This window comes from Providencia sp. PROV210, from assembly GCF_028479445.1.
GTDB lineage: Bacteria > Pseudomonadota > Gammaproteobacteria > Enterobacterales > Enterobacteriaceae > Providencia > Providencia rustigianii.
This window is the reverse complement of the sequence record NZ_JAMPNQ010000019.1, coordinates 1-99,455: the sequence shown is the minus strand read 5'-3', so window position 1 is coordinate 99,455 and position 99,455 is coordinate 1. Positions and strand designations below refer to the sequence as shown.

General features: G+C 42.1%; 88 protein-coding genes and 8 tRNA genes. 39 read left to right on the top strand and 57 right to left on the bottom strand.

The window, feature by feature from the left end; genetic code table 11:
* Positions 1-94: 94 nt before the first annotated feature.
* From PR761_RS15405 to PR761_RS15390, 4 genes are all read right to left on the bottom strand, one after another.
* The gene (locus PR761_RS15405; protein ID WP_006812846.1) at positions 95-439 is read right to left on the bottom strand and encodes a YfiM family lipoprotein; all 345 of its coding nucleotides are present in this window, start codon (positions 437-439) and stop codon (positions 95-97) included.
* A gap of 90 nt (positions 440-529) precedes the next feature.
* Positions 530-1,885: a CDP-diacylglycerol--serine O-phosphatidyltransferase gene (gene pssA, locus PR761_RS15400; protein ID WP_112836339.1), complete on the bottom strand. Its 1,356-nt coding sequence runs from the start codon at positions 1,883-1,885 to the stop codon at positions 530-532.
* 174 nt (positions 1,886-2,059) lie between these two features.
* Positions 2,060-4,705: a bifunctional acetate--CoA ligase family protein/GNAT family N-acetyltransferase gene (locus PR761_RS15395; protein ID WP_006812844.1), complete on the bottom strand. Its 2,646-nt coding sequence runs from the start codon at positions 4,703-4,705 to the stop codon at positions 2,060-2,062.
* A gap of 217 nt (positions 4,706-4,922) precedes the next feature.
* Entirely contained in the window at positions 4,923-5,624 is a 702-nt protein-coding gene (locus PR761_RS15390) for a tRNA-uridine aminocarboxypropyltransferase (RefSeq protein ID WP_039854364.1), read from the bottom strand.
* Positions 5,625-5,797: 173 nt separating this feature from the next.
* Here PR761_RS15390 and PR761_RS15385 point away from each other — a divergent pair, with 173 nt between their 5' ends.
* Positions 5,798-6,904, top strand: coding sequence for a tRNA/rRNA methyltransferase (locus PR761_RS15385; protein ID WP_006812841.1), 1,107 nt, complete (start codon positions 5,798-5,800; stop codon positions 6,902-6,904).
* 76 nt (positions 6,905-6,980) lie between these two features.
* On the opposite strand, the gene emrB is transcribed toward PR761_RS15385, so the two are convergent.
* From emrB to nrdH, 8 genes are all read right to left on the bottom strand, one after another.
* Entirely contained in the window at positions 6,981-8,519 is a 1,539-nt protein-coding gene (gene emrB / locus PR761_RS15380; protein ID WP_112836343.1) for a multidrug efflux MFS transporter permease subunit EmrB, read from the bottom strand.
* Between the two features lie 14 nt (positions 8,520-8,533).
* Positions 8,534-9,715, bottom strand: a complete 1,182-nt coding sequence (gene emrA / locus PR761_RS15375) for a multidrug efflux MFS transporter periplasmic adaptor subunit EmrA (protein ID WP_006812839.1) — start codon at positions 9,713-9,715, stop codon at positions 8,534-8,536.
* Between the two features lie 221 nt (positions 9,716-9,936).
* Positions 9,937-10,455 carry a transcriptional repressor MprA gene (gene mprA, locus PR761_RS15370; RefSeq protein ID WP_112836345.1) on the bottom strand — a complete coding sequence of 173 codons (519 nt, stop codon included), beginning with the start codon at positions 10,453-10,455 and terminating at the stop codon, positions 9,937-9,939.
* A gap of 659 nt (positions 10,456-11,114) precedes the next feature.
* Positions 11,115-12,317, bottom strand: coding sequence for an MFS transporter (locus tag PR761_RS15365; RefSeq protein ID WP_006812837.1), 1,203 nt, complete (start codon positions 12,315-12,317; stop codon positions 11,115-11,117).
* Between the two features lie 135 nt (positions 12,318-12,452).
* On the bottom strand, positions 12,453-13,424 hold the full coding sequence (nrdF, locus tag PR761_RS15360) for a class 1b ribonucleoside-diphosphate reductase subunit beta (RefSeq protein WP_006812836.1): 972 nt from the start codon (positions 13,422-13,424) through the stop codon (positions 12,453-12,455).
* Between the two features lie 14 nt (positions 13,425-13,438).
* Complete coding sequence (gene nrdE, locus PR761_RS15355) at positions 13,439-15,571, bottom strand: class 1b ribonucleoside-diphosphate reductase subunit alpha (RefSeq protein WP_154611226.1); 2,133 nt, start codon at positions 15,569-15,571, stop codon at positions 13,439-13,441.
* Positions 15,564-15,998: a class Ib ribonucleoside-diphosphate reductase assembly flavoprotein NrdI gene (nrdI, locus tag PR761_RS15350; protein WP_039854017.1), complete on the bottom strand. Its 435-nt coding sequence runs from the start codon at positions 15,996-15,998 to the stop codon at positions 15,564-15,566. The genes nrdE and nrdI overlap by 8 nt, the downstream gene beginning before the upstream one ends.
* 9 nt (positions 15,999-16,007) lie before the next feature.
* Positions 16,008-16,235, bottom strand: coding sequence for a glutaredoxin-like protein NrdH (nrdH, locus tag PR761_RS15345; RefSeq protein WP_006812833.1), 228 nt, complete (start codon positions 16,233-16,235; stop codon positions 16,008-16,010).
* A 287-nt stretch (positions 16,236-16,522) separates the two neighbouring features.
* On the opposite strand from nrdH, the gene PR761_RS15340 reads away from it, so the two are divergent.
* Both PR761_RS15340 and cspE read left to right on the top strand, forming a co-directional pair.
* Positions 16,523-16,981, top strand: a complete 459-nt coding sequence (locus PR761_RS15340; RefSeq protein WP_006812832.1) for a methylated-DNA--[protein]-cysteine S-methyltransferase — start codon at positions 16,523-16,525, stop codon at positions 16,979-16,981.
* Positions 16,982-17,197: 216 nt separating this feature from the next.
* Positions 17,198-17,407 carry a transcription antiterminator/RNA stability regulator CspE gene (gene cspE, locus PR761_RS15335; protein ID WP_006812831.1) on the top strand — a complete coding sequence of 70 codons (210 nt, stop codon included), beginning with the start codon at positions 17,198-17,200 and terminating at the stop codon, positions 17,405-17,407.
* Between the two features lie 188 nt (positions 17,408-17,595).
* Here the strand turns inward: cspE and lipA are convergent, their stop codons facing one another.
* The 9 genes from lipA to rsfS all read right to left on the bottom strand — a co-directional run bounded on the left by lipA (position 17,596) and on the right by rsfS (position 26,052).
* A complete protein-coding gene (gene lipA / locus PR761_RS15330; RefSeq protein ID WP_006812830.1) occupies positions 17,596-18,561 on the bottom strand; it encodes a lipoyl synthase in 966 nt (321 codons plus the stop codon).
* Between the two features lie 70 nt (positions 18,562-18,631).
* Positions 18,632-19,276 (bottom strand): lipoyl(octanoyl) transferase LipB, encoded by a 645-nt coding sequence (lipB, locus tag PR761_RS15325; RefSeq protein WP_006812829.1) that lies wholly within the window; start codon positions 19,274-19,276, stop codon positions 18,632-18,634.
* Between the two features lie 124 nt (positions 19,277-19,400).
* On the bottom strand, positions 19,401-19,664 hold the full coding sequence (ybeD, locus tag PR761_RS15320) for a DUF493 family protein YbeD (protein WP_004257083.1): 264 nt from the start codon (positions 19,662-19,664) through the stop codon (positions 19,401-19,403).
* Between the two features lie 155 nt (positions 19,665-19,819).
* Positions 19,820-21,031, bottom strand: a complete 1,212-nt coding sequence (gene dacA / locus PR761_RS15315; RefSeq protein ID WP_006812828.1) for a D-alanyl-D-alanine carboxypeptidase DacA — start codon at positions 21,029-21,031, stop codon at positions 19,820-19,822.
* Between the two features lie 191 nt (positions 21,032-21,222).
* A complete protein-coding gene (gene rlpA, locus PR761_RS15310) occupies positions 21,223-22,200 on the bottom strand; it encodes an endolytic peptidoglycan transglycosylase RlpA (RefSeq protein WP_039854014.1) in 978 nt (325 codons plus the stop codon).
* A gap of 13 nt (positions 22,201-22,213) precedes the next feature.
* Complete coding sequence (mrdB, locus tag PR761_RS15305) at positions 22,214-23,326, bottom strand: peptidoglycan glycosyltransferase MrdB (RefSeq protein ID WP_006812826.1); 1,113 nt, start codon at positions 23,324-23,326, stop codon at positions 22,214-22,216.
* Positions 23,327-23,330: 4 nt separating this feature from the next.
* Positions 23,331-25,220, bottom strand: coding sequence for a peptidoglycan DD-transpeptidase MrdA (mrdA, locus tag PR761_RS15300; RefSeq protein WP_006812825.1), 1,890 nt, complete (start codon positions 25,218-25,220; stop codon positions 23,331-23,333).
* Between the two features lie 32 nt (positions 25,221-25,252).
* Complete coding sequence (gene rlmH / locus PR761_RS15295; RefSeq protein ID WP_039854013.1) at positions 25,253-25,723, bottom strand: 23S rRNA (pseudouridine(1915)-N(3))-methyltransferase RlmH; 471 nt, start codon at positions 25,721-25,723, stop codon at positions 25,253-25,255.
* A gap of 2 nt (positions 25,724-25,725) precedes the next feature.
* Entirely contained in the window at positions 25,726-26,052 is a 327-nt protein-coding gene (gene rsfS / locus PR761_RS15290; protein ID WP_112836351.1) for a ribosome silencing factor, read from the bottom strand.
* A 246-nt stretch (positions 26,053-26,298) separates the two neighbouring features.
* On the opposite strand from rsfS, the gene PR761_RS15285 reads away from it, so the two are divergent.
* Positions 26,299-27,021, top strand: coding sequence for a YbgA family protein (locus PR761_RS15285; protein WP_006812822.1), 723 nt, complete (start codon positions 26,299-26,301; stop codon positions 27,019-27,021).
* Here the strand turns inward: PR761_RS15285 and nadD are convergent.
* From nadD to PR761_RS15245, 8 genes are all read right to left on the bottom strand, one after another.
* A complete protein-coding gene (gene nadD / locus PR761_RS15280) occupies positions 27,012-27,668 on the bottom strand; it encodes a nicotinate-nucleotide adenylyltransferase (RefSeq protein ID WP_154611227.1) in 657 nt (218 codons plus the stop codon). The two genes, PR761_RS15285 and nadD, sit on opposite strands and share 10 nt — an antisense overlap.
* A 4-nt stretch (positions 27,669-27,672) precedes the next feature.
* Positions 27,673-28,707: a DNA polymerase III subunit delta gene (gene holA, locus PR761_RS15275; RefSeq protein ID WP_006812820.1), complete on the bottom strand. Its 1,035-nt coding sequence runs from the start codon at positions 28,705-28,707 to the stop codon at positions 27,673-27,675.
* Positions 28,704-29,246 (bottom strand): LPS assembly lipoprotein LptE, encoded by a 543-nt coding sequence (lptE, locus tag PR761_RS15270; RefSeq protein WP_039854010.1) that lies wholly within the window; start codon positions 29,244-29,246, stop codon positions 28,704-28,706. The genes holA and lptE overlap by 4 nt, the downstream gene beginning before the upstream one ends.
* Before the next feature lie 12 nt (positions 29,247-29,258).
* Entirely contained in the window at positions 29,259-31,841 is a 2,583-nt protein-coding gene (leuS, locus tag PR761_RS15265; protein WP_115164046.1) for a leucine--tRNA ligase, read from the bottom strand.
* A 488-nt stretch (positions 31,842-32,329) separates the two neighbouring features.
* Positions 32,330-33,055, bottom strand: coding sequence for an amino acid ABC transporter ATP-binding protein (locus tag PR761_RS15260; protein ID WP_006812817.1), 726 nt, complete (start codon positions 33,053-33,055; stop codon positions 32,330-32,332).
* A complete protein-coding gene (gene gltK, locus PR761_RS15255) occupies positions 33,052-33,732 on the bottom strand; it encodes a glutamate/aspartate ABC transporter permease GltK (protein WP_006812816.1) in 681 nt (226 codons plus the stop codon). Before gltK ends, PR761_RS15260 begins: the two co-directional genes overlap by 4 nt.
* Position 33,733: 1 nt before the next feature.
* Positions 33,734-34,474 (bottom strand): amino acid ABC transporter permease, encoded by a 741-nt coding sequence (locus tag PR761_RS15250; protein ID WP_006812815.1) that lies wholly within the window; start codon positions 34,472-34,474, stop codon positions 33,734-33,736.
* 115 nt (positions 34,475-34,589) lie between these two features.
* Entirely contained in the window at positions 34,590-35,483 is an 894-nt protein-coding gene (locus PR761_RS15245; protein WP_039854009.1) for a glutamate/aspartate ABC transporter substrate-binding protein, read from the bottom strand.
* Positions 35,484-36,017: 534 nt separating this feature from the next.
* On the opposite strand from PR761_RS15245, the gene PR761_RS17170 reads away from it, so the two are divergent.
* From PR761_RS17170 to PR761_RS15230, 4 genes are read left to right on the top strand one after another with little or no spacing between them, the layout of a single operon-like run.
* Positions 36,018-36,413, top strand: coding sequence for a metal resistance protein (locus tag PR761_RS17170; RefSeq protein WP_412033766.1), 396 nt, complete (start codon positions 36,018-36,020; stop codon positions 36,411-36,413).
* Positions 36,414-36,460: 47 nt separating this feature from the next.
* Complete coding sequence (locus tag PR761_RS15240) at positions 36,461-38,539, top strand: protein-disulfide reductase DsbD family protein (protein WP_154611228.1); 2,079 nt, start codon at positions 36,461-36,463, stop codon at positions 38,537-38,539.
* Positions 38,536-39,264: a DsbA family protein gene (locus PR761_RS15235; RefSeq protein ID WP_006812811.1), complete on the top strand. Its 729-nt coding sequence runs from the start codon at positions 38,536-38,538 to the stop codon at positions 39,262-39,264. Before PR761_RS15240 ends, PR761_RS15235 begins: the two co-directional genes overlap by 4 nt.
* 7 nt (positions 39,265-39,271) lie before the next feature.
* Positions 39,272-39,772 carry a protein disulfide oxidoreductase gene (locus PR761_RS15230; protein WP_006812810.1) on the top strand — a complete coding sequence of 167 codons (501 nt, stop codon included), beginning with the start codon at positions 39,272-39,274 and terminating at the stop codon, positions 39,770-39,772.
* 62 nt (positions 39,773-39,834) lie between these two features.
* Here PR761_RS15230 and PR761_RS15225 read toward each other — a convergent pair whose 3' ends face one another.
* On the bottom strand, positions 39,835-40,548 hold the full coding sequence (locus PR761_RS15225; protein WP_006812809.1) for an NUDIX hydrolase: 714 nt from the start codon (positions 40,546-40,548) through the stop codon (positions 39,835-39,837).
* 151 nt (positions 40,549-40,699) lie between these two features.
* On the opposite strand from PR761_RS15225, the gene PR761_RS15220 reads away from it, so the two are divergent.
* Both PR761_RS15220 and PR761_RS15215 read left to right on the top strand, forming a co-directional pair.
* Positions 40,700-41,722 carry an SPFH domain-containing protein gene (locus PR761_RS15220; protein ID WP_006812808.1) on the top strand — a complete coding sequence of 341 codons (1,023 nt, stop codon included), beginning with the start codon at positions 40,700-40,702 and terminating at the stop codon, positions 41,720-41,722.
* On the top strand, positions 41,719-42,642 hold the full coding sequence (locus PR761_RS15215; protein ID WP_154611229.1) for a sugar kinase: 924 nt from the start codon (positions 41,719-41,721) through the stop codon (positions 42,640-42,642). Before PR761_RS15220 ends, PR761_RS15215 begins: the two co-directional genes overlap by 4 nt.
* A 62-nt stretch (positions 42,643-42,704) precedes the next feature.
* Here PR761_RS15215 and lnt read toward each other — a convergent pair whose 3' ends face one another.
* From lnt to miaB, 5 genes are all read right to left on the bottom strand, one after another.
* Positions 42,705-44,243 carry an apolipoprotein N-acyltransferase gene (gene lnt, locus PR761_RS15210; protein ID WP_112836357.1) on the bottom strand — a complete coding sequence of 513 codons (1,539 nt, stop codon included), beginning with the start codon at positions 44,241-44,243 and terminating at the stop codon, positions 42,705-42,707.
* Positions 44,243-45,127 (bottom strand): CNNM family magnesium/cobalt transport protein CorC, encoded by an 885-nt coding sequence (corC, locus tag PR761_RS15205; RefSeq protein ID WP_006812805.1) that lies wholly within the window; start codon positions 45,125-45,127, stop codon positions 44,243-44,245. The genes lnt and corC overlap by 1 nt, the downstream gene beginning before the upstream one ends.
* Before the next feature lie 154 nt (positions 45,128-45,281).
* Entirely contained in the window at positions 45,282-45,749 is a 468-nt protein-coding gene (gene ybeY / locus PR761_RS15200) for an rRNA maturation RNase YbeY (protein WP_112836359.1), read from the bottom strand.
* Entirely contained in the window at positions 45,750-46,748 is a 999-nt protein-coding gene (locus PR761_RS15195; RefSeq protein ID WP_154600588.1) for a PhoH family protein, read from the bottom strand. It abuts the gene before it with no gap.
* A gap of 86 nt (positions 46,749-46,834) precedes the next feature.
* Positions 46,835-48,265 (bottom strand): tRNA (N6-isopentenyl adenosine(37)-C2)-methylthiotransferase MiaB, encoded by a 1,431-nt coding sequence (gene miaB, locus PR761_RS15190; RefSeq protein WP_006812802.1) that lies wholly within the window; start codon positions 48,263-48,265, stop codon positions 46,835-46,837.
* A gap of 337 nt (positions 48,266-48,602) precedes the next feature.
* On the opposite strand from miaB, the gene ubiF reads away from it, so the two are divergent.
* Complete coding sequence (gene ubiF, locus PR761_RS15185) at positions 48,603-49,790, top strand: 3-demethoxyubiquinol 3-hydroxylase (protein WP_112837533.1); 1,188 nt, start codon at positions 48,603-48,605, stop codon at positions 49,788-49,790.
* Positions 49,791-49,860: 70 nt separating this feature from the next.
* On the opposite strand, the gene PR761_RS15180 is transcribed toward ubiF, so the two are convergent.
* From PR761_RS15180 to nagB, 10 genes are all read right to left on the bottom strand, one after another.
* On the bottom strand, positions 49,861-51,207 hold the full coding sequence (locus tag PR761_RS15180) for a dicarboxylate/amino acid:cation symporter (RefSeq protein WP_006812800.1): 1,347 nt from the start codon (positions 51,205-51,207) through the stop codon (positions 49,861-49,863).
* Between the two features lie 355 nt (positions 51,208-51,562).
* Positions 51,563-51,637, bottom strand: a tRNA-Gln gene (locus tag PR761_RS15175).
* A gap of 13 nt (positions 51,638-51,650) precedes the next feature.
* Positions 51,651-51,727 (bottom strand) — tRNA-Met (locus tag PR761_RS15170).
* Positions 51,728-51,775: 48 nt separating this feature from the next.
* Positions 51,776-51,850, bottom strand: a tRNA-Gln gene (locus PR761_RS15165).
* A gap of 46 nt (positions 51,851-51,896) precedes the next feature.
* Positions 51,897-51,971: transfer RNA gene (locus tag PR761_RS15160), tRNA-Gln, on the bottom strand.
* A gap of 33 nt (positions 51,972-52,004) precedes the next feature.
* Positions 52,005-52,089, bottom strand: a tRNA-Leu gene (locus PR761_RS15155).
* 7 nt (positions 52,090-52,096) lie between these two features.
* Positions 52,097-52,173: transfer RNA gene (locus PR761_RS15150), tRNA-Met, on the bottom strand.
* Positions 52,174-52,427: 254 nt separating this feature from the next.
* Positions 52,428-53,651 carry a DNA-binding transcriptional regulator NagC gene (gene nagC / locus PR761_RS15145; RefSeq protein ID WP_006812799.1) on the bottom strand — a complete coding sequence of 408 codons (1,224 nt, stop codon included), beginning with the start codon at positions 53,649-53,651 and terminating at the stop codon, positions 52,428-52,430.
* Between the two features lie 7 nt (positions 53,652-53,658).
* Entirely contained in the window at positions 53,659-54,825 is a 1,167-nt protein-coding gene (nagA, locus tag PR761_RS15140) for an N-acetylglucosamine-6-phosphate deacetylase (protein WP_006812798.1), read from the bottom strand.
* 120 nt (positions 54,826-54,945) lie between these two features.
* Positions 54,946-55,749, bottom strand: coding sequence for a glucosamine-6-phosphate deaminase (gene nagB / locus PR761_RS15135; RefSeq protein ID WP_006812797.1), 804 nt, complete (start codon positions 55,747-55,749; stop codon positions 54,946-54,948).
* 357 nt (positions 55,750-56,106) lie between these two features.
* Between nagB and nagE the strand changes: the two genes are divergently transcribed.
* Complete coding sequence (nagE, locus tag PR761_RS15130; RefSeq protein ID WP_039854008.1) at positions 56,107-58,134, top strand: N-acetylglucosamine-specific PTS transporter subunit IIBC; 2,028 nt, start codon at positions 56,107-56,109, stop codon at positions 58,132-58,134.
* A 58-nt stretch (positions 58,135-58,192) separates the two neighbouring features.
* Here the strand turns inward: nagE and PR761_RS15125 are convergent, their stop codons facing one another.
* Positions 58,193-58,687, bottom strand: coding sequence for a DUF2569 domain-containing protein (locus tag PR761_RS15125; RefSeq protein ID WP_154611230.1), 495 nt, complete (start codon positions 58,685-58,687; stop codon positions 58,193-58,195).
* Between the two features lie 240 nt (positions 58,688-58,927).
* On the opposite strand from PR761_RS15125, the gene PR761_RS15120 reads away from it, so the two are divergent.
* Both PR761_RS15120 and glnS read left to right on the top strand, forming a co-directional pair.
* Entirely contained in the window at positions 58,928-59,743 is an 816-nt protein-coding gene (locus PR761_RS15120; RefSeq protein WP_006812794.1) for a sulfite exporter TauE/SafE family protein, read from the top strand.
* A gap of 147 nt (positions 59,744-59,890) precedes the next feature.
* Positions 59,891-61,558: a glutamine--tRNA ligase gene (gene glnS / locus PR761_RS15115; RefSeq protein WP_039854007.1), complete on the top strand. Its 1,668-nt coding sequence runs from the start codon at positions 59,891-59,893 to the stop codon at positions 61,556-61,558.
* A 258-nt stretch (positions 61,559-61,816) separates the two neighbouring features.
* Here the strand turns inward: glnS and PR761_RS15110 are convergent, their stop codons facing one another.
* The 9 genes from PR761_RS15110 to kdpF form a co-directional block, all read right to left on the bottom strand.
* A complete protein-coding gene (locus tag PR761_RS15110; RefSeq protein ID WP_126436475.1) occupies positions 61,817-62,707 on the bottom strand; it encodes a nucleotidyl transferase AbiEii/AbiGii toxin family protein in 891 nt (296 codons plus the stop codon).
* A gap of 15 nt (positions 62,708-62,722) precedes the next feature.
* A complete protein-coding gene (abiEi, locus tag PR761_RS15105) occupies positions 62,723-63,247 on the bottom strand; it encodes a type IV toxin-antitoxin system AbiEi family antitoxin (RefSeq protein WP_006812791.1) in 525 nt (174 codons plus the stop codon).
* Positions 63,248-63,421: 174 nt separating this feature from the next.
* On the bottom strand, positions 63,422-63,817 hold the full coding sequence (locus PR761_RS15100) for a DUF5329 family protein (protein WP_050767585.1): 396 nt from the start codon (positions 63,815-63,817) through the stop codon (positions 63,422-63,424).
* 110 nt (positions 63,818-63,927) lie between these two features.
* Positions 63,928-64,611, bottom strand: a complete 684-nt coding sequence (gene kdpE, locus PR761_RS15095) for a two-component system response regulator KdpE (protein WP_006812789.1) — start codon at positions 64,609-64,611, stop codon at positions 63,928-63,930.
* A gap of 16 nt (positions 64,612-64,627) precedes the next feature.
* Complete coding sequence (kdpD, locus tag PR761_RS15090) at positions 64,628-67,321, bottom strand: two-component system sensor histidine kinase KdpD (protein ID WP_112836366.1); 2,694 nt, start codon at positions 67,319-67,321, stop codon at positions 64,628-64,630.
* Positions 67,322-67,329: 8 nt separating this feature from the next.
* A complete protein-coding gene (kdpC, locus tag PR761_RS15085) occupies positions 67,330-67,923 on the bottom strand; it encodes a potassium-transporting ATPase subunit KdpC (protein ID WP_039854006.1) in 594 nt (197 codons plus the stop codon).
* 10 nt (positions 67,924-67,933) lie between these two features.
* Positions 67,934-69,997, bottom strand: a complete 2,064-nt coding sequence (gene kdpB, locus PR761_RS15080; protein WP_006812786.1) for a potassium-transporting ATPase subunit KdpB — start codon at positions 69,995-69,997, stop codon at positions 67,934-67,936.
* Positions 69,998-70,010: 13 nt separating this feature from the next.
* Complete coding sequence (gene kdpA, locus PR761_RS15075; RefSeq protein WP_115164057.1) at positions 70,011-71,714, bottom strand: potassium-transporting ATPase subunit KdpA; 1,704 nt, start codon at positions 71,712-71,714, stop codon at positions 70,011-70,013.
* Position 71,715: 1 nt separating this feature from the next.
* Entirely contained in the window at positions 71,716-71,805 is a 90-nt protein-coding gene (gene kdpF, locus PR761_RS15070; RefSeq protein ID WP_039854003.1) for a K(+)-transporting ATPase subunit F, read from the bottom strand.
* A gap of 423 nt (positions 71,806-72,228) precedes the next feature.
* Between kdpF and PR761_RS15065 the strand changes: the two genes are divergently transcribed.
* The 3 genes from PR761_RS15065 (at position 72,229) to PR761_RS15055 (ending at position 75,373) form a co-directional block, all read left to right on the top strand.
* Entirely contained in the window at positions 72,229-72,435 is a 207-nt protein-coding gene (locus PR761_RS15065) for a YbfA family protein (RefSeq protein WP_006812783.1), read from the top strand.
* A gap of 429 nt (positions 72,436-72,864) precedes the next feature.
* Positions 72,865-74,361 carry a C69 family dipeptidase gene (locus PR761_RS15060; RefSeq protein WP_039854002.1) on the top strand — a complete coding sequence of 499 codons (1,497 nt, stop codon included), beginning with the start codon at positions 72,865-72,867 and terminating at the stop codon, positions 74,359-74,361.
* A 268-nt stretch (positions 74,362-74,629) separates the two neighbouring features.
* A complete protein-coding gene (locus tag PR761_RS15055) occupies positions 74,630-75,373 on the top strand; it encodes a type 2 GTP cyclohydrolase I (RefSeq protein ID WP_115164060.1) in 744 nt (247 codons plus the stop codon).
* Between the two features lie 213 nt (positions 75,374-75,586).
* Here PR761_RS15055 and PR761_RS15050 read toward each other — a convergent pair whose 3' ends face one another.
* A complete protein-coding gene (locus PR761_RS15050) occupies positions 75,587-76,711 on the bottom strand; it encodes a multidrug effflux MFS transporter (RefSeq protein WP_154611231.1) in 1,125 nt (374 codons plus the stop codon).
* A 112-nt stretch (positions 76,712-76,823) separates the two neighbouring features.
* Here PR761_RS15050 and PR761_RS15045 point away from each other — a divergent pair, with 112 nt between their 5' ends.
* Positions 76,824-77,582 (top strand): AraC family transcriptional regulator, encoded by a 759-nt coding sequence (locus tag PR761_RS15045; protein WP_154611232.1) that lies wholly within the window; start codon positions 76,824-76,826, stop codon positions 77,580-77,582.
* A gap of 64 nt (positions 77,583-77,646) precedes the next feature.
* Here PR761_RS15045 and PR761_RS15040 read toward each other — a convergent pair whose 3' ends face one another.
* On the bottom strand, positions 77,647-78,933 hold the full coding sequence (locus tag PR761_RS15040) for a citrate synthase (protein WP_006812777.1): 1,287 nt from the start codon (positions 78,931-78,933) through the stop codon (positions 77,647-77,649).
* Positions 78,934-79,574: 641 nt separating this feature from the next.
* Between PR761_RS15040 and sdhC the strand changes: the two genes are divergently transcribed.
* From sdhC to PR761_RS14935, 21 genes are all read left to right on the top strand, one after another.
* Positions 79,575-79,964, top strand: a complete 390-nt coding sequence (gene sdhC / locus PR761_RS15035) for a succinate dehydrogenase cytochrome b556 subunit (protein ID WP_006812775.1) — start codon at positions 79,575-79,577, stop codon at positions 79,962-79,964.
* Positions 79,958-80,302 carry a succinate dehydrogenase membrane anchor subunit gene (gene sdhD / locus PR761_RS15030; RefSeq protein WP_006812774.1) on the top strand — a complete coding sequence of 115 codons (345 nt, stop codon included), beginning with the start codon at positions 79,958-79,960 and terminating at the stop codon, positions 80,300-80,302. Before sdhC ends, sdhD begins: the two co-directional genes overlap by 7 nt.
* A complete protein-coding gene (sdhA, locus tag PR761_RS15025) occupies positions 80,303-82,069 on the top strand; it encodes a succinate dehydrogenase flavoprotein subunit (protein ID WP_006812773.1) in 1,767 nt (588 codons plus the stop codon).
* Between the two features lie 35 nt (positions 82,070-82,104).
* Positions 82,105-82,821: a succinate dehydrogenase iron-sulfur subunit gene (locus tag PR761_RS15020; protein WP_006812772.1), complete on the top strand. Its 717-nt coding sequence runs from the start codon at positions 82,105-82,107 to the stop codon at positions 82,819-82,821.
* 358 nt (positions 82,822-83,179) lie between these two features.
* Positions 83,180-85,987 carry a 2-oxoglutarate dehydrogenase E1 component gene (gene sucA / locus PR761_RS15015; RefSeq protein ID WP_154611233.1) on the top strand — a complete coding sequence of 936 codons (2,808 nt, stop codon included), beginning with the start codon at positions 83,180-83,182 and terminating at the stop codon, positions 85,985-85,987.
* 14 nt (positions 85,988-86,001) lie between these two features.
* The gene (odhB, locus tag PR761_RS15010) at positions 86,002-87,207 is read left to right on the top strand and encodes a 2-oxoglutarate dehydrogenase complex dihydrolipoyllysine-residue succinyltransferase (RefSeq protein WP_006812769.1); all 1,206 of its coding nucleotides are present in this window, start codon (positions 86,002-86,004) and stop codon (positions 87,205-87,207) included.
* 131 nt (positions 87,208-87,338) lie between these two features.
* Entirely contained in the window at positions 87,339-88,505 is a 1,167-nt protein-coding gene (sucC, locus tag PR761_RS15005) for an ADP-forming succinate--CoA ligase subunit beta (protein ID WP_006812768.1), read from the top strand.
* The gene (gene sucD / locus PR761_RS15000; protein ID WP_006812767.1) at positions 88,505-89,377 is read left to right on the top strand and encodes a succinate--CoA ligase subunit alpha; all 873 of its coding nucleotides are present in this window, start codon (positions 88,505-88,507) and stop codon (positions 89,375-89,377) included. Before sucC ends, sucD begins: the two co-directional genes overlap by 1 nt.
* Before the next feature lie 813 nt (positions 89,378-90,190).
* A complete protein-coding gene (gene cydA / locus PR761_RS14995; protein ID WP_154611234.1) occupies positions 90,191-91,759 on the top strand; it encodes a cytochrome ubiquinol oxidase subunit I in 1,569 nt (522 codons plus the stop codon).
* A 14-nt stretch (positions 91,760-91,773) separates the two neighbouring features.
* Complete coding sequence (gene cydB, locus PR761_RS14990; protein WP_006812765.1) at positions 91,774-92,913, top strand: cytochrome d ubiquinol oxidase subunit II; 1,140 nt, start codon at positions 91,774-91,776, stop codon at positions 92,911-92,913.
* A gap of 12 nt (positions 92,914-92,925) precedes the next feature.
* Positions 92,926-93,048, top strand: coding sequence for a cytochrome bd-I oxidase subunit CydX (gene cydX / locus PR761_RS14985; RefSeq protein ID WP_006660445.1), 123 nt, complete (start codon positions 92,926-92,928; stop codon positions 93,046-93,048).
* A gap of 5 nt (positions 93,049-93,053) precedes the next feature.
* The gene (gene ybgE / locus PR761_RS14980) at positions 93,054-93,341 is read left to right on the top strand and encodes a cyd operon protein YbgE (RefSeq protein WP_006812764.1); all 288 of its coding nucleotides are present in this window, start codon (positions 93,054-93,056) and stop codon (positions 93,339-93,341) included.
* A gap of 133 nt (positions 93,342-93,474) precedes the next feature.
* Positions 93,475-93,870, top strand: coding sequence for a tol-pal system-associated acyl-CoA thioesterase (gene ybgC, locus PR761_RS14975; protein ID WP_006812763.1), 396 nt, complete (start codon positions 93,475-93,477; stop codon positions 93,868-93,870).
* Positions 93,867-94,550 (top strand): Tol-Pal system protein TolQ, encoded by a 684-nt coding sequence (gene tolQ / locus PR761_RS14970; protein ID WP_006812762.1) that lies wholly within the window; start codon positions 93,867-93,869, stop codon positions 94,548-94,550. Before ybgC ends, tolQ begins: the two co-directional genes overlap by 4 nt.
* Positions 94,551-94,567: 17 nt before the next feature.
* Positions 94,568-94,990, top strand: a complete 423-nt coding sequence (tolR, locus tag PR761_RS14965; RefSeq protein WP_006812761.1) for a colicin uptake protein TolR — start codon at positions 94,568-94,570, stop codon at positions 94,988-94,990.
* Between the two features lie 70 nt (positions 94,991-95,060).
* Entirely contained in the window at positions 95,061-96,194 is a 1,134-nt protein-coding gene (tolA, locus tag PR761_RS14960) for a cell envelope integrity protein TolA (protein ID WP_006812760.1), read from the top strand.
* Between the two features lie 144 nt (positions 96,195-96,338).
* On the top strand, positions 96,339-97,631 hold the full coding sequence (gene tolB / locus PR761_RS14955; protein ID WP_112836376.1) for a Tol-Pal system beta propeller repeat protein TolB: 1,293 nt from the start codon (positions 96,339-96,341) through the stop codon (positions 97,629-97,631).
* A 43-nt stretch (positions 97,632-97,674) separates the two neighbouring features.
* The gene (gene pal, locus PR761_RS14950) at positions 97,675-98,172 is read left to right on the top strand and encodes a peptidoglycan-associated lipoprotein Pal (RefSeq protein ID WP_006812758.1); all 498 of its coding nucleotides are present in this window, start codon (positions 97,675-97,677) and stop codon (positions 98,170-98,172) included.
* 22 nt (positions 98,173-98,194) lie between these two features.
* Complete coding sequence (cpoB, locus tag PR761_RS14945) at positions 98,195-98,983, top strand: cell division protein CpoB (protein WP_006812757.1); 789 nt, start codon at positions 98,195-98,197, stop codon at positions 98,981-98,983.
* A gap of 185 nt (positions 98,984-99,168) precedes the next feature.
* Positions 99,169-99,244, top strand: a tRNA-Lys gene (locus PR761_RS14940).
* Positions 99,245-99,278: 34 nt separating this feature from the next.
* Positions 99,279-99,354 (top strand) — tRNA-Lys (locus PR761_RS14935).
* Positions 99,355-99,455: the final 101 nt, after the last annotated feature.

Here is a 99,455-nt window from a genome sequence, read left to right as displayed (position 1 = left end):
TAGCAAGCCCCGTGATGAAAATCACGGGGTTTTTGTTTTTTATCTATTCTAAAAGTTATCTTTCATACTATTTTCTGTTTTTTCTTTTAAATCATTACTTTAAATTTTGATACAGAGTATAGCCAGCGACTGCACCTGCGACATCATAGGTAAAGTCATGCCAACTCCAACCTGTTCCAGCTGCTCGGCTATCATAAAGTTCTTTAACTGTACCAAGAGAGATAGAAAATAGTATTCCAAATTGAGCCGCTTGCTGATGAGACATATTTTGTCTATCCGCATAAGCATTTCCCGCCGCTGCCATTGCAGCTGAAAAAGCAAAATGCTGCCCTTTATCTTTGCCTTTCCAATTATCATTTGCCCAGTGAAAACCAGAACACCCCGTCACTACGCACAGAGATAAACTAAGCGTTAATGTTCTTAATTGAATAAATAACATGGAGGGTATACCTCTACAACAACCGATCAGGTTAGAGTACGTTAGATAATAAAAAGCGCCACATGAGCGGCGCTTTCTGATAGTCATTAATTATAATATTCGACTTATTAATCGGTCTACACGGATCCGTCTTAATCGCCGAATAAGTTTTTTTACTTTGACAGGGTAAGTCTGGATACTATCCAGTTCACTGTAGTGGTTAACGACTTTGGTATTTGTTCGAATACACTCTAACTCATGGCTACGCTGTTCTTGAAGCTCTTGTTTTGGATCGTGGATCAATACAGCATTTTCGAGATCTAATCCCCAAGCTCTAGGGTTTAAGTTATTACCTGTAATGAGCTGCCATTCATTATCCACCCACATCCCTTTTAGATGGTAAGTGTTATCTCCATCTTTCCATAGACGTATAGTTAGCTGCTTACTATCAATAAAGCGTTGTAAGCGGCTCACAAAACGGCGTAGATTAATTTCATAGAGATAAGGCAAGGCACCAATAATTTTGAATGGTTCTTCCGGGGGAATGTAAAAGTCATTAGCTGTTTTATCACCAATGATAATTTCCACTTGTTTTCCATCTCGCAATAATTTGGTGATGATCCTGACTAACACTGCGGGTAAATTAAAGTACGGTGTACAAATCGTTAATTTATTTGTTGTAGCCCCCATCAAGTGAGTGACCGTACGGTTTAATTCATTCTTTTTACCTAATCCAACAAATGGAGTAACCGCTAATTCATAGTTAGATGCATTACCTGTAAATTGGTAATTGATACCTCTTAAAGATAGGCGGAATTGTTTGATCAGGTTTTTAAATTCGGCTGTTTTCGGTCTACTTGCCGTATTTAGACGATGAATCGCGTCAGATGACAATAACGAGTCATCAATAAATTTTTTCATCGTTGTTGTTAATTGGCTATTTTTGATCAAATGATATCTATCATAGCGGTACTTATCGTGACGATGTAAATAAACATCGTTGATACTCGCACCGCTATATAGCAGGGTATCATCGAATAAGAAACCTTTTAGATGTAATACCCCTAATGCTTCACGCGTATTAACTGGAATTCCAAAAACAGGAATTTCAATATTAGGGTAACTCTGAGCAACTTCATAGTACCAGTCTGCATTGGTTAAATTGGCGGCTGCACCAATACGCCCACGCTGAGCACGGTGCCAATCAACTAGAATTTTAATATCTAGGTTAGGATTTGCTTGTTTAGCGGCATAGAGAGCATGAAGGATGTCTTTACCCGCATCATCTTTTTCTAAATACAGCGCTGTAATATAGACTGTATTTTTAGCTTGCGAGATTTGTTCAAGCAGAGCACCACGAAAATCTTCCGTCTTATAGAGCGTTTTTACATCAGCAACTGACTGAGACAATTTAGGCATATTTGCCAAGTGTTGTTGATGTTTTGCTTGTTTTAGTTTTGACAACATCACAGTGTGAATTTTCTCTTGTTAGTCCAATAGCAAATCGCTTTATACAAATATTTAAGCGAATGATCTGTCGATGATATCATATTTACCTCACTCATTAGGAATAAATTGAGTATCGGTTTAATCCATATACAGGTTATAAATTATTCCCTGCGCTGAGATTCTTGATGTTAATTATAGATGCAGGGTTAGGTTTACGACACCATCCTCAAATTGAACATCAATTTGGAACCCCAGTTTTTTGGCTAGACTGATCATATTACGATTTTCTGGCATGGTAATCGCTGTGAGCTTTTTAATTCCATGTGCTCGAGTATAATTTAAAAGTTTTTGCATCAACTTATAGCCTAGAGTCTGTCCTTTCATATCTGAGCGAACAAGTACCGCAAATTCAGCCTCTTGGTTATCTGGATCTGCCATCGCACGAGTTACACCAATAATTTCTGGATAAGAATCTGCATTTTTCACTGCGACGAATGCCATTTCTCGGTCGTAATCAATCTGTGTCATATTGGCTAGGTCGTCGTGGGTAAACTCACTAATTTCACTGAAATAGCGATAATAAAGATCCTCTTTAGTCACTTGTTCAATAAATGATTTTAAGAGCGGCTCATCTTCCGGGAGAATAGGTCTCAATAGGCACGTTAAATCATCTTTTAGATTAATAGTTTCTTCTAATTCATTTGGGTAGGGGCGGATCGCTAATCGGGTACTCGGATTATTATCGATAGGACTTAATGTCATCGAGACATCGAGCAGAGTAAATTCATCACCCGCTGCAAGTAGTGGGTGTATATCTAAACGTGTAATATTAGGGCAATCGATAATTAAGTTGGAAACCCTGACAAGTAAGCTAGCAAGCCCTGGAATATTTAGTGGCTCTAAGGAACTTCGAGCTTTAATTTTGGATCCTTTGATGGCATTGATAACTAAATAACGCGCTAATGCTAGGTTTAATGGTGGTAAAGCAACGGCAGCTTGACTCTCTTGTTGCCACTCAATACCTCCTTCTCCTAGCATGATTAACAAACCAAATACTGGATCGAGTTCGACTGCAATTCTTAGCTCTTGCGCTCCAGCTCGATTTGCCATGCTTTGAACCAATAACCCTTCAATACGAGCATGTGGAAAATTAGTAGATACCCTTTCTATTATGGCATTCGCTGCTTCAGCCACTTCATTGGCATTTCTTAAATACAGCATAACCCCTTGGACTTCAGACTTATGAACTATGTCTGGTGAACGCAATTTTAATGCAACTGGGTAACCGATTTTTTCTGCAATCTCAACAGCTTGTTCACTCGAGTGGGCAATCCAGGTTGGTAGACTATGTAACCCATATGCCTTTAGGATAGGTTGAACCTCATGGGTATCTAAGTTCAGATTATTGTTTTGAATAGCCTGCATAATGCATGCATGAGCTTGCTGAGTATTGGCGGTGATCCCAATAGGAAGTGCAGGCGTTTCTTTCAGTTGTTTTTGGTTACGGCGATATTCAACCATATGCATATAGGCAGTGATCGCCCCTTCAGGAGTTCGATAAGTTGGAATGCCTGCTTCACTAAATAGTTTTCGAGACTCTTGAGAGGAATACTCGCCACACCAGTTAGTTAATATAGTTAGCCATTTGCCTCTAGGGTGCTGTTTGATGGTTTTAATGATTTTAGCTGCCATGGATTTACTCTCAGTGATCGCACTTGGAGTATGGATTAGCAGTAAAGCATCATGGTCGTGGCTATCAAGCATCTTATTTAAGACATTGAGATAACGATCGACGGTAGAATCATCCCCTAAATCAATCGGGTTTTGAGTTGAAAGATCTAATGGTAGTAAGGCACTAAGTTCATTTTGTGTTTCAGTGCTAAGTTTTGCTAGCTTGCCACTGCGAAGTAGGAGTTCATCTAAAGCCATTGCAGCAGGTGCAGATCCATTACTTATGATCGATAACCGTTCCCCCCTAAGCGGGGTCATATAGCTTAATGTTTCTACAGCAGAAAACATCTCATGGGTATCTTGAACACGCAATAAACCAGCTCGTTGGATTGCGGCATCATAAGCTGCATCTAAACTTGGTTTTTCACCAAGGAGTTCTTGGGCTTTACGGGTTCGCCCACTTTTGATCACGAGAATGGGTTTATTGCGCGAAGCACTGCGAGACGAAGATAAAAAGCGCCTCGCATCACTAATATTTTCTAAATACAACAGGATGGCGCTGGTTTTACTATCCCGAGCAAGATAATCAAGTAAATCATCGATATCGATATCGATACTATCTCCGAGGGCGATGAAATAGGAAAAACCAATATCACGGTGCCTTGCCCAATCAAGAACGGTGTTAGACACGGCCGCTGATTGGGAAATAAATGCCAGTTTTCCTTTTAAAATAGGGATTGGAGAGAAGCTGGCATTCAAGCCTTGCCATGGAGCCAAAAAACCTAAACTGTTGGGACCCAGTAACCGAATTTGGTATTGCTGAGCCACTTTTTTAAGTTCATTAAATTGGATTGATGGTGATGACAGGATAATGACGACATTGCAGCCGGCCTCGCCGAGCTGACGCAAACACTCAACATTACGTGAGTAATGGGTACAGATCACCGCAAGATCAGGTTTTAATGGGAGCTTCTCTATTGATGGGTAAGCCAAAACACCAAGGATTGAGTTTCGATTGGGGTTAACCGGCAGGATAGGACCTTTGAAACCGCAGCTAAGTAGGTTTTTCATCATGACTGAACCGGCTCGGTTTGGGTCTTCTGATGCACCAATAACCACAATTGATTTTGGTCTAAATAATGACTCTAACTGACTCACTAACCCCATGATGTCAAACCCTTTGCTTAGATGAGCATTAATGCCGCTCAATTGATATTGAGAACTTATGCAATACTATGCCGCATCTTGAGAGAAGCGCCAGTTTATCAGTGGAATTTAATTGAATTATACAAGCACCTTCACGTTTTATTATGAAGGTGATTTTTGCACCACAATGGGTTGGAAACGGTTACGAATAAAAATGACTGATAATCCCTATAAAGGGTTATTGAGGATCTTGGGATAGGATTCTCTGAGCAGTTGGATGATGAGGTTTCCCTTCAAGATATTTATGTTTAAATAAATTGAAATGGGCAAATAATTGTTTTGAGGCCTCAATATCTCCAGCTTGTTCGAGCACAGTTGCTGCGACTTCTACAGTGCAATGTTGCTCTTCCCTTGAAGGAATTCGTAATAAATAGTCAGTTCTTGCCTTGTCATTAATGGATAACATGGGAATATTATCCAAATAAGGGCTTTTACGAAACATTTTACGGGCTTCAGGCCAAGTACCGTCTAATAGAATAAATAGGGCGGGTTTATCAGAAATAGAGGGCTGATTGACGACGATGCGGTCATTTTGTGCATAACTGTCAGGAAAAATAAGGTAAGGTTGCCTAGTTGTATCTTGCAGTACTGCAAGCAATTGGCTATCGGGTTCGGTTCGTGACCATTGATATGCTAACGTATCAGGCAGGATATCTGCGATTAATTTTCCTGTGTTGCTTGGTTTGAAAACTTCACCATCAAACATGATCAGGCAAAATTGGCTTTTCGCTTGCACCGATACTGTTTCATCACATAGACATTGTGGGATAGGTAATAAGCAATACTGGCAGCGCTTTACTCGACATCCTCTCGCTTTAAAAGGTTTTGTCGAAAGGGCTAAACGTTGTTGGCGAAGATGATAGACAGCATTCTGACTCATGGTTGATAAGATACTTTTCGTAGCAACAAAAATAAGGGACGTATTGTACGCAAAACGATTTGTATACGATAGAAGTATATTCAACAACTTTTCGGTGAGATAATAGCGCGAATCGGTAGCGTAGCTTTGCAACATCATGTAATCTTCGCGCCATAGCTTAGTAGGGGATAGCGATGAACGACACGAATGATTTTAGTGGTAAAAACGGCAAAGTAAAAGTGATGTATGTCCGTAGTGAAGGACAGGATAATAATAAAGGTAATGATAAACGCCGTGGCGGTCGCGATGGTGCCCGTGACGGACGAGATGATCGAAGAGGCGATAAGCGTAGTGGTGGTCGTAATGACCGCAATGACCGTTCTAGTCGCCCAGGTCGCCCTGAAGGTGGCCGCTCAGATAGACGTTCTGAAAATAGAGATGAAGCACCTCGTGATCGTTCTCCATGGCGTACTATTTCTAAACAAGATAGTGAAGAGTTAGAAAATGATCATGGTGGTATCTCTGGTAAAAGCCAAATCGACCCTGAACAACTGCGCAAGCAACGTCAGGAAGAGACACGTATTTACGGTGAAAATGCGTGCCAAGCAATGTTTAAAAATCGTCCAGATGGTATTGTCCGTGCGTGGTTCTTGCAATCAGTAACACCTCGTTTTCGTGATGCACTGAAATGGATGGCGGCAAACCGTAAAGCTTACCATGTAGTCGATGCCGAAGAGTTAGAAAAAGCATCAGGTACTGAACATCATGGTGGCGTCTGTTTTATCATTAAAAAACGCGGTGGTATGCAAGCTGAAGCTTATTTGCAAGAAGCAGCAGATACTGACTGTGTTTTAGCGTTAGAAGATGTGGGTAACCCACATAACCTTGGTGGGATCATGCGTAGCTGTGCCCATTTTGGTATTCAAGGCGTCATTTTACAAGATGCTGGCATGTTGGAATCAGGTGCTGCAATTCGTACCGCAGAAGGTGGTGCTGAACATGTCAAAGCCATTGATGCTGATGGTTTTACTCCGACATTAGAAAAATTCCGTCAAGCTGGTTACACCATCGTAACGACCTCTAGCCATAAAGGCAGCCAAGATATTGCGAAAGTCCAGTTGCCGAAGAAAATGGTATTAGTTCTTGGGCAAGAGAGTGATGGCTTAAGCGACAGTACATGGGATCAGGGAGATATGAGCCTATATATTGGCGGAACAGGTAAAGTGGAAAGCTTGAATGTTTCTGTTGCCACAGGGATTATGTTGTCCCAATGGTGGTCACAAAATAAAGTTAAGTCATAGTTTTCTATAATTAACTTAGCCATCGTAAAAACCATACACGAAAAGCCAATAAGCTGATAAGTGTATGGTTTTTTTATTAGTGAGCCCCGCCCCCATCTTTAGAGCCAGCCCCAAATGGTGGTTTAGCAAACCAGACGATCACCATCAATAAGATAAATACCCCCGCAGATATCCAAAAAATCTCATTGGCTGACAAAATTAAACCTTGTTCAGTAATTTCACGAGCAATATAAGCAGCACTTTGCTGCTCATTCATCCCGATCTTTGCCAATTCACTGTACATATGCTGAGCATTCGGATTGTATGGATTGACAAATTCCGCCAGATTTTCATGGTGCATGGATTCACGTTGGGTCCACATTGTTGTAGTAATCGACGTACCAATTGCACCAGCGAGTGTTCGAGTAAAGTTCGATAAACTTGAAGCTGATGCCATTTTTTCTGGGGGTAATCCCGATAATGTAATGGTTGTTAGTGGCATAAAGAAGCAGGCAATCGCCAATCCTTGAACAAATTGAGGCCATGCTGCGGCGGCAAAGCCCATTCCCGGTTCAAAGGTATAAGCTCGCCAATAGTAACAAACCGCATACATAATAAAGCTGAATGTCACCAAATAGCGCATATCAATGCGATTACCAAAACGACCAATAATTGGTGTGATTAACAATGGCAATAATCCAACTGGGGCGGAGGCTAAACCTGCCCAAGTTGCGGTGTAACCATAAACCTCTTGGAGTAACTGCGGTAGTAAGACGATCGTCCCGAAGTAGAGCATATAAGCCAAACTCAGTGATAAACAGCCGATAGTAAAGTTGCGTTCTTTGAATAAGGAAAGGTCAATGACGGGATGCTCATCAGTTAATTCCCAGACAATTAAAAAGGCGATTGCCACAACGGCTACGACTGTCAGTACGATAATCTCTGTCGAGTTAAACCAATCAAGTTCTTTTCCTTGGTCGAGCATAATTTGTAATGCACCAATACCGACGACTAAAAGAACTAATCCAATTGTATCAATTGGTTTAATGGATATTTTCGTTTCACGCCCTTTTAGTGTTTTCATTATGGCAAAGATAATTGCGACACTAAAAGGGACATTAATAAAGAATATCCAACCCCAATGGTAATTATCGCTAATATAGCCCCCAAGAATAGGACCACAGATAGGTGCTATAACGATGGTCATCGACCATAGCGCTAATGCCATATTTCGTTTAGCTGGCGGATAGTTATTAAGCAGCAAACTTTGTGATAATGGGATCAGGGGACCTGCAACTAAACCTTGTAGAACTCGAAATAAGATCAGCATTTCTAAGCTACCAGAAATGCCACATAGCCATGAGGTGAGGGCAAATAACCCTGTAGACCATAAGAATAGCCGGACTTCACCTATGCGCTTTGCTAGCCATCCTGTGATCGGAATAGAAATGGCATTAGCAACACCAAATGAGGTAATCACCCATGTGCCTTGTGAATTCGATGCACCAAGGTTTCCGGCTATTGTCGGAATTGCGACGTTAGCAATGGTTGAGTCCAAGACTTGCATAAAGGTTGCCAAAGATAGAGCAATGGTCATCCAAGCGAGTTTTGAACCTGTTAATGGGGCATTAATCACGCGGTGATCTCCGTTTATTTATTGCCAGAGTTATTATTAATAATCTCAGCAACAATTTTATCGGCAGGAGACATATCAACAGCTAAAGCTGACGTGTGATAAGCTGGTGTATCACGTAAGCCTTTAGATAACACTTTTCCATCTTTATTTTTGGTATCAACTTCAACTTCAGTGGATAATCCGATACGTAATGGATATTCATCCAGTTGAGCTGGGTCAAGGGCAATTCTTACTGGTAAGCGCTGAACAACTTTGATCCAGTTACCGCTGGCATTTTGTGCCGGTAATAAAGAGAATGCGCTACCAGTTCCCATATCAAGCCCAACAACGGTTCCTTTGAATACGATTTTTTTACCGTAAAAATCTGAGGTGACTTTGGCCGGTTGACCAATCCGCATATCAGCAAGTTGGGTTTCTTTAAAATTAGCATCAACCCACATACCGCTTGAAGGGACAATTGCCATCAATGGTGTTGAAGGTGTGATTTGTGAACCAATTTGCACACTTCGGCGAGAAACATAACCATCCACAGGACTGACAATTTTTGTTCGTTGCAAAGTGAGCCAAGCATTTCTCACTTGGGTCGCTGCTTGCTCAACCAGAGGTTGTTTTTCTAATGCCGTACCCAGGACGATGGCTTGGTTTGCGTTATACTGTTCAATTGCTACGTCTAAAGCCCCTTTGGCGGTGACAACGGCATCTCTGGCATGTTGAAGTTCTTCTTTGCCAATAAGGTTACTGCTACCAAGGACTTCACGGCGTTTTAAGTCATTTTGTAAACGTGCTAATTCCGAGCGTTTAACTTCAATATTGGCTTGATATTGGCGGCTATTAATAATGTGCTGACGAGATTGCCGAACGCTATTGGCTAATTCTGTTTTTGCTTTTTCTAAAGCGAGCTCTGCATCTCGAGGATCTAATTCGACAAGAACGCTACCGCTTTGAACAAAATCGGTGTTGTCGACATTAACCGTCATAACGCTACCTGAGATTTGAGCTTGGATTTGGACTTGATTCCCGGCTACATAAGCGTTGTCTGTTGACTCATAGTGACGTAAAACAAGATACCAGTAAGCCGCCCAGACTATCCCAATAGCAATAAAAATAAAGGTTAGGAACATCAGGGCATTTCTGCGTTGTCTTTTTTTATTCAACGGCGGTGTTTGCGTTTCAGGCAGATCCTCGCGGGCGTTCATACTGGTATTTCCCCATATAGGATAATAAAAACTACAATCGTTTCCAGTAGTTAGTATCAACTACTGGAAACCAAGATATAAAATGATGTTATTGCTGACGGGTTGTAGCAAAGTATAGTCGGAAAGGATAATGAAATATTAGTAACTGGAAAATCTTTTTTTCCTTTTTAAACCTTAGAATGCCTCAAATACATTAACCATTCAAAATATAAGGTTATTTGTCATTGATCCTTCATGTTATCCAGTTTAGATAGTAATTTACGCATTAGTTTATCAAGTTGTTGTTTTTCTTCGATATCTAAGCTTGACCAGATATCAATTAATGCTTTATGTTGTGGAGGTAATAACCCACTTAAAAACTCCGAGCCTTTCTCTGTTAGATGCAGGTGTAGGCAGCGTCTATCATTGTGACTCTCTTTACGTTCAATCCAACCATTTTTTTCTAGTTCATCAGCAATACGTGTAGCATTGGTTCGAGAAGAACCTAGGGCGGCACTTAATTCGGATGGCTGTATACTGTGAGATTCTTTGGTATCAAGGATCATTAAGGCCATAAATAGGGTTTCATTTACCCCTTGCGCTCTGAGCATATTATTGCGCGATTCCAATAATTTTCCATGAACATGCATACACAGGCGAGTTAATAAAATCTCTTGATAAGGAATTGGGTTTTCGAGTGAATCTTGTTGCGCGACGCGAGCGTTGAGTAATTCTTCTGTCGGTGTAAATGAACTTTCCATTATTTGGATACCTTATTCGTTTCAGTTGGTAAGATTTCAACTGTAATCAACCGTGTAAATGGTATATTAAAAGTTAGAATTAGCAATTATACTTAATTAATATCATCCAGTTTATTTTGATAATGATACATTAATCATAAATTTTATGAATGTATTTCACCAAAGTTAGTATAGTTCAATTAACAATGACTGCATTTTTACTATAAAATAGGCAAACTGACGATATAATAATTGCATTTTATACGACAAATAAAATCATATAAAACAATATATAATCACATTGTATTAACTCAATACCATTTTTTTTATTACTCAATAATTACAATATAGATGGTTATTTATCCGTTTGAGGAATAAATACAGATAAACCGCTTATAATTTATCATATAAAAACATATTTATTTCAGGCTGAACAATAATCATACCATTTTATCAAGATATACCTTTTGTTTAACTGTGTCACTTATTAACTTTTTCTATATAAACTATACCTTGGTTAAACTATTTATCATTGTTAGCTATTCGTAATAATAATTATTGTAATCTCTCAAAATAGAGATGAGGAATAACGATAAATTAACTGATTTAAATTTAACCAAGCCAGCCAATAACCATAATAATAAATGACTGTTATAGTTATTGGAATGATAAGTAGATGGCTATTCAGGGGAGGTAACCTGTGGGTCAAATCGAAAACCTATTAACCAGATAATTAAACTGATGCCTGTTAATGAGGCTCCTGAGATAACAATTCCAATCCAACCTGCTTGCTCATAAGCATATCCAGAGAGCAGAGAACCAAGCGCCCCACCAATAAAATAGCTAGTCATATAGCCCGCAGTTAACCTGTTTCGAGCTTCCGGCATAATACGGTATAACGTACTTTGATTTGTTACATGAACGGCTTGGATGGCAAGGTCGAGAATTAAAATTCCGACAATAAATGCAATCAATGAGTATTTTGCTAATCCAATTGGAAACCAAGAAAGTAGCAATAATACTAAACCAACGGTAGTGACTAATTTGCCTTTGCCTTTATCGACTAAACGACCTGCTTGCGAGGCCATCAAGGCCCCCGCAGCACCGACCAATCCAAACAATCCAATCGTCCCTTCTGAGTAGTTAAATGGTGGGCTGGCCAACAAAAATGCCATGGCGGTCCATAACAGTGCAAAATTGGCAAAAGTCAGGGCGCCCAGTAATGCGCGAGTCGCTAAAACTGGCGTGGTGAAAAATAGCCGTCCAATTGAACCAATCAGTTGAAAGTAATTAAGTGCCGATTTTTGATGGTATCGAGGAAGCTTAATGGCTAGCACGATAATAAGAATGAACATTAATCCAAAAGCAACCCAGTAAATTGCTCGCCAACCACCCACCATGGCGACAGCACCAGAAATTGTTCGAGCTAATAGAATACCGAGTAATAACCCACTCATAATGGTACCAACGGCTTTACCTCTTTGATGAGGTTTAGCAATAGATGCAGCCATTGGAACGAGTATTTGAGCGACGACGGAAAATAAACCAGTCAGGGCGGTACCGAGTAAGATTTGCCAAATACTATCGGAAACAGCGGTGATCAATAAGCCGCTAGCTGACAGTGATGTCATAATAATAATGAGTTTTTTACGCTCAAAAAGATCCCCTAAAGGGACTAAAAAGAGAAGCCCCGCCGCATACCCTAACTGAGCGGCAGTCACGATAAAACCTGCCATGTTAGTGGTTAAATCGAATTGTACAGCGATAGTTTCCAGTAGCGGTTGCGCATAGTAATTACTGGCAACAACTAAGCCAGTGGCAATCGCCATGAGTAAAGTGAGTCCAGTAGTGAGTTCCGTCGATGATGTTTTCATGCTCGCCATGCTTCAGAGGTCATTTTGTGATTCAGTGGGTTGGCCATAAGCCTAACCCACTGCGAAGGTTCATTGTATAAATGATTTCATTTATTTTATTATTTTTTTGAGGGATTTAATGCGGGATATTTTTGTTGGTGTTATTCAAAAAAGCCAATCATCATCTTCAGTACTCACGGCTTTGCCGATGACATAGGACGAACCTGAGCCAGAGAAAAAATCATGGTTTTCATTAGCATCAGGAGAAAGTGCCGATAAAATTTCAGGACTAACTTGGGTGATAGCTTCAGGAAACAATGCCTCATAGCCTAAATTCATTAATGCTTTATTGGCGTTGTAATGTAGGAAGCTTTTTACATCTTCACTCCACCCCACACTATCATAGAGCTCTTGAGTATATTTAATCTCATTTTCATATAAATCAAAAAGTAAGGAAAACGTGAACTCTTTAATTTCATTTTGCTGCTGTTCATTATAGGTGGCGAGAGACTTTTGAAATTTATAGCCAATATAATAACCGTGGATCGCTTCATCACGAATGATCAAACGAATTAAATCTGCTGTATTGGTGAGTTTTCCACGGCTAGACCAGTACATTGGTAAATAGAATCCAGAATAAAACAGGAAAGATTCTAAAAACACACTGGCAACTTTTTTCTTCAATGGATGGGAGTCACAATAGTAAGACAGAATGATTTTAGCTTTATTTTGTAGGGCACTATTTTCTTCGCTCCAACGATAGGCTTCATCAACATCAGGGGTAGAGCAAAGTGTTGAGAATATTGAGCTATAGGAGCGAGCATGCACTGCTTCCATAAAACTGATATTAGAGAGTACGGCTTCTTCATGAGGTGTTTGTGCGTCCGCCATTAAACAAGGCGCTCCCACCGTATTTTGGATGGTGTCTAATAGTGTGAGTCCCGTAAATACACGGATAGTCAGCTTTTTCTCTGTTGCTGTGAGAGTATTCCACGAATTTATATCATTAGACAATGGGACTTTTTCAGGTAACCAAAAGTTTGTGGTTAAGCGGTTCCACACTTCAAGATCTTTATCATCTTGAATACGATTCCAGTTAATTGCTTGAATAGGGCGATTTAATGCGCTGGTGGTCATAGCCTATTTTCCTTTTACAGTGAGCAAGAGACGCAACCTTCCACTTCGGTACCTTCAAGTGCAGTTTGGCGTAATCGAATGTAATACAGGGTTTTAATACCTTTTCGCCATGCGTAGATCTGGGCGCGGTTAATATCTCGCGTGGTGGCATCACCATCAAAAAACAGCGTCAAAGATAAGCCTTGGTCAACGTGTTGGGTGGCTTCTGCATAGGTATCAATAATTTTCTCCGGGCCGATTTGATAAGCATCCTGATAGAACTTGAGGTTCTCATTGGTCATGAACGGCGCTGGATAATAGACTCGACCAATTTTACCTTCTTTACGGATCTCAATCGGAGCAACTACTGGATGAATGCTGGATGTTGAATTGTTGATATAGGAAATTGATCCTGTCGGCGGGATTGCCTGTAAATTTTGGTTATAAATTCCATAGGTCATGACGGATTGTTTGAGTGCTAGCCAATCTGCTTGTGTCGGAATTTTGATACCCGAACGTCGGAATAATTCCTGAACGGTTTGTGTCTTTGGTGACCATATTTTGTTGATATATTTATCAAAGTACTCACCACTGGCATATTTTGATGCGGAAAAACCATCGAATGTTTGTTGGCGTTCAATCGCGAGTTGGTTCGATGTTTTTAATGCGTAGTAAGCGACGGTATAGAAATAAATATTGGTAAAGTCCAATCCCTGTTCTGAACCATAATAGATATGTTCCCTTGCAAGGTAACCATGTAAATTCATCTGCCCCAAACCAATGGCGTGAGATTGCTGATTACCTTGCGCAATAGAGGGAACTGAATTGATGTAACTCATATCCGATACAGCAGTTAATGCTCGTACAGCAGTTTCGATCGATAATGCAAAATCTGGGGAATCCATGGTACTGGCAATGTTCATCGAACCTAAATTACAGCTAATATCTTTACCGACTGTTTTATAATTGAGGTCCTCTTCATAAGTGCTAGGCTGATTAACTTGCAGAATTTCTGAGCATAAATTGCTCATGTTAATACGTCCTGCAATTGGGTTTTCTCGATTAGCAGTATCTTCAAATAAGATATAGGGATAACCAGACTCAAACTGTATCTCGGCAATTGTTTGGAAAAATTCTCGCGCATTGATTTTGAATTTTTTTATCGCCTTATTGTTTACCATTTCATGGTATTTTTCGGAGACACTAATTTCAGACATGGCGACACCATATTCCCGTTGAACGTCATAAGGGGAAAATAGGTACATATCTTCATTATTTTTAGCTAACTGAAAGGTGATATCAGGGATCACAACACCAAGAGAGAGTGTTTTGATACGAATCTTTTCATCAGCATTTTCGCGTTTGGTATCTAAAAAACGTAAAATATCGGGATGATGGGCATGTAAATAAACCGCCCCAGCGCCTTGTCTTGCTCCGAGTTGGTTTGCATAAGAGAAAGCATCTTCTAGCATTTTCATCACTGGAACCACACCAGAGGATTGGTTCTCAATATGTTTAATTGGTGCACCTTGCTCACGTAAGTTCGTCATTAAAAATGCGACACCGCCTCCACGTTTTGAAAGTTGGAGAGCTGAGTTTACTGAGCGACCAATGGATTCCATATTATCTTCAATGCGTAGTAAGAAGCAGGAAATTAATTCTCCCCGTTGTTTTTTTCCACAGTTGAGAAATGTCGGTGTAGCGGGTTGAAAGCGTCCACTAATAATCTCATCAACTAACAGTGAAGCTAATGATTTTGAGCCTTGTGCAAGGGTGAGGGCGACCATACAGACGCGATCTTCATAGCGTTCAAGATATCGCTGTCCATCAAAGGTTTTAAGGGTATAGCTGGTGTAATATTTAAAGGCGCCTAAAAAGGTTTTAAAACGGAATTTGTGAGCGTAGGCTTGCTTGAAAAGCTGCTTAATAAATTGAAATTCATATTGTTCTAAGACTTCAGATTCGTAGTAATTTTCATTAACTAAAAAATCGAGTTTTTCCTTTAGATCGTGGAAAAAAACGGTATTTTGATTAACGTGCTGGCGGAAATAAGCATGAGCTGCTTGTTTATCTTTGTCTAATTGCAGGCGGCCTTCACTGTCATACAGGTTGAGCATTGCATTGAGGGAATGGTAATCAACATTGTGTATATCTTGCATTTTATCCATGGGGATGATTTCCGTTATAAACGCGTTGCCAGAAAGATTTCAGCCCTTGTTTGACTGATTGAACATCTTGCTCAGTACCCAATAATTCGAAACGATAAAGAAAAGGCACATGGCACTTTTGGGCAATAATATTGCCAGCGATGGCATACGCTTTACCAAAATTGGTATTGCCCGCCGCAATGACGCCGCGAATGAATGATCGATTGGTTTCGATGTTCAAAAAATGGATCACTTCTTTGGGAACCGCACCTTTACTGGTTCCTCCACCATAGGTTGGTAAAAGTAAAACATAGGGTTGTGAGGCGATGATAGGGCTCTGTGCTGTGTGCTCTATGGGGATTCGAGTCGCGGGTAGTTCAAGTTTTTCCACAAAACGGTGGCAATTCTCCGAACGACTCGAAAAGTAAATGAGAGATTTCGTACCCATAATGGGAGCCTAATCCGCTAAAGTGTTAATCATATCGGGGCGAAAGCCTGACCAATGCTGTTCACCAACGATCACGACGGGTAGTTGTTGATAACCAAGTTCTTTAATAAATTCAATTGCTTGATTGTTATCGCTAAGATCAATGACTTGATAGGAAAGCTGTTTACGATCGAGTGCTTGATAAGTGGCATTACACTGAACGCAGTTAGGTTTACTATAAATGGTAATCTCAGTCATATTTTTCGCCTTTACATTTTCTATACGTGGTAGTTGTGGATTGAATAATGTTTAAATCCTATATATAGATCATTTTTATTTCAACCATACAATATATGGTGTTTTGCATTATTGAATGATAATCATTCGAATTATTTGCTATGCTGTTATTAACATTGAAAATAAAAAAATAGAGGGGCAGATGATTCCTTTTGCCACACTGAGAAAAAATATCATTGCAAAGTAGAAATAATTTACTTTATAACTGTATATACAATCAGGTAAGTGAATCCTTTTAAGGAGATGTTATGTATCATCAATATTTGGCAGCACCAGAAAACTTTCCTAAACCGTGGATCCATATTACGGCTGATGATAACGGGGTAACGAGTATCTATTTTGTGGATGAAAAAACAGAAAAAGAATCTAAGAGTGAGCATTCCAAACAGTGTGCAAAAGAATTAAAGGAATACTTTAATCATAAAAGGACGGTTTTTTCAGTTGCCTTGAATCCTAATGGAACGGAGTTCCAGAAAAAGGTGTGGAAGCATTTGTGTGATATTCCTTATGGTGAGCGCTGGAGTTATAAAGATCTCGCCTTAAAATTAGGCTCAGTCAATTATTGCCGCGCGGTAGGAATGGCGAATTCTCGTAACCCGATTTCATTGATTATTCCTTGTCATCGAGTACTTGGGCATGATGGAAAATTGGTGGGCTATACTGGAGGATTAGATATTAAAGATTGGTTATTAATTCACGAGGAGTAACCTCTGAAAAATTAACCATCAGTAATACTTACCTTTGCATTAATGGCTATTATTAAGAATAATCGCCGTCTTAAGAGACGAAAATACGGATAAATAATAATTTTTTATCATTTAAATCAATTTTCGTGATCTAGGTTGTAGACAAGTAACTTATAGATCTGATGTACTGAGCTTGATACAGATGGTGTGTCTATTTTATTTTAAAGGTAATATTTGATGTCTAAAGTTAAAGGTAACGTTAAGTGGTTCAACGAGTCTAAAGGTTTTGGTTTTATTACTCCAGAAGATGGTAGCAAAGATGTTTTTGTTCACTTTTCTGCTATCACAAGCGATGGTTTCAAAACCTTAGCTGAAGGCCAAAGAGTTGAATTTGAAATCACTGAAGGTCCAAAAGGTCCATCTGCTGCTAACGTTATCTCTCTGTAATTAAACACTTAGAAACGAACAGCCTAAACTCGCACTAGCTTTGCTAGCGCGAGTTTTTTTATATGTTTCAGTTAATAAATGCGGTAGATTGGCGGTTAAAACGCTATAGATAGATTAATAAAAAACCCCAATGGTTAAATGTAACTATTGGGGTCTATGCTGATAATATTTTATGAAAATCGTGAATATTATTTAACTTCTTCGCCTTTAGCTTGTAAGTCAGCGTGGTAGGAAGAGCGAACGAATGGACCGCATGCAGCATGGGTGAAGCCCATATCCATTGCAGCCTGTTTCATTTCATCAAACTCTTCAGGGCTAACATAGCGTTTTACTGGTAAGTGATGGCGGCTTGGTTGCAAATATTGGCCCAGAGTTAGCATTGTTACACCATGACGGCGTAAATCACGCATAACCTCAATGATTTCTGCGTTGGTTTCACCTAAACCAACCATCAAACCTGACTTTGTCGGGATTTCTGGATGCGCTTCTTTGAATTTTTCCAACAGCTTTAATGACCACTCGTAGTTTGCACCGGGGCGAACTTGACGGTAAACCCGTGGAACGTTTTCAAGGTTATGGTTAAAGACATCTGGTGGCGTTGCTGTCAGGATCTCTAATGCGCGATCCATTCGTCCTCTAAAGTCGGGCACCAGTGTTTCAATTTTAATTGTTGGATTTTTTTCTCTGATTGCACTGATGCAATCAGCAAAGTGTTGTGCACCTCCATCACGTAAATCATCACGATCCACGGACGTAATCACCACATAACGTAGCGCCATGTCTTTAATTGTTTGAGCTAGTTTAACGGGTTCATTGGCATCTGGTGCATTTGGACGACCATGAGCAACGTCACAAAACGGGCAGCGGCGTGTACAGATAGCCCCTAAAATCATAAAGGTGGCAGTACCATGGTTAAAACATTCAGAGAGGTTAGGGCAGGAAGCTTCTTCGCAGACCGAGTGCAAGCCATTTTTACGCATAGCAGCTTTGATGCCTTGGATACGCGTAGAGTCAGCAGGCAATCTGATTTTCATCCACTCAGGTTTACGTAGAATTTCTTCACGTTCCGTGACCACGTTTTTAACAGGGATCAGTGCCATTTTATCGGCGTCACGATATTTAATTCCACGCTCGATCTGAATTGGTTTACTCATAATGTGCCGGTTCCAGTTATCTTTTTGCCATTAAAATTTTTTTGAGAAATGTTAAAAAATTATAGCATTATTATTGAACAATATGAAATCCAAGTGTGTCACAGAACTGATTAATTAGCACTGGCTGAACATCGTTTAGTGTAACATTTGGAGACAGGGCTCTCATTTGGGTCATTTTTAATTCACTATAACCACAAGGATTTATACGGTTAAAAGGCTCAAGATCCATATCGATATTTAGTGCTAATCCATGAAATGAACAGCCTTTTCTGATGCGTAAGCCAAGAGAGCAAATTTTATCGCCATTAACATATACGCCAGGTGCATCAGGACGCGGGTAAGCCGAAATATTGAAATGTGCTAGCGTGTTGACCACGGTGGTTTCCAATGCACTGACAAGCTCACGTACACCAATGTGATTGCGTTTTAAATCGATGAGAACATACATAACCTGTTGACCGGGTCCATGATATGTTACCTGACCACCACGATCGCTTTGGATCACGGGAATATCACCGGGAGCTAAAACGTGTTCTGCTTTACCCGCTTGACCTTGTGTAAACACGCGGGGATGTTGCACTAGCCAAATTTCATCACACGTCTCTGGTGTACGAGATTCAGTAAATTGGTGCATTGCATCTGAAACGGTTTGATAGGGAGCAAGCCCTAGCTGGCGCAGTATTATGCTTTTATCTGACAAAATTTCGATATCCACACGCTATAAAGATGAGTCGGCAGTATAACGCCACAGAAATGAGATCACCAGTTTGTCGTATTATTGGCAGGTGTTTTTTGTAGGTACAAAAAACCGAGCGTTATGCTCGGTTTTTCGGGATTAATTAAAGGACAACTTTAACTAATTCTAATGCGCCTAACTCAGTGTAGAGCGTTTCAACTTGCTCAATATGAGTAGCATTAATGGTGATGGAGACGGAGTGATAATTGCCTTTACTGCTCGGTTTCACATCTGGAGAGTAATCACCCGGAGCATGGCGCTGAACCACTTCAATCACTTGATCAACCAATTCTGGTTGTGCTAAGCCCATCACTTTGTAGGTCAATGGACATGGGAACTCAAGCAGTTCACCTAATTTTGTTTTCATGGGCACTCCTAAAATAATGAATTAGCGCCTGCATAAAAATTGGCTGGGAGAAATAGAGATTTCACCAGCCAATTTATGATTCCATAATAGTTTATATTTCATCACAGGCTTTCTGATACAAACTATATGGGGATAACTAATTTCAATTTCAAGTATTAGCTAAACCAGCGATGGAATAACAATTTGATGTAATCAATTAAACGACTGAAAAATCCACCTTCTTCAACATCTTTGAGTACTGTTAATGGGCGCTGTTCAATAGTTTTGCCATCTAATTGGAAGCTAATTACACCGACTTGCTGGCCTTTTTTCAATGGGGCTTCAATTTCAGTACTTGTTAGTTCATAGCTTGCTTTTAAGTCTTTTAAGCGACCGCGAGGAATAGTCAAATACAGGTCATCTACTACACCTAATTTTACTTCGCTATCATCCCCAAACCAGACGGGGGTTGTCGCAAACTCAACTCCAGCTTGCAGTGGTTTTACTGTCTCATAAAAACGGAAACCGTAAGTCAGCAATTTTTTACTTTCGGCATCGCGCCCTTTGCTGCTTTTACCACCCATAACGACAGAAATTAAGCGCATATCGCCATCTTTAGCCGATGCGACTAAGTTATAACCCGCTGCATCAGTATGACCTGTTTTGATACCATCAACAGCGAGGCTTTTATCCCATAATAAACCGTTGCGGTTTGTTTGACGGATATTATTAAAGGTAAATTCTTTTTCTTTATAAATTTCGTACTCTTCCGGAACATCACGGATAAGCGCTTGACCAATCAATGCCATATCACGAGCTGAGCTATACTGACCTTCGGCATCTAAGCCATGTACAGTTTGAAAGTGCGTATTTTGTAAGCCTAATTTAGAGACATAGTTGTTCATCAAGTTAACAAAGCTAGATTGATCGCCTGCAACATGGTCTGCCATTGCAACACAGGCATCGTTACCTGATTGTAGGTTAATCCCACGGGTTAACTGAGAAACACTGACTCTATCGCCCGGTTTTAAAAACATTAATGACGAGCCTTTGAAAATCGGGTTACCGGTTGCCCATGCATCTTCACCCACGGTGACCATGTCATTTGCCCCAATTTTCCCTGATTTTATTGCTTGACCGATAACGTAGCTGGTCATCATTTTGGTCAAACTTGCTGGGTCTCGGCGTTGGTCGGCATTGCTTTCGGCGAGAACTTTACCTGAATTATAATCAATTAAGATATAGGCTTCGGCGTCGATGGTTGGCGCTGCGGGTATGGATGTATTTGGAAATGCTTCATCAGCATTTGCAAAGTTAACAGTAGAAATAAGCAGTGCTGAAGCCAAGGCTGTCTGACGCACAATGCGTGATGGGAAGACATTTTTCATGGTTGTATCATTACATCCGATGTTCGGTTACTCAAAAAGCGCAGTGTAACAAAAGTTCAAAAGCAGAGAGAAGAGCTCTTGTACTGTGCCAACAAATTTACGTTATTTTATACCTGATAGATATTAAGTTGCAGAGGGAAAGTGAATTTAATTTTCCCTCACAACATAAGTTCTTAAGTGTAGACAACCCGTTACGGTGCAACCACCATGGATTGTTGATTTTTTTCTGACTGTAGACGACTTTGGATATCAACCGCTTGCTGTCTTGTCGAGAATGGACCTAACTGAACACGGTAAATGCCATTATAAGGCTGTAGGCGCCCCGGAACATTGAACTGAGTTTTCAGACCGTCAAGCATGCTTTGGGCATTCGCTTTACTACTGATAGCGCCAGCTTGGACTAAAAAACCACGTTCGGGAACGGGTTGTTCAGCCGCGGCTTGTGGTGCCACTTCGGGTTCTGGGGTATTGACTTTCATTTCTGGCATGGTTGGTTGCATAGGCTCTACAGGCTGTTTCACCGGTAATGTATTTGCCGGAGCCGGAGATTCCTGCATTACAGGAGTCCCAAGAGGACTAGAACCTAATTGTGGTCGATCCGGTAGGGCATAGCTTTGTTTAACAAAGTTAGAACCGACACTGCCGGGACCAGATAAACTACCATCTGGCGCCACTTGAATAGCATCAATTTTAATTTTTGTTGTTTGCATTAAATTTAAACGATCCGCAGCTGCCCGGGATAGTGCAATACTTTTCCCTGGTATATAAGGACCGCGGTCATTAACACGCACAACCATCATACGCCCGTTCATCATGTTAGTGACTCGGACGTAGCTTGGAATTGGTAGGGTTGGATGAGATGCCGTCAATTCTACAGGATTGACGCGCTCACCAATCGCCGTTAGGTGCCCTGATGCTTCTTGACCATAAATAGCAGCATAACCGACTTGAGAGAACTGAGCTGGATCACGGACAATTTGATAGGTTTGGCCGTTGCGCTGGTAATCGTTATTGGCTGTTGGGTGGTAAGGCTCATAGTGTGGCTCAGCCCCTAACACGTCTTGTGTTGGAACATTGCTTGGCACAGTGGCAGGTTGTTTAACGTCTTCGTTAACACAACCACTGAGCAATGTGGCGGTCATGGCAAGCATAATCCATTGTAAACGCATACTAAGCCTCATTTTATAAACTCTTAGAAAGAAATTTTCTGTGGGTATGGATGGACATGATAATACCGAATCCCGCCATTAAAACAATCAAGGCGGAACCTCCATAACTGACCAATGGGAGTGGCACACCTACAACCGGTAAGATCCCACTCACCATACCGATATTCACAAATACATACACGAACAGGATGAGGATCAATCCTCCCACCATAACACGGCCAAACGTATTTTGGGCGCTAGCAGCGATATACAACCCTCGAACAATCAATAGGATATATAGACCTAGCAAAATGAGAACCCCGATAAGTCCGAGTTCTTCAGCCAATACCGCAAAGATAAAGTCTGTATGGCGTTCTGGTAAGAATTCTAGCTGAGATTGAGTACCTTGCAGCCAGCCTTTCCCCATTAACCCACCGGAACCAATGGCTATCTTAGATTGAATAATATGATAACCCGCCCCTAGAGGATCTGTTTCTGGGTCGAGTAGCATCATCACACGTGAACGTTGGTAATCGTGCATTAAAAAGAACCAAAGTAACGGGATGAAGGCCGCGAGTGCTACCGCAGCAATTGCAATCAATCGCCAGCTCATTCCGGCAAGAAATAGGACAAATAGCCCAGAGCAGGCAACGAGAATGGACGTTCCAAGGTCAGGTTGGGCTGCGACTAATAAAGTGGGTAAGAAAATAATAATTAGAGCAATAAAGGTATTCTTAAGTGTAGGTGGGCATTGGTCTCGATTCATAAATCGAGCCACCATTAATGGTACAGCAATTTTGGCTATTTCAGAGGGCTGAAAACGGACAAAGCCAAGATCAAGCCAACGTTGGGCGCCTTTACTAATTTGCCCAAATACATCGACAAAAATCAATAAAATAACGCAAAAAATAAACAGGTGGGGTGCCAAGCTTTCATACAGGCGAGGGGGAATTTGCGCCATTACTATCATGACAACGAAACCGGAGGCGATTTGCCCCAATTTTCGTTCCATCATTTCAGGATCTTGACCGCTAGCACTCCACATAATAAACGCGCTATAGGCTAATAGAGCAATAATGATCAATAACATCGGCACATCGATATGCAGACGTGTGGATAGCGGTAATTTTTTCTTATCGTCAGTCATGGGATTAACGGTCTTCCTCTGCACTTACGCCTGCGCTTTCGACTTGGGTATTGTTATCACCTAATAGCACATGGTCAAAGATTTGACGCACAATATCACCAACAGCAGGACCTGCGCCGCCATTCTCAAGAATGATTGCAACGGCAATAGTTGGTTTGTCATATGGTGCGTAGGCAATCATCAGTTTATGGTCGCGTAGATGTTCTGCCAATTTACTTGCGTTATAGGTTTCATAACTAAATACTTGGGCAGTACCTGATTTGGCTGCGACCTTATAAGGTGTACCAACAAAGCTGCGTTTACCTGTTCCGTTTGGTGCATTCGCAACTCCATACATACCCGTTTTAGCCAGCTCCCAGTACCCGGAATGGATATCGCCAATCTGTTTGGTTTCTTTCTCTTCATAAGGCACCATCGCATTGCCTAATTTCGTCCCATAGAGCAAGTGTGGCGTTTTAATTTGCCCATCATTAATCAAGGTCATTAACGCTTTAGACATCTGAATCGGTGTTGCTGTCCAGTAGCCTTGTCCTATACCTACAGGAATGGTGTCACCTTGATACCAAGGCTTTTTATAACGTTTTTGTTTCCACTCACGGGTTGGCATGATCCCTTGGCGCTCTTCGGAGAGGTCAATTCCCGTGTATTCACCAAAACCAAATTTTGTCATCCACGCCGATAAACGATCAATTCCCATGTCATAGGCTACTTGATAAAAGAAGGTATCCGCAGATTCAATAATTGATTTCACCACATTTAATTTACCATGACCCCAACGCTTCCAGTCACGATAACGTTTTTCAGAACCGGGCAGCTGCCACCAACCTGGGTCAAAGATAGTCGTGTTTGGCGTGATGACTTTTTCACTTAATGCAGCGACAGAAATAAAGGGTTTAACCGTTGATGCAGGTGGATATAGCCCTTGAGTTGCACGGTTGATTAACGGCCTATTCGGGTTATTTAATAGTGCTTGGTAATCTTTATTGGATATCCCGTTAACGAATAAGTTTGAATCGTAACTCGGCGTAGATACCAGTGCGAGAATCTCTCCATTACGAGGGTCAGTGACCACAACAGCCGCTCGGCTAGTGGTGAGGATTTTCTCGATATAAGATTGTAATTCAAGGTCGATAGTTAAATAGATATCACGACCTGCTTGAGGTGGTTGCTCATGTAGCTGGCGGATCACGCGCCCACGGCTGTTAACCTCAACCTCTTCGTATCCTGTTTTTCCATGTAGAACGTCTTCATAATAGCGTTCAATACCTAATTTCCCGATATCATGGCTGGCAGCATAATTGGGTAGTAAACCTTCTTTATCGAGGCGTTCTACGTCTTTATCGTTGATTTTTGCCACATAGCCGATGACGTGAGTTAATGCTGAACCATAAGGATATGAACGGCGTTGATAACTTTTAACTTCTAAGCCAGGGAACCGGTATTGATTTACAGCAAAACGTGCAACTTGAACTTCATTAAGCTGTGTTTTTAACGCAATCGACGTAAAACGGCGAGAACGTTTACGTTCTTTTTCGAAATTGACAATATCTTCATCGCTAAGATCGACAATATTGCGCAGTTTATCTAGGGTATCCTGTAAGTTTTCAACTTTTTCAGGGACAATCTCAAGCTGATAAAATGCACTGTTTAAGGCTAATGGCGTCCCTTTGCGGTCATAAATGATGCCGCGGCTTGGCGCGATAGGGACTAATTTTATGCGGTTGTCATTGGAGCGTGTTTGATAATCGTCATGACGTACAATTTGTAGATGATACAAATTGGTAATGAGGATTGAAGTAAGTATGACAATGACGCCGAAAGCAATTAATGCTCGGCGAATAAACAAAACTGATTCAGCGGTATGGTCGCGAAAAGGGGTGCGTTGTTGTTTCATCCCATTGCCATTATGTACAAATTAATACCTGACTATTCCCGATGATATGGGTGGTTAGTCGTAATGCTCCATGCTCGATAAAGACTTTCCGCGACAAGGACGCGAACGAGCGGATGGGGCAGTGTTAATGCCGATAATGACCAGCTTTGTTCCGCAGCCTCTTTGCAAGCAGGTGCTAGGCCTTCAGGACCACCAATCAATAAACTGACATTGCGACCATCTTGTTTCCATTTATCTAACTGAATGGCAAGTTGTGGGGTATCCCAACGATCACCTGGAATATCTAAGGTGACGATGCGATTTCCTTTACCTACAGCCGCGAGCATTAATTCGCCTTCTTTTTCAAGAATGCGTTTAATATCCGCATTTTTCCCGCGTTTTCCAGCTGGAATCTCGGTTAATTCAAACGGCATATCTTTTGGAAAACGATGGAGATAATCCATAAAGCCGGTCTGGACCCAGTCCGGCATTTTTGTACCTACAGCGATGAGTTGTAATTTCAAACTCAGCTCCAAAGCTTTTCAAGTTCATACATGCGACGGCTTTCGTCTTGCATGATGTGAACAATGGCATCGCCAAGATCGACAACAATCCAGTCAGAAATACCTTGTCCTTCAACACCTAGCGGCATTAAGCCTTGTTTACGGCAAGCATCGATCAAGCGATCAGCAACAGACATCAGATGACGGCTTGATGTTCCTGTGCAGATAATCATTTGGTCGGTAACACTCGATTTCCCATTAACGTCGATCGAAATGATGTCTTCAGCTTTAGCATCTTCAAGTTGATCGATAATAAATTTTTGGAGTTCAGTTCCTTGCAAAAGGTTCACCTTTTATTCAAATTGATAGAATATCTTGTTAAACACTATTTGTAGTTTTTCTTTCCTCGGGATTGCCCCCAGCAAAGCGATGCCATTTTACCCTAGATTTTCGGAAAAATCGGCTAAATTATTTTTTATTGGCGTAGGAGGGCAATTTATAGGGATATATCGCCCATTGAGCAACAAATTTGTATTAACTTTACAAAGTTACTCATCTTCACTACTCCAGAAGTATTTTAGGATAAGAGAGATAATGTGCAATTAATTAAACCAAAAGTTTTAATACTAGATGGAATCACTTATCCATCTAGTGAAATACAGCAATTAACCCATTCCATTGTGACGTGTTTTTCACCAGAAGAATTTAATCAAACCAGCGATGAAATTGTAGGAATTATTTTTCCGCACCACCATGCTCAAAAAATACTGGCATTTTTTCCTGCAAGTTTACCGGTTATAACTGACACTCAATGGCAAAATGTGCAGCAACTTGACCATTTTTTTACACAATTGTATCTTTTACAACGGCTTGAAATATTGGCCCAGCAGTTAACGCACCATGGAATTATTCTATTTCATAGTCAGCATAAGTATCTCATCATGGCGTATTCACCGACTGGCTATCAATTGACCGGTAAGCTAGTTGCAGGGATTAAAAAAGGCGATGATTTGAAATTGTTTTTTGCACAATATAAAGCGAGCTTAATGGAGACCTTTGCATTAATGCCACCTAAAAATATTCAAGTTAATGCGCTTAGCCACATGCAAGGATATTTTAAACGTAGGGCTACAAAAGATGAGAAAAAGCATTTATTGGCGTTAATTAATGATTATCGTGACGGGAAAATACCGATAAACCAGCCATTATTGATGATGCGGCAGTTACTTATTCAATATCCTGATAGCTATTTAAGTGAACAATATTATTTTGAGCCATATCCTCATTGTGAGCAGGTCAGGGTATTACCTTATTCTTGATAAAGATGATGAGCCTGAATATATTCTAAAACGGCATGAGGAATTAAATCATTACATGAATCCCCTGAGCTTAATTTTTGACGAATTTCAGTGGCTGAAATATTAACTAGAGGGGTGTCAGCAATAAAGATAAGCCCCTTTGCTTGCAGACTTAACTGGCGAGGATTATCCGTTTGATGTTGATTGAGCCACTGTTGCATTTGCGGATCAGCAAAGTGAGTAGAATATCCTGGTCTAGCACAAACCAATAAATGACATTTGTCTAAAAGTTGCTCCCATCCATACCATGTATTGATGGATAGCAGTGAATCCTGCCCAATAATAAAGGCCAGTGGTTGAGTACTTCCCAACTCTTCACGTAATTCACTTAAAGTTTCAAGAGTATATGAGGGGGTGCTCTTTTGCAGTTCTCGAGTATCAATGGTAAATAAAGGGTTATTTTGAACCGCGAGTTGTACCATCTCCAAACGCTGCATTGGTGAGGCTTGAGGTTGTGGGCGATGGGGCGGAACATGATTAGGTAATAGAATGACTCTTTGTAAGCCGACTTGTTTGGCAAGGGCTTCGACTGGGCGCAAGTGCCCGTAATGAATCGGGTCGAAAGTACCGCCAAATAATGCCTGAGGGCCTTGAGGTTTACAGGTCATACACTTACCTATGTTGAATAAAATGTTCTGCGTCTGTTTTACCGCATAATAGCATGGACAAAGATTGTAGGTCTGACCAAGAGGAATTGGCAAAATCTTGTTTGGTATGAATTTCGGCTTGGGTCAGTAGCATCAATGCTGATTGTAATTGATATAGACTTAAGCGCTGTATTGCCTCCCCTAATAGACCGCGACGGTTTTGCCATACTTTATGTTGGTCAAATAAGGTTTTCAGTGGTGTCGTTGATGATTGACGTTTTAATGTAATCATCAGCATTAACTCGCGCTGAATAGCCCGCAGTAAAATAACAGGTTCGATATCTTCTCGTTCTAGTTGCTCTAAAATGTGCCATGAACGACGTGATTTGCCGGCTAAAACAGCATCTACCCAGTGATATGGTGTGAAGTGTGCAGAATCATTCACGGCACTTTCTACACGCGGATAGGTGAGCTTTCCATCAGGATACAGTAGTGAAAGCCGCTCAAGAGCTTGCGCTAAACCTAATAAATTCCCTTCATAGCAGTAGCACAGTAATTGGTTAGCTTCGGTTTCCAACGTTAAGCGCATTTGGCTTGCACGTTTTGACACCCACTGAGGAAGCCGCTGATATTCAGGGGTTAAACAACTAATATAAACACCATCTTGGCTGATAGCTTTAAACCAAGCGCTGTTCTCTTGAGCTTTAGTTAGTTTATGTCCACGTAAGACTAAAAGTAGGTCTGGATGAAGTAACCCTGCGAGTTGCAGAAGTTTTTCTGCCATCGCAGCATTAGGGCCATTTTCAGGTAAAAATAGAGTAAGCATCTGGCGACTGGCAAATAAACTTAATGCCTGACAAAGGCTAAAAATTTCATCCCAATCGGTATTTTGCTCTAATGAAAACGTAAAATGCTCTTCAAAACCTTGCTGGAGTGCAGCTTGGCGAATAGCATCTTGGCTTTCCTGAATAAGGAGGGGCTCGGAGCCCCAAATGAGATAGCGGCCTCTTAGAGACTCTTGTAACGAAGAGGCCAGCTGTTCAGGATAAATGCGTATCATTGCTGCGCTACAGGCTTCTCAGCAGCTTGCGCTTTAGCTTTTTCAAGCTCAGCACTGTGTACTAGCAGTAACTTGCGCACAATACTGCGTGCCGCTTGTTCTTGCATTTCTTGTTTTACGATTTCGTTTTCCGCATCTTTTGCCAATGCTTCTAACGGGTTATCGAAGAAAGTACGAACAACTTTGGTTTCCAGCGGATAAATTGTGCCATCAGGCATTAAGACTTGCGCCTTCATGACCAACGTCAATTGTTTCTCTGCAGCTTTACCATCTTGATAAATAGAAACGGTGTCAGTACTTTCAGATGAACCGACTATTTTTAAGATAGGCACATCTGCGCGACCAGAATCTAAGATGGTCACGTTATTTAGTCTGAGTTGTTCCCTGACCGCTCGTGTTTGGTAGCTATAAGGTGAACCAGAACTGAGTTGCAGTGTTTTCAATTCTTCCGGAAGCTGGGTTGTTCCTTGAAGACGAAAACCGCAACCTGCGGTGACAAGCACCGACAGGCTGAGGAATAAAGTTATCAGATAGCGCACTTGGGCTCCTTATCAGCCAACAACTAAGTTCAGTAATTTACCTGGAACGTAAATAACCTTGCGGATACTCACGTCTTCAAGGTATTTGGAGACACTAGGTTCTTGAGATGCCATTTCCAATACGAATTCTTGGTTAGCATCAGCAGGAACGGTAATACGTCCACGAACTTTACCGTTAACTTGAACAACGACCAGCTTGGTATCGTCGATCATAGCTTGCTCATCAGCAACTGGCCAGTCAGCAAAATCGATATCGTCTTTATGGCCTAGTGCTTGCCACATTTCGAAACATGCATGCGGAATAATTGGCGATAACATACGCACAATCGCATCCAATGACTCTTGAACTAAAGCACGATCCTGCTCTGTTTCTTGTGGGGCGCGAACTAATTTGTTCATGAACTCCATGATTGCCGCAATTGCAGTATTAAATGCGTAGCGGCGACCAATATCGTCAGTCACTTTAGCGATAGTTTTATGCAGGTCACGACGTAAATCTTTTTGTTCAGTAGTTAATGCGCTGATGTCTAATGGTTGAGTTGCACCTTTTTGTGAATGCTCGTGAACTAAACGCCATACACGACGTACGAAACGGTTAGCACCTTCAACACTAGATTCTTGCCATTCCAGAGTTAATTCTGGTGGCGCAGCGAACATCATAAACAGACGGACGGTATCGGCACCGTATTTTTCCACCATCAACTGAGGATCAATTCCGTTGTTCTTAGATTTAGACATCTTGCTCATACCAGTATAAACCAGTTCATGACCTTCGCTGTCTACGGCTTTAATAATACGATTCTTATCATCACGTTCAACAATCGCATCTGCTGGAGATACCCACACACGATGACCATCACTACCGGTATAATAGAATGCATCCGCTAGCACCATACCTTGGCACAATAAACGTTTAGCTGGCTCATCTGAGGTAACTAACCCAGCATCACGCATTAATTTGTGGAAGAAACGGAAGTACATTAAGTGCATGATGGCATGTTCAATACCACCAATGTATTGATCAACTGGCAGCCAGTAATTTGCGGCTTCCGGATCTAACATGCCATCATCATATTGCGGGCAAGTATAGCGCGCGTAGTACCATGATGATTCCATGAAAGTATCGAAAGTGTCAGTTTCACGCAGCGCTGGCTGACCATTGATAGTGGTTTTTGCCCACTCTGGATCTGCTTTTATTGGGCTGGTGATGCCGTTCATGGTGACATCTTCCGGTAAAATAACCGGTAATTGGTCTTCTGGAATTGGAACTACAGTACCGTCTTCTAAGGTCGCCATTGGAATTGGTGCACCCCAGTAACGTTGACGGGAAACACCCCAGTCACGTAAACGATAGTTGACTTTACGTTGACCTGCGCCGATAGAAACCAGCTTGTCAGCGATCGCATTGAAACCTTCATCATTGCTTAAGCCTGTGAATTCGCCCGAATTGATCAGCGCGTTTTTCTCAGTCATTGCTTCTTGCGATAAATCTGGAGTATTGCCTTCAGCATCGCCAATAACAGCTTTAATTGGCAGGTTATATTTATGTGCAAATTCCCAGTCACGTTGGTCATGAGCCGGAACTGCCATAACAGCACCTGTACCGTATTCCATCAAGACAAAGTTAGCGACCCAAATTGGCAGCTTCTCTTGTGTCAATGGATGGATAACATACAGACCTGTTGCAACGCCTTTTTTCTCCATGGTTGCCATATCAGCTTCCGCTGTTTTGGTATTACGGCACTCATCGATAAAATCGGCTAATTCAGGATTATTTTTTGCTGCTTGTTGCGCTAAAGGATGACCCGCAGCAACTGCAACGTAAGTTGCGCCCATAAAGGTGTCAGGACGGGTAGTGTAGACGGTTAATTTATCGTCACGCTCAGCAACATCAAATGTAATTTCCACACCCTCTGAGCGCCCAATCCAGTTACGTTGCATGGTTTTAACTTGCTCTGGCCAATCTTCCAGTTTATCCAAGTCATTCAGCAGCTCTTCTGCATAATCAGTGATTTTAATAAACCATTGAGGGATTTCTTTGCGTTCTACTGGGGTATCACAGCGCCAGCAGCAGCCATCAATGACTTGTTCGTTCGCGAGAACCGTTAAGTCATGTGGGCACCAGTTAACCGCTGAGGTTTTTTTATAAACTAAACCTTTTTCATACAATTTAGTGAAGAACCACTGCTCCCAACGGTAATATTCAGGGGTACAGGTAGTGACTTCACGGTTCCAGTCGTAACCAAAGCCCAGCATTTTCAGCTGACCTTTCATGTAATCAATATTGGCATACGTCCAAGGTGCAGGTGCAGTATTGTTTTTTACCGCAGCGCCTTCAGCAGGCAGACCAAATGCATCCCAACCAATTGGTTGAAGAACGTTTTTACCCAACATACGTTGATAACGGGAGATTACGTCACCAATGGTGTAGTTACGTACGTGGCCCATGTGTAGTCGTCCAGAAGGGTAAGGTAGCATGGACAGGCAGTAGTATTTCTCTTTGCTGTTGTCTTCAGTCACTTTGAAAGTTTGTTTTTCATCCCAGTGACGCTGTACTTTAGATTCTATATCTTCTGGACGATATTGTTCTTGCATGGCACCGATAATCCTATGGTGAATAGTGGCTACATTCAATGAGTAGCAGGTTAATGTCTTTTTCTATAAAGCGGAACCGCATAGCATAGCGGATCACACCCAGTAACAACAATGCTCAAAGCCGTTGTGTCTGTAAAAAACGATGAATCGTTGATTAGATGAATTTACAGGGACTTGGTCTTGCTGTTCGTCTTGTTTGTCATATTTTGTGCTACAAAATTGATGGCATTATAAATATATCGCCAAGGAGCCGCACAAAATAGTTAGCGTTCGCCTATCATAATTCAATTTACTACCTAAAACTTGAACTATTTAAGAGGGAAATTGCATTATTCAATATTTTATTTGAACTTAGAACACGTTAGAGAATTTTTTGAGAGATTTCAAGTGCAGATAAGGTTATCCATCATGAAAAAGGAGCGGGGATGAGTATCAATAAGAAAATGTTGCAAAAAGCCCAATTGGGCTTTCTGCAACATAGTTGATAATTAATGCAGGATTTTTGCTAAGAAATCTTTAGCGCGATCAGATTTAGGATTGGCAAAGAAGTCTTCTTTCTTAGTGTCTTCAATAATTTTTCCTTCATCCATAAAAATAACGCGGTTGGCTACTTTTTTAGCAAATCCCATTTCATGGGTCACTACCATCATAGTCATTCCTTCGTTTGCCAGTTCGACCATGACATCCAGAACTTCGTTGATCATTTCTGGGTCAAGGGCTGAAGTGGGTTCATCGAATAACATCGCGATGGGATCCATACACAGTGCGCGAGCAATCGCCACACGCTGTTGCTGCCCACCCGATAATTGCGCTGGGAACTTATTTGCATGATTAGATAACCCGACACGTTCCAGTAATTTTACGGCTTTTTCCTCGGCAGCTTTTTTGCCACGGTTTAAGACTTTAACTTGGGCTAACGTTAAATTTTCTAGAATCGAAAGATGAGGAAAGAGTTCAAAATGCTGGAATACCATGCCGACTTTTGAGCGCAGTTTGGCAAGGTCAGTTTTTTTATTATTGACTTGGATATCGTTAACAAAAATTTCACCCTGTTGAATCGGCTCCAACCCATTGACTGTTTTTATTAACGTGGATTTACCAGAACCAGAAGGCCCGCACACAACCACAACTTCGCCTTTTTTGACTTCAGTTGTGCAATCGGTGAGCACCTGAAATTGGCCATACCATTTAGAGACATTTTTCAGGGTAATCATGAGACAGTCCTTTTCTTAAGATAATTCACTAACATTGAAGCGCCGAAACTGAAAATAAAGTAGATGAGTCCGGCAAAGAGTATCATTTCAACTTGTGTACCGTCACGTTCACCAATGTTGGTGGCTGTTCTGAAGAAGTCAGTTAACCCCAGAACATACACTAAAGAGGTATCTTGGAATAGCACAATACCTTGGGTGAGTAATAACGGAACCATGGCTTTAAAGGCTTGCGGTAAGACAATCAGGCGCATGGTTTGCATCTGTGTCATCCCTAATGCAAGAGAGGCATTTGCCTGACCTCTAGAGATACTTTGGATCCCTGCACGGATTATTTCCGAATAGTAAGCCGCTTCAAAAAGGCAAAAGGCTACCACTGCGGATATCAAACGAATATCATTTTTGGGTGATAAACCTAGAATATTTTGTAATAAGTTAGGCACAACTAAGTAGAACCAAAATAACACCATCACCAGCGGAACGGAGCGAAACATATTTACATAGAATGCAGCAAACCAACGCAGCAGTTTAATATTCGACAAACGCATCATTGCGAGAGCCGTTCCCCAGACAATTCCCACAACAATTGCTGCCGCAGTAATTTTGGCGGTGATAATAAATCCGTCTACCAAGAATGGGATACTTGGTGCGATAGAACTCCAATCAAATTGATAAGCCATCTTATCGCCCTCCTAATGTGCCAGGTAAGCGAACTTTACGTTCAAGCAAGCTCATCAGTAACATGATGATTAAGTTAATACCGACATAAGCTAAAGTAATCGCCGTGAATGATTCCCATGCATGAGCAGAATAATCCAACAACTTGCCAGCTTGTGCCGCCATGTCGACGAGCCCAATGGTGGATGCAATGGCAGAGTTTTTGACTAAATTCAGCATTTCCGATGTCATTGGCGGTAGGATCACGCGGTAAGCATTCGGTAGCAGAACGTAGCGATACGTTTGCGGTAGCGTTAGTCCCATAGCTAATGCGGCACTTTTCTGGCCTCTAGGTAAGGATTGAATAGCTGCACGAACCTGTTCGGTCATCCGCGCGGCAGTAAACAAACCAAGGCATAACATAGAAGAGATAAAAAACTGGTAGTTAGGATCTAGTTCCATCTTGAACCAGTCACCAATTGATTGAGGAAGTAGTTCAGGGATCACTAAGTACCACGTGAAGAACTGCACAATCAGTGGAACATTACGAAATAGTTCAACGTAAGCCGTACCTATAAACGCTAAAAAGCGATTAGGAACGGTGCGTAAAATACCGAAAAATGAGCCAACGAGAAAAGCGATGATCCATGCGCAGATAGAAAGCGTGACGGTAACTTCTAAGCCAGATATTAACCAACCTAAATAGGTGGTATTCCCAAATGGGGCATTCTCAAGGAATATCCCCCAATTCCAATTAATCGACATAATATGACTTCCTGTGGGCAATTTGATTGTCCCGAATACTGAGGATCAGAGAAAGCAAGGCGGGAACGACCGCCTTGCGATTCTGACTTCAGTAATACCCTGTTTGTCTTTTTTATTAGTTTAATGCTTTATCATTTGGTGATTTGTATAGCGCTTTCATTTCATCAGATAACGTAAAGTTCAAGTTTAGGTTCTTTGGTGGGATAGGTTGGTTGAACCAACGATTGAAGGATTTCTCTGCTGTACCCGATTTTTGTGCCGTAGAGATAGTTTCATCAATCAATGCTTTGAACTGAGGGTCATCTTTACGCAACATGCAGCCATATGCTTCTTGGGTTTGTGGTTTACCCACGATTTCCCAGATAGCTGGTTGTTTAGCTTTAGCGCGCTCACCTGCGAGTAATGCGTCATCCATCATAAAGGCAACTGCACGACCGGATTCCAGAGTACGGAAAGAATCACCGTGGTCTTTTGCACTGATAATGCGCATTTTCATATTTTTCTGATCATTTAACTGATTCAGGATAATTTCAGAGGTAGTCCCCGAAGTCACCACAACATTTTTCCCAGCTAAATCAGCAAAGTCTTTAATGCCAGCATCTTTCTTAGCCAGTAAGCGAGTCCCTACAACGAAAATAGTATTAGAGAAAGCCGCTTGTTTTTGTCTTTCTAAATTATTAGTTGTAGAGCCACATTCAAAATCGAATGTTCCGTTTTGCAGTAGTGGAATACGGTTTTGTGATGTAATAGGAATTAATTTTACCTGTAGGTCAGGCATATTGAGTTTCTTTTTCACTGCATCAACGATTTGGTTGGAATAATCCTGCGAGTAACCGACAACTTTCTGACTATTATCATAATAAGAAAAAGGCACAGAGGATTCACGATGACCAACAACGATCACGCCATTATCTTTGATTTTTTTCAGAGTACCGTTTAATTCTTCTGCTTGAACTGCACAGGTCGCACCCAAAAGCATCATTGTTAAAACAAGCTTGCTCATACGCATAATTACAGCTCCTTTAGAACATCGGTGTAAATCCGCCATATTTCGGGTGATTGCGCATGCCTTTCACGTGACACATTACTCGAATTATTTTGGTTTTGTGGTGTTGTGTTTGCAGATGTATCGTGAGGTTTGGATAAACACCAGATCATCAGCTGTATGTTTTATTATTGTTAAAAAGTAATTAAAAATTATGAGTTTTGAAAACGAAATGTTTTAAATTCGGGAGCTATCTCGCATATTATTTAGGCAGTTGTGAGCCGTAGCACTAATATGGTGAAAAATTGCCTAAATTTGATAATCGCGCACTGAAAGAGTGCAAAACAGTTCCGTATTTCATTCTTCAAAAATAGAGTTGCAAGTTTTATGCCGCTTTTTATAGATAAAGGGAAAATTGCAGTGATTTTTCCGAATTTACGTATTTGTAAAGTTAAATGTAGCCTCTTGAATAGAATATTTTGCTGTGTAGTATGTAACCTCTATTTAACTTATTATTAGCTAATTATTGCGATTTCAGGACGATAAGCAGATACGCACATGAGCAGACCTTTAAAATTGGGTAATGGATTAGTGCTACTCGCCTGTCTGATGGTTTTACTTTGTATGAATCAAAGAGCCGTCGGAGAGCGTCTGTTCGCAACATTTTTAGTGCCTCACTCACTGAACACAGCTAGCTTCAATGCACCGGATGTCCTGATTGATTCAAATCAGATGGACTCTAAAGAAGTGAAACTTTCAACGTGTGAGTTAAGTTCAAAATCGTTGATCACCATAGTTCCCTCAGTGATTGAACCTTTCTTTTTTGTATTTCTTTCTTTAGCTGCATTCGCTATCTTTTGCACTAGACTATTTATATATAGAGCAAACAGTGAAGAGATACATGCCCCACCAAGTGTTAGGCGTCACCTACAATTCTGCAATCTTCGGGATTAGAAAGCCGCGGCGTATTGTTCGTTGCTGTCATTTATTCTGGAGGATTCATGCGTTTCTTTATTAACTGGTTATTTGTTCTATTCGCTCTATTTTCAAGCAGCTTACAGGCTGCGGATACTGGCTGGCTGCAACCCGCAAACACGGGATGGATGCCAAACAATACCCCTAATCATGTTCAAGTTCGTTTGCTCAGTTCTGCACAAGAAGAGGGCAAAATCGATATTTTACTCGACGTAAAACTCGAGGAAGGATGGAAGACTTACTGGCGTTCACCAGGGGAAGGGGGCGTTGCGCCTGAAATTACTTGGACCTCTCCGGTAAAAACTACGGATTGGTTGTGGCCTACTCCGGGGCGTTTTGATGTCGCAGGGGTATCAACTCAAGGCTATATGGGGGATGTTATTTTCCCTATTACGGTAACCAGCAGTGAAAAACTGGATAAGTTATCGGGAACCTTGACCTTATCGACGTGCAGTAATATCTGCATTTTAACGGATTATCCTTTTGAACTGGATTTAACTGAGCCTGCACCTGCTGATTTTAATTGGGCATTTAACCAAGCAAAAGGTAGTGTGCCAGCAACCAATGGCTTGATTGAGCAATCGAAAACCAGCTTCTCTGGAAAACAGTTGATTGTTGAGCTGCAAAAAGTTGCGGGTAATGAGTGGATAGCGCCCAATATTTTCACCGATATTGTCGATGGGGCCACATTAGGTGTACCCACCATTAAATCGTCGGGTGATAAGTTAACTGCAACTATTGATGTTAGCGATGATTGGGGAGGGGAGTCTCCTAATTTAGTTGGGAAAACCGTCTCCTTTGTGGTCACTGATGGAGAGTTATCTCAACAAGTTAGTGCAGATGTAGTGCCATTTACAGGGTCACAGTTTATTAGTGAATCTAATCAACCTATTGATTTATGGCAAATTCTACTCTTTGCTCTCCTTGGTGGATTGATTCTCAATTTGATGCCGTGCGTCTTGCCGGTTCTGGCGATGAAATTAGGCTCTGTCCTATTGGTTCCTCAAGGGGAACAAAATACCATTCGCCGTCAGTTCCTACTTTCGTCATCCGGTATTTTGGTCTCTTTTTGGTTGCTCGCATTGTTAATTACATTATTGCGAGTTGGTCAACAAGCGGTAGGCTGGGGTATTCAGTTCCAAAGTCCTTGGTTTATTGGATTTATGGTTATTGTCACCGCCTTATTTACTGCCAATTTATTCGGTTTGTTCGAAATTAGTTTAGGAAGTAAAACCAATACCCGTCTAGCAACCGCTGGTGGGCATGGGAACAGTGGTCATTTTTGGCAAGGGGTTTTTGCAACATTGTTAGCAACTCCATGCTCCGCACCATTTTTGGGAACAGCGGTCGCCTTTGCATTGGCGGCACCGATGGAACAACTCTGGCTCATTTTCACCGCGTTAGGTATTGGAATGAGTTTGCCATGGCTACTCATAGCCGCTTTCCCTGTGATTGCTAAATTACTTCCGAAACCGGGAACATGGATGCTGAAACTGAGAGCCATTCTTGGGCTGATGATGTTGGTATCCTGTTTATGGTTGATTAGTCTATTAATTCCCTACTTTGGTGCAACTTACACCATCATTATTGCTGGGGTATTTTTATTATTGCTGGTGCTGTTTATCCTGAAAAATAAAGGAATTCGCGCAGCGATTTTCCCTTTTATCTTATTTTCATTGCTGGGGGCTGCTTTTACTTGGGTAGCGATAGACCAGCAACAGGGAAATCAGACATTAGCTCGTGATCGTGTTCAATGGCAGCCACTCTCTGAAGAGGGGATCGCTCAGGCGTTAGCTGAAAATAAACGCGTATTTATTGATGTGACCGCCGACTGGTGTGTAACGTGTAAAGCTAACAAATATAATGTACTGCTCAGAGATGATGTCCAGCAATTACTTAGCGAACCGGATGTGGTTGCGTTTAGAGGAGATTGGACTAAACCGTCTCCTGAAATATCAGCTTTTTTACAAAAGCGTGGGCAAGTCGCAGTGCCGTTTAACCAAATTTATGGCCCTAATCTGACAGAGGGGAAAATACTGTCAACAATACTTGATCGTGAAGTTTTAATATCAATTATGAATGAGGCCAAAGGAGCCAAAAAATGAAAAAGACCATTCTAGCTGTTTTATTCTCTTCGCTAATGCTTGGAGCAACTGCGAACGCGGCTCCATTAACTGCAGACCAAGAAGCGCAAGTGCGTAAGTTAGTTCGCGATACATTGGTTGAAAACCCTGAAATTCTCGAAGAAGCGATTGTTGCTCTACAAGCCAAGCAAGGTGAGAAGCAGCAAGCTCAGATGAAACAGGTATTAAAAGATCAGCATAATGCTTTATTTAATGATCCAACAAGTCCACGTATTGGCTCGAAAGATGCCAAGCTTGTTTTAGTTAACTTTACTGATTTTAACTGTCCGTACTGCAAACGTTTCGACCCACTGTTAGAAGATATTGTGAAGAAAAATCCAGATGTTGCGGTTGTTATCAAATATCTTCCTTTTAAAGGAGAAACGTCCATGGAGTCATCTCAATTAGCGATGACTTTATGGAAGGAAAATCCAAAAGCGTTCCTTGCGTTGCACCAAAAATTAATGGCAAAACAAGGCATGCTGTCTGATTCAAATATCAAAGAAGCCTTGCAAGCAACGGGAAATGGCAAATTAAAAGCGAGTGATGAGAGCCGTGCGGCTATCCGCAAAAACTTAGAGCTGGCGAATATGCTACAAGTGAACGGAACGCCTGCAACATTGGTGGGCGATGAGATGATCCCTGGGGCTGTTGATGCACAGGAATTTGAGCGGATCGTTAAAGAACAACTCAGTAAGGTAAAATAATCATTCGATGGGGAGACTAAAAAAGTGGACCAAAGAACTTATTGTTTTAGCACTAATTTTATTGGTTGCTTTTACAATAATGGATTTTTGGCGTAAACCACAAAGCTTAGCTCCTGTATTATTGGAGCCACAGACTCTGGCAACAGGAGAAGTGGTTTCTATTGCCGAGCTGAGTGAAAAACAGCCAGTATTAATCTATTTTTGGGCGACATGGTGTGGTGTATGCAATACCACATCCCCCAATGTTTCAGATTTAGCTAAATCTGGTGTTCCTGTCGTGACAGTGGCAATTCGTTCAGGAGATCCTCAGCGATTGCTTACTGGCATGGCAAATAAAGATCTAACCTTTCCTGTTATCAACGATATCAATGGCCAGTTAGCGGGGCTTGTTGGCGTCAGTGCAACTCCCACCTTTATGATAATAGATAAAGGTGAAATGGTGAGTTTTACCGCCGGTTGGACAAGTTATCTCGGGCTGAAAAGCCGTCTATGGCTAGCATCATTTTAGAAATAAAAAATGCCCTTTATCCTTTATATTGAAAAGTTATGAGGGCATTTTTCTTCCACATATTAATTTTCCAAATTACGAACAAATCGATAATCTGCTGACTGGGATTTTAGTCGGTATAAATTAGCTGGGCGACCTCGTTCTTGGCGTTTTTCACCTGTATCAATCAATAAATCCGCTTGCTCTAAACGACGGCGAAATGATTTATTTTGTATTGGTTTACCAATCAAAACTTCGTGAACATGCTGGAGCTCTGCTAAGGTAAAAACTTCAGGTAGGGCAAATCCAGGGACAATCGAATACAATGATTTTTGTTGTAGACGTTCACGGGCTTGTAAATAAAGCTGATAGTGATCAAATGCTAATGGGATACTATCGATTTCATCGATGGTGACCCACTTGACCGAGCTAACGCTTTCGATATGTGCTGCACATGCCTGATGAGCGATAAGTGCGGTATAACAAACAGTGACTGACCATCCTCGTGGATCTCGTTGAGCATTACCTACTGTGCAAAGTTGCTCAATATAAGGCGGGATCACCCCTGTTTTTTCTTTTAATTTTCTATACACCGTTTCTTCAAGCGTTTTATCACTCACTTCATTTATAAACCCACCGGGTAACCCCCATTTTCCTTTTTCTGGATGATTTGCTCGCTCAACGAGCAATACTTTTAGCGTATTTTCATGATAAGTGAATAACACCGTATCAATGCTAAACAGTGGCGATAAAAAATCATGGCGATTATAAGTAGATAAAAATTCTTTTTCAGTCATGGGGTTATTGACCTATTTTCTTTCATTCTCAATGAACAAACTATACGCGAAAAGATCATTATTGTCATTATGACATTTAAGTGTTGACTTGTTTGTGTCATTAAGACAATAATTGCTTAAGGTCATAAGGACAATAACAAGAGAGGTCACTATGTTTAATTTTAAATATTTCAAATCAGATTCATCAACGTTTGTTATTCAGTCTGTAAATGGTGCTGTTCGTAAGCAGGGAAAAGGAATTAGTTTTTGGTATAACGCGGATAAGACATCAATTTCGGCGCTGCCATTAAATGCTCAAGAAGCGCCATTTATTTTTAATTTGCAAACAGCAGATTTTCAAAGTTTACGTATTCAAGGGCAAATTTCTTTTCAGGTGAAGTTTCCTGAAAAGACGGCAAATGTATTGAATTTCAACTTAGCTCATGATGGTAAAAGTTACTTATCTGAGGATCCGTTAAAGCTTACTGATAGGGTCGTCCGTACCGCTCAAACGTTGATTCAGGCTAAAGTACAAACAACGCCACTAAAAGAATCGCTGCTAATGGGGCAAACATTGGTGATGTTAGTGACTCAACAATTGGCAATGCAGTCGTCGATTGAGTCGTTGGGAATTGAAATTTTAGAGGTTTCTATTTCTGGGATTATGCCGTCACCAGAAACTCAAAAAGCCTTAGAAGCGCAGGCCAGAGAGGCTATTTTAAAAGAAGCCGATGATGCGATTTATGCACGGCGAAAATTCTCTGTAGAGCAAGAGAGAACAATAAAAGAGGCAGAATTAGAAACTGATTTATCCGTGCAAGCGAAAGAACAACAAATTGAAGAGGCTCGTCTTGATAATGAGCGAACCCTACTGCGTGAACGTGCTGAAATTGAGCAAGAGGAGCTGGTTTCACAAGTGAGTTTAGAAGCCAAGCGTAATGAATTAGTCGCTCTTAGTGCAGAAAATCAACGAACTCAATCAGATGCCGATGCTTATGCGATTGAATCTAAAATGAAAGCTTATAGCCAATTGCCGGTAGAAAATTTAAAAGCGATGGCGCTTGCGAAGATGAATCCCGAGCAATTGATGGCAATGGCCTTTGAATCCTTGGCTCAAAATGCAGGAAAAATTGGCGAAATTAACTTCTCACCAGATCTTTTTGGTCAACTGATGAAAAAGGGGGCTAAATCATGAGTCAATTCGACGATGCACGATTTGTATTAGTAACACGAAAAACACGGATGCAGGCGTTAATTGAGCGATTTAATACTTGGCCGCAAGCGAAGTTTTATCTTGAACACAATCATGTTGAAGTGAGCGATTACTTACTTGAGCATGATCTTTACCAGAAGCAATTAATTCAGGCTGAAGGGATATTAAAGAAAATGGGGCGCTTCCAATTACTCGAAAGACAATTATTGCCCAGTTATCAATTTTCATCGCGGGATATTATTGTGGTGATTGGGCAGGATGGCTTAGTAGCTAACACACTGAAATATTTAAATGGTCAGCCAGTCATTGCTATTAATCCAGATCCCTCTCGATGGGATGGCAAATTACTGCCGTTTGAAATCGGGCAATTATCGGAAGTAGTGACGAGAACATTAAATGGCAAGATAGTCTCTAAATCGGTGATTTTTGCTGAAGCGAAAACCAATGATGGGCAGACAATATTAGCTGTAAATGATTTATTTATCGGTCCCAAAAGTCATACTTCTGCCCGTTATTTGGTGAAATGGCAAGGACAGCAAGAATACCAATCTTCATCTGGGATTATTGTTTCTACAGGGTTGGGATCAACGGGGTGGTTCCAGTCTATTTTGGCGGGAGCTCAAGCAATAGCAGGCACTCACTCCCATCCACTGTCTCAAGGATTTGGTTGGGGAGAAAAGCGCCTACAGTTCAGTGTTCGAGAACCTTTTTTGAGTAAAACTACGGGAACTGAATTGGTGTTTGGCTCCATTGATTTGAGTCATCCATTACTACTTGAATCATTGATGCCTGAAAATGGGATTATTTTTTCAGATGGTATAGAGGATGACTATTTAGACTTTAATGCAGGATGCATCGTTTCTATTGGGATTGCGAATGTACAGGGGCAACTAGTTGGTTAATATAAAAAATCCCCAATAGAATATTGAATCTATTGGGGATTACTAATTCGCATTATACGATATTACTGATGCTTTTGACGTCGACTGAAGATAAAGCCCATCACACCGAATACCACAACAGTTCCCCACATTGGCCAATTACTCCAGCGAGCATAAGGTGTTAAGCCCGTAGTTGGAGTGACTTGTGTTGCAAGAACCGCAGTTTGAAACTGAGGAAGCATATCTTGGATTGTGCCATCTGCATTAATTACCGCAGTGACGCCGTTATTGGTTGAACGCAATAATGGACGACCTAATTCAAGAGAACGCATTCTTGCCATTTGGAAATGCTGCCAAGGACCAATAGACTCTCCAAACCATGCATCATTGGAGATTGTCAGCAAGTAGTCACTATCTGGCTTGAAGTTATCTCGAACTTGCGTGCCCAAAATAATTTCATAGCAAATTGTTGCTGTCAGATGGATATTACCTAAAGCGAGTTGGGCTTGTTGGTAATCACCACGACTAAAACCAGACATTGGCAGATTAAAGAATGGCGCCAGTGGTCTGAGTAAGTCTTCTAGAGGCACAAATTCACCAAATGGAACTAAATGATGTTTGTTATAACGATTCTTGGATGGGTATAAATACGGTTTTTTCTCATCACCCAGCACAATAATCGAGTTATAAAACTCAAGGTGACCATCTCCTGGTTTTGCATCAACAATCCCGGTGATTAACCGTGTCTTGGTCTCAGCAAGTAATGTATCCAGCGCTTTTAACCATGCTTGGTTTTCTAATTCCACCGACGGGACGGCAGACTCTGGCCAGATAATCATATCGGCTTTGCCAATATAGGGGCTGGACAGTTTTACATACAAGTCTTTGGTGTGCTGTAAGAATCCGGCTTCCCACTTCATTGCTTGGGGAATATTGCCCTGTACTAAAGCCACCTCCATTTTTTTATCATCTAATGGGGTAAACCATTGGAGATTTTTTGCCAGCAGTGGGGCAAATAATAAAATGGCGGCGCAGGCGACAGCCATTAAGCTGCGACGGACTAAGGCGAAAACAAGTAAGCCGCTAATACAAAATAGCAGCAAAGTGATCATTTCCACACCGAATATAGGGGCTAATGACTTCATCGGGCCATCAATTTGGCTATAGCCGAATTGTAGCCATGGGAAGCCAGTGAGTACCCATCCACGTAGAAATTCAGTGAATTGCCATAATGCTGGTGCAACAAAGGCTAAGCGCCAGAGTGTCGCATTGGGTGTGAGCTTAGCGAGTAATGCGCCAAATAATCCCGGATATAGCGAGAGATAGGCAGCGAGCAGGATAACGATAAAGACGTTAACCGCATCTGGCATTCCACCGAAATCAGCAATACTCACATAGACCCAATTAACCCCACTACCAAATAAACCGAACCCCCAAGCAAAGGCGATGGCAAAAGATTGCTTAGCTGTACGATTAAGGGTGAGTAGTTGAAGAAATAAGATTGAGAGTAATGCGGCAGGCCAAAGATCAAAAGGCGAAAAAGCCAGCGTACCACTGGCTCCGAATAGTAAAGCCAGCAGTAATCGAGACCACTGGCTTTGAGTCATTGATGTTAAGTTCATTAACTCTGTTCTTTATCCAAAGTAGGAACCGGTGCATCGTCTGGAATTTTAACTTGTAGCAGTATAATTCGACGGCTATCGGCCATTGAAACTTTAAATTGGTAATTATCGATAGTGATGGTTTCGCCTCGAGAAGGCAAGTGCCCAAAAGCTTGCATCACTAAACCACCCACAGTATCCACTTCTTCATCACTAAAATGGGTACCAAATGCGTCATTGAAGTCTTCAATTTGGGTTAATGCGCGGACGGAATAAGAGTGAAGACTCAATTGACGAATATCAACATCATCTTGGTCATCATACTCATCTTCAATCTCACCCACAATCAACTCTAAGATATCTTCAATGGTCACAAGACCAGACACTCCACCAAACTCATCAATGACGATGGCCATGTGGTAGCGCTGGGAACGGAATTCTTTGAGTAAGCGGTCTACTCGTTTACTTTCAGGAACAACAACGGCTTGGCGTAACACTTTATCAATACTAAACGGTTCTGCGTCAGTACGCATAAATGGCAGCAAGTCTTTTGCCATTAATAACCCTTCAATATGGTCTTTATCTTCGCTGATAACAGGGAAGCGAGAGTGGGCTGAGTCGATAATGACATCAAGGCACTCATCAAGAGTTTGGTTACGTTTTAAGGTAACAATTTGAGAGCGAGGGATCATGATGTCGCGCACCCGCTGATCTGCGATATCCATAACGCCTTCCAGCATTTCACGGGTATCGGGGTCAATCAAATCGTTCTGTTCAGAGTCACGAATTAATTCGACCAAATCATCACGGTTTTTTGGCTCACCATGGAAAAGTTGATTTAAGAGGGAAAAAAAACCTTTCTTAGGTCCAGGGTTATCACTACTCGAAGAGTTATCGTCGCTCATGGCGTTTAATTTATTATTCCTCAGTTAATTAAAAAATATCGCTAACCCATATTACTAGGGTAGTTAATTGTTAGCTTAAAACATTTTATTTAGCTATACAATTTATGAGTTAGCGTTGGAAAACTACACTTTCTGTCAAAAAATTATAGAGATCTCACTCTTTTTCCGCAAGATAGGGATCCGCATAGCCCATCTCAGCGAGGATCTCGGTTTCTAACCCTTCCATTTCTTCGGCTTCATCATCTTCAATATGATCATAACCCAGTAAATGTAGGCAACCATGTACCACCATATGCGCCCAATGTTCTTCTTCACTTTTTTGCTGTTCAGTAGCTTCTTTTTCAACCACTTGGCGGCAAATAATCAGGTCACCTAAGAGTGGTAATTCAATCTCTGGTGGCGCTTCAAAAGGGAAAGAGAGCACATTTGTTGGCTTGTCTTTACCGCGGTAAGTCAAATTTAAATCATGGCTTTCGGCTTCGTCAACAATACGAATAGTGACTTCACTTTCAGCTTGAAATTTAGGTAATACGGCATTGACCCAGCGCTGGAACATTGCTTCAGAAGGTAAACCTTCGATATTTTCACTAGCAATCTGTAAATCGAGAATGACGTCACTCATTTAGTGGTTTTCCTGCTTTTCAAGCTCGCGTTGTTGCTCTTTTTCTTCTTTTAACTGTTGGCGACGTTTGCTGTCTTGCTCTTCCCATGCTTCATAAGCCATGACGACTTTTGCAACGACAGGATGGCGAACCACGTCTTCACTGTGAAAGAAATTAAAGCTTAAATCATCCACATTGGAAAGCACTTCAATGGCATGTCTTAAGCCTGATTTACTGCCTCTTGGTAAATCCACTTGGGTAATATCCCCAGTGACAACCGCTTTTGAATTAAAGCCGATGCGCGTCAAAAACATTTTCATCTGTTCGATGGTGGTGTTTTGGCTCTCATCCAAAATAATAAAAGCATCATTAAGCGTACGACCACGCATATAAGCCAGTGGCGCCACTTCAATGACGTTACGTTCGATCAGTTTTTCGACTTTTTCGAAACCTAACATTTCAAATAGAGCGTCATACAACGGGCGTAAATAGGGGTCGACTTTTTGGCTTAAATCACCCGGTAAGAATCCCAATTTTTCGCCCGCCTCAACCGCAGGGCGGGTAAGGAGAATTCGTCGCACTTCTTGACGTTCTAAAGCATCTACCGCCGCAGCAACCGCTAAGTACGTTTTCCCTGTACCCGCAGGCCCAATCCCAAATGTAATATCATGATCTAAGATATTGGCGATATATTGCGCCTGATTTGGGGTACGAGGCTTGATCACGCCACGCTTGGTTTTGATATTCACTGCTTTACCATAATCAGGTACGCTTTCTGCGGATTGTTCAAGCACTCGGCTATCGACAATGGCAAGGTGAATATTTTCTGGGTCAATATCAGGGATTACGCCACGAATTGGTGCGGTATCCACATACAACTGACGCAAAATTTTACTGGCAGCTTGGATATTAAGCGCTTTACCCGAGAGTTTAAAACGGTTATCACGGCGATTAATTTCAACGCCGAGACGACGCTCTAACTGCTTAATATTGTCGTCAAATGGCCCGCAAAGGCTCATCAAACGTTGATTATCTGCGGGCTCTAAAAAAATTTCTTGTGTGGCAATTTGCACAGGTTTGTTATCGGTCACTGAGTATCCTATCTTTAGGGTTGGAAATTACCAACACCAAGTTCATCTTCTTTACGAGTACGGGCAATTACAGATTCTGGGGATTCGTGAACACGCAGATCCATTTGATCTTCCGTACGAATCACTTTGCCGCGTAAAGAGTTAGTATAAACATCGACGATTTCGACATCGACAAACTTACCGATCATATCTGGGGTGCCTTCAAAGTTCACCACTCGGTTATTTTCGGTTCGGCCTGAAAGCTCCATCACATTTTTACGTGAAGTACCTTCCACTAAAATACGTTGCACTGTACCCAGCATGGCACGGCTGAAGCTCATTGCTTGCTGATTAATGCGTTGTTGCAGCAGATACAGGCGCTGTTTTTTCTCATCTTCAGTCACGTCATCCGGTAAATCTGCCGCTGGCGTACCAGGGCGTGCTGAATAGACAAAGCTGTAGCTCATATCAAAATTCACGTCGGCAATGAGCTTCATGGTTTTTTCGAAGTCTTCTGTTGTTTCCCCCGGGAAACCGACAATAAAGTCAGAGCTAATTAAGATCCCCGGACGTGCTTCACGTAATTTACGGATAATGGCTTTGTACTCTAATGCCGTATGAGCACGTTTCATCATGGTCAGAATACGGTCTGAACCACTTTGAACCGGTAGGTGTAAGAAGCTCACTAATTCCGGAGTGTCGCGATAGACCTCGATAATGTCATCAGTAAATTCAATCGGGTGGCTGGTGGTGAAGCGTACGCGATCGATACCATCGATAGAGGCGACTAAGCGCAACAATTCTGCAAATGAACAGATTTCACCATCAAAGGTTGCACCACGATAGGCGTTAACATTTTGGCCAAGTAAGTTCACTTCACGCACACCTTGGGCAGCCAGTTGGGCGATTTCAAATAAAATATCGTCACAAGGGCGGCTAACTTCTTCTCCTCGGGTATAAGGAACGACACAGAATGTGCAATATTTATTGCAGCCTTCCATAATAGAAACGAATGCCGTTGGGCCTTCTGCACGAGGTTCAGGAAGATTGTCAAATTTCTCAATTTCAGGGAAGCTGATATCAATAATTGGGCTACGATTACCTTGAATTTGGTTAATCATTTCAGGTAAGCGATGCAATGTTTGTGGTCCAAAAACAATATCCACACAAGGAGCACGCTGGCGAATAAAATCACCTTCCTGAGATGCGACGCAACCGCCAACACCAATGATGATGTCAGGTTTTTTATCTTTGAAAAATTTCCAACGACCCAGCTGATGGAATACCTTCTCTTGGGCTTTTTCGCGGATAGAACACGTGTTTAATAACAACAGATCTGCTTCTTCAGCAATGTCAGTCAGTTGATAGCCGTGGGTGCTTTCTAATAAAGAGACCATTTTAGATGAATCGTATTCGTTCATCTGGCAGCCCCAAGTTTTCATATATAACTTTTTATTTGTCGACATGTCGTATATCCGGTGTTTTCGAAGAGCTTAATTATGGACTTCGAAACGCGTTGTAAATCCAAAGTCCTACCCTATATTGTTGGTGATTTAACCACATTTTGATTAAGAACAGCGTTCTCTGATGGATTAAATGCAAAAATCACTCAGTAATAACATGCTAAAATAATATCATCACCAAATGCTTAAGGGCAGGCTATTTGCCTATTGTTTTAAAGATTGATGAGTATTGTATTCATTTGAGGCATCAGTGACCAGAGCTCAAGCGCAGATATTGCCTGCGGGGGTGAGAAAATTTCGGTATACTAAACAAATCAAATAGTTAATAGCAGCCACTATGATGAATAAACTAACAGAATTTTATGATGTTGTCGTTGTCGGCGCAGGTATGACAGGTGCAGCTGCGGCATTAGGATTCGCCCAAGAAGGGATGAAAGTGGCTTTGCTCGAAAAAGCCCAGCCTGTAGAGTTTGACTCCAAAACAGCTCCCGATGTGCGAATTTCTGCAATCAGTAGTGCTTCAGTTGAATTACTGAAGCAATTAGGTGCATGGAAACATGTGGAAGCCATGCGCAGTGCACCTTATCGCGAATTAGAAACGTGGGAAGATCCGGGTAGCAATGTCATCTTTGATGCCAAAAGTTTAGGCTTGCCTGAGTTGGGTTTTATGGTAGAAAACCGTGTTTTGCAACTTGCATTATGGCGAGAGTGTGAACAATACAGCAATCTCGACTTAGTTTGCCCAGCCTCGTTAATTAATTTATCTCAGCCACAAGGCCAAAAATTGTGGATGGTTGAGCTGGATGATGGGCGCATTCTTAACACGAAATTAGTGGTTGGCGCTGATGGCGCAAATTCCCAAGTGCGTAAAATGGCGGGTATTGGTAGTCGTGGTTGGCAGTATCGCCAGTCGTGCATGCTGATTACCATCCAAACAAATGAGCCGCAACAAGATCGTACATGGCAAAAATTTTACCCCTCTGGACCTCGGGCATTTTTACCGCTGTATGATAATTGGGCTTCGTTAGTATGGTATGACAGCCCTGCCAAAATTCGTCGTCTTCAAAGTATGTCGATGGAGCAGCTCACGGGGGCAATTACTGAAGCATTTCCAGAGCGTCTCGGCGAGGTAAATGCCGTTGCCTCTGGGGCATTTCCATTAACGCGTCACCATGCTAGCCGTTATGTGATGGACGGGTTGGTACTGATTGGTGACGCTGCGCATACGATCAACCCATTAGCGGGGCAGGGTGTTAACCTTGGCTATCGCGATGTGGATGTTTTACTGAACGTGATCTACCAAGCTCGAGAGTGCATTGAAGCTTGGGAATCTCTGGATGTACTCAAGCGTTATCAATGCCGTCGCTTACCTGATAACCTTGCAATGCAAGCTGGTATGGATGTGTTTTATATGGCATTCAGTGAAAATTTACCGGGTTTGAAAATGCTGCGAAACTTGGGCTTGATGACAGCCCAACGCGCCGGAGAAGCAAAAAAATTGGCACTGAAATATGCGCTGGGGCTGTAGAGTAAAGTATTAATTCGATTTAAATAAAACAAGCCGCAATAGCGGCTTGTTTTATTAGATGGTAGGCAAATTATTGTTTGTTCGCGACATCTATAGAAGCTGTTGGTTGAACAGCAACATCTTCTTCAGTGATGATTGAATCTAATGACTCACTTTTAGTTGAGAATGCGTGAGCCAGCTTTTCTGTATCTAACTCTTTTTCCCAGCGAGCGACAACGATACAGGCACAAGCGTTACCGACTAAGTTAGTCAGAGCACGGCACTCAGACATAAAGCGGTCGATACCCAGAATTAGAGCCATACCTGCAACAGGCACACTTGGAACAACCATTAACGTTGCGGCTAAGGTAATGAAACCTGCACCAGTTACACCCGCGGCACCTTTAGAACTGATCATTGCGACTAACAGAAGAGAAACTTGCTCCCAAATAGTCAGGTCAATATTGGTCGCTTGAGCAATAAACAGTGCTGCCATGGTCATATAGATGTTAGTACCATCGAGGTTAAATGAATAACCCGTTGGAATAACTAAACCTACCACCGATTTTTCACAGCCGGCGTGTTCCATTTTTCTCATTAAGCTGGGTAGTGCCGCTTCAGAAGAAGAGGTTCCTAAAACCAACCATAATTCATCTTTGATATATTTGATTAAAGCAATGATGGAGAAGCCGTTGTATTTAGCTACGGCACCTAGAACAACCAGTACAAATAATAATGATGTGATGTAGAACGTCATAATCAGCATCATTAAGTTACCAATCGACGAAATACCATATTTACCAATGGTAAATGCCATTGCACCGAATGCGCCGATAGGTGCCAGTTTCATCAACATAGCAACCATTTTGAAGACTGGCTCAGAGAAGTTTTGCAGCAGTCTAACAATCGGTTCACCGTGCTTACCAGTTGATGCCAATGCCAAACCAAAAATAATAGAGATAAATAATACTTGCAGAATGTTTCCGTTTACCAGAGGGCTAATCACGGTATCTGGAATGATATTCATAAAGAAGCCAACGATGGACGACTCGTGAGCTTTCTCTACGTAGCCAGCAACTTTTGAATTATCTAAAGTTGCAGGGTCAATATTTAATCCAGCGCCTGGCTGAATGACGTTACCGACGATTAAGCCAATAATAAGCGCAACGGTTGAGAAGGTAATAAAGTACAGCATGGCTTTACCCGCCACGCTTCCTACCGTTCTCATGTTTGTCATTCCCGCAATTCCCGTAACAACAGTCAGGAAAATGACAGGTGCAATAATCATTTTAACGATTTTGATAAATGCATCACCCAGCGGTTTTAACGACTCTCCGATATCTGGGAAAAAATGTCCAAGGGCGATACCTAAAGTGATGGCGACGATAACCTGCACATATAAAATTTTATATAGTGGTTCTTTTATTATGTTTCGCATAAATTTTCTCTGTAAAAATGTTGTGTTAGAGCAATTATAATTATTGGTTTTTACAACTGAGTTTGGTTGTTGATTGGAAAGTCGGACTGATAATTTAAGACGGGATGGGGGCTCACGTATTACTAATCTAATCTAACTACAATTCGTCGCAAGGTTATCACTTTCTCAGGTTACAAGAAAATGATGAGTATCACAGATCCGATATAAAAGTTACACAAAAGTAAATGATGTGTATTAAATATTTCAGCAAGAGTTAAATTAAAATTTAAAGATGGGTTAAATCAAAAAACTAGGATTTAATAAATAATCGTAATCTGAGAATTTACTTAGGTAGGGATAAATATTGAAGAAGAGATGGCTGGGGTACCAGGATTCGAACCTGGGGATGCCAGGATCAAAACCTGGTGCCTTACCGCTTGGCGATACCCCAACAAAAAAAGAAATGGTGGCTATGACGGGATTCGAACCTGTGACCCCAACATTATGAGTGTTGTGCTCTAACCAGCTGAGCTACATAGCCGTTTTAATTTCTTTACTGTGTGATTTTACTGCTTGGAAGGATAATAGATGGCTGGGGTACCAGGATTCGAACCTGGGGATGCCAGGATCAAAACCTGGTGCCTTACCGCTTGGCGATACCCCATCCGAGAATATCTATTATTAATTCTGAGTAACTATTGTCTTTAAGATGGCTGGGGTACCAGGATTCGAACCTGGGGATGCCAGGATCAAAACCTGGTGCCTTACCGCTTGGCGATACCCCAATATCTTAAATTCAATTTTAACCGAGAAGGAAATGGTGCGGGAGACAAGACTTGAACTTGCACACCTTGCGGCGCCAGAACCTAAATCTGGTGCGTCTACCAATTTCGCCACTCCCGCAAAAATATGGTGGCTATGACGGGATTCGAACCTGTGACCCCAACATTATGAGTGTTGTGCTCTAACCAGCTGAGCTACATAGCCATCTTTTTTTGCATTACCTTCATCGGCGTTGCGGGGCGCATTATGCTAATTACAGGCAGTACAGTCAACAGCTTTTTGCACTATTTTTTAGAAAATGCGTTCGTTTGTTTGATGAATAATCATTTTGTCGATAAAGTCAGCAAAAAACAACCCTGAATTTAGAAAAATGACATTTACTTTGATTAGATGACGATAAAACAGTCACGTATCAATAACAAAAAAACGAAAGAAACCATTTCAAGAAAGCCAATAAATTAGTTTTCTAATAACTTCTGTAGTAACTCACCGTTTAACATGGCGCGTTTAGTCAGTGCAAAAGCACCAATTGCTGAATTATGCACCAATTGCGAGGTAACAACGGGTAAGTTTTCACGAAAACCTTTGAGTGCTTGCGAGTCAATACAGCTTTGAATCGCGGGTAACAGAATATTTTCCGCCTCGATGATGTCCCCCGCGATAACCACTTTTTCTGGATTGAATAGGTTTATCGTGATCGCAATCGCTTTTCCTATCTGCCTCCCTACATGCTGAATCACTTCTGTTGCCAGAGCATCGCCTTTATTGGCGGCTTGGCAAATTTGAGTAATAGAGCAGGCATCAAGGGTGAGTTGGCTGGAGTAACCTTGCTCAAGACGTTGTTTGACTCGAGTTTCAATAGCTTGATTGGATGCAATAGTTTCTAAGCAACCGAAGTTTCCACAGTGGCAGAGCTCCCCGAGAGGGTCGACTTGAATATGCCCAATCTCTCCAAGATTACCTCGATGGTTAAGCAGTATCTCTTTATTGAGCACTAATCCTGCTCCAGCGCCTCTGTGAATGCGTACAAGGAGAGAGTCTTCACAATCTCGGGTTGCTCCAAAATAACTCTCAGCGAGCGCTAGGCTGCGAATATCATGCCCAACATAGCAGGTGAGGTTGAAATGTTGCTGTAGATTATCAATTAAATGCCAGTTATCCACTTTGATGTGAGGCATATAATGGACAACACCGGAATGAGGATTCACTAAACCCGGCAAAATAACGGAAATCGCAATCAGTTCTTTAATACGCCGTTGGTGTAACCCAATAAAATCTTCTAAGGCAGCAATTAATTTTTGCTCAACAATTTGTTGTGAGGGTTCGGTAATCGGGTAGTGCCCATCAGCTAACATTTTTCCGCTGAGGTCGTATAAAGCGATGGTCGCATCGTAGCGACCAAGGCGCACACCGATGGTATGGAAATATTTATATTCGGAAACGATGGAAATAGCACGACGGCCTCCAGTAGAGGCCTGTTGGTCAACTTCTTTAATTAAACCACGTTCGAGTAGCTGGCGGGTGATCTTAGTGACACTCGCTGGGGCAAGCTGGCTCTGTTCCGCTATCTGAATTCTCGATATCGGACCTTGTTGATCAATCAGGCTGTAGACGACAGCGCTATTTAGTTGTTTTACGAGATCAATATTACCAATTTGCTTTAGCGAGTGGCTTTGATTCATTAGCTATTTACTCATGCTTGTAGACTTCCTCTCCGTTAACGTAAGTTGCAAGGACTTGGAAGTCTTGGTTAAACGCTGTTAAGTTAGCGATTTTTCCTGTTTCAATAGAACCTAAGCTGGCATCAACCCCAATGGCTTTGGCGGGGTAAAGTGTTGCCATTCTTAAGGTTTCATCAAGTGGAATACCAACCTGTTCAACACTATTTTTCACGGCATTAATCATGGTGAGTGATGAACCGCTAAGGGTGCCATTTTCATCGACACATAGCCCATTACGGTAGTATATGGTTTTACCTGCGAAGATAAAATGATCCATTTCATCAGTTTCAGGATCTATTCCTGCTGGTGCAGTTGCATCAGTGACTAAAACCAGCTTATCGCCTTTCAGTTTTTTACTGTTGCGGATATTTGCCCATTGGACATGTAAACCATCAGCAATAATGCCAGCATACACTTCTGGAGTATCATAAATAGCGCCAACTAAACCTGGACCACGGCCGGAAATATACGGCATCGCATTGAATAGGTGAGTCGATGCGCGAATACCGGCTCTGAAACCTTGTCGAGCTTCATCATAGGTCGCGTTAGAATGACCCGCAGAAACCACAATGCCAGCATCGGTGAGTTGGTGAATAAAATGTTCTTCAACCATTTCAGGGGCGAGGGTAATCATGGTGATGGCATCGGCATGATCAGATAAATAATCGATCATTTCTACGGATGGCTTACGAATAAATTCTGGATTATGGGTCCCTTTTTTAATTAGATTAATATATGGACCTTCAATATGTAAACCAAGCGCTTGGTTTTTATTGCTTTTTAGGAATTCAGTCATGACATCAACGCCATGCTTCATCAGCTCATCGGAACAGGTAATCAAGGTTGGTAAGAAGCTGGTGCAGCCTGAACGCTCATTGGCTTTTTGCATTATTTCTAGGTTTTTCAATGTCACATTTTCTTTATTGTCATTGAATTGCACACCACCACAGCCATTAACTTGTAAGTCGATAAAGCCCGCAGAAAGGATTGCGCCTTGTAAATTTTTGCGTTCAATCGTGTTGGATAGCTCGGATTCTGGACAGACTGCCTTGATGATTTCACCTTCAATAATGACAGCGTGGTTTTCCAGTCTTTCGTGACCTGTATAAATAATGCAATTAGTTAGTGCATACATAGCTTAAAACTCCTGACCGCGAGTAAATGGGTCACCGATCAGCAGGATATTGCTGATCGGGTGTTCGATACTCAGTCTATTTTTGATAATAAATTTGACTAAAATAACGTTGAGTATAAATCAATTAAATTTCTCAATGTTTTCACATTCTAATTGTTTGAAATATTTGAGAGTTTTAACTTTCAATTCTAATGTTGCGGGTTCATCACACACAATGATGGCTTTTGGATGAAGCTGCACACAGCTGATAGTCCATAAGTGATTGACGGAACCTTCAACAGCGGCATAAACGGCATTGGCTTTATTGGCACCAGTGGCGAGAACCATCAGTTCTTTAGAATCCAGCAGCGTTGCAACACCCACTGTTAATGCAAACTTGGGAACTTGGTTGATGTCATTGTCAAAAAAGCGAGAGTTAGCTTGGCGAGTCTCAGGGGTCAGCGTTTTAATTCTGGTTCTGGAACTCAGAGAAGAGCCTGGTTCATTAAAGGCAATATGACCATCATTACCTACGCCGCCCATAAATAAATCAATCTGACCGTAGGATTTGATTTTATCTTCATAACGTTGACATTCTGCATCAACATCCGGTGCGTTACCGTTCAATAAATTGATGTTTTCAGCTTGGATATCAATGTGATTAAAGAAATTCTGATGCATAAATGTATGGTAGCTTTGTGGGTGCTCTTTTGGAATACCGATGTATTCATCCATATTAAACGTAACCACATGCTTAAAGCTCACTTTCCCCGCTTTATATAAAGCGATTAATTCTTTATATGTGGCAAGTGGGGTACCGCCAGTGGGTAAGCCTAGAACGAAAGGGCGCTCAGCTGTCGGATTAAATGCATTGATTTTATCGGCGATGTACTGCGCTGACCATACGCCAACATCATGAGCATTATTTAATGGGATAAGCCTCATGTACTTTTACCTCTAGTGTCTCTTTAAATTTATACTGGTTAGTCCCCAAGCCCCAATAAGCTGAACATCATTAACTCTTTTCTTATGACTTGAGGTACTTGGAGTATATACAGCAAATAAAATAAAAAACTTATTTTTAATCATAAAATAAGTTTTAAATAATAGCTACTAATTTAGTCAATAACAGGATCCTTTCATTGATATTTATCACAGATTTTAGCTAATTATTTTGTATCGCGAAAAAATTCATCTAGACTATCGACTGCTATAATCTAACACTGTCAGTTATGATTCTGATGCGTGAAAATAAGATCCTGTAAATGGGACAAAAAATAAAGCGATACAAAGGGGGAGTTTGTGAATATTCTTAGCTACTTACAGCGGATCGGTAGGGCTCTGATGGTGCCTGTTGCTGTCTTACCAGCCGCCGCAATCCTGATGGGGATTGGTTATTGGATAGACCCAGATGGTTGGGGGGCCAATAGCGCAATCGCCGCGTTACTGATCAAATCCGGTGCAGCGATTATCGACAACATGTCAGTGTTGTTTGCAATTGGTGTTGCGTACGGAATGTCCAAAGATAAAGATGGCGCAGCCGCGTTAACCGGGTTTGTCGGATTCTTAGTGGTGACAACGCTATGTTCTCCTGCATCTTACTCTATGATTATGAATGTTCCTCTGGAATCCGTTCCTGCGGCATTCAATAAAATTAACAACCAATTTGTCGGTATCTTAGTCGGGGTTCTCTCTGCTGAGTTATATAACCGCTACAGTGGTGTTGAATTACCTAAAGCGCTGTCATTCTTCAGCGGTCGCCGTTTAGTCCCGATTTTAACCTCATTCCTGATGATCATCTTGGCTTTCATTCTGATGTATGTTTGGCCTGTGGTGTACAACGGATTAGTTTCTTTCGGTGAAAGCATTAAAGATATGGGATCAGTGGGTGCGGGTATCTACGCATTCTTTAACCGTCTATTAATTCCAGTTGGCTTACACCATGCCTTGAACTCGGTATTCTGGTTTGATGTGGCAGGAATTAATGATATTCCTAACTTCCTTGGTGGTGCTAAGTCAATTGATGCAGGCCTTGCAACTGTGGGTATCACAGGGCGCTATCAGGCTGGTTTCTTCCCAATTATGATGTTTGGTCTGCCGGGCGCTGCATTAGCGATTTACCACTGCGCACGTCCAGAAAATAAAGCGAAAGTTGCAGGTATCATGATTGCAGGTGCGTTTGCTGCATTCTTTACCGGTATCACTGAGCCACTTGAATTCTCCTTTATGTTCGTTGCGCCTGTACTGTATGTAATCCATGCAATATTAACCGGTATTTCGGTGTATATCGCAGCAACCATGGAGTGGATTTCTGGCTTTGGCTTTAGTGCTGGTTTGGTGGATATGTTCCTACAAACCCGTAACCCACTTGCCGTAAACTGGTACATGCTGATTGTTCAAGGTTTAGTCTTCTTTGGCATTTACTATGTCATCTTTAGTTTCATGATCCGTAAATTCAACCTGTTAACTCCGGGCCGTGAAGTCAGTGCTGGAGATGAAACCGCTGACGGTTATAACGAAAATATCAGCGATGCACATAGCGATGATAGCGAGATTCAAAAAGAAGCGCGTCAATACATTGCTGCGGTCGGTGGTAGCGATAACCTCGTCAATATCGATGCTTGTATTACACGTTTACGTTTGGGTGTTAAAGATTCATCCGTTGTGAATGAATCTCTAGCCAAACGTCTTGGCGCATCGGGTGTTATCCGTCTGAACAAACAAAACGTGCAGGTGATTGTCGGTACGCGTGCTGAGTTGGTGGCTAAGGCAATGACGGAAGTCTTGGCTAAAGGCCCTGTCGCTGCATCTGTCTCTGCGCCTGTTCCAACCGAGAGTAAACAAGCTGCACCAGAAAAAGCGAAAGGTAATGTTATATTATCTTTGGTGGCACCGGTCAGTGGTCAAGTTTACTCATTGGATAATGTGCCTGATGAAGCTTTTTCTAGCCGCATTGTTGGCGATGGTATTGCCATCAAACCAACCAGCAGCGAAGTATTAGCACCAGCGGCAGGTACGATTGTTAAAATCTTCCCAACCAATCATGCATTCTGTCTTGAAACGACCAATGGTATCGAACTGATTGTTCACATGGGTATCGATACAGTGGCTTTAAATGGTGAAGGTTGTGCGCGTTTAATTGAAGAAGGCGCTGAAGTTGAAGCGGGTACGCCGATTCTAAAACTCGACTTGCCATTCCTTGAAGCCAATGCAAAATCAATGATTAGCCCAGTCATTATTAGCAATATTGATGATTTTGCTGGTGTTGAGATTTTAGCCCAAGGTCAAGTGACTGCCGGTGAGACAGTGATTTATAACGTATTGAAATAATCGCGTTATAGCTAACTGAAATAGTTAAATGCCAGCTACTGAAATAGCTGGCATTTTTTTATCTTGAAAAGATGATAGATATGCGTTTTGAAAAAATAAAGTAGGGGATCCAAATCACGGCACTGATGATGCTGGAGATCATTTGTTGGTAATCTGCATCAGTGAGTCTCACATGATAAGCTTGGGCAAATATGACGGTAGAATCTAAACTGATAATAATGCCAAACAGATAGTAAGGAATGACAAATTTACGAACGCCTTTTCTGTGGCTGAAGAAAAAATAGCACGTAATCAAAATTAGCAGTAAATAAGTCGAATTTAAAATAATGGTTCCAATGTAAAAGCGCGGAATGAATCCATTATTTTGATAGTAGTTGAACAAAACCTTGGCGAGCTCGTAACCCCCCATGACAGATAATACCAATGTAATAACTAGCCCTAAGGCGGGTAAATATAAAAATCCATTGATTTTATTTGCCTGTAAACTCTCGCACTGGCTACACCATCCTGATTCTTGATTCGCTTCATTTTCATGACAGTTGATGCATTTCATCTCTTACCTTCACTATTTTTTTGTGGTGATTAAGCTTCCGTGTCACTACTGCTAAAGTGAATAATTACAGTGTAGAGCAAATATGAAATTTGCGCCTAATTTGAGATTTTTTGTTTTTTTATACTGCAAATATCGAGCAATCAATTTGGCAAAATCTCAAAGTTACTTGGCAAATCTGCATAAGCCAAAGCGTACTCTGATGGATATGATAAATATTCAATTCATAATGGGGGTACAGCGGTGGAGCTTCTTCTGTGTTTATTTGGTTTTATTTCAGGCATCACTACGGCACTGTTTGGGTTTGGTGGTGGTTTTATCACTGTACCGCTTTTATATGCACTTATTACGTTGGTTTGGGGATCTCAGCTTGATGTCCGTGATATTGCAATGCAAATTGCGGTTGCCACATCGACCTGCGTGATGATTTTTTCATCCAGTGTTTCAAGCCGAGCCCACTATTTAAAAGGCAATTTGGATTGGAAAATGATTAAACCTTTCATTTTGCCTATTTCAATTGGGGGAGTTTTGGGTGCGATGATTGCCTTATCAGTTGATAGCGAATGGATCCGTTGGATTTTTATCGGTTATTTAGTGGTCACTATTTTAGATTGCTTTATTCGTCCCGGTTTTATGAAAACTCAGCCAAAGGGAATAAATCTAAACCAAGGAAGTTATTTGGCAGAGGGCACCATTGGAATGCTAATTGGCACAGTGGCGGCGTTTCTTGGGGTAGGTGGCAGTGTGATGACGGTGCCATTAATGCGTCGTCGAGGCGCAAGTATGTTACAAGCTGCTGCATTTGCGAACCCGCTGACATTGCCCATGGCAATCACGGGGTCGGTGATGTATTTCTACTTTGCGGTGGAAAAACACATTGAATTAGGCTCGGGATTTTGGGGCATGATTTATATTAAGGGAGCATTGATTTTGATCGCCACTTCATGGCTCGGGATCCGTTTTGCTTCTTTTTTAATGCCGTATCTCAGTGATAAACGCCATGCACAAAGTTATCCAATCTTGCTAATGGTCGTTCTCGGGGTCATGTTATGGGTCTAAATAGACGTTTTTTTGTTAAAAAAATCCCTTTGCCATACCTTTTGTTGACTAACCTTAATCAAACGGTTGTTTCCTGACGTATTATAGTAGAATATATTTGGTTACTACGCGATTTTAGCGCGCTTTTGGCACTGAGGAATGATGACAATGAATGAGGCAGATGCTCGCCCAACAAACTTTATCCGTCAGATCATCGATGAAGATCTGGCGACGGGAAAACATACGTCAGTACACACACGTTTTCCACCTGAACCGAATGGCTATTTACATATTGGCCATGCGAAATCCATTTGCTTAAACTTTGGTATCGCAAAGGATTATCAAGGACAGTGTAACTTACGCTTTGATGATACTAACCCGGTCAAAGAAGATGTTGAGTATGTGAACTCTATTCAGAACGACGTCCAATGGTTAGGTTTCCAGTGGAGCGGCGATATTCGTTATTCATCGGATTATTTCGATATTCTTTATCAATATGCGGTTGAGCTGATCAAAAAAGGTCTGGCTTACGTTGATGAATTAAGCCCAGATGAAATTCGTGAATATCGTGGGACATTGAAAGAGCCAGGTAAAAATAGCCCTTACCGCGAGCGCTTAATCGAAGATAACTTAGCGCTATTTGAAAAAATGCGTGATGGTGGCTTTGATGAAGGTAAAGCGTGTCTGCGTGCAAAAATTGATATGGCATCACCATTTATGGTTATGCGTGATCCAGTGTTGTATCGCATTAAATTTGCAGAGCATCACCAGTCTGGTAACAAATGGTGCATCTACCCGATGTATGACTTCACTCATTGCATTTCTGATGCATTAGAGGGGATCACCCATTCTCTGTGTACTTTAGAGTTCCAAGACAACCGTCGCTTGTATGATTGGGTATTGGACAATATCACCATTGATTGTCACCCACGTCAGTACGAATTTTCGCGTCTGAATCTTGAATATACGGTGATGTCGAAGCGTAAGCTGAACCAATTAGTCATGGAAAAACATGTTGCTGGTTGGGATGATCCACGTATGTTAACCATTTCTGGTTTACGTCGTCGTGGTTATACTGCTGCGTCAATTCGTGAATTTTGTCGCCGTATTGGTGTGACCAAGCAAGACAATAACGTTGAAATGGCGGCATTGGAATCATGCATCCGTGATGATCTGAATGAATCAGCACCACGCGCGATGGCGGTTATCGACCCTGTCCGTTTAGTGATTGAAAACATGCCTGCTGGTGAGCAAATCTTAACGGCACCAAACCATCCTAATAAACCTGAGATGGGTACCCGTGAAGTGCCGTTCAGCAATGAGCTGTACATTGATCGTGCTGACTTCCGTGAAGAAGCTAACCGCCAATATAAGCGCTTGGTTTTAGGTAAAGAAGTTCGCCTGCGTAATGCTTACATTATTAAAGCTGAACGCGTAGAAAAAGATGCAGAAGGCAATATCACGACAATTTTCTGTACTTATGATGCGGATACGTTGAATAAAGATCCTGCGGATGGTCGCAAAGTGAGAGGCGTTATTCACTGGGTGAGTGTAGCACATGCTCTGCCAGCAGAAATTCGCCTATATGACCGCCTATTTACGGTTCCAAACCCAGCGGCAGAAGATGATTTCTTATCAACGTTGAACCCAGAATCCTTAGTGATCCGCCAAGGTTTCGTTGAGCCAAGTCTGCGTGATGCGCCGGCTGAAAAAGCCTATCAGTTTGAGCGTGAAGGGTATTTCTGCGCAGATAACAAACTGAGCAGCGCGGATAAACTGGTGTTTAACCGTACTGTAGGGTTGCGTGATACGTGGGCTAAGATTGAGTCTAACTAAGTTCTCGTCTCCTCGTCATACTTCGCGCTGTAGCTGCGTTAGCTGCACTCGCTAACCCTAGTCACATACTTATGTATGCTCCTAGGGATTAGCTCACTTGCCGCCTTGCTACAACACGAAGTATGACGAGGACTAATCTTCGTTATGCTTCGCGCTGTAGCTATGCTGACTGCAATGCGAATTATTTAGAAGATTGGTTTAGAACGTTGTTTTAATTGTAAAAATTGGGTTGTGAAATGTCTTATAAAGTTGGATGTTTCACAACCCCATATCGAATGGATTCTTTGGCTTAATATTATTTAGTAATTCAGTGACAATATCGTTTACTTCAGTCTGAACATAAGCCCAATATTCAGGGTTATCAACTGTTCTCTCTTTAATTTGTTTAGGAATAAAACGACTCATTTCAGCATTAAAATCATTGCGTAGGTCATCTTCTTGCATCAATTTATTAAGCTGTATCGCAATGGCGTGATGAAAATCGTCTATTTCCTTATTTCTCGCAATCAATTTCTTTTCGACGAGCGTTTTTGATAGGCTAATACCACGTTGTTTTATCCAAACAATATCCCATATATCACGAGGTTTTATTCGTCTTGCTCGATAGGCTAAAGCAATCAGCTTATCTGCAAGCGTTTCTTGCAGTGATTGAACTGGAACTAAGATCCCCTCTGTCGGTACAACAATATCGTAGTGATTCAGTAAAGGGCGTTTTTCAATATCAAATGAAGGGATAGCACATACATCAATATGCATTTTTTGCCTTGGTAAATCAGGGCGATTAGCCTCTTTCACAATGCTGATTTTCCATGACACTGTATCCCCCTGTTTTTCCTCTGATGGCTTATTTACCCAAACGTCGGTTTCATATTTATTCTGAATATACTTTTGTATCTCAAATTCTAAACCGTCAAATTCAGTGGGTTTGAAATCATGTCCACCATTAAAGTCCAAGTCTTCTGATAAACGTGAACTGTTGTAGCACATCCGAAGAGATGTTCCGCCAATAAAGGTGAGCCGTTGCATAGCACCTTGTCTGATTAATACATCCATAATGTCATGATGTAAAATTTCTTTTTCTATTACTGGCGTGATCGCTGCATAGTCTGGATTTACTTGGATTATTTGTCTAATCTGTTGTTTTAACATATCGCTCTCCTCGTATTACAAATCCAGCATATGTATATTTCGCTGACAGTGTTTAAGGTCAATAATGGCTTGTGCTGTATTTGCTCGATACATTTTTATGTCAGAGTCATAGTACAAATTTGGAGCAATCTGCTCAATTGGCTTTTTTGTATGGATAAATTCAATCACGCCATAGGGTGTATCAAAGCGACCACTGCGGCCTTTAGTAATAACGGTGACTCGACCCATAATCACTTGTGAAATGTTTCCCGTATAACTTAGCTGACTTTCTAGGCTAATATAATTTAATACATTGCTACGTAGTTTTTTAATAATTTTATAAATCGCAGTTTCAGGTTCTGGTGGTGTAAGTACACTTTCATATAACCCTTTTACGACTCTTCTAAGTTGACCTTTTTTCACACTATCTGTCAGAAATTTTCTAAACGTTGGATTGCAAGGTTCACCTAACATAAATGCAAGCTCTGCCGCACTATGAATGCCACCACCAGCTTTTACCGCGCTAGCCAAGGCGCTTAATAATTTATCTATTTTTGCCATAGGTATACACTAAGTTAAGCAATAGGTAACTTAGTGTATACCTATGGAGTAAATTCCACAACCATAAGGTCTACAAAAAGTTACCATTAAAGTAATGTTTTGTAGACCTATTGGTTAAATAGATTCTGAAATGGTTCCATAAAATTGCAGTTTTTTATGGAATAAAGATGTAAGCTACTTGGCTTGTTTATCAACGTTATTTTTCAGTAAATCATGTAGATACTGATTGGCGGTAGCCACTTTCCCCTGAGCATCGGTCACTTGATACTCTTCCCCAGTAATGGACGATTTTGATGCCACGTTATCAATGAACTGTTCAGTGGTTTTTAAGCGTTTTTCGGTTTTACCTAATTTTAAGCGTAAATGTGATTCTGCATCAGCGGCGCTATGGCCGGAGCCATTACGGGTAAAGGTTAAATTCTGCTGTTTACCTAATTCGGCTAATAAAGCTTCAGTACGGGTTTTTTCTTCAGGGCTTAACGCCAATGCGTTAGTTGTGACAAATACAGTGAGAAAAATCACTAACAGAGAAGCAAAACGGCGAGGTAGCAGGGAATATAGTGAAGACACAGGGGATTCTCCGATAAATTAAGATGGAGAAATTATAGGTAGCCGAGCCCAATAAACTATCAGTAAAAGTCCGAGAATGTAACTTTAAGAATAATCACAATGCGGAAAACTTAAGGCATAAACCGGTAACCAACGCCTGTTTCAGTAAGCAAATGCACCGGACGGGCGGGATCTGTTTCTAATTTCTGACGTAAATGCCCCATATAAATACGCAGATAATGGTTATGCTCTACATAACTTGGCCCCCACACTTGCAGTAACAAATGGCGCTGAGTGAGAACCTTACCACTGTTTGCCACCATTTCGCTTAACAGGCGAAACTCAATTGGCGTGAGATGGAGCTCTTCTTCTCCTTTGGTCACGACGCGATTAATAAAATCTACAGTGACATCACCAAATTGAAAGGTAGGGTTTTCTTGTCCTGCTTTACCGAAACGACGCAAAGCCACACGCACACGAGCTAGTAATTCACTAATACCAAATGGTTTAGTCAGGTAATCATCGGCACCAGCATCGAGAGCGGCTACTTTTTGCGACTCTTCCTCGCGAGCGGATAACACAATCAGCGGAATACTGCTCCACTTACGTAAATCGCGGATTAAATCGAGCCCATCACCGTCAGGTAACCCGAGATCTAAAATCACTAAATCAGGTTGGCGAGTGCCCGCTTCAATCAGCCCGCGTTGGCAATTTTCGGCTTCAAAGACTTTCCAGCCTTCGCCCTCCAGCGCAAGTCGAACAAAGCGGCGGATCTCTTTTTCATCTTCAATGATCAGGATTTGATGGGGAGTCACAGTAAGCTAGATGCTCCTAAATATCGGTTTCAGTTTCAATTTCGGGTAATGGCTTTAAAGGTAAAACAAAGTGGAAGCTAGCTCCACCTTTATCATTGTTTTGTGCCCAAATTTCCCCTTCATGGATTTGAATAATCGCGCGACAAATGGCTAAGCCTAATCCAACACCGGGAATGGCGGACTCTTTCTGAGCACGAGAAAATTTATCAAAAATGGTTTTCTCTTGTCCATCAGGAATACCGTTGCTGGCATCCCAAATTTCGATATGCACTTTTTGTGACTCGGTGGTGGCTCGAATTCCCATTGGGGTATCCGAATCACTATATTTTACGGCATTTTCTAATAAATTAATCAGGACGCGTTCAATTAAGTTTGCATCGCAATACAGGAGCAAATCCGCGGGAATATCAATCTCAAGAGGGTGACTATGTAACGTGTAATCCAGCGTTCTTACCGCGCTACTGGTGATTTCTTGTAGAGATTGCCACTCTAAGTTGGGACGAATTCCCCCTGATTGCAAGCGTGCCATATCCAGCAAATTATTCACTAAACGCGAAGTACTGAGAACTTGTTGGCGCATTTGACTGACTTGATCCGTTAGCGGTGAATTTTGGGCTGACAACTCCAACATCAAAATTTCACTTTGACCAAATAACACTGTTAGCGGTGTTTTTAAGTCATGGGAAAGGGCGGCAAGCAACGAATTTCTGAGCTGCTCCCGCTCGATATCTAATTTGGCGCTTTCTGCTTGCTTAGTGAGTTGCAAACGAGACAGGCTGCTAGCAATTAGCCCAGTGAAAGTTTGCAGCATGCGCTGTTGTTCTGGCACCAGCAGTTGGCGAATATTGCGAGGCTCAATGGCAAGCACTGCAAGGGTTTCATCGGCAGTAGTAATGGGTTGTAATTGATACGGCACACTGGGTAGAGTATCGGTACCTGCTCCAGCAGGTTGGCGCTTGTCAAAACTCCACTTGGCGATGGCTTTATCGATCTGTAATTGGCTACAGCCTTCACTTAGTAACGGTATCAGCTGATTATTTTCATCTGGCAGTAATAAGCACGTTTTGGCTTGAAAGGCATTATTCAGAAAATGGTAGCCCGTTTTTCCAATATCTTCCGTCGTCATCGCTTGCCCTAACTCTTTGGTCATTTCATATAAATGACGGGTACGTTGCTCTCGATAGCGAGCGACTCGGGCTTGATAGCGCATTCCGGCTGTCAAATTTCCCACAACAACCCCAACAATCAGCATCACGGTGAACGTGACTAAATACTGCATATCCATGATAGCCAAAGAAAAATGAGGCTGTACAAAGAATAAATCGAAACTGAGGACGTTGATTAACGCAGCAAAAATAGAGGGGCGACGACCGTAAAATAGGGCGACGAGTACCACCCCCAATAAATAGAGTGTGACTAAGTTAGCTTTATCGAGCGCTAATAAAAAGGCGCGGGAGAATAGGGTAATGGCGGCACACATAACAATGGCCATCAAAAAACCATTCATATCAGAACGCCATTTTTCGGTGAATGGTTTTCTTTCAGGTTCTTTTTCCCAATCACTTTTTTCTTCAAGTGCCACAATAATTAAGTCCAGATCGGGACCTAACTTGCCTAAACGGTCTGCGAAACCTGAGCGCAAATTGAATTTATACCATTTGCGGTGTTTATCCCTTCGCCCGATTAAAATCTTACCGAGGTTATGCTCTCGGGCGTAACGTAAAATGGCTTTTTCTTCACAGGGGTCGGAAAGTGTGGCTGTCTCGGCACCTAAATCTTGAGCCAGACGCAGTGCTTTTAAAATGGCTCGCCGTTGGTTTTCTGGAAGCTGGTGTAAGGTTGGCGTTTCCACATACACGGCATGCCAAACACTGCCAAATTTAGCGGCAAGTCGCGCCGCAGCGCGAACTAATTTTTCATTCCCCGTGTTGTGACCGATACATAGCAACAAACCATCACGAGTATGCCAAACGGGGGCTTCACCTTTTCCATCACGAAACTCGCGCATTTGGTCATCGACGCGATCTGCGGTACGCCGTAAGGCTAATTCTCGTAAGGCAATCAAATTCCCTTTACGGAAAAAGTGTTCGATAGCACGTTCAGCTTGCCCTGGAATATAGACTTTGCCTTCTTTTAATCGCTGGCGGAGATCATCTGGCGGTAAATCGACTAAAACAACTTCATTCGCCGCATCGAATATATGGTCGGGCACGGTTTCTCTAACTCGAATTCCTGTAATACTTCCGACTACATCGTTCAAACTTTCAATATGTTGAACGTTGATGGTGGTTAGTACATCAATTCCAGCATCAAGGAGTTCTTCAACATCTTGCCAACGTTTAGGATGACGACTGCCACTGGGATTACTAAAAGCCAGTTCATCCATTAAAATGATGGCTGGGTGCCTAGCGAGAGCCGCATCAATATCGAAGGCGTGCAATCGACGCCCTCGATGATGGAGTTTCATAGACGGTAACTGAGGGAGCCCATCGATCAGCGCAGCGGTTTCCTCGCGTTCATGGGTTTCGACAACCCCAATCAGCACATCGAGACCTTGAGCACGCAAGCGCTGAGCTTCTTGTAACATGGCGTAGGTTTTTCCGACGCCTGCACAGGCGCCGAAGAAAATCTTAAGTTTGCCGCGTCCATCTTCATTCGCCTTAACCAATAGTTCATCGGGATTCGGGCGGATAGGCTCCTGATTATTCATAACTAACCTCAGTGACTTTGGCTATTGGCTTCCCATGGATACTGGTCAAGGGCAATATTAAGTTCTAACACATTTACTACTGGTTCCCCTAAGAATCGAAACAGCGGCGTTTGGGTATGTTCAGCAATAAGCGATTTTACCTTGTCTAGCGGTAACTGTCTGTTTTTCGCTATCCGAGGGGCTTGATACAGTGCTCCAGCTACCGAAATATGAGGGTCTAATCCACTGGATGACGCCGTCAGCAAATCCTCTGGAATGGTTGAACCTCCGTTCGGATTATGCTGTTTTAGTTCAGTGCTACGTTGAGTCAGTTGCTGCTCCAGTAACGGATTACTGATAGCCAAGTTGCTAGCGCCAGAGGCCAATGAATTATACGGTGTTTCTGCCGTTACCGATGGGCGACCGAAAAAGTAATTTTCATTTTTATAGTTCTGTCCGATTAATGATGAGCCGATAACGCGGCTATCTTGCAGGATCAGTGAACCCATGGATTGGGCTGGGAAAAGCACATTGGCAATCCCAGTCACGAAAAGTGGGTAAGCAATTCCCGTCATTAAGGTCAGTAAAAAGAGAATCATCAATGATGAGCGAAACATGTTCATAATGGGCTCCTTAAATACCAAATAAGCTGATGAACATATCAATAAGTTTGATCCCGACGAACGGTACGATCAATCCACCTAAACCATATAAACTCAGGTTGCGTTGCAATAATGCTTGTGAACTCATTGGGCGGTAATTTACCCCTTTTAGCGCCAATGGAATCAAGAAGATGATAATCAAGGCGTTAAAAATGACAGCGGACAGTAATGCCGATGCTGGTGAGTGTAGGTGCATAATATTCAGCGCATTTAACTGAGGCCACGTTACCGCAAATGCGGCAGGAATAATGGCAAAGTATTTGGCGATATCATTGGCGATACTGAATGTGGTCAGAGAACCACGGGTCATCAGCATTTGCTTACCAATGTGAACCACTTCAATCAACTTAGTTGGGTTAGAGTCTAAATCCACCATGTTACCGGCTTCTTTAGCCGCTTGAGTTCCCGAGTTCATCGCGACGGCAACATCAGCCTGAGCCAGTGCCGGTGCATCGTTAGTCCCATCACCGGTCATGGCGACCAGTCGACCTTCAGATTGATATTGGCGGATCAGCGCCAGTTTAGCTTCCGGTGTCGCTTCCGCTAAAAAGTCATCCACACCTGCTTCTGCGGCAATGGCAGCGGCGGTGAGGTGATTATCCCCCGTGATCATCACGGTTTTGATCCCCATAGCACGCATTTGGGCAAAGCGCTCTTTCATGCCCCCTTTGACGATATCTTTCAGGGCAACAATGCCAAGTACCGTTTGGTTATCGACAACCACTAACGGCGTTCCTCCCAAGTGTGCAACTTTTTCGACTAACTTGTCGGCTTCTACAGGGAACTTACCGTGGTTGGCTTCCACATAACGGCGAATAGCATCTGCTGAACCTTTGCGGATCATTCTTTCACCGACGTTAACACCGCTCATGCGTGTCATCGCAGAGAAAGGAACGAAGGTGGCGTTCATGGCGTGAATATCGCGTTCGCGCAAATTAAATTTTTGCTTAGCCAGAATGACAATACTGCGACCTTCTGGGGTTTCATCCGCGAGTGAGGATAATTGTGCTGCATCAGCCAATTGCTGCTCAGTGACACCGGTGAGCGGGAGAAACTCAGACGCTTGGCGGTTACCTAATGTGATGGTACCTGTTTTATCCAGTAATAAGACATCCACATCTCCCGCTGCTTCAACTGCTCGTCCGCTGGTGGCAATGACATTCGCACCGAGCATTCGGCTCATTCCCGCTACACCAATCGACGATAGCAAGCCGCCAATGGTGGTGGGGATCAAGCAGATAAGCAGGGCTATCAGGACAATAATGGAAACCGCGCTACCTGCTCCGGCGTATTCCGCGGCAAATAGTGTAAAGGGATACAATGTTGCACACACGAGAACAAAGATGATCGTGAGGGCGGTCAGTAAAATGGTTAGGGCGATTTCGTTAGGGGTTTTGCGGCGCTGAGCGCCTTCAACCATCGAGATCATCCGGTCGAGGAATGTTTCACCGGGGTTAACCGTACATTCAACAATCAGCCAGTCAGAAAGAACACGAGTTCCCCCTGTGACCGATGAGAAGTCCCCGCCAGATTCACGGATCACCGGAGCTGATTCCCCGGTGATCGCACTTTCATCCACGGAAGCGCCACCTTCGAGAACTTCACCATCACAGGGGATCGTTTCCCCTGCACGGATTAACACGATATCCCCTTTGCGCAGTTGATCTGAACTGACGGCCTCTTGCGGGGCATCAAGGGAGGCTGCGGCGAGTTTTGTGGCGCGGCTTTGTTGTTTAACCCCTTTTAAACTTTGGGCTTGCGCTTTACTACGGCCTTCAGCTAAGGCTTCGGCAAAGTTAGCAAACAGTACAGTAAACCATAGCCATAGTGCGATCATTCCGCTGAACCACGCGCTACCTTCTGCGTAGCCGAGTGCCATACCCAGCCATAAAAGGGTGGTGATGGTACTGCCGATGTACACCACAAACATGACGGGATTACGCCATTGAGCTTGTGGGGTACATTTTTTTATTGAGTCAATAATCGATTGACGAACCAGTTTGCTATCAAATAATTGTGTTTTTTGATTTTTCATTTTTTCACCCTCATTATGCCGCTAACCAAATTTGCAAATGTTCTGCAATTGGACCGAGTGCAAGTGCTGGAACAAAGGTCAACGCACCAATGAGAAGAACCGTCATGATTAATAAACCGATAAACAGCGGACCGTGGGTTGGTAATGTGGCAAGGCTTGCCGCTTGAGGTTTTTTGATTGCCATAGAACCTGCGATAGCAAGAACCGGGAAGATAACCCCAAAGCGACCCAAGAACATCGCCAGCGCCAACATAACGTTGTAGTACGGTGTATTGGCACTTAAACCGGCAAAGGCGCTACCGTTGTTATTGGCCGCGGAAGAAAATGCGTACAGCACTTCACTAAAGCCATGAGCACCCGGATTTAAAATGCCTGCTCGACCTGCTTCAGTCATCAATGAAATTGTCGTCCCAACGAGAACTAAGGTGGGGGTGACTAAAATGGCAAGTGCGACCATTTTCATTTCACGGACTTCAATTTTTTTACCTAGGTATTCAGGTGTACGACCAATCATTAATCCGGCTAAGAATACGGCGAGTAAAACAAACAGCAACATGCCATATAGACCTGAGCCCACCCCCCCGAATACCACTTCACCAATTTGCATTAACCACATTGGCACCATGCCACCAAGAGCCGTGTAGGAATCATGCATTGAGTTGACCGCACCACAAGATGCAGCGGTAGTAACGACGGCATATAACGCCGAGCCTAAAATACCAAAGCGACTCTCTTTTCCTTCCATATTGGCGCTACTGTTAGCCTGAAGGTCGGATAAGAATGGGTTTCCTACATATTCTTCGTGGATCACCACTGCCGCAGCAATCACGAAAATAATGCTCATCGCCCAAAGTAGTGCATGCCCCTGTTTGCTATCACTAACATGGCGACCAAAAGCAAAACACAGTGCTGCAGGGATCAGGAAAATAGCCAACATTTGTACAAAGTTACTCAGCGCAGTTGGGTTTTCAAAAGGATGAGATGAGTTAGCGCCAAAAAATCCACCTCCGTTAGTTCCCAATAATTTAATGGCTTCTTGAGAGGCGACCGGGCCCATCGGTAGCAGTTGAGCTCCGCTATCAAGGTTATTGCTCAGTACATAAGGGGAAAAGTTTTGAATGACCCCTTGGCTGACAAAAAATAACGCAAAAATAATAGCGAGTGGCAGCAGTAAATATAAGGTAATGCGAGCGATATCGACCCATGCGTTACCGATGGTTTTACTGCCATGACGGGAAAATGCTCTGATCAGTGCAAATACCACGGCGATCCCCGTTGCTGCGGAAAGAAAATTTTGTACAGTCAGCCCAACCATTTGGCTCAAATAACTCAGCGTATTTTCACCGCTGTAAGCTTGCCAATTGGTATTTGCAACAAAACTGATGGCGGTATTGAAGGCTAAATCCCAGCTCATTCCAGGAAAGTGCTGTGGGTTTAATGGTAATGAACCTTGGCACATTAAGATCGTAAACAGTAATCCAAAGCCAAGAAGATTGAAGACCAAAATGGCGATGGCATATTGCCAGTAGTTCATTTCAGGGACTTCACGCCCCGGTTTTTTTATTCCGCTCAAACGCCAAAATAGCGATTCACTTTTGGTTATAGCGCGTGGCATATCGCCATCGATAAGATAAGCAATAAAGTTGCCTAACGGTTTTGCTAATAACAAAAGTACCAGTAAAAAACTTGCGATGAGTAAAAGCGCATTGATGGCCATATCAGAAATTCTCCGCATTGAGCAGGGCATAAATCAGATAAACCAGCAGTACAACAACGAGGACTGCACCAGTAATGGAAAGTAGTGACATTGTTATCTCCTTATTATTTCCATTGCGCTAGGTTAGGCATTTGCTTGTAAAGAAGCTGATAAAAAGAGCCGGAGGGATGTAAAAAAAGTATAAAAATGATCGACTAAGGTTGAGCCAGATGGGAACGAAGATAATCAAAGTATAGATTGTTAATGATATGTAGCAATTTAGTGTATTAATTACATGTAAAGGTTAATAAATGTAATAAAGCAACGAAAATGGCACGATAAATCAATTTATTTTATGTTTAAGTGGTCAGATGAGTAGTTAAATTACACAAATTGCGGTATTATGTGTTCAGTTAATGAAATAATTAATAGGTTGTTCGATTTTAGCGCCTCTTTTTGTAACGAAGTGAAGTTCAAAGATAAAGAGCAAGACTGGAATCGGCAAAAAATTCGTGGCTACTGAAGGAGGATATCGATGTCCACATATCAAAAATACTCCCGTAATCAGGTCATTTTGCGCCGCACTGCTGCTGTGACAGCTGGCGTTATTGCGTTTCCGGTTATGGTGTTTTATCCAAAGAGAGCAAGATTTTATAGCTACTTGCATAAAGTCTGGGCAAAAACCAGCGATAAACCAGTATGGTTAGCAAGCTCTGAAGTTGCGATGGAAAGCCATCGTTAGTCAGTGATTGAGTTCACTAGAAAGATATCCCTGCAATTGTTTAATTGTGGGGATTTTTTATTTATAAAGACGTATTAATATAATTAAAACTTAGATATCAATGTTATTAAAAATAAAGATATGTTATTCAATAAAAAATTAATTAAATAATAATTATATTTAATTAAATCACACTGAGAAGTGAATCACGGTAATTGTATTAACCCCATTGCTAATATCTAGCCCCAGTAATATTTAAATTAATACTATAAATATCCACTAAAACTGTATTCGTTAATTTAATCATTAATATACTCTAAATAATTCGAGGTGCAGCTAGGCTTCAAACTAGCGAATCGCTGGGAGTCTTCATGAATGGCTGACTCCCGTGAATTAGCGACGTCAACAACACTGTATCTTGAAGTTTGATGAGTATAAATGGGGAATATCATGTTTTCATTTAAGAAATGTGTTATAGCATTGTCAATTAATGTCGCATTAATATCGTCTGGTTTTGCCTGTACAACACTTCTAGCGGGTTCTGATGCCACGACAGATGGCTCTTTAATTATTGCTCGGAGTGCGGATAGTAATGCACTAAAAGCACAACATTTTGTTATTCATCCAGCAAAAAAAAATCAATCAGGAATATATAGCACTAAAGAACATAATGGTGCTAATAATTTTACTTATCCATTACCGAAACAATCATTACGATATACAACCGTACCAAATTGGAAAACTCAATTACATGGTGCAACGGGATTTAATGAATTAGGTGTCGGTGTCAGTGGTACTGAATCTATATTTGCTTCACCTAAAGCATTGGCATTTGATCCGTATGTTGAAGAAACGGGAATTACGGAAGATGATATTCCGGACGTTCTACTTTCACGTGCAAAAACAGCACGAGAAGCAGTGGAGTTATTAGGGAATATTATTGAGACTCAAGGTGCGGGTGAAGGTTTTGGTGTGGCGGTCGTTGATAAAGATGAATTGTGGTATTTAGAAACGGGTACCGGTCATCAATGGATGGCACAAAAAATAGCTAAAGATAAATATTTTGCGACAGGAAATCAGGGGCGCTTACAAGCTTTTGATGTGAAAAATCCTGATGTTTTAGGATCTAAAAACCTGATTGAATTTGCGGTAGAAAAAGGGCTTTATAACCCAGCCACAGACGGTGAGTTTAATTTTTCTAAAGCCTATACCCGAGATGATGAGCGTGATCGCACATACAATGACCCGCGTGTTTGGGTTATTCAGCAGCAATTTAATCCTTCGTTAAAACAAGATGTGGCTGATGGCAGAAATTTTGCGCCTTTCTTAACGCCAGAGAAAAAAGTGTCGGTCGAAGAAGCCAAATCGATGCTACGTAACCACTTTGAAGGCACTGAACATGACCCATATACCAATGGATTAAATGGAAAAGAACCATGGAGACCGATTAGTGTATTTAGAACCTATGAAGCTCATGTGATGCAAGTGCGCCCTGAGTTACCTCAAGAAATCGGCGAAGTAACCTATGTGGGGTTGGGAATGGCTGATTTGACCGCTTTTGTGCCTTATTACAGCGGGTTAGAAGCTTATCCAAAACATTATAGTGTCGGTTCAGATAAAGCAGATAGTGACTCTATTTATTGGAAATACCGTAAACTTCAAACTTTGGTGATGACGGACTACCCTAAACTGGCTCCGATCGTCAAAAAAGCGTATCAAGAGTGGGAAGCTAAAACGGCGTTAGAACAGAAAGACATGGAAGCTAAATATTTGAAAATGGCGAAAACGGATAAAGCGGCTGCCAATAAAATGCTCAATGAGTTCAATTTAAACGTGATGGCAAGTGCTGAGAAGCTGACTGAAGATTTGACGAATGAGCTGTTCACTATTCGGACTGAAGATATTCAATCTGATATTTTCTTTGCCAATAAGTCGAAGAAAGACTGAGTCGCGTGAATAACGTTTCTTAACGATAAATAGTCGAAAGGTTCTCAGGTTGAGAACCTTTTTTTCACTATGTTAGCTGACTTTTTGTGTCAAAATCTGGATGAAATTTTAAAATAAATTAATAACATAGGTTTCTTATTATGATGAAACTATATAAATTATTCGTCATTTGTGGGCTGGTGGATAAATACCACAGAAAAAAATAATCTTTCCGTTTATGCTAGTGGTAGACAAGTTAATGAGAAATGAAGGCGTTAAGGACACAATTATGCATAATTTTAAGTTAGAAGAATTGATTAACGACGAATTGAACGTCAGTGAATTCCAAGACTTCGCGCCTAATGGGTTGCAAGTGGAAGGTCGTCCCCATGTCAAAAAAATTGTTACTGGCGTGACGGCTTGCCAAGCATTATTGGATGAAGCGGTAAGATTAAATGCGGATGCAGTGATTGTACATCATGGCTATTTCTGGAAAAACGAACCCGCTCTTATCAAAGGCATGAAGAGAAACCGCCTGAAAACGCTACTAGCGAACGATATCAACCTTTATGGTTATCACCTTCCTTTAGATGCTCATCCAGAATTAGGTAATAATGCGCAGCTTGCTCACATTATGGGAGTACAAGTGAACGGCAATATTGAGCCGTTAATGCCATTTGGCTTCTTTGATCAGCCAATATCACCCACAGAATTAACCGAGCGTTTAGAAACTCGCTTAGGGCGAAAAGTACTGCATTGTGGCGATAATGCCAAAGATGAAATCCGCCAGATTGCGTGGTGTACTGGTGGTGGCCAAGGATTCATCATGCAAGCCGCAGAATTTGGTGTCGATGCGTTTGTCACAGGGGAAGTTTCAGAACAAACTATCCATATAGCGAGAGAAATGGGGATCCACTTCTACAGTGCAGGGCACCATGCGACAGAGCGTTATGGGATTAAGGCGTTGACGAAGTGGTTGAATGATAGTCATGATGTGGAGGCTATCTTTATAGATATAGACAACCCGGCCTAAATTTTCGTCATATTTCGCGCTGTGGCTGTGTTGGTTTCACGCAGCCACTTGGGTCACATACTTGTGTATGCTCCCCAAGCTGTCTTTGTTCACCGCCTTGCCACAGCATGAACTATTTAGAAAATTATCGTGAAATTTTTAGAAAATAGCGGCGCAATAGAAAATAATTTCATAATAGAAAGAATTCCCGTTGCGCTTAATGATAGAAATAGGTCAAGTTCGATATTTTAGTGCGGTAAGAAGCAGTATTAGACTTGAAGTGATGAGCACTAGCCCTAGGTTTTGAATCTCACCTGCGACCATTAATCCTAGCCCTAATCCCATATAGTAAAACAGCCCTAAAATTGCGCCTGCGGTGCCTTTTCTATCCTGATAAGCATTAAGTGCATGGGCGAGAATATTGGGGATTGCAATTCCATATCCCACCACCACACCAATAACGGGAACAACAAACCAAACACTATCGATTAGCAAGTAAACCAAACAACCGCAGACGAAAGAGATCAAACTTGAAAGCCTAATAATTCGTTGGGCAGGTTGTTTTTTAGCCAATAAATAATGGTTAATGATGGACCCAAGCCCAACGCCAAATGCTAATAAAAGACCAGTCAAACCAAATTGTTGTTGATTGAGCATTAATTGTTCAAAAATAAAGGGGCCAAGTTGGTAATAACTGAATAAATTAATGTTGAAAAATGCAATCAAGATCACATTCCTAAGAATTAGTTTATCCCCCAACATACGTAAAAAAGTGTTAAAAAATGGAGCGTTGATCACATTATCGTGTTTGGTCTCAGGGAGCTTGTAACAAGACCATAACAAAAGCACTATGGCCAGTAGGGCTAATCCGACAAATACGGCGCGATAATGACCAATCCAAACTAGTATCGCCCCTAAAGTCATTCCAAGAGCTGGGCTGATAGCGAGAGCAACCCCCATAATTGAGAAAACTTTGGCTAATTCATGACCTTGATAACAGTCGCGCATGGCCGTTTGAGTACCGATAGATCCTACAGCAGCACCAAATGCAGATAGCATGCGTAGAATAAGTAACCAATAAAATTGGGAGATAAAAAGAGCGCTAATTGAAGCAACGCCATATAGCAGTAATCCCGCTAAAATAGTCGGTCTACGGCCAATAATGTCACACATTCTTCCCCAAAAAATGACACCCAAAGCGAAGGCGAAGAAGTAGAGTGATAATGTTTGTGAGGCTTGTTGGGCATTGACGTGGAATGCAGCGGCAATATCGGTCAACGCGGGGCTATAAATGGTTTCGACAATTTGTGGAAACATCATTAAAGCCACAGCAAGCCATAAGGAAAGTGAGCGGTTCATTTGATTTACCTATATTCTTCTCTTTAATCTGTGGGAATGCGGAGAAGTTTATTGGCTTTTTGCTTGTCTTATTACAATAATAAAGACAATAAATATCAAGAATGAGACATTTATGGCGTGGTTATTACAGACGGATGAATTCCAAACAGATTGGTATGATGCTCCAATTTTGGGGATTGCGGCGCAAATGGGGCTACATGATTCAGGAGAGCATACCCATGAAATGGGGCAGCTTTTATTTACCCAACAGGGCTGTATTCGCATTAGCTTGGAAAATAAAATCTCTTTATTGCCTCCGGGACGAGTGGCTTGGATCCCGCCATTTATCCAGCATAGAGCGCAAATGCGCGCATCTGTCGGTTATCGTTCGGTGTATCTCAATCAAGATTACTCGGCACAAATATCAAGTAACGTGAGTATTTTGAAGGTTTCGCCGTTATTAAGGGAATTACTAGAGATAATTGCACTAACATCATTTGATAGCGACTGGAAAGAAGGGCGTTTAGCGAATTTAATCCCTGTGTTTATTGATGAATTACAGAGTGCAACAACCGAGCCTACCTTACTGTCATTTCCTCAGGATCGACGTTTTAACTGTTTAGACATGGAATTATTACCACCGCCGTTAAATGTATTAGCTCAGACGATAGGGGCAAGTGAAAAAACAATTTCAAGGATTTTTCTGCGAGAAACGGGCATGACCTATCAAGCTTGGCGTCAACAATGGCGATTTATTAAAGCGCTGGAACTATTGGCTTTGGATAAACCATATTACTATATTACTCAAGAGCTTGGGTTAGCCAGTGATAGCGCCTTTATTAGCTTTTTTCGCAAAATGAGCGGGTGTACTCCACGGGAGTATCAGCGATAATCATCGATAAAAAGCCCCGAAAAATCGAGGCTTATTCATCAATAATTGAGTGAGAATTCAACCATTATTTTTTGGAGATGTCAGAGCTAAATTCGCGTTTGTCATAACCAGTATATAGCTGACGAGGGCGCGCAATTTTCAGACCATCATCATGCATTTCGTTCCAGTGAGCGATCCAACCGATAGTACGGGCGATAGCAAAAATAACGGTGAACATTGAAGATGGAATCCCCATTGCTTTCAAAATGATACCCGAGTAGAAGTCAACGTTCGGGTATAATTTCTTCTCAATGAAGTACGGGTCGTTCAGTGCAATACGTTCTAATTCCATCGCCACTTCTAACAAACCATCGTTGAGGTTTAATTCTTTTAAAACTTCATGGCAAGTTTCGCGCATGACGGTAGCACGCGGGTCATGGTTTTTATACACACGGTGACCAAAGCCCATTAGGCGGAAAGAGTCATTTTTATCTTTCGCGCGTTCGATAAATGCTGGGATATGTTCAACCGTTTGGATCTCTTCAAGCATGCGTAAACAAGCTTCGTTAGCACCGCCGTGTGCAGGCCCCCACAGAGATGCGATACCCGCAGCGATACACGCAAATGGGTTTGCACCAGAAGAACCTGCGGTACGAACTGTTGAGGTTGATGCATTTTGCTCGTGGTCAGCGTGCAAAATTAAAATTCTGTCCATTGCGCGTTCAAGCACTGGATTAACAACGTATTCTTCACATGGAGTAGAGAACATCATGTGCAAGAAATTACCCGCGTAAGAAAGATCATTACGAGGATAAACAAAAGGTTGACCAATTGAATATTTATAACACATTGCTGCCACGGTAGGCATTTTAGACAGCAAACGGTACGCAGTGATTTCACGGTGACGAGGGTTATTAACATCCAGAGCATCATGATAGAACGCCGCTAATGCACCTGTTACACCACACAGAACAGCCATCGGGTGAGAGTCACGACGGAAACCATTAAGCATTCGGGTGATTTGCTCGTGGATCATCGTGTGGCGAGTTACCGTATATTTGAATGTTTCGTATTGTTCTTGGGTTGGTGCTTCGCCGTAGAGCAGGATATAACAAACTTCGAGGTAAGTTGCTTTAGTCGCAAGTTGGTCAATAGGATAACCGCGGTGGAGTAGGATACCTTGGTCACCATCGATATAGGTAATTTTTGATTCACATGACGCTGTCGAGGTAAAACCTGGGTCGTATGTAAAAAACCCTTTTGAACCTAAAGTTCGTACATCGATAACATCTTGACCAATTGTAGGGGTTAGAATGTCTACTTCAATAGTACCTTTACTCTCAGTCATTATCTTAGCTTTGTTATCAGCCATTAACGGTCTCCTTAGCGCTTGATAATCCACACTCAACAACCCTGAACTCAGCGTTATACTGTGTCTTTGCGCATTGTTCTATCGGTGAGGTGAGAAAGTTAGCCAGATATCACATAAAACGCTGAAATCTTGCGACCGATAACAATGTGTTAGGTTGTTTATGAGTGTATAGGGCGTTATGTTCTTTTTTTGTTGTTTTCTCTACAATATCATTATTTATGGTAAGGGAAACAACTTTCATAACTTTTGTTTATACTTGCATACTCATTCACACTACTTACATGACGTAGAGTCATCCGTAACGTATTCAGATAAATCTGCCAGCCCTATATGTAAGATAAATGTTGAATCATTGTCAAATAAGATAAGCACATTTATATAAAATGTTTAAATCGTGATCCTTCTCACTGTTCGGGCTAAATGTCTCCAAACCTTTTGTGTGGGAATTGTAATAACAATGTGAAGACTTTATACTGGCACCAGGTCTCCGGATTACCCTGTAGTAGGAGTTCCCAGCGTGATCAGTATGCAATTTTACTCAAACATGATGGATTAGAGTTTGCGTTAAGTTGCATTTTGTACCCCTGTCGCTGTCTGATTTCCACCCCAGGTCCGGAGGATGGAAAATAATAAAGAGCTGTGTGGGCAAAATTGTGAAAAAACAAAGACCTGTCAACCTTGATTTGCAGACGATACATTTCCCGATTACTGCAATATCGTCTATCTTGCACCGTGTCTCTGGCGTCATTACTCTCATCGCAGTTGGTATTCTGCTTTGGTTGCTAGGGACTTCTCTCTCCTCTCCAGAAGGTTTTCAATACGCGTCTGAATTAATGACTGGCTTTTTTGCTAAGTTCATTCTTTGGGGCATCTTGACGGCTTTGGCTTACCACATTTGTGGTGGTATTCGCCATATGCTGATGGATTTCGGCTGTGTTGATGAAACCCTTGCTGCTGGTAATTCATCTGCAAAAATTACATTTGTTATTACCGTAATTCTGGCAATTCTGGCGGGGATCTTAGTATGGTAAGTAATGCTTCAGCTTTAGGCCGTACTGGTATCCAGGACTGGCTGTTAATTCGTGGTTCAGCGATTCTTATCGTTCTCTACGTACTCTACATCGTTGGCTTCGTGGCGATCAATGATATTACCTACGAAGTGTGGCGTGGCTTCTTTGCCTCCTCTGTGACAAAAGTATTCACTATCCTCACATTGTTCTCAATTCTTGTACATGCCTGGATTGGTATGTGGCAAGTACTGACTGACTATGTTAAGCCGATCGCAATTCGTTTAGTCCTGCAACTCGCTATTGTTGTTGGTCTGCTGGCTTACTTAATTTACGGAACAATTGTTGTGTGGGGTGCATAAATGAATCTGCCAATCAGAGAGTTTGACGCTATTGTTATCGGTGCGGGCGGTGCAGGTATGCGCGCAGCACTACAAATTTCGCAACAAGGCTTATCTTGTGCTTTGTTGTCAAAAGTATTTCCAACTCGTTCTCATACGGTATCAGCGCAAGGCGGTATTACTGTTGCATTAGGTAACACCCATCCTGATAACTGGGAATGGCACATGTATGACACCGTTAAAGGTTCAGACTATATCGGTGACCAAGACGCTATCGAGTACATGTGTAAAACTGGGCCAGAAGCTATCCTTGAATTAGAACATATGGGATTGCCTTTCTCTCGTCTTGAAGATGGGACTATTTATCAACGTCCATTCGGTGGTCAGTCTAAGAATTTCGGTGGCGAGCAAGCGGCACGTACTGCTGCAGCTGCTGACCGTACTGGTCACGCGCTGTTACATACGCTGTATCAGCAAAACCTAAAAAATCACACCACAATTTTCTCCGAATGGTATGCACTGGATTTAGTGAAAAACCAAGATGGCGATATCGTGGGTTGTACCGCAATTTGCATGGAAACGGGTGAACTGGTTTATTTCAAAGCCAAAGCTACGATTCTTGCAACGGGTGGGGCGGGGCGTATTTATCAGTCTACAACCAACGCACATATCAATACTGGCGATGGTGTCGGTATGGCCGTTCGTGCAGGTGTTCCATTGCAAGATATGGAAATGTGGCAATTCCACCCAACAGGTATTGCGGGTGCGGGTGTTCTGGTCACAGAAGGCTGTCGTGGTGAAGGCGGTTACTTGCTGAATAAAGACGGTGAGCGCTTCATGGAACGTTATGCACCAAATGCGAAAGACCTTGCGGGTCGTGACGTTGTTGCGCGTTCAATCATGATTGAAATTCGTGAAGGTCGTGGTTGTGAAGGTCCGTGGGGTCCTCACGCTAAACTGAAACTGGACCACTTAGGGAAAGATGTTCTGGAGTCTCGTTTGCCGGGTATTCTTGAGCTTTCTCGTACCTTTGCTCACGTTGACCCAGTTAAAGAGCCTATTCCAGTTATCCCTACTTGCCACTACATGATGGGCGGTATCCCTACTAAGGTTACTGGTCAAGCTATTCGTTATAACGAAAAAGGCGAAGACGAAGTGATCCCAGGCCTGTTTGCGGTGGGTGAAATCGCTTGTGTGTCTGTACACGGTGCTAACCGTTTAGGTGGTAACTCACTGCTGGATCTCGTTGTATTCGGTCGTTCTGCTGGTCTGCACTTGAACGAATCCATTATGGAGCAAGGCCCAATGCGCGATGCGTCTGAATCAGACCTCGATGAAGCTATGGCTCGCTTCAACCGTTGGGAAAACGCACGCACTGGTGAAGATCCTGCTCAGATCCGTAAAGCTCTGCAATCTTGTATGCAGAACAACTTCTCCGTATTCCGCGAAGGGGATGCTATGGCGAAGGGCTTAGAAGAGCTGAAAGAAATTCGCGAGCGTCTGAAAAATGCACGTCTGGATGACACTTCAACTGAGTTTAATACTCAGCGTATTGAGTGTTTAGAGCTGGATAACCTGATGGAAACGGCTTACGCAACGGCGCAAGCAGCTAACTTCCGTACAGAAAGTCGTGGCGCACACAGTCGCTTTGACTTCCCAGATCGTGATGATGCAAATTGGTTATGTCACTCATTATATCTACCGCAATCTGAAACGATGACTCGTCGCGAAGTGAACATGCAACCTAAGTTGCGTGAGGCCTTCCCACCGAAGATTCGTACTTATTAATGCGTGGTGTTAATCCAGTTGCGGAGAAATAAATTATGAAATTAGAATTTTCGATTTATCGCTATAATCCAGATGTAGACAACGCACCACGCATGCAAGATTACACCCTTGAAGTCAAAGATGGGCGTGACATGATGCTGCTAGATGCGTTGATTCAATTAAAAGAACAAGACCCAACATTGTCTTTCCGTCGTTCTTGTCGTGAAGGGGTATGTGGTTCTGATGGCGTAAACATGAACGGTAAGAATGGGCTGGCTTGTATTACGCCACTGTCTGCTTTGACCCGTAATGGTAAAAAAATTGTGATCCGTCCATTGCCAGGTTTGCCAGTTGTGCGTGACCTGATTATTGACATGACGCAGTTCTATACCCAGTACGAAAAAATTCGCCCATATCTTCTTAATGATAATAAGAATCCACCGGCGCGTGAAAACTTACAGTCACCTGCACAACGTGAAAAACTCGATGGTCTCTATGAGTGTATTTTGTGTGCATGCTGTTCTACTTCATGTCCATCTTTCTGGTGGAATCCGGACAAGTTTATCGGTCCTGCGGGTCTGTTAGCTGCGTATAGATTCTTAATTGATAGTCGCGATACTGAAACGGATTCACGATTAGATGATCTGAACGACGCTTTTAGTGTTTTCCGCTGTCATAGCATTATGAATTGTGTCAATGTATGCCCTAAAGGACTTAATCCGACTAAAGCTATCGGTCATATTAAATCTATGTTGTTAAAACATAGCGCATAAAACCGGTATAGCCTGCGGTACCTGAGTACCGTAGGCTAAATGCGGATAGCACAAAATAAACACTTAAAGTAAAAAATAAGCGTAAAGTAAAATTCAGTGAAACAAGTGCGAAGTAAAAGTGAAAGTAAAAAGCCAACTGCAAAAAAAGATGAAGATGCATGTAAAAACAAGGAACCTTTAAAAACCGCAGCCAGTTTTTAAAGGTTCCTTAAAAGGGAAACCCTTAATTGATAAAAGGGACTCCCAAAGTGAGAACATGCAAAAAGCACGTCCAAGAGAACCTTTATCGAGGTCGCTTAAATGCGGCAATTAGTTAACCACGGCGAAAACTAAAGCTTATAAAGCTTAAGGGATCACAATGCAGAACGGCGTAATGAAGGACTGGCTGGATTCAAGCTTTCTGGCAGGCGCGAACCAGTCTTATATAGAACAGCTCTATGAAGATTATCTGACTGACCCTAATTCCGTAGATGCAGAGTGGAGAGAAATCTTCCAGCAACTACCTGGAGTAGGTACTAGTGGTGAGCAATTACATTCGCAAGCACGAGATTATTTCCGTCGCTTAGCAAAAGATTCCACCCGTTACCATACCTCTGTTAGCGATCCTACGATCGATGCAAAACAAGTCAAAGTTTTGCAACTTATCAATGCCTTCCGTTTCCGCGGACATCAAAATGCCAATCTCGACCCATTAGGACTTTGGAAGCGTGAAGCTGTTCCAGATCTGGACCCTACATTCCATAATCTGACCAAAGAAGATTTTGACGAGACTTTCAATGTGGGTTCATTTGCGATTGGCAAAGAAACCATGAAACTCAGTGAGCTATATGACCACCTGAAGCGCATCTATTGCGGTTCAATCGGTGCGGAGTATATGCATATCACTAATACCGAAGAAAAACGTTGGATCCAACAGCGTCTTGAATCCGTGAATGTTGCAGAACAATTTACTAAAGAAGAAAAACGTCGCTTCTTAGCTGAATTAACCGCAGCAGAAGGGCTTGAGCGTTATTTAGGCGCTAAATTCCCTGGTGCGAAACGCTTCTCTTTAGAGGGCGGTGATGCATTAATTCCAATGCTGAAAGACCTGATCCATCATGCCGGAAAACAAGATACCCGTGAAGTTGTACTGGGTATGGCACACCGTGGACGCTTAAACGTTTTAATCAATATTCTGGGTAAAAAACCTGCTGAATTATTTGATGAGTTTGCGGGTAAACATAAAGACCACTCAAGCGCAGGTGACGTAAAATATCACCAAGGTTTCTCGTCTGACTTTGAAACGGCCGGTTCACGAGTTCACTTAGCGTTAGCATTTAACCCGTCTCACCTTGAAATCGTGAGCCCAGTGGTTATCGGTTCTGTTCGTGCTCGTCGTGACCGTCTTGATGAAGGTCGCAGCAACATGGTTCTGCCAATCACTATTCATGGTGACTCGGCAGTAACAGGTCAGGGTGTTGTTCAAGAAACATTGAACATGTCTCAGGCCCGTGGTTATGAAGTTGGCGGTACGATGCGTATCGTTATTAATAACCAAGTTGGTTTTACTACGTCGAACCCGAAAGATACACGCTCAACTGAATATTGTACTGATATCGTGAAAATGGTGCAGGCACCAATTTTCCACGTTAATGCTGATGATCCTGAAGCCGTTGCATTCGTGACTCGCTTAGCATTAGATTTCCGTAACACCTTTAAGCGCGATGTCATGGTCGACTTAGTGTGTTATCGCCGTCATGGTCACAACGAAGCTGATGAGCCAAGTGCAACTCAGCCAATTATGTACCAGAAAATCAAACAGCATCCTACACCACGTAAAATCTATGCAGATCGTTTAATTGAAGAAGGCATCGTTTCAGCGAATGAAGTCACTGAAATGGTTAACCTGTATCGTGATGCATTAGACCGTGGCGATTGTGTCGTTGATGAATATCGTGAGATGGGGCTGAATGCTTATACATGGGAACCGTATCTGAACCATGAGTGGCATGAAGAATATAAATCAAGCTATGACATCAAGCGTTTAACTGAGCTGGCGACTAAGCTAAGCACAATCCCTGAGGGTATTGTTGCTCAATCTCGAGTTGAGAAAATTTATGCGGACCGCGCTGAAATGGCGAAAGGTAACAAATTACTCGATTGGGGTGCAGCAGAAACTTTAGCTTACGGTACGCTAGTTGATGAAGGTGTTCCAATTCGTCTATCTGGTGAAGATGCGGGTCGCGGTACATTCTTCCATCGCCATGCAGTTGTACACAACCAAACCAACGGTTCAGTATATGTTCCACTGCAAAATGTTCATAGTGGTCAAGGCGTATTCAACGTTTGGGACTCTGTTCTAACTGAAAACGCAGTATTGGCATTTGAATATGGTTATGCAACAACTGAACCTCGTGCTTTAACTATTTGGGAAGCTCAGTTTGGTGACTTTGCTAACTGTGCTCAGGTGGTTATTGACCAATTTATTAGCTCGGGTGAGCAGAAATGGGGTCGGATGTGTGGTCTGGTGATGTTATTACCTCATGGTTATGAAGGCCAAGGTCCAGAACACTCCTCAGCTCGTTTAGAGCGTTACCTGCAACTGTGTGCGGATCAAAACATGCAAGTGTGTGTGCCATCAACACCAGCTCAGGTTTATCACATGTTACGCCGTCAAGCGCTGCGCGATATGCGTCGTCCTCTGATTGTTATGTCTCCTAAATCACTGTTACGTCATCCATTAGCGGTATCTAGCATCGATGAGCTGGCAAATGGAAAATTCCAACCAGTTATCAGTGAAATCGATGAAATCAATCCGAAAAATGTGAAACGTGTCGTTCTGTGTTCCGGTAAAGTTTATTACGATTTGTTAGAGCAACGTCGTAAGAACGAGCAAACCGATGTTGCGATCGTGCGTATTGAGCAGTTATATCCGTTCCCGCATGACGACATCCAAAAAGTATTGGCTCAATATGCTCATGTGAAAGATTTTGTTTGGTGTCAAGAAGAGCCGCTAAACCAAGGCGCTTGGTATTGCAGCCAACATAATTTCCATGAGGCAATCCCAGCAGGCGCAAGTTTACGCTATGCCGGTCGAGCAGCTTCTTCTTCTCCAGCTGTTGGATATAACTCCGTTCACCAGGAACAACAAGCGGCCCTGGTTAATGACGCTTTGAACATTGCATAATTAAAGGATAGAAAATGAGTAGCGTAGAAATTCTTGTTCCCGATCTTCCTGAATCCGTCGCTGACGCAGCGGTTGCCACATGGCATAAAAAACCAGGTGACAGTGTTCAGCGTGATGAAGTCCTGGTTGAAATCGAGACAGATAAAGTTGTTTTAGAAGTTCCTGCAAGTGAAGCGGGTATTTTAGAAGCGATCATTGAAGAAGAAGGCGCAACTGTTTTATCTAAACAGCTATTGGGCCGTATTCGTTTAGGTGATAGTACTGGTATTCCTGCTGAAGTGAAAGAAGCGGCACCAGCACCAGCAGCTCGCCAAACTGCAAGTTTAGAAGAAGAAAGCAATGATGCTCTGAGCCCAGCAATTCGTCGTCTGGTAGCAGAGCACGGTCTGAACCCAGCAGATATTAAAGGTACGGGTGTTGGTGGACGTCTGACTCGCGAAGATGTTGACAAGCACTTAGCCGCTAAACCAGCTGCGGCAGCAGCACAAGCGCCAGCTGCGCCACAAGCTCCGTTAGCTCACCGCAGTGAAAAACGTGTACCAATGACACGCCTGCGTAAACGTATCGCGGAACGCCTGCTGGAAGCTAAAAATAGCACCGCAATGTTAACCACATTTAATGAAGTTAACATGCAGCCAATCAAAGATTTACGTGCTCAATATGGTGATGCATTCGAAAAACGTCACGGTGTACGTTTAGGCTTTATGTCTTTCTACATCAAAGCCGCAGTTGAAGCACTGAAACGCTACCCAGAAGTTAACGCTTCTATTGATGGCACTGACGTGGTTTACCATAACTATTTCGATATCAGTATTGCCGTTTCAACACCGCGTGGTCTGGTAACGCCAGTTCTGCGTGATGTTGATGCTATGAGCATGGCTGACATTGAGAAAAATATTAAAGAGCTGGCTGTCAAAGGTCGCGACGGTAAATTAACCGTTGAAGATTTAAGTGGCGGTAACTTCACTATCACGAATGGTGGTGTGTTCGGTTCTCTGATGTCTACTCCAATCATTAACCCACCACAAAGCGCAATCTTAGGCATGCATGCCATCAAAGACCGCCCAATGGCTGTTAACGGTAAAGTAGAAATTCTTCCAATGATGTATTTAGCGCTTTCTTATGATCACCGCCTAATCGATGGTCGTGAATCAGTAAGTTTCTTAGTTGCTATTAAAGATATGTTGGAAGATCCAACTCGTTTACTGTTAGACGTATAGAAACATAACAGGGCAGGGTACAACCTGCCCGGTCTGAGGTAACCGATGCAGCCAGTTTTCTGGCTGCTAAATCTGTAACAATTGCAAGGGGCGATACACGCTCCTCCAGACTCAATTATGGATAGAACATCATGAATTTACACGAGTATCAGGCAAAACAGCTTTTTACACGCTATGGCTTACCCGCTCCAACTGGCTATGCCTGTTCATCAGTAGAAGAAGCAGTAGCTGCAGCGAAAAAAATCGGTAATGGTCCATGGGTTATCAAATGCCAAGTTCACGCAGGTGGACGTGGTAAAGCTGGTGGCGTAAAAGTTACAAAAGATATCAATGACATCAGCGAGTTTGCTGAAAAGTGGTTAGGTAAAAATCTGGTCACTTACCAAACTGATGCAAATGGTCAGCCTGTAAACCAAATCTTGGTTGAAAGCGCAACTGACATTGCTAAAGAGCTGTATTTAGGTGCAGTTGTTGACCGTGGAACACGTCGTGTTGTGTTCATGGCATCAACTGAAGGCGGCGTTGAAATTGAAAAAGTTGCCGAAGAAACACCAGAACTGATTCATAAAGCGGCTATCGATCCACTGACAGGGCCTATGCCTTATCAAGGCCGTGAATTAGCCTTTAAATTAGGCTTAACTGGAAAGCAAGTTAGCCAATTCGCGAAAATTTTCATGGGCTTAGCAACCATGTTCTTAGAGCGCGACTTAGCTCTGATCGAAGTTAACCCATTAGTTATCAATACTGAAGGCGACTTAATTTGCTTAGATGGTAAATTAGGCGTTGATAGTAACGCACTGTATCGCCAAGCTGAAATGCGTGAAATGCACGATCCATCTCAAGAAGATGCGCGTGAAGCTCAAGCGGCTCAATGGGAACTAAACTACGTAGCGCTGGATGGTAACATCGGTTGTATGGTTAACGGCGCGGGTCTTGCAATGGGTACGATGGATATCGTTAAATTGCACGGCGGTTCCCCAGCTAACTTCCTTGATGTTGGTGGCGGTGCAACTAAAGAACGCGTAACTGAAGCATTTAAAATTATCCTTTCAGATAAGAGCGTTAAAGCCGTATTCGTAAACATTTTTGGTGGTATCGTTCGCTGTGACCTGATTGCAGACGGCATCATTGGTGCAGTAGAAGAAGTTGGCGTAAATGTACCAGTAGTTGTACGTTTAGAAGGTAACAATGCAGAGTTAGGTGCGAAAAAACTGGCAGATAGCGGTTTAAATATTATCGCAGCAAACAGCCTGACAGATGCAGCTAAGAAAGCAGTAGCAGCGGCGGAGGCTAAATAATGTCTATTTTAATCGATAAAAACACCAAAGTAATTTGCCAAGGTTTTACTGGCGGTCAAGGTACTTTCCACTCCGAACAAGCTATTGCTTACGGTACAAAAATGGTTGGCGGTGTAACGCCAGGTAAAGGTGGCACAACTCACCTAGGCCTACCCGTATTTAATACTGTGCGTGAAGCGGTAGAAGCAACAGGCGCAACAGCTTCTGTTATCTATGTTCCAGCACCATTTTGTAAAGATTCTATCCTTGAAGCCATTGATGCTGGTATCAAGTTGATTATCACTATTACTGAAGGTATCCCAACACTGGATATGCTGACTGTTAAAGTGAAATTAGACGAAGCTGGCGTTCGTATGATTGGACCAAACTGCCCAGGTGTAATCACCCCAGGACAGTGCAAAATTGGTATCCAACCGGGTCATATCCATATGCCAGGTAAAGTCGGTATCGTTTCACGTTCAGGTACGTTGACTTATGAAGCGGTTAAACAGACGACTGATGCTGGTTTAGGTCAATCAACCTGTGTTGGTATCGGTGGTGACCCAATCCCAGGCTCAAACTTTATCGATATCCTGAAATTGTTCCAAGAAGACCCACAAACTGAAGCAATTGTTATGATCGGTGAAATTGGTGGTAATGCTGAAGAAGATGCCGCTGCGTATATTAAAGAGCACGTCACTAAACCTGTCGTAGGCTATATTGCTGGTGTTACTGCACCTAAAGGTAAGCGTATGGGTCATGCTGGTGCAATTATCGCGGGTGGTAAAGGTACAGCAGATGAAAAATTTGCTGCTTTAGAAGCCGCAGGTGTTAAAACTGTTCGTAGCCTTGCTGATATCGGCGATGCAGTAAAATCACTGTTAAATAAATAAGCGAAACATGAGCTAATTGCTCAGGTAACGTAAGAGACAGAACCCGTGCTTGCAGAATGAAGCACGGGTTTTTTTGTATTTATATATTAGGAATTTAATTCTGCAAATAGGGTTCTTTAAACTATATCAGCCAAGAATAAACCAGTCTAAAAAGTGATATTTAGAGAGTTTTTTATTTGCTTGCAAATAGCACATTACGCATATTAGTCAAATTTTGCAGTAGATCAATTTTTATATTTATAGTGATATTTGATTAACTGAATATAGGGGATTAACTACGATTATTCTCTTTATTTATAAATTAAGTAATAACTTAAAAATAAGCTGCTATTATAAAATAGACATTCTTTTTTAGATGTATTAAAGAAGACGTTATAAGTTTGTTTTAATCTTATTAAAAAAGTAAAAAGTTATATATCAATGATAATAACAGGTAGTTAACAACTAACTAACTATTATTTGATTCGAGACGAATGAAATTAACAAGCTAGAAAAAATTGACTTAGATCAATCTATTACCACTGGCTTTATTTGTTTAAATTGCTTAAATTGGTACTCGATCAAATACCTATTTTTCTATTAAAGGGTATAATTATTGATATAACTTCAGAATTCAAATCTGAATCACGTAAAAGAAGTTTATTGTATGTGAAGATAGGCGTACTATTATTATGGTAGGTTTTTTCCTTTACTTTTGTTAATTATTTGTTGTTTTGAGGCATTTTTTGCTGGTAGTTAAGAGGCTTTCCCGTTTAATACTGGAAGCTGGGTTGCCGCAAGTCGGTGTCTTCCTGCTAGGAGCAAGGAGTCAAGATGTTTGATATTGTCGAACTGTCACGATTACAGTTTGCCTTAACCGCGATGTACCACTTCCTATTCGTACCATTAACGCTAGGTATGGCGTTTTTGCTTGCGATCATGGAGACGGTATATGTGCTGTCCGGTAAACAAATTTATAAAGATATGACTAAGTTCTGGGGTAAGTTATTTGGTATTAACTTTGCCCTAGGTGTTGCAACTGGTCTGACTATGGAGTTCCAATTTGGTACTAACTGGTCATACTACGCCCACTATGTTGGAGATATCTTCGGTGCGCCTCTGGCAATCGAAGGATTGATGGCATTCTTCTTAGAATCTACCTTTGTTGGTTTATTCTTCTTTGGTTGGGATCGTTTAAGCAAAACTCAGCACCTTGCGGTGACTTGGTTAGTTGCTTTAGGTTCTAACTTCTCAGCACTGTGGATTCTGGTAGCGAACGGTTGGATGCAAAACCCAATCGCTGCAGACTTTAACTACGAAACAATGCGAATGGAAATGCTTAGCTTCTCCGAGCTAGTTCTTAACCCAGTCGCACAAGTTAAATTCGTACATACTGTTGCAGCAGGCTACTGTACTGGTGCTATGTTCATTCTGGGTATCAGCTCTTACTACCTACTTAAAGGTCGTGATGTTGCGTTTGCTAAACGTTCTTTTGCAATTGCTGCAAGCTTTGGTATGGCGGCGGTCTTATCTGTTATCGTTCTTGGTGATGAATCAGGTTACGAAATGGGTGACGTGCAGAAAACAAAGCTGGCCGCTGTTGAGGCAGAGTGGGAAACACATGCTCCTCCAGCTGCATTTAACCTAATCGCGTTCCCAAGCAATGAAAAAGAAGAGAATACATTCTCTATCTCAATTCCTTGGGCAATGGGTATCATTGCAACTCGCTCTATTGATACGCCAGTATTAGGTCTGAAAGATCTGATGAAGCAACACGAAGTTCGTATCCGTAACGGTATGGTTTCTTATGGTCAGCTACAACAATTATTAGATGGTGATAAGAGTCCTGAACTGCGCGCTGCATTTGAAGCAAGCAAAAAAGACCTCGGTTATGGTCTTCTGTTAAAACAATATGCTCCAAATGTTGTTGATGCGACTGAAGAACAAATCCAAAAAGCTGTTAAAGACAGTATTCCAAACGTAGCGCCACTGTTCTGGGCATTCCGTATCATGGTTGCAGTTGGTTTCGCATTACTGCTAATCGTTGGTTGGGCATTCCTGTCAGTTATTCGTAACCGTATTGGTAAAAGCAAATTACTGTTACGCCTTGCGTTGTTCGGTATTCCATTACCTTGGATTGCAATTGAATCAGGTTGGTTTGTGGCAGAGTACGGTCGTCAACCGTGGGCAATTGGTGAAGTGTTACCGGTTTCGGTTGCACACTCTAATTTAACACCTCAAGATCTGATCTTCTCTCTGGTACTGATCTGTGGTCTGTATACACTGTTCTTGATTGCTGAAATGTTCTTAATGTTCAAATTCGCTCGTAAAGGGCCTAGTAGCCTGAAAACCGGTCGTTATCATTTTGAACAAAAAAATAGTTCAGCACACGACGTTCAGTAAACAGGAGTCCACTTATGTTTGATTATGAAGTTCTTCGATTTGTGTGGTGGATCCTTATCGGCGTGCTGCTGATTGGGTTTGCTGTCACGGATGGTTTTGACATGGGCGTTGGCTTCTTATTACCTATCTTAGGTAAAACAGATACTGAACGCCGCGTTATGATTAATGCTGTTGCACCGCATTGGGATGGTAACCAAGTTTGGTTAATCACCGCGGGTGGTGCAATGTTTGCTGCATGGCCACAAGTTTATGCTGCTTCATTCTCTGGCTTCTATGTTGCTATGATTTTGGTATTAGCTGCATTGTTCTTCCGTCCGGTTGGTTTCGACTACCGTTCAAAACTGGAGAACCCAAAATGGCGTAGCATGTGGGACTGGGGTCTGTTTATTGGTGGTTTCGTTCCGCCATTAGTTATCGGTGTTGCATTTGGTAACCTGTTATTGGGTGTTCCACTGCAAATTGATAACCAGCAGTATCTGACTTATACAGGTAATCTGTTTGGTCTGTTAAACCCATATGGCTTGTTAGCTGGTGTTGTTGGTTTAATGATGATTGTTACCCAAGGTGCAACTTATCTGCAAATGCGTACGACAGGTGAACTTCACCTACGTACCCGTAAAGCCACGTATATTTGTGCGCTGATCACGTTAGTTGCTTTTGCGGGTGCTGGTGTATGGTTAGTTATGGGTATCGATGGTTATGTTGTGACTTCAGCAATAGACCCATATGCTCCATCTAACCCACTGAACAAAACTGTAGAAGTCGCTTCTGGTGCATGGTTAACTAACTTTAACACGTATCCAATCCTGTGGGCTTTACCTGCTCTAGGTGTTGGGTTACCGCTGTTAACGATGATTGCAACTAAAGCAGACAAAAATGGTTGGGCGTTCTTATTTTCATCATTGACTATCGCATGTATTATTTTGACATGTGGTGTTGCAATGTTCCCGTTCATCATGCCATCAAGCATCATGCCAAATGCAAGCTTGACCATGTGGGATGCGACATCTAGCTTGTTCACTCTGCAAGTCATGACTGTTGTTGCGATCATTTTTGTCCCACTCATTCTGTGCTACACCGCTTGGTGTTACTACAAAATGTTTGGTCGTTTGGACAAAAACTTTATCGAAAGCAACAAGCATTCACTGTATTAAGGAGCATAACATATGTGGTATTTCGCCTGGATCCTCGGCACTCTGTTAGCTTGTAGTTTTGCAGTGATTGCAGCATTAGCTCTTGAGCACTCAGAAAGTGCAAAAGAAGCTAAAACAGCTAAAGATGGTGAGTAAATAATATGCTGATGGATAAAACCTATCAGCTATTAGGAAAGGGCCCTATTAGGGCCCTTATCCTTGTATTAGCTTTAGTTACAGCTGGTACTGTTATGTGGGATCCATCCCTATTTGCAGCCAATACTAGCTCATTTCCTATCTGGCTAGGTTTCCTAATGATATGGGCAACTTGCAGCGCGATTATTTTTGGGGTGGGTTTCCTACCTAATAAAATCATCTGGCGAGTGTTGTTCCATCCATTGCCTGCCATCATCATTCTTATCTGGGGACTAATTAAAGTCTTCAGTTAATCTAAATTCAGATTGTGGGTCATGAGATCCACAATTATTTTTGATATCTTTACCTGCAAAGTGATTCCAAAGCGTCACGGTCTTGCGTATAGTGGCACCGTTAATTAATTTAACCTAAGACGGAGTGATTTTTATGTTATTTCGCTGGCCTGTTCGCGTGTATTATGAAGACACTGATGCGGGCGGAGTTGTATATCATGCACGTTATCTGGCTTTTTTTGAGCGCGCAAGAACGGAAATGTTGCGAAATAAAGGTATCAATCAACAAAGTTTACTCGCAGAGAACCTAGGATTTGTTGTCAAAAATATGACAATCGACTTTATTAAGGGTGCTCGGTTAGATGACCTGCTGGAAGTTGAAACGGAAATCGTTGAAATAAAACGAGCTTCTTTAAAATTTCAGCAAAGGTTAGTTGATTCGCAAGGTAACTTGCTTTGTGGGGCGACCGCCCTAATTGCTTGTGTGGACATTTCTAAAATGAAGCCAAAAGCGCTTCCTGAGTCTATTGTCGCGGAGTTTAAACAGTGACTGACATGAATATCTTGGATTTATTCCTAAAAGCGAGCCTATTGGTTCAGATCATTATGTTCGTTTTGCTTGGATTTTCTATTGCATCGTGGGCCATCATTATTCAAAGAACCAAAATTTTAAACGCGGCAACCCGTGAGGCTGAAGCGTTCGAAGATAAATTTTGGTCAGGTATTGAACTGTCTCGTTTGTATAAAGAGAGTCAGGCACGCCGTGATGCACTAGGTGGCACAGAGCAAATTTTTTACTCTGGCTTCAAAGAATTTGTACGTTTACACCAAGCGAATATCCATGCACCGGATGCCGTCATTACTGGCGCAGCACGTGCAATGCGTATTTCCATGAACCGTGAATTGGAATCTGTAGAGTCACATATCCCATTTTTAGGTACAGTAGGGTCGATTAGCCCTTATATTGGTCTATTTGGTACCGTTTGGGGAATTATGCATGCATTTATCGCATTGGGTGCGGTAAAGCAAGCAACGCTACAAATGGTTGCACCGGGTATTGCGGAAGCGCTGATTGCAACTGCAATTGGTTTATTTGCGGCAATCCCTGCTGTTATGGCATTCAACCGCTTAAACTTACGCGTGAATAAACTTGAACAAAGCTACGATAACTTTATGGAAGAATTCCTAGCTATCCTGCATCGTCAAGCATTCTCTGCAGATAAGAAATAAGACGGGGAGAAAAGCGAATGGCGCGCAATAGTCGCAAACGTGAGCTGAAATCCGAAATCAACATAGTCCCATTACTGGACGTATTGTTGGTGCTTTTGCTGATCTTTATGGCAACAGCGCCTATTATTTCTCAGAGTGTGGAAGTTGAATTGCCGGATGCTACAGATACTCAAACCGTATCATCAAGTGATAACCCCCCTGTGATTTTAGAAGTGGCAGGGGTTGATCAATATAATATGTTGATCGATGGTGAGCGTTTAGAGTTACTGCCACCAGAACAAATTTCAGCAGAGGCAAAAGCACAATTAGAGAAAAATCCTAAAACGGTTTTCTTAATTGGCGGAGCTAAAGAAGTTCCTTATGATGAAGTGATTAAGGCGCTGAATCTGTTACATGGGGCAGGGATCAAATCTGTTGGTTTGATGACTCAACCTATTTAATTTGTCCAGCCACTGTTCTTGTGGCTTGGATGTAGTTTGAAAAGAAACGATTCTTTTTTTGGAAACCAGAGTGGGAAAGACAAAAGAGAAACAGGATAACTTAAAGCGTTCATTAATGGTGTCGATTGGATTGCACATCTTATTGGTTGCTTTAATCGTTATAGGCTCTTTAGTGACAGTCGTTCAACTTGGCGGCGGTGGAGAAGAGGGAACGGTCATTGATGCAGTCATGGTCGATCCTGGTGCTGTTGTTGAGCAATATAATCAATCTCAACAGCAGCAAAAAAGTTCCCAACAAGCAGCTAAAGAACGCAAAGAACAACAACAGAAACAAGATGCTGAGCTGAGAGAAAAGCAGGAGCAGGAACAAAAGCGTCTGCAAAAACTTGAAGAAGAACAAATTCAAACTCAGCGCGAAACTGAACAGCAGCAAAAACAAGCTGAAGAACAGAAAAAGCAAGCTCAAGAAGCAGCCAAAAAAGCGAAGGAAGAGCAAAAATTAGCTGAGGATGCCGCTGCGCAAGCCAAAGCTGAGAAAGAAAAGCTAATTAAAGAGCAGGCTATAGCGAAAGAGAAAGCGGAAGCGCAAGCTAAAAAAGAAGCCGAGGCTGCCAAAGCTAAAGCCGAAAAAGAAGCGAAAGAAAAAGCCGAATCTGATGCTAAAGCTAAGGCTGAAAAAGAAGCTAAAGCAAAAGCTGAAGCTGATGCTAAGGCTAAAGCTGAGAAAGAAGCGAAAGCTAAGGCTGATAAAGAAGCCAAAGATAAAGAAGCTAAAGCTAAGGCCGCTAAAGCCAAAGCTGAAGCCGCAAAAAATGCATCATCCGTTGATGATTTGCTGGGTGATTTAACTGCATCAGGTCCAAGTAAGCAAGGCGGACAGACTGCTGCTGGCAGCGGAGGCGGTAAAAAATCAGGCGCATCTAATGCAGATGTTGATAGCTATGCAGGTAAAATAAAAGCAGCGATCCAAAGTAAATTCTATGACTCAGCGACGTATCGTGGACGGACTTGTGAGCTGCAATTAAAACTGGCACCAGATGGATTATTGGTCAGTATTACACCGAAAAATGGTCCAGCAAATGATCCCGCGCTATGTGAAGCGGCAATAAGAGCGGCAAAACTCGCAACTATGCCAAAACCACCTAGCAGAGAGGTCTATGAAACGTTTAATAAATCAGGCAGCACATTAGTATTTAAGCCTTAATTTTCAATAAGTCAGAGTAGTCTATATTGTAAATTTTTTGGCGATGTAATAAATAGTTTGTGTGCTATCTAGTTTTGTTAGTATACCTTTGTTAAAATTCAGCGAATTATTGCGGTGGTGAATATCGCAGTAAGGGAGATTAGGATGAAGCAGGCGTTTAAAATAGTTTTCGGGTTCCTGATGCTATGGGCTACTGTTGCTCAGGCAGAAATCCGTATTGAGATAACTGAAGGCGTTAACTCAGCTCAACCAATCGGTGTGGTTCCATTTAAGTGGGCGGGTGCAGGTGCGCCACCACAAGAAGTTGGACAGATTGTCGGCGCTGATTTACGTAATAGCGGTAAATTTAACCCTATTGAGCCAAGCCGTATGCCTCAGCAACCGGGAACGGCTTCAGAAGTCATTCCTGATGCTTGGACTGCGTTGGGCATTAATGCTGTTGTCGTTGGTCAAGTTCAGCCAGCCGCAGATGGTAGCTTCGTAGTCAGTTATCAACTAGTTGATGTTGCTGCTAATCCAGGTGCAGTGTTAGCTCAGAACCAATTTAAAGTCACTAAAGATTGGTTACGCTATGCAGCTCATACTGCAAGTGATGAAGTTTTTGAGAAATTGACCGGTATTCGTGGAGCATTCCGTACGCGTATTGCGTATGTAGTGAAAACTAATGGCGGTCAATATCCGTTTGAATTACGCGTTTCAGATTATGACGGATTTAACCAATTTACGGTTCACCGTTCACCTGAACCACTGATGTCACCAGCATGGTCACCAGATGGTCAAAAAATCGCGTATGTAACATTTGAAAGTGGTAGCTCTGCGTTAGTTATCCAGACGCTATCAAGTGGTGCAGTTCGTCAGGTTGCAAAATTCCCACGTCATAATGGGGCGCCTGCGTTCTCACCAGATGGTACTAAATTAGCATTTGCACTGTCTAAGACAGGTAGCCTGAATTTATATGTGATGGACTTAGCAAGTGGGCAAATTCGTCAAGTTACAGATGGTCGTAGTAACAATACTGAACCAAGCTGGATGCCGGATAGCCAAACTTTAGTCTATACTTCGGACCAAGCAGGACGTCCGCAAGTTTATAAAATGAATATTAATGGTGGTAGTCCAGTAAGAGTCTCCTATGAAGGAACTCAAAATCAGGATGCTGATGTAAGCCCGGATGGAACTTTCTTAGTGATGGTCAGCTCCGGGGGCGGTCAACAGCATATCGCCAAACAGGATCTGGCAACGGGTAACGTTGAATATTTAACGACAACGTTTCTAGATGAAACGCCGAGTATCGCACCTAACGGCACTATGGTAATTTATAGCTCCTCTCAAGGCTTGGGGACTATATTGCAGCTAGTTTCGACCGACGGGCGTTTCAAAGCGCGTCTTCCGGCAACCGATGGACAGGTAAAATTTCCTGCCTGGTCGCCGTATCTGTGATGCATAATAATAATGTGTGGCAAAAATATTAAGGATCAAAACGATGCAACTGAACAAAGTGCTTAAAGGGCTGATGATCGCATTACCAATCATGGCAGTCGCAGCTTGTAGCTCTAACAAAAACAATGACCAAAATGGTGCTGATTCTGCTGTGGATCAAACTAATACTGGTCTGTCTGCGGAAGAGCTGGCACGTCAGCAAATGGAACAACTGCAACAGAACAACACTGTTTACTTTGGTTTCGATAAATACAACGTATCTCCAGAGTACGCTGAAATGTTAGATGCACACGCAGCATTCCTGCGTAGCAACCCATCTGTACGTGTTGTTGTTGAAGGTCATGCGGATGAGCGTGGTACTCCAGAATACAACATCGCACTGGGCGAGCGTCGTGCTAACGCAGTTAAAATGTATCTGCAAAGCAAAGGTGTTTCAGGCGACCAAGTTTCACTGGTTTCTTACGGTAAAGAAAAACCAGCTGTGTTAGGTCACACTGAAGCAGACTACGCGAAAAACCGTCGTGCAGTCATTGCATACTAATAGATAAGAGAAATTATCTATTATGAACAGTAACTTCAGACAATTACTAGTCGGTCTGTCGTTATTGGTTGGCGTAGCGGCCCCTTGGGCCGCTATTGCCCAAGCGCCAATCAACAATGTCGGATCTGGTTCCTCTGCAGATCGCCTCACCCAACTTGAGACAGCCGTTAGCTCTCAAGGTCAAATTATTTATCAAATCCAGCAGCAATTAGCCGATAACCAGCGTGACATCGATATGTTACGTGGACAAATTCAAGAAAGTGAATATAAATTGAATCAGGTTGTTGAGCGCCAAAAAGATTTGTATATGCAATTGGACAAAGCGGGTGGCGGTGACTCAGCAACTCCTTCTGATGCAACAGATTCAAGTGCATCAAGTCCCGCGTCATCGACTTCAGATACCTCCGCAGCGGCTCCAAGCTCCGGTGGTAATGAAAAAGATGATTATAATGCCGCAGTTCAGTTAGCCATGAACAGCAAATCAAAAGCACAAATTGATGAGGCTATTGGGGCATTGCAAGGGTTTATCAAAACGTATCCGAAGTCTGGATATCAATCCAATGCTAACTATTGGTTGGGGCAGTTAAACTACAATAAAGGCAGCAAAGATGATGCAGCATTTTACTTTGCAACCGTAGTTAAGCAGTATCCAAAGTCTCAAAAAAGCAGTGAGGCCTTATATAAAGTGGGTCTTATCATGCAAGATAAGGGACAGAAAGATAAAGCAAAAGCTGTTTACCAGCAGGTATTGAAACAATACCCCAATAGTGCAGGTTCAAAACTTGCAGAGAAGAAGTTGAGTGCCCTTTAATTATTAACCCCGAAGCAACATAACCAAACATTTCGGGGTTATCCGTATGATTAGTGCGCACTTAATTCATTTTTTCAAAAAAAGCGTTGCACCCCAGTCAGAAATCAGTAATATAAGCCGCCGTTGATACGAGAAACAGCAGGTTGAGAAATCTGAGTGGTATCAATGAGATTTAAATTTTAGATGGGTCGTTAGCTCAGTTGGTAGAGCAGTTGACTTTTAATCAATTGGTCGCAGGTTCGAATCCTGCACGACCCACCATCTAAAAGTAGTAAACAATTCAAGCAGTACAGATGGGTCGTTAGCTCAGTTGGTAGAGCAGTTGACTTTTAATCAATTGGTCGCAGGTTCGAATCCTGCACGACCCACCATCTAAAGTAGTAAACAATTTAAGTAATATAGATGGGTCGTTAGCTCAGTTGGTAGAGCAGTTGACTTTTAATCAATTGGTCGCAGGTTCGAATCCTGCACG

What these genes read in the sequence shown, in the direction of transcription:
- PR761_RS15405 (WP_006812846.1), bottom strand. Translation starts at nt 439, where the DNA reads ATGTTATTTATTCAATTAAGAACATTAACGCTTAGTTTATCTCTGTGC.
- pssA (WP_112836339.1), bottom strand. Translation starts at nt 1,885, where the DNA reads ATGTTGTCAAAACTAAAACAAGCAAAACATCAACAACACTTGGCAAAT.
- PR761_RS15395 (WP_006812844.1), bottom strand. Translation starts at nt 4,705, where the DNA reads ATGGGGTTAGTGAGTCAGTTAGAGTCATTATTTAGACCAAAATCAATT.
- PR761_RS15390 (WP_039854364.1), bottom strand. Translation starts at nt 5,624, where the DNA reads ATGAGTCAGAATGCTGTCTATCATCTTCGCCAACAACGTTTAGCCCTT.
- PR761_RS15385 (WP_006812841.1), top strand. Translation starts at nt 5,798, where the DNA reads ATGAACGACACGAATGATTTTAGTGGTAAAAACGGCAAAGTAAAAGTG.
- emrA (WP_006812839.1), bottom strand. Translation starts at nt 9,715, where the DNA reads ATGAACGCCCGCGAGGATCTGCCTGAAACGCAAACACCGCCGTTGAAT.
- mprA (WP_112836345.1), bottom strand. Translation starts at nt 10,455, where the DNA reads ATGGAAAGTTCATTTACACCGACAGAAGAATTACTCAACGCTCGCGTC.
- PR761_RS15365 (WP_006812837.1), bottom strand. Translation starts at nt 12,317, where the DNA reads ATGGCGAGCATGAAAACATCATCGACGGAACTCACTACTGGACTCACT.
- nrdF (WP_006812836.1), bottom strand. Translation starts at nt 13,424, where the DNA reads ATGACCACCAGCGCATTAAATCGCCCTATTCAAGCAATTAACTGGAAT.
- nrdE (WP_154611226.1), bottom strand. Translation starts at nt 15,571, where the DNA reads ATGGATAAAATGCAAGATATACACAATGTTGATTACCATTCCCTCAAT.
- nrdI (WP_039854017.1), bottom strand. Translation starts at nt 15,998, where the DNA reads ATGGGTACGAAATCTCTCATTTACTTTTCGAGTCGTTCGGAGAATTGC.
- nrdH (WP_006812833.1), bottom strand. Translation starts at nt 16,235, where the DNA reads ATGACTGAGATTACCATTTATAGTAAACCTAACTGCGTTCAGTGTAAT.
- PR761_RS15340 (WP_006812832.1), top strand. Translation starts at nt 16,523, where the DNA reads ATGTATCATCAATATTTGGCAGCACCAGAAAACTTTCCTAAACCGTGG.
- cspE (WP_006812831.1), top strand. Translation starts at nt 17,198, where the DNA reads ATGTCTAAAGTTAAAGGTAACGTTAAGTGGTTCAACGAGTCTAAAGGT.
- lipA (WP_006812830.1), bottom strand. Translation starts at nt 18,561, where the DNA reads ATGAGTAAACCAATTCAGATCGAGCGTGGAATTAAATATCGTGACGCC.
- ybeD (WP_004257083.1), bottom strand. Translation starts at nt 19,664, where the DNA reads ATGAAAACAAAATTAGGTGAACTGCTTGAGTTCCCATGTCCATTGACC.
- dacA (WP_006812828.1), bottom strand. Translation starts at nt 21,031, where the DNA reads ATGAAAAATGTCTTCCCATCACGCATTGTGCGTCAGACAGCCTTGGCT.
- rlpA (WP_039854014.1), bottom strand. Translation starts at nt 22,200, where the DNA reads ATGCGTTTACAATGGATTATGCTTGCCATGACCGCCACATTGCTCAGT.
- mrdB (WP_006812826.1), bottom strand. Translation starts at nt 23,326, where the DNA reads ATGACTGACGATAAGAAAAAATTACCGCTATCCACACGTCTGCATATC.
- mrdA (WP_006812825.1), bottom strand. Translation starts at nt 25,220, where the DNA reads ATGAAACAACAACGCACCCCTTTTCGCGACCATACCGCTGAATCAGTT.
- nadD (WP_154611227.1), bottom strand. Translation starts at nt 27,668, where the DNA reads ATGACCTGTAAACCTCAAGGCCCTCAGGCATTATTTGGCGGTACTTTC.
- holA (WP_006812820.1), bottom strand. Translation starts at nt 28,707, where the DNA reads ATGATACGCATTTATCCTGAACAGCTGGCCTCTTCGTTACAAGAGTCT.
- leuS (WP_115164046.1), bottom strand. Translation starts at nt 31,841, where the DNA reads ATGCAAGAACAATATCGTCCAGAAGATATAGAATCTAAAGTACAGCGT.
- PR761_RS15260 (WP_006812817.1), bottom strand. Translation starts at nt 33,055, where the DNA reads ATGATTACCCTGAAAAATGTCTCTAAATGGTATGGCCAATTTCAGGTG.
- gltK (WP_006812816.1), bottom strand. Translation starts at nt 33,732, where the DNA reads ATGGCTTATCAATTTGATTGGAGTTCTATCGCACCAAGTATCCCATTC.
- PR761_RS15250 (WP_006812815.1), bottom strand. Translation starts at nt 34,474, where the DNA reads ATGTCGATTAATTGGAATTGGGGGATATTCCTTGAGAATGCCCCATTT.
- PR761_RS15245 (WP_039854009.1), bottom strand. Translation starts at nt 35,483, where the DNA reads ATGCGTATGAGCAAGCTTGTTTTAACAATGATGCTTTTGGGTGCGACC.
- PR761_RS17170 (WP_412033766.1), top strand. Translation starts at nt 36,018, where the DNA reads ATGAGCAGACCTTTAAAATTGGGTAATGGATTAGTGCTACTCGCCTGT.
- PR761_RS15240 (WP_154611228.1), top strand. Translation starts at nt 36,461, where the DNA reads ATGCGTTTCTTTATTAACTGGTTATTTGTTCTATTCGCTCTATTTTCA.
- PR761_RS15235 (WP_006812811.1), top strand. Translation starts at nt 38,536, where the DNA reads ATGAAAAAGACCATTCTAGCTGTTTTATTCTCTTCGCTAATGCTTGGA.
- PR761_RS15230 (WP_006812810.1), top strand. Translation starts at nt 39,272, where the DNA reads ATGGGGAGACTAAAAAAGTGGACCAAAGAACTTATTGTTTTAGCACTA.
- PR761_RS15225 (WP_006812809.1), bottom strand. Translation starts at nt 40,548, where the DNA reads ATGACTGAAAAAGAATTTTTATCTACTTATAATCGCCATGATTTTTTA.
- PR761_RS15220 (WP_006812808.1), top strand. Translation starts at nt 40,700, where the DNA reads ATGTTTAATTTTAAATATTTCAAATCAGATTCATCAACGTTTGTTATT.
- PR761_RS15215 (WP_154611229.1), top strand. Translation starts at nt 41,719, where the DNA reads ATGAGTCAATTCGACGATGCACGATTTGTATTAGTAACACGAAAAACA.
- lnt (WP_112836357.1), bottom strand. Translation starts at nt 44,243, where the DNA reads ATGAACTTAACATCAATGACTCAAAGCCAGTGGTCTCGATTACTGCTG.
- corC (WP_006812805.1), bottom strand. Translation starts at nt 45,127, where the DNA reads ATGAGCGACGATAACTCTTCGAGTAGTGATAACCCTGGACCTAAGAAA.
- ybeY (WP_112836359.1), bottom strand. Translation starts at nt 45,749, where the DNA reads ATGAGTGACGTCATTCTCGATTTACAGATTGCTAGTGAAAATATCGAA.
- PR761_RS15195 (WP_154600588.1), bottom strand. Translation starts at nt 46,748, where the DNA reads ATGAGCCTTTGCGGGCCATTTGACGACAATATTAAGCAGTTAGAGCGT.
- miaB (WP_006812802.1), bottom strand. Translation starts at nt 48,265, where the DNA reads ATGTCGACAAATAAAAAGTTATATATGAAAACTTGGGGCTGCCAGATG.
- ubiF (WP_112837533.1), top strand. Translation starts at nt 48,603, where the DNA reads ATGAATAAACTAACAGAATTTTATGATGTTGTCGTTGTCGGCGCAGGT.
- PR761_RS15180 (WP_006812800.1), bottom strand. Translation starts at nt 51,207, where the DNA reads ATGCGAAACATAATAAAAGAACCACTATATAAAATTTTATATGTGCAG.
- nagC (WP_006812799.1), bottom strand. Translation starts at nt 53,651, where the DNA reads ATGAATCAAAGCCACTCGCTAAAGCAAATTGGTAATATTGATCTCGTA.
- nagA (WP_006812798.1), bottom strand. Translation starts at nt 54,825, where the DNA reads ATGTATGCACTAACTAATTGCATTATTTATACAGGTCACGAAAGACTG.
- nagB (WP_006812797.1), bottom strand. Translation starts at nt 55,749, where the DNA reads ATGAGGCTTATCCCATTAAATAATGCTCATGATGTTGGCGTATGGTCA.
- PR761_RS15125 (WP_154611230.1), bottom strand. Translation starts at nt 58,687, where the DNA reads ATGAAATGCATCAACTGTCATGAAAATGAAGCGAATCAAGAATCAGGA.
- glnS (WP_039854007.1), top strand. Translation starts at nt 59,891, where the DNA reads ATGAATGAGGCAGATGCTCGCCCAACAAACTTTATCCGTCAGATCATC.
- PR761_RS15110 (WP_126436475.1), bottom strand. Translation starts at nt 62,707, where the DNA reads ATGTTAAAACAACAGATTAGACAAATAATCCAAGTAAATCCAGACTAT.
- abiEi (WP_006812791.1), bottom strand. Translation starts at nt 63,247, where the DNA reads ATGGCAAAAATAGATAAATTATTAAGCGCCTTGGCTAGCGCGGTAAAA.
- kdpD (WP_112836366.1), bottom strand. Translation starts at nt 67,321, where the DNA reads ATGAATAATCAGGAGCCTATCCGCCCGAATCCCGATGAACTATTGGTT.
- kdpC (WP_039854006.1), bottom strand. Translation starts at nt 67,923, where the DNA reads ATGAACATGTTTCGCTCATCATTGATGATTCTCTTTTTACTGACCTTA.
- kdpB (WP_006812786.1), bottom strand. Translation starts at nt 69,997, where the DNA reads ATGAAAAATCAAAAAACACAATTATTTGATAGCAAACTGGTTCGTCAA.
- kdpA (WP_115164057.1), bottom strand. Translation starts at nt 71,714, where the DNA reads ATGGCCATCAATGCGCTTTTACTCATCGCAAGTTTTTTACTGGTACTT.
- kdpF (WP_039854003.1), bottom strand. Translation starts at nt 71,805, where the DNA reads ATGTCACTACTTTCCATTACTGGTGCAGTCCTCGTTGTTGTACTGCTG.
- PR761_RS15065 (WP_006812783.1), top strand. Translation starts at nt 72,229, where the DNA reads ATGTCCACATATCAAAAATACTCCCGTAATCAGGTCATTTTGCGCCGC.
- PR761_RS15060 (WP_039854002.1), top strand. Translation starts at nt 72,865, where the DNA reads ATGTTTTCATTTAAGAAATGTGTTATAGCATTGTCAATTAATGTCGCA.
- PR761_RS15055 (WP_115164060.1), top strand. Translation starts at nt 74,630, where the DNA reads ATGCATAATTTTAAGTTAGAAGAATTGATTAACGACGAATTGAACGTC.
- PR761_RS15050 (WP_154611231.1), bottom strand. Translation starts at nt 76,711, where the DNA reads ATGAACCGCTCACTTTCCTTATGGCTTGCTGTGGCTTTAATGATGTTT.
- PR761_RS15045 (WP_154611232.1), top strand. Translation starts at nt 76,824, where the DNA reads ATGGCGTGGTTATTACAGACGGATGAATTCCAAACAGATTGGTATGAT.
- PR761_RS15040 (WP_006812777.1), bottom strand. Translation starts at nt 78,933, where the DNA reads ATGGCTGATAACAAAGCTAAGATAATGACTGAGAGTAAAGGTACTATT.
- sdhD (WP_006812774.1), top strand. Translation starts at nt 79,958, where the DNA reads ATGGTAAGTAATGCTTCAGCTTTAGGCCGTACTGGTATCCAGGACTGG.
- sdhA (WP_006812773.1), top strand. Translation starts at nt 80,303, where the DNA reads ATGAATCTGCCAATCAGAGAGTTTGACGCTATTGTTATCGGTGCGGGC.
- PR761_RS15020 (WP_006812772.1), top strand. Translation starts at nt 82,105, where the DNA reads ATGAAATTAGAATTTTCGATTTATCGCTATAATCCAGATGTAGACAAC.
- sucA (WP_154611233.1), top strand. Translation starts at nt 83,180, where the DNA reads ATGCAGAACGGCGTAATGAAGGACTGGCTGGATTCAAGCTTTCTGGCA.
- odhB (WP_006812769.1), top strand. Translation starts at nt 86,002, where the DNA reads ATGAGTAGCGTAGAAATTCTTGTTCCCGATCTTCCTGAATCCGTCGCT.
- sucC (WP_006812768.1), top strand. Translation starts at nt 87,339, where the DNA reads ATGAATTTACACGAGTATCAGGCAAAACAGCTTTTTACACGCTATGGC.
- sucD (WP_006812767.1), top strand. Translation starts at nt 88,505, where the DNA reads ATGTCTATTTTAATCGATAAAAACACCAAAGTAATTTGCCAAGGTTTT.
- cydA (WP_154611234.1), top strand. Translation starts at nt 90,191, where the DNA reads ATGTTTGATATTGTCGAACTGTCACGATTACAGTTTGCCTTAACCGCG.
- cydB (WP_006812765.1), top strand. Translation starts at nt 91,774, where the DNA reads ATGTTTGATTATGAAGTTCTTCGATTTGTGTGGTGGATCCTTATCGGC.
- cydX (WP_006660445.1), top strand. Translation starts at nt 92,926, where the DNA reads ATGTGGTATTTCGCCTGGATCCTCGGCACTCTGTTAGCTTGTAGTTTT.
- ybgE (WP_006812764.1), top strand. Translation starts at nt 93,054, where the DNA reads ATGCTGATGGATAAAACCTATCAGCTATTAGGAAAGGGCCCTATTAGG.
- ybgC (WP_006812763.1), top strand. Translation starts at nt 93,475, where the DNA reads ATGTTATTTCGCTGGCCTGTTCGCGTGTATTATGAAGACACTGATGCG.
- tolR (WP_006812761.1), top strand. Translation starts at nt 94,568, where the DNA reads ATGGCGCGCAATAGTCGCAAACGTGAGCTGAAATCCGAAATCAACATA.
- tolB (WP_112836376.1), top strand. Translation starts at nt 96,339, where the DNA reads ATGAAGCAGGCGTTTAAAATAGTTTTCGGGTTCCTGATGCTATGGGCT.
- pal (WP_006812758.1), top strand. Translation starts at nt 97,675, where the DNA reads ATGCAACTGAACAAAGTGCTTAAAGGGCTGATGATCGCATTACCAATC.
- cpoB (WP_006812757.1), top strand. Translation starts at nt 98,195, where the DNA reads ATGAACAGTAACTTCAGACAATTACTAGTCGGTCTGTCGTTATTGGTT.